Source organism: Falsirhodobacter sp. 20TX0035, from assembly GCF_028307215.1.
In the GTDB taxonomy this organism is placed as follows: domain Bacteria; phylum Pseudomonadota; class Alphaproteobacteria; order Rhodobacterales; family Rhodobacteraceae; genus Falsirhodobacter.
In genome coordinates this window covers 1-109884 of sequence record NZ_JAQMHV010000005.1, presented here as the reverse complement: position 1 = coordinate 109884, position 109884 = coordinate 1, and the positions used below count along the sequence as shown (strand labels likewise).

The window sequence follows — 109884 nt, the reverse complement described above, 5'->3', positions numbered from 1 at the left end:
TCCGGGTATCGCCTTGGCAACCTTCGGGTGCGAGAATCGCGTGCGTGTAGGACCGCCGTACCGGCTGAGTCACGTTGGCCTGCACAGCATGGATCATGCTGAAGGGTTGGCTTTCGAACCCGTCGCCGCGCACTGGCTGCAGGATCGCCACGCTGGAGGGGCCGTCATTCGCTTCGCCTGCGCCGGGCCGTTCGTGCTGGATCAAATCCAGCGGATCAACGACGGGCAACGACGCACCGGGCCCTCGCCAAGCATCTTGCCCGGCCTCGCCCCGCTATCCTTCTGGACGAGGATCACATGGACGAGGGCGACATTTTTGCAGCGGCCGGCATCCTCGCATGGGTTGGTTGCCTTCGGTGTCGACCTGCCAGAAGTAAGGGTTCCGGGCATAGGTGACGCGGGTTGCACCGCCGTTGTAAGGCGCCGTGATCACCCACGGATCCATGACCGGCCGTTCGATGTTCATGAAGCGCGCCGCGGTGCGCACACCGCCGCATTTTGCCGCGAACAGGCTTTGCCAGTCCGCATACCCTCCTTGCGCGGCAAGGGTCATCACGTCGGGATTGTGATCGGCGTGGAACTGCGAGCAGTAGTGCTTGGGATAGTAAACCGGGCTTTGTCCTTCCCACCGCGTCATCTCGATCAGGAACATCGCGTTCGGCTGATCAAAGGTGAAGGTGACGGTGCGGTCATCCACGATCTCCACCCTCACCGGTGTGCCGCCCGCGACATAGCGGGATTCGATCGCGCCGAGATCGCTGTTCAGCATGACATCTTCCATGGCGAAACGGACATCTTCCGTTGTCATGGGCGTGCCATCAGACCAGTGGAGGCCCTCACGGAGGGTGAAGGTGAAGAGACGGTTGTCGTCGCTGACCTGATAGGTTTCGGCCAGGTTGGGCACGATTTCGTCGAAGTTCGTGCTGCGCCGGACAAAGCCCTGAGCGCCGATCCAGCGCAAGAGGAAGCTTTGGTCGGACGCTCCGATGATCCCGGATTTCAAGGACCCGCCATATCGCCCGACGGAATCAATCGGCGTCACGACCTCGGGTCGGACCGGAAGGCGTTCTGCCACCGGGGGCAATTGGTTTTCTTCGACTTTCTTCAGAAGTTGCGGCGCTTCCTTATAATCTTGGCCTATTGCACCGCTGGCCGCAAAAAGACTGACGGCAAAAATGCCTGTCGCATAACGGTTGAATAACATATCTTAATTCCTCCCCCAAGGCTTTCTGACCGTCAGCGAAGCTGCAGCCGTTATCCGGAAGGCGACCATTACGCGTTTGAAGGCAAAGCAGTGCTGTGCCCTGCCATTTCCGATGGAATGGGTATTGTCTGAAAGTCGTAATGGTTTTGGCGCACACCGCCTGAAAGCAGTGTGCAGGGTGCCTTCAATCCTGTCGTCTTGCCTCCCAACGCAACAAAAGGATCATCCCGATTAGCGGACTAATGCATTAGTGAGTCAATACGATTTTTTGACGAAAGAAAAGACTGCAGCCGTATTCTCTTGATTTTTGAGAAACAAGGCCATTCCAGGTTAATGCAACATGTAGATCAAGAAGCTTTTTCTTGCTGTACTGCTGTGACTGAAGATCTTGTGTGCGGCATCCTGACGCACCTTCAAGCCTGAGGAGGTGCGTCTTTCTTACCCGCTGTCGTGCTCTGGAATAAATGTGCGGGGGCAGCAGGTGTCGCTGCGGCAGTTTGCGTATGCGGGGGAAGGGGTGGCCGTAGATGCAGTGACCGGTCGTTTTCCGGTAGGTTTGGAAACGATCGTTCTCCAGACGGAGGCGGCAGGTGACCTGTTTCGGTGTCCAGCTGAACGTCGCGTATCCAAGATCTATTGCAGAGCTGCGGCTGGCGGATCCATCTGTGCTTGCAGTGATGACGATCCCCGTACGGATCTGCGCCGCCAAGGCGAAGTAGCCACGCACCCTAGGCATATCGGCGCCATGGTTGGGTCGGATTTCTTGGACGATGGCGGTCCGGTGACGCTTCAGGACCTGCGCGATCTCATAGGGTAATTGGCGGAGAGACAGGGATTCGAACCCTGGGTCGGCTCACACCGACAACGGTTTTCGAGACCGCCGCATTCGACCACTCTGCCACCTCTCCGCATCAGGGGTCGTCGTGCCGGATCGTGTAGCCGCGAAGCGGGGCGGGTGCAAGGGGCATCGTGGAAATTTCCGGCCCTTTCCCGACGTTGCACCGGGCACCGCGCGGTGGGGTTCGTCGGCCTTAACGTCCCGTATGCAACTTGGCCTCATGCAAGGACCGGGGGTCGGGATGGACGGATGCGGCGGCGTGCTCTGCACGTTGGGGATCGAGGGGGAGCGGACGCTTCTGGCAGGGGCCTTCGGCGGGGCGACGCGCTGGATCGCGTCAGACCGGCGCACGTGGCAGGCGGCGGTTCTGGCCGTCGCGGGCGGGGCGCTGGCAGGCTGTTACGTCTGGCCGATGATCCTGTGGCTTCTGCGGATGGAGGAGCGGCCGCAGACGATCGCCATGGCCGCCTTTCTGGCCGGAACTCTCGGCATTTCAGGCGTGCGGGCTCTGTCGGCCGTCGTCGACGCCCGCGCGCGGAAGATGCGCGATGCGTGATCCCCTGCTGCAATTGATCCGCGAAGAGAGTCGGGCCTGGACCCTCGCCCTTGCCATCACCATCATCCTGTGGGGGACCAGCCTGTGACATACTGCTTCAAGGGCCGCGCGGAGCGGCTGACCGGTTATGACCTGCCCGAGATCGCCACCCTGATCGGCGTGGGGGAAGAGGAACTTCGTGCCGTGATGGCGGTGGAAGCGGCAGAGGGAGGCTTCGATGCGCAGGGCCGCCCGGTCATGGTGTTCGAGCCGCATGTCTTCTGGCGCGAACTGCCCGCCTCAAAACGCAAGGGGGCGGAACGGGCGGGGCTGGCCTGTCCAGTCTGGGGGATGAAGGCACAGCCCCAAGACAGCTATGCCGCGCTGGATCTGGCAATGACGTTGGACCCAGTGGCGGCGCTGCGGTCGGCCGCCTGGGGGCTGGGGCGGATCCTTGGTGCGCATCACAAGGCGGCCGGTCATGACACCGTTCAGGCCATGGTCGCGGCCTTCATGGATGACGAAGCGGCGCAGCTGGAGGCGATGGTCCGCTTCATCCAGTCCGAAGGTCTGGACGACGACCTGCGTCGGCACGACTGGTCGGCCTTCGCGCGCGGCTACCACGGGGCGGGCTATGCCACCCAGGGCGTCCATACTAAGCTGGCGGCGGCCTATGCGGGCGCGGTGGCCGCCTGAGGCGCCTTACGGCAGGACGTGCAGCCAGCCCCAGATGGAAAAGAGCGACAGCGCCGTCGCGACCAGCACGCTGGTGGCGCTGACGCGTTTCGCCACGCCGTAAAGGTTGGCGAACAGGAAGGCGTTCATCCCCGGCGCCATGGACGCCGTCACCACAACGGACCGCAACTGATCCACACCCAGACCCACCGCGCGCCCGATGCCATAGCCGATCAGCGGGTGCACGATCAGCGACAGCACACAGATCATGGCCACCACCTTGCCGTCGCCTTCGGGACGGTAGCGGCACAGGACGCCGCCCAGCCCGAACAGCGCCGCGGGAAGCGCCGCGCGCATCATCATCTGAAGCCCCCCTTCCAGCACGCCCGGAAGGCCAAGGCCCGTCAGATTCCAGGTCAGCCCCAGCAGGATGCCGATGACCAGCGGCTGGCGGATCAGCGATTGCAGGATCTGGCGCGCCAGCTGGATCTTGGCGATGCCGGTGCCGCGGGCGCGCACGATCTCCATCGTGGCGATGCCGGCGCCGTACAGGATCGGGGAATGCAGCGCGATGATCGTGAAGTTGCCCGCCAGCGCGTCCGACCCGTAGGCCCGTTCCATGATCGGAATGCCCAGCAGAAGCGAGTTCGAGAAGAGGCAGCAGAAGCCGATGGCCACCGAATCCTCTGGCGGGCGCTTGAAGAGCGTGTAGGCCGCGATCCCGCCCACGAGGAAGCACGCAAAGGCGCCGGAATAGAAGGCAAGGAAGATCCCCGGCTCGAAGCTGTTCGCGATGTCGAGCGTTGCCATGTTGTAGAACAAAAGGCAGGGCAGGGCGAAGTTCTGCGCGAAACGCGTGACCCCGTCGATGGCCGGGTCCGTGATCAGCCCCGAACGCCGCGCCCAGTATCCAAAGCCGATAACCAGGAAGACCGGCAGGATGACGTTCAGAAGGGCGTTCACAAGTCGATCCTCATTCCATCATGGGCGGGGATGATGCCGTCCGGCAGGTCCCGGCACAGCGTGTCGTAATCCATGTCGATGTGCATGTTCGTCAGCACGGCCCGGGCCGGGGCGGCGCGCGCGATCCATTCGAGTGTCAGCGCCAGATGGGCATGCGACGGGTGCGGCTTCGGGCGCAGGGCGTCCACGATGAACAGGTCCAGGCCGTCCAGCACGGGCCAACTGCTTTCGGGGATGGCCACCGCGTCGGGCAGATAGGCCGCGTTCCCGATCCGGAATCCCAGCGCGTCGATGGTGCCGTGATGCGCGGTGAAGGGCTGGAAGGGGATCGGCCCGCCGGCGCCCGTCACGGCGAACGCGCCGGTGATGCTGTTCAGGTCGCAGATCGGCGGATAGGAGGAGCCTGCGGGCTGCACGAAGGCATAGGCGAAGCGGGACAGCAGCGCCTCCTGCGTGGCGGCGTCGGCCCAGACGGGCAGGCGGGTGCCGATGTTGAACGCGATCTGGCGCAGGTCGTCGATGCCGTGCACGTGGTCGGCATGCGGATGGGTGTAGACGACGGCGTCCAATTCTCCCACCCCCGCGTCCAGAAGCTGGTCACGCATGTCGGGCGTGGTGTCGATCAGGGCGCGCGTGACGCCCCCGTCGCCGAAGCGTTCCACCAGCAGTGAACAGCGGCGGCGGCGGTTATTCGGGTTGGACGGATCGCAGGCCCCCCAATGCCCTCCCAGGCGCGGCACCCCCCCCGACGATCCGCAGCCGAGGATGGTGAGCCGGATCATGCGGCAGCCTTCGCGAACAGGCGGTCGAAGTTGGCGGTGGTGGCGGCGGCGAACTGCTCCAGCGTCATTCTGAACACCTCCGCCCCAACTTTGGCCGTGTGGGCGGTGTAGGCCGGTTCGTTGCGCCGTCCGCGATGGGGCGGGGGCGCCAGATAGGGGCTGTCGGTTTCCAGAAGGATGCGGTCCAGCGGGGCCGCCGCGAAGATGTCGCGCAGCGCGCCTGATTTTGGAAAGGCTGCGATCCCCGACATGGACAGATAGAAACCCAGATCCAGCATCGCCCGCCCCAGTTCCGCCGAAGAGGAGAAGCAGTGCATCACGCAGCCGAAGGCGCCGGCGCGGTGCTCTTCGGTCAGGATGCGGGCCATGTCGTCATCGGCGTCGCGGGCGTGGATGATCAGGGGCAGGCCGGTCTGCCGCGCCGCCTCGATGTGCACGCGCAGGCTTTCCTGCTGCACCGCCGCCGAATCGCCGCTGTAGTGATAGTCGAGCCCGGTTTCCCCGATCCCCACGAACTTCGGATGCAGCGCCAGCGCCACCAGCTGGTCCACCGTGGCCATCGGCTCTTCGGCCGCGCTCATGGGGTGGGTGCCGGCGGCGTAGAACACGCCCTCATGCGCCTCGGCGATGGCGCGGACGGCGGGTTCGTTGCGCAGGCGGGTGCAGATCGTCACCATGCGCGTGACACCGGCGGCGCGGGCGCGGGCGATCACCTCGTCCCGTTCTTCGGCGAAGTCGGGGAAATCCAGGTGGCAGTGGCTGTCAACGATCATGCACATGTCCGGGCGAGCGTGGCCGCCGTCTCGTCAATTTTCAGAACCATATCCATGAGAAGGGCGGCAGGGTCAAGGTTGACCGCCTTTCCCTGGCGCGCGCGGTGGCCCAGCGTCTGCTGCAGTTCGGCCCAGGCCAGCGCCGCGCGCGGGGTGGGGGACAACCGTTCCAGAAGGTCGGATTCGCCCTTCGCGGCCTCGGGCGGAAGGGCGCCCAGCGTGCCGGCCCGTGCCATCCGCGCCAGAAGCCGGTCGATCAGGCCGACGATCAGGTCGAACCGCGCCTCATTCCCCCGGCCCGTGCCCGCCTCGGCCAGCGCCAGCGCGCGGCCGCGGTCCAGCCGGGGCAGGGTGCCCAGAAGGTCCACCAGCTGCCGATACAGCACCAGCCCGTCGAGGTTCAGGAGCCGCACCGCTTCCCCCACCGACCCGCCGCCCAGTTCGGCCAGCGCCACGGGATCCTCCACCGCCGCGCCAGCCTGCACCAGCGCGTCCTGCATCGCCGCCGGTTCCAGCGCGGACAGGCGCAGTTCCCGGCAGCGCGACCGGATCGTGGGCAGCAGGCGCGAGGGCTGGTGGCTGACAAGGATCAACGTGACGCCGGGGGGCGGTTCCTCCAGCAGCTTCAGAAGGGCGTTGGCCCCGGCGGGGGCCAGTTCGTCCGCCGCGTCCACGATGGCAACGCGGCGCCCGCCATCGGCCGCCGACAGGGTGAAGAAGCTTTTCATCTTCCGCACCTCGTCCACGCGGATGTCGGCGGACAGGGCCGATCCGGTGGCGTTCGCGCCGCGCCGCAACAGGAACAGGCGCGGTTCGGACAGGGCGGCGATGCGGCGGGCGACGGGGTGATCGGCCTCCACCTCCAGCGAGTCGGGGGGGAACATCCCACCCTCCTGCGCCAGAAGGAAACGGGCGATCCGCCAGGCCAGCGTCGCCTTGCCCACGCCGCGCGGGCCGGTGATCAGCCAGCCGTGGTGCAGGCGGCCGGTGTGGAAGGCGTCGAGGAACGCGGCCTCGGCCCGGTCATGGCCGAACAGGATGCGGGTGTCGCGCGGGTGGGGGGCGCCTTCGACGCGGTCGGGTTCGGGAAGCGTCACCTCGGCCATCAGGCGCCCGCCAGATGGTCCAGCGTCGCGGCCAGCACGTCGGCGGCCACGGCGTCCGCGTCACGCGCGCCGTCGATGACGCGGAAGCGGGGGGCGGCGGCCAGCGCCAGGAAGCCATTGCGCATCTGGCGTTGCAGGGCCAGTCCCATATCCTCGAACCGCTGTTCGCCGCCGCGGTTCTGCGCGCGTGACAGGCCCAGTTCGGGGTCGATGTCGATCAGCAGGGTCAGGTCCGGATCCAGCCCGATCATCCTGTCGTGCAGCAGGTCCGCCTGATCGCGCAGGCCGCCCCGCAGGCCCTGATACATCCGCGTGCTGTCGATGAACCGGTCCGAGATGACGATGCCCCCCCGATCCAGCGCCGGAAGGATCGTCTTTTCCAGATGGTCGCGGCGGGCGGCGGTGAACAGCAGAAGTTCGGTCGTGGCGGACCAGCGGTCGGGGTCGCCCTGAAGCAGAAGGTGGCGGATCTCCTCCGCCCCCTCGCTGCCGCCGGGTTCGCGCGTCAGGGTCACGTCATGGCCGCGCGCGCGCAGGGCATCCGCCAGCGCGCGGGCCTGCGTGGACTTGCCCGACCCGTCGATCCCCTCGAAGCTGAGAAAGCGACCGCCCGTGGTCACTGGGCGGGCTGCTCGGCCGGGGGGGCGGCATCGGCGGCCAGGAACCGGTCGGCCAGAACGCGCGCCGCCGTCATCAGCCGGGTGCCGAAGCCGCCCGGCGCCACGGCGCCTTCGGCCACCAGTGGAACCGTCTGTTCGCCCATACCCGGAATGGTCACGCGCAGCGTTCCCAACTCCTGCCCCTGCGCCACGGGCGCGTCAACGGGGCCGGAATACACGATCTCGGCCGCGATCTGGTCCTGGAACTGCACGGGCACCAGCAGCTTCACGTCCTGCGCCGCCACCAGACCCACATCCTGCGCCTGACCCATCCAGACATCGGCCGTGCCCAGCCGTTCGCCCGCCTTCACCACCGTCTTCTGGGTGAACTGCCGGAACGCGAAGTTGGAGATGGCCTCGGCCTCGGTCGCGCGGTCGGCGTTGCTTTGCAGCCCGTTGATCACGAAGACGATCCGGCGGCCGTCCAGATCGGATTTCGCCGACCCGACAAGGCCATAGCCCGACTGTTCGGTGTGGCCGGTCTTCAGCCCGTCGGCGTGCCAGTCGCCGGCCTGGATCTCCAGCAGCGGGTTGCGGTTGGCCGAGTTTGCGGGAACGCGGTTCATGTAGACAAAGGACTGGACCGAGAAGTTCTGGTAGAGTTCGGGGAACTCCTCGATCAGGCGGACGGCCAGAACGCCCAGGTCGTGCATCGACATCAGATGTTCCGGGTCCGGCCAGCCCGAGGCGTTGACGAAGTGGGAATCGTTCAGGCCCAGCTGCTTGGCCCGGTCGTTCATCATCTTGGCGAAGTTCTCCTCGGTCCCGCCAAGGCCCTCGGCCACCACCACGCAGGCGTCGTTGCCCGAGTTCACGATGATGCCGTGAATCAGTTCTTCCACCGTAGGGCGGTCGTCGGGCTTCACGAACATCTTCGACCCGCCCATACGCCAGGCCTTTTCCGACACGGGGAAGGTGGTGTCCATGGTCACGCGGCCGTCGTGCAGCGCTTCGAACAGCATGTTCAGCGTCATCAGCTTCGACATGGACGCAGGGTGTTCGGGCGTGTGGGCGTTCTTGTCCAGAAGAACCGTGTGCGTGGTCATGTCGTAGACCCAGGCGGAGGTCGCACGCGTCTCGAACGCATGGCCAAGGGCCGGCACGGTTGTCAGAAGGAGGGCAATCATCAGCCGTTTCATCGTGTCGGTCCCCATCATGGCGTTCTGCGCGGGCAGCATAAGGGGGCGGCGCGCCTGATGGAAGGGTGCCCCACGACATCGTCAGGGGTTTCTTCCCCCGCCCGCAGCCGCTATGACACAGACGGTTTGACCAAGGACCGGAAAGGACCGCCAAATGGCCAATGTCGTCGTCGTCGGCGCCCAGTGGGGTGACGAAGGAAAAGGCAAGATCGTGGACTGGCTTTCGGAACGCGCCGATGTGATCGCGCGCTTCCAGGGCGGTCACAACGCCGGCCACACGCTGGTCATCGGCGAAAAGGTGTTCAAGCTGTCGCTGCTGCCCTCGGGGATCGTGCGCGGCGGCAAGCTGAGCGTGATCGGCAACGGCGTCGTCCTGGATCCGTGGCACTTGGTCACCGAGATCGAGAAGCTGCGTGGCCAAGGCGTGGAGATCACCCCCGAGAACCTGATGATCGCGGAAAACGCGCCGCTGATCCTGCCGCTGCACGGAGAGCTGGACCGCGCCCGCGAAGGTCAGGCTTCGGTCGCGAAGATCGGCACCACCGGCCGCGGCATCGGCCCGGCTTATGAGGACAAGGTCGGCCGTCGCGCCATCCGCGTGGCCGATCTGGCCGACGACGCGACGCTGGAACTGCGCGTCGACCGTCTGCTGGTGCATCACGACGCCCTGCGCCGCGGCCTCGGGATGGAGCCGATCGACCGCGCCGACCTTCTGGCCAAGCTGCGCGAGATCGCGCCGCAGGTGCTGCCCTATGCGGCCCCCGTCTGGAAGGTGCTGACCGACGCCCGCCGCGCTGGCAAGCGCATCCTGTTCGAAGGGGCGCAGGGCGCGCTTCTGGACATCGATTTCGGCACCTATCCTTATGTTACGTCGTCGAACGTGATCGCGGGGCAGGCGGCGACGGGGACGGGGCTTGGCCCGAACTCCATCGGGTTCGTGCTGGGCATCGTGAAGGCCTACACCACCCGCGTGGGCGAAGGCCCGTTCCCGGCCGAACTGCACGACGAGGATGGGCAGCGTCTGGGCGAACGCGGGCATGAATTCGGCACCGTCACGGGGCGCAAGCGTCGTTGTGGCTGGTTCGACGCGGTTCTGGTGCGCCAGACCTGCGCCACCTCGGGCGTGTCGGGCATCGCGCTGACGAAGCTGGATGTGCTGGACGGGTTCAGGACGTTGAAGATCTGCGTCGGGTACGATCTGGACGGGAAGCGTCTGGACCACCTGCCCATCGCGGCCGACCAGCAGGCCCGCTGCACCCCCATCTACGAGGAGATGGAGGGCTGGAGCGAATCGACCGCCGGCGCCCGTTCGTGGAACGACCTTCCCGGCGCGGCCATCAAGTATGTCCGCCGGATCGAGGAGCTGATCCAGTGCCCGGTGGCGCTGCTCTCGACCTCGCCCGAGCGGGACGACACGATCCTCGTCACGGACCCCTTCGCCGACTGAGGGGGTCAGTCGCGACCGCTCACCTCGCGCAGAAAGACCGAGCGCGCGGTGAGGGCGAAGCGTCCGCGGTCCTGCCGTTCCAGGATGGCGGCGGCGACCAGCGTCTCGAACCCCTCGACCATCGCGTCATGGGACAGGGTGGCAAGGCTGGCCACATGTCGCAGGACCTGCGGGCGGGTGAAGACCGGCCGCTGTTCCATCCGCAGCAGCCACACGGCCGCCGCCTCGGCCAGTTCGACAGGCGTCTCGGCGCCCAAGCAATCGGCAAAGGCGGCGAATCCGGTCGACACGGGTGCAGGCTCGGTGCGCAGGGCGGGGGCTTCGGGCGCGCGGCGTTCCAGCCGTTCGGCCACGCTGGCGGCCACGGCGGCGCGCAGGTGACGGATGGCCGAATGCCGGCGGCGGTTCGCGGGTTCGCTCATCTGGGTGTCGGCTTCTCGGATCAACCGCTCCACCGACGCGTCTTCGGCCGGGGGCGTGGGGGAGGTGGAGGGATCGAAGCGCGGATGCGCCGGGGGTTCGGCCCCGAACTGGCGATCCTCGGCCGCCACGGTGCGGAAATACGCCGTCACCTCCTGCATGAGGTTGAACGGATCCTCAAACCCCTCCAGAGTGCAGGAGAATGTCCCGTATGAGACGGTCATGATTTTCTTCGGTCCGTTCATATGGCGCTCGCCCCTCGGGCCCGATCCGGGTCGGCTGGTGGGATGTCAGATCGTGCTCGCTGCGCGATCGAAGGCTTCCAGACGGCCCTCTTTTCGCTACGGGCCTTCACTCGCATGATGGCGCGGATTGTTCAATCATCACACGCGGTGACGTTGATCGCGGGCGGCCCGGTGTCGCGCCGCGACCTGCGTCTGGCGCTGGCGCGGGCGCCCGTTCTGGTGGCCGCCGACGGTGGGGCCGACCGCGCGCTGGCGCTGGGCGAAGAGCCGACGGCGGTGATCGGGGATCTCGACTCGATCTCCGCCCCCTCCCGCGCGCGGCTGGAGGGGCGGCTGCACCACGTGACGGAGCAGGACAGCACCGATTTCGACAAGACGCTGCGCAACATCGACGCGCCCTTCGTTCTGGCGGTGGGGGTGGCGGGGGCCCGGGTGGATCACGGCTTTGCCGTGCTGAACGCGCTGGTGCGGCATCGCGGCCCGCCCTGCCTGCTGCTGGGGCCGGAGGACGTGATCTTTCACGCGCTGCATCCCCTGGATCTGCACCTGTCGCCCGGCGATCGCGTGTCGCTGTTTCCGATGACGGGGGTGACGGGCCGGTCCGAAGGGCTGGTCTGGCCGATCGACGGGCTGGACTTCGCACCGGACGGCCGGATCGGGACGTCGAACGCGGCCGACGCGCGGCGGGTGCGGCTGGCCTTTGACGGTCCCGGGATGCTGGTGATGCTGCCGCGCCGCCGTCTGGACGCCGCGATCCGCGCCGTCAGCAGTTGGGAACGTTGACCGCCAGCCCGCCGAGCGAGGTTTCCTTGTACTTCTCGTGCATGTCGCGGCCGGTCTGGCGCATTGTTTCCACGCAGGCGTCCAAGCTGACCAGATGCTGGCCATCGCCGCGCAGCGCAAGGCTGGCCGCCGACACGGCCTTGATCGCGCCCAGCCCGTTGCGTTCGATGCAGGGCACCTGAACCAGTCCCTTCACCGGATCGCAGGTCATGCCAAGGTGATGCTCCAGCGCAATCTCGGCCGCGTTTTCCACTTGTGCGGGGGTGCCGCCCAGAACGGCGCAAAGGCCCGCCGCGGCCATGGCGCTCGCCGATCCGACCTCCGCCTGGCACCCGCATTCCGCGCCCGAGATGGAGGCGTTGTGCTTCACGAGGCCGCCGATGGCCGCCGCCGTCAGCAGGAAATCGTCCAGCTTGGCGCGGCTGGCGCCCGGAACATGGTCCAGCCAGTAGCGGATCACGGCCGGCACCACGCCCGCCGCCCCGTTTGTGGGGGCGGTGACGACCTGCCCGCCAGCGGCGTTTTCTTCATTCACGGCCATGGCGTAAAGGGCGATCCAGTCGTTGATCGTGTGCGGGGCCACCATGTTCAGCCCGCGTTCCCGCAGCAGTTGGTCGTGGATGTTCTGCGCGCGGCGGCGGACGTTCAGCCCGCCCGGCAGGATGCCGTCGCGCGCGATCCCGCGGTCGATGCAGTCCGTCATCACCTGCCAGATCCGGTCGATGCCCTGCGTCAACTCCCGCTCGGACCGCAGCGTCAGCTCGTTGGCGCGCTTCATTTCGGCGATGCTCAGGCCGGACCGGGCGGCCATGGCCAGCATCTCGCCCCCCTTGTGAAAGGGATAGGGCACGGGCGTTTCGGCGTTGACGCTCCCCTGGGCCAGTTCGTCCGCCGTCACCACGAAACCGCCGCCGACGGAGTAGTAGGTTTCCTGCAGCAGCACGTCGCCTTGCGCGTCGGTCGCGCGCAGGATCAGGCCGTTGGCGTGGCCGGGCAGGGCGGGGCCGTAATCGAAGAGCAGGTCGCATTTCGGATCGAACACCAGCTCCGGCAGGCCGGGGGGGCGGATGCGGCCGGTGCGGGTGATGGCGGCCAGCGCCTCCTCGGCCCGGGTCGCGTCGAAGATGTCGGGAAGAAAACCGGCCAACCCAAGGATGGTGGCGCGGTCCGTTGCATGGCCGACCCCGGTGAAGGCCAGCGATCCGTGAAGCGAGGCGCGCAGCCCCACCGGCTGGAACGGGCTGGACCGCAGCCGGTCCAGAAAACGGCCGGCGGCGACCATCGGCCCCATCGTGTGGGATGACGACGGGCCAACGCCGATCTTGAAGATATCGAAAACGGACAGGAACATGGGAACCGATCTAGTCGGCGGCATCCTTTGTGAATCGGTCCGCACGGCGGCGCACCAGAACGCTGCGCAGATCGTGCATCGCCATCAGCAGCCCTTCGGTCAGCGCCTCGGCCTGATCGTCCCCGGCCCGGTTTTGCAGCCATTGAGTTGTCAGGTTCATCTGCTCGATCATGCCCCACGCGGCATCGAAGTCGCGCTGGGCCAGAACCTCGCGCCGCGCCACGATCCAGGCGCGGATCTCCTCCACCTCGGCGGGCGAAAGAGTCCGGTCGCCCTGCGTCTTGTATTCGCCCTTGCCGATGTTGACGGTGGCGATGTGCTCCAGGTCCAGCCGGCGCTGACGGTTTTCCGTGTCCAGCCGGAACACGAAGGCGCCGTTGTCGCGGATGCGGAAATACAGGCCTGGAAGCTCTTTCATGGTCAGGTCAATCCGCTGCAGAAACGCTGGATCCGGGTGCAGGCCTCGCGCAGGACCTCGTCCGCGGTGGCGTAGCTGACGCGGAAGTTCGGCGACAGGCCGAAGGCCGCGCCAAAGACGACGGCGACGTCCTCCTCCTCCAGCAGGGCGCTGGCGAAGACCTCGTCATCGGTGATGACGGTGCCCTTGGCCGACGTCTTGCCGATGCAGCCCGAGATGTCGGGGTAGACGTAGAAGGCGCCCTCGGGCGTAGGGCAGTTGATGCCGGGCGCCTCGTTCAGCATGGACACGACCAGATCGCGGCGGCGCTGGAACAGGGCCTTGTTGTCGTCCAGGAACTGCTGCGGACCCGTCAGCCCCTCCAGCGCCGCGTATTGCGACACAGAGGAGGGGTTGGAGGTCGACTGCGACTGGATGGTGCCCATGGCCTTGATCAGCTCCACGGGTCCCGCCGCATAGCCGATGCGCCAGCCGGTCATGGCATAGGCCTTGGACACGCCGTTGCAGGTCAGGGTGCGGTCATACAGGCCCGGTTCCACCTGCGCCGGCGTGAAGAATTCGAAGTCGTCGAAGACGAGGTGTTCGTACATGTCGTCCGACATGACCCATACATGCGGGTGGCGCATCAGCACGTCAGTCAGGGCCTTCAGCTCCTCACGGGTGTAGCCCGCACCCGTCGGGTTCGAGGGGGAATTGAAGATGAACCACTTCGTTTTCGGCGTGATCGCGGCTTCCAGCGCTTCGGGCGAGAGCTTGAAGTTCGTCTCGATCCCCGCGACGACCGGAACCGGCTCGCCGCCGGCCAGCAGCACCATGTCAGGATAGCTGACCCAGTAGGGCGCGGGGATGATGACCTCGTCGCCTGCGTTCAGCGTGGCCACGAAGGCGTTGTAGAGGATCTGCTTGCCCCCCGTGCCGACCGTCACCTGGTTCGGTTTGTAGGACAGGCCGTTTTCGCGCTGGAACTTGTCGCAGATGGCCTGCTTCAGTTCGGGGATGCCGTCCACGGCGGTGTATTTTGTCTTGCCCTCGTCGATGGCGCGCTTGGCGGCGTCCTTGATGTTCTGGGGCGTGTCGAAGTCCGGCTCTCCGGCACCCAGGCCGATCACGTCGCGGCCCGCCGCCTTCAGTTCGCGCGCCTTGTTGGTGACGGCGATGGTGGGGGAGGGTTTGACGCGCGACAGGGTGTCGGACAGGAAGGCCATGACGGTTCCTCGGTTTGAAATTCTTGCGTTCCCGTCTTAGGGTGCGTGCCGGAGCCGATCAAGCGTTTCCACGAGGCCCCGGGGAGAGAATCATGAACGATGTCCTGAAGCGTTTGCGCATGCGGTCCTGGCGGCGCGGGATGAAGGAGATGGACCTGATCCTTGGTCCCTGGGCGGATCAGCATCTTGCCGACCTATCTGAAGATACGGTTGCAATTTATGACAAAATTTTGCTAGAGAATGATCAGGACCTGCTGGCATGGATGCTGGGACAGCGCGAAATACCGGAAGGTCCGATGAAGCCGTTGCTCGCCCAGATTGCAATTTTTGCGCGGGAACGTTTTCGGGGCGCATGAGTGTTTACCATATGTTTCCCTTTTGTGCCGATTGTTGTGTTTAACGAGTATGAGGAAATCGAATGACCCTGCACGCCCTGGAGGTGATCGACGGCACCGGTACGGCCACGCTGTCGAGCTATCTTGAGACACTCGGCCTGGTTGAGCGGATGCACCGCCTTCTGCTGGACATCGTGAAGGACGAGTTCGAGCGGATCGGCCATCTGGACATCAACCCGATCCAGGCCCTGTTGCTGTTCAACGTGGGCGCGAACGAGGTGACGGCGGGCGAATTGCGCAGCCGCGGGTTCTACCAAGGCTCCAACGTCAGCTACAACCTGCGCAAGCTGGTCGATCTGGGCTACATGCACCACGAACGCTCCTCGGTCGACCGCCGTTCGGTGCGGGTGCGGCTGACCCCCCGAGGGCTGGAGATTCGCCAGATGCTCCTGAAGCTGTTCGACGAGCATTCCAAGGTCATCAGCGGCCGCGACCTTCTGTCCGTGAACGCGATGGAGGATGCCAACAACGCCCTCCGCAAGGTCGAGCGTTTCTGGACCGAGCAGATCCGCTACATCTACTGACGCCAAAGATGCGCGCGGCTGGCGAAGGCGCCCTGCGCCTTGGCCAGCAGTCGATTGCCCATGCACGGCTTCGGCAGGTTGCCTTGCTGGAGGCGGTCCACGACCACCTCGGTTGGGCAGGGGCGGCGTGACACCGGATCGTAATAGCGCGGATAGGTGATCAGCGCGGCATGCGCCACTTGCCACAACGGACGCGGCGCGCGGCGCGGTGGCGGCGGGTGAAGGTCCGTCGTGAGCCCCCAGCCCGCATAGAAGGGCGCGCCGAGGCAGGTCACCGGCCGTCCCCGCAGCAGCGCCTCGAATCCCAGAAGCGACGTCATCGTCCAGACCTCGTCGCAGGCGAGGATCAGCGCCATGGCGTCGGCCTGCGTGGCCACGACATCGGCCTCGGCCGCGTCGATGGCGCCGGGGCGCAGGCCCGCCTCCACATCCGGATGGGGCTTGTAGACAAGGATGGCCCCCGGATGCGCCGTCCGCGCCGCCCGCAGCAGGTCGGCGTTGCGCCGCACCGTTCCGCCGCCAAGGCGGAGGGAGGCGTCATCCTCCACCTGTCCCGGCACGAGGATGCGATGCCCTTCGGGCAGATCGGGCAGATTGCCGCCGAGGTTGTATTTCGAGAGACCCCCTTCGGTCAGCCGCGCCACCAGCCGCATTATGCGTTCCTGCGCACCGGGCGGGGGTGGGGCAAGGATCAGGCGCTCCAGCCGGCTTTCCCGCGTCGGATCGTAGTAGATGCCCGCATCGTCGGCCACGAGAGACAAGGGCGGGACCAGTTCGGCCCCAAGCCCACGGGACCGCAGGAACCCGTCCTCCACCCGCCGGATCATGGGGGCGTGCAGTCCGGGTGGCTCCTTCCCCGCCCAGACCAGCAGGCTGGTCCCGGTGGCCGCCGCCTCGGCCGCCGCTCGGACGGGGTCGGGGCGAAAGCGCAGCGGCGCGTGGCGGCCGAACACCGCCTGCAACCGACCCCGCTTCCACAGGCGCATGCCGGTGGCGATGTGGCCGTGCCGGTCTTCGCGCCAGACGCGGGTTTCGGCCTCCAGCTGGTCCACCGCCTCCTCGAACGAACACAGGCGGTCGCGGCAGGGGTCGTACCACAAGGGCGTCTGGATCATGGCCGCCGCGAAAAGGTGTTCCGCTGTTGGGCGGCCGGTGCGGCGCGGCAGGGCGATCTCGTCCTCGCTCAACCCCCATCCGGCATAGAAGGGCGCGCCGAAGACGCGGGGGCGGTGGCCCGTCAGGATCGCCTCGAACCCCAACTGAGAGGAGACGGTGTAAACCCGCGCTGCCCGTTCCAGAAGCCGCCAAGGAGAGCCGCCGGCGATCATCTCCGCCCCCGTCAGATGGCCGGGACGCAGGCCAGCGGCGGTTTCGGGATGCGTCTTGATCACGATTCGGGCGCCGGGGTTCTCGGTCCGGGCTGCGGCCAGCATCCGGTCGAACACATCCGCCCCGGCCCCGCAATGACGCAGGGAGGCGTCGCCCTTCACCTGATCCACCACCAGCACGAAACCCGGAGGGGGCAGGGGGGCGTCCGGATCGAAATCGTTGTACTTGCTCAGCTCCAGCGCGCGCAGGCGGGCAATGCCGGTTCGGGCGCGGGCCAGGAGTGCGGGATCGGCGGGGGCGTTCAGCGCAGCTTCCAGCGCGGTGGGCTGGCTCGCGTCGAAATGCACGCCTGTGTCCAGAAAGACGCCCAGCGGGCCGTCCTTGTCCACACGGCCGGGGCGCACCGATCGCAGGAACGCGTCCTCCAGCCGGAACAGGGGAACGCCGCGGCGGCGGGCCACGGCCTCGCCCCGGGCGGCATAGGGGCTGCGGCCCCAGACCACGACGCCGTCCTCCGGTCCCGGAAGGCCCAGATGCAGTTCATGCCCCGCAAGGGACAGGATACGACGCAAACGGGCCTGCCGAAGCAGACCCGCGTTGAAGAAGAACAGCCGGCGGGGCGCCGCCATTACTGTCCGACGTTCGACACCGAGGTGACGGCGTTGGACGTGCCGAGGATCGCCTGGACGGTCTTGGTCCATTGGGCGAACGGCGCCTCGGTGACATAGATCGTGTCGCCGTCCTGCACCTGGAAGTCCCGCGCCTCGAACATGCCCGAGGGTTCGGTCAGGTTCAGCACATAAGCCACCCGCTGCATGCCGACCAGGTCAGGACGACCGGTCAGGGCCTGCACGGTGCGGGCCGTTTCGTTGCGGAACACGAAGACGCCCTTGGGGTCGGCGAGGTTGGTCTGAAGACCGCCCACCTGCGCGATCGCTTCCAGCGCCGACAGGTTCGCCCGCTCGAACGGGACGACCTGCTGGCCGGTGGCGCCCAGCGCCGTGAACTGGCGGCGGTCGCGTTCCACGGTGATCCGGTCGCCGTTGCGCAAGGCGATGTCCAGCGCGGGGTTGTCGTACAGGTCCTGAAGGCGGACGGCTTCCGTGCGGCCGCCGCGCGTCACGCGCACGATGGTGGCCGTCGGTTCGCTTGCCACGCCGCCGGCGGCGGACAGCACGCGCAGCAGGGTGCGCGACGGCTGGGCCAGCGGATAGATGCCGGCGGCCCCGGCCGTGCCCGTTACGGACACGGTGGCGCCGTCGCCGGCCACGCGCTGCACCAGCACCTGCGGATCGGGGGTCTGGTTCTGCAGCGCGTTCGTCACCAGCTGGCGCAGCGATTCCGGGGTCTGGCCCGCCGCGCGGATGCGCCCGGCATAGGGCACGAAGATGAACCCGTCGCCATCGACCTGCATCTCGTTCAACGAGGAGACGCGCTGGCCGCCATTACCCAGAAGCGGGTCGTCGCGGACGTTTTCATAGACGGTCAGGGTCAGCGTGTCCCCGGCCGAGATCGTGTCGGCGCCCACCACGCCCGCATTGGCGAAGGAGGAGGAGAAGCCCAGGTTGTCGGGGCTGGAAATGACGCGGTTCACCTGCGGGGTCACGTCGAAGATGAACGCATCCCCTCCACGCGACACGGAACCCGCGTAGATCTCACGTTTCGTCGGGCCGGACCGCGGCAGCCCGCAGGCGGCCACCGTTGTAACCAGCGTGATCATGACGGCCATCCGGACCACGCGCTTTGTTTGGGACTTCACTTGCCGCTCCATTCCGGGTTTTTCGGCGATACTACAGATCGTATCCCTTTTTACGACCGGTATTTTTCCCGAACCCTCAGTGAACCGCACGGAGAGGTTGTTTTGGCGCCGATTTGCCACACTGCAGCGCGTCATAGGGATCTTCGTCCTGAAGCATCATGTCCACGACCTGGCGCAGCAGGGCATGGCGCCCCTGCGCCGAATAAAAGCCGCCCGGCACCTGCGAGGTTTCCAGCAGGTAATGGCGGTAGTCGCGATAAGCCCGGCCGTCGGGGCGGGCGGGGGCGGCGAAGAAGCGGGCCAGCGGCTGGTCGGTGATGAATTCGGGCTTGCCGTAGACGGCGCGCCCAAGGGCCGCCAGCGGCAGGCCGCGCCACAGCACCTGCTGCCCGGCGGTGGAGTTGACGGTGACGGCACTGCGCGCGTCGTTCATCAGCCGTGCCAGCTTGCCGCCCTGGACGAAATGCACCCGCGCCTCGATCCCGTGCAGGCGGGCCAGGCGGCACACCTCTTCGGCCACGGGGGTGCGCCCATCCTCCAGCGGGTGGGCCTTGAAGACAAGGTGGTGGTGCGGCGGCGCGCCCACCGCGAAGGCCGAGGTCACGAGCTCCAGAAACTCGGTGATGGAGCCGAAGGGGGAATGCATCCGGAAGCTCGAATCATGTGCCAGCTGCATCAGGACGAGGTGATAGGGAAAGCCCCCCCGCATGATCCGCCGCGTGGCCAGCCGCCGCTTGACGTGATGCACGGGCATCAGCGCCAGCCGCCGCAGATACAGCCGAAACTCCTGATGCACGTTGAGGTCGCGGTGGGGGCGGAAATTCTCGAACCCCCGGCCGGTGGCGACGAAGAAGTGGTAGACGGCGCCCCAGAACACGTGCTGGCGCATGTCGCCCCAGCGGGCCGGCGCTTCGGGCAGGTCCATGTCCACACGCTCCAGCGCCTCGCGCATCTGGGCGACGGTGGTGTCCATGAGCCGCGAATGCCCGTTCGATCCGCCGCGTTCGTAGGTCACCCAGTGGGGGCGCAGATACCCTTCCTCGAACACGTGGACGATGATGCCGCGCGCCTTCGCGATCTCCACCGCGCGGGCGTGGATGGGGCGCGTGTCGCCATAAAGCACGATGTCCGTGACACCCCGCGCCTTGATCAGCGCGGTAAAGGTGGCGGGCCAGTCTTCGGGTGCCCCGTTGAAGGGAATCAGCGTGTCGGCCGGCCAGAAGGCGCGATCGCCCGCGTTGAACGCGACCCGGCAGACCTTTGCGCCCGAGGCGGCGATGCCCTTGCCCAGCGTGCGGAACCAGGGGCCGTGCGGGCCTTGCAGGAAAAGAAAGACGCGGTCGCTGTGGGCCATGGGACTTTCGTTAAGACGGGATCAACCATGGATTGATAATCTTCGGCACGCTCTTGGCAAGGCCGGGGTCTTGCGTCGCCTTCCTAGCAGCGATACCCCGGAAACGAAAGCGAGGTGACCGCCCATGTTTACCGGAATCGTGACCGACATCGGAACCGTTCTTCAGACCGAGCGGCGGGGCGACCTGCGCGCCCGCATCCGCACCCGTTACGACACGGCGGGCATCGACATCGGTGCCTCCATCGCGTGCGAAGGGGTGTGCCTGACGGTGGTGCAGCTGGGGCCGGACTGGTTCGACGTCGACATCTCGGCTGAAACGCTGGGCAAGACGAACATCGGCGGGCCGAACGCCTGGCACGAAGGAAAGCGGGTGAACCTGGAACGGGCGCTGCGCGTGGGCGACGAACTGGGTGGCCACATCGTGTCGGGCCATGTGGACGGCGTGGCCGAGGTGGTGGGCACCGCGCGCGAGGGCGACAGCCTGCGCGTCACCTTCCGTGCCCCCGAGGAGCTGGCGAAGTTCATCGCGCCCAAGGGCTCTGTCGCACTGAACGGCACCTCCCTGACGGTGAACGAGGTGAACGGGGCCGAATTCGGCGTGAACCTGATCCCCCACACGCAGGAGGTCACCACCTGGAACGCGGTGGCCGCCGGCGACCGCGTGAACCTGGAGGTCGACACGATGGCCCGCTATGTCGCGCGCCTGCGCGAATGGGGCTGATCGGCCACAATGGCGGCCCCGCGATGGCAGGGCACGCCTTTCGCCGGCTGGCCTGGACCAAGGCCCGCAAGGCCCTGATGCCGACCCTTCCGGTGGAGGTGGTGCGCCTGCGCGTGAAGCGCGCGGCGGAGTTGGGTCTGGACTACCGCACCTATGCCGGGATCCGCGCGACCACCGGACATGACGTGATCGCCCTTCTGTTTTCCACCAACGCGCTGCGGATGCTGCGCGAAGGGCAGGGTGACGCCGACCGCGTGGCGCGGATGGCGCAGGCGCAGGCCGCGCGTGCGCTGGCCGTGGCGCCGCCCCTGACGGTGGCGAGGGTCGTGCGGGATCTGGACCTGCAAGGGCTGACGATCGATCGCGCGGGATCCGCGCCGGGGCTTCTGCCCTGGCCGGAGCTGTGCCGGCGGGTGGAGGAGCTCCGGCGACCCTGGCCCGCCGACCGCGTGCTCCTGATCGCCGAAACCATGACCGAACGGGAATGGGTGGCGGCGGGCCGGCTGGCCGGTCACCTCCCGGCAGAGCGGTATTTCGCCTAGCATCCCGACCCTCTGCGCGGTATGTCCGGAACGATCCGCGGAGAGTGCCATGACCGAAAAAACCGAATTCAGCGACGCGATCTCGTCGATCGAGGAGATCATCGAGGACGCCCGCAACGGCCGGATGTTCATCCTGGTCGATCATGAGGATCGCGAGAACGAGGGCGACCTTGTTATTCCCGCGCAGATGTCCACGCCCGAAGCCATCAACTTCATGGCCACCCACGGGCGCGGCCTGATCTGCCTCGCGCTGCCCTCGGCCCGGATCGACGCGCTAGGCCTTGTCCAGATGAGCGCGAAGAACGGCAGCCGGCACGAAACCGCCTTCACCCTGTCGATCGAGGCGAAGGAGGGCGTGACCACCGGCATTTCCGCCCATGACCGCGCCCGCACCGTGTCCGTCGCCATCGACCCCACCAAGGGCGCCGACGACATCCATTCCCCCGGCCACGTCTTCCCGCTGCGCGCGCGCGACGGCGGCGTGCTGGTCCGCGCGGGCCACACCGAGGCGGCGGTGGACGTCGCCCGTCTGGCCGGCCTCAACCCCTCGGGCGTGATCTGCGAGATCATGAACGAGGATGGGACGATGGCGCGCCTGCCTGACCTCGTGGCCTTTGCCCAGCGGCACGGGCTGAAGATCGGCACGATCTCCGACCTCATCGGCTATCGCCGCCGCCACGACAACCTCGTGAAGGAGCGGGACGCGCGGCACGTGCATTCCGTGCATGGCGGCGACTGGATGATGCGGCTTTACGCCGACGAACCCACGGGGACCGAGCATATCGTCCTGACCAAGGGCGACATCACCACGCCCGAACCGGTCCTGACGCGGATCCACCTGCTGAACCCGCTGGAGGACATCATCGGCCTGACCGCCGGCCGGCAGGACGAGATTCCGGTGGCCATGCAGGCCGTGGCCGCCGAAGGGCGCGGCGTGGTCGTGCTGCTGCGCGACACGTCGCCGAAGCTGGCCGCCGCGGGCGAAGCCTCGCCGCAGACGTTGCGGAATTATGGGGTGGGGGCGCAGATTCTGGCCGCATTGGGCTTGCACGCGCTGGAGCTTTTGACCAATTCGGCAGCTCCGAAAGTGGTGGGTCTGGAAGCCTATGGCCTGACCATCGCCGGAACCCGCCCGATCAGGAAGGACTGACATGGCCGCCGCCGAACAGCATTACACCTTGCCGCTGCCGGAGTTCGACGCTCCGGTGAAACTCGCCATCGTCGTATCGCCCTATTACAAGGACATCGCGGACCAGCTGGTGGAAGGCGCGCGCGGCGTGGCCGACCGCGCCGGCGCCACCGTCGAGGTGATCGAGATGCCGGGCGCGCTGGAGATCCCCTCGGCCATCGCGATCTGCGAACGGCAGTCGAGCTTTGACGGATATGTGGCGCTTGGCTGCGTGATCCGGGGCGAGACGACGCATTACGAGACGGTGTGCAACGATTCCAGCCGCGCGCTGGCGCTGCTAGGCCTGCAGGGCGCCTGCATCGGCAACGGCATCCTGACCGTGGAAAACCGCGACCAGGCGGTGGTGCGGGCCGAGGCCGCCGGTCAGAACAAGGGCGGGGGCGCCGCCGCCGCCGCGCTGCACCTGATCGCGCTGCGCCGCCGGCTCGCGGCCCCGCGCCGCAACATCGGCTTCCGCGCTGACGAGGTGCATCTGGCCAAGGGCGAAGGGACGCTGGCATGACCCCGGCCGAAAAACGCCAGATGAAGTCCGCCTCGCGCCTGTATGCAGTGCAGGCGCTGTTCCAGATGGAAGCGCGCGGGCAAACGGTGGAAGCCGTCACGCGGGAGTTCGAGACGCACCGTTTCGGTGCCGTGTATGAAGGCGACGAGATGGTGGAGGGAGAGCCCGACCACTTCCGCCATGTCGTGTCGGAGGCCGTGAACCGTCAAGCAAAGATCGACCAGATGACGGATCGTGGGCTGGTGGCGAAGTGGCCCATCGACCGGATCGACCCTGTGCTGCGCGCCCTGTTCCGCGCGGCAGGGGCGGAACTGGTCACGGCCGAGACACCGCCAAAGGTCGTCATCACGGAATACGTGGACGTGGCCAAGGCCTTCTTCCCGGATGGACGGGAGCCAAAATTCGTCAATGCCGTCCTGGATCACATGGCCCGGGAGGCCCAGCCCGATCGGTTCTGACCGAACGCCCGCCAAAAGCGGGCGTTTTTTTGTGGCAGAACCGCAACAAACAGGCCGTTGAAGACGGTTGTTGAAGCAATGGTATGACAGACCTCACGCTTGAGCAGCGCCTGCAAGAGCGGGAAGAAGAGCCTCAAATGTCTCATTTGCGTCACGATAATGTCGTGACGTCGCGTCATGATGTTCCCAATCCGAAATGTATCGGCGTATTTTCGCCATTTTGCCCGCCTGCATTTTGGTTCCACCTTTTAGAAAATATTTACGCTCTGCGCGGGCTGGTGGTAGCTCACGTTCAAACACCTATTCTTGTTGTCGGCAGGGTTAACAGCCGCCCCGGACAGACGGTCCGGGACCTTCGGTTTGAAAGGACAGGAAGTAATGAAAACGAATTTGAAAATTGCCGGTGTTTCGGCGCTCGCCCTGATGATCGGCGCTGCCGCTCCGGTGTTCGCGCAAACCGCCGCTGACAGCATCGTCAACCCGAACGCGATCGACGACCAGATCGACCAGCAGCGCTTCGACGTGCAGCAGCAGTTCGACCGTTCGAACGACCCACTGCGTTACGGCACGACCGGCGCGCGTGAAGGTCTGTCGGGCAGCGCCTCGCTCGGCTACTCTGGCAACACCGGCAACGATGAAGGCCAGAGCCTGAACATCGGCGCCCGTCTGACGCACAACGCTGGTCCGTGGACGCAGAACCTGTCGTTCCTGATGCAATTCGAGGAAGATGACAACGAATCGTCCAAAGAAAAAGTGTTTGGTGTCTATGACGGCATCTACAACTTCAACGACCGTTTCTACGGCTTCGTGATGGGTCGCGTCGTCACCGACGGCTTGGCTGACGATGTCGAAGACCAAGAAGCCGAAGACTTCTTCGACGTTACGGATGCGGACCTGCTGACGGACGCGCAGCGTGACGAGATCATCAGCAACACGATCGAACAGGATGCATTTATCGGCGTGGGCCCCGGTTACCGCATCTTCAACCGTGAAGATCTGGCTTGGCGCGTGCAGGTCGGTGTCGGCCAGTCGTACCTGAAATACGGCGACGGTCGCAGCGAATCCGAAGTCGGCTACGTGCTGTCTTCGCGCTTCTTCTGGTCGATCAACCCGAACGTCTTCGTCACCATGGACACGGACGTTCTGGACTCCGACGAAGCTCTGCGCGCCAACAACGATCTGGGTGTGAACTTCAAGATCTCGGACGCCTTCTCCACGCGCGTCAGCTACCTGTCGGACTACAACGAAGCCCGTGGCGGTTCGCAGGAACGCACGGACAACACGCTGGGTCTGTCGCTGGTTTACGGGTTCTAAGAAACCCGATCTTGTCGAAAGACAAACTGAAGGGGTGGCGAAAGCCGCCCCTTTTTCATGTCGAAGGCGACGTGACGATCAGGATGTGAGGGAAGGTGACGGGCCCGCAGCGACCGTGGAGAGCGGGATTTCCCGAGAGCCTGACGAATCAGGTGGGAACCAGATACCATGACCAGGATCATGGCAGAGCCAGCTCCCTCGGAAGTGCTTATCGGCCACTGGAAAAATGCCTCGCACGAGAAGAGCAGAACCCGTCACGCCCGATGTAGGGTGCGACGGGCCGTCATGCAAGTTCAGTCGGCGTAGACTTCGGGAAGGGCCTTGGGCGCGCGGTCCAGCCATTCAGGGACGGGCAGGCCCTTGCCTTTCAGGAAGTCCGGGTTGAACAGCTTCGACTGGTAGCGGTTGCCGTAGTCGCAGAGCACGGTCACGATCGTGTGCCCGGGGCCCATCTCCTGCGCCATGCGGATGGCACCGGCCACGTTGATGCCGGACGATCCGCCAAGGCACAGGCCCTCATCCTCCAGCATCTCGAACACTAGGGGCAGGGCCTCGGCGTCCGGGATGCGCCAGCTGTAATCGGGCGTGAAGCCTTCCAGGTTCGCCGTGATGCGCCCCTGACCGATCCCTTCGGTGATGGAGGATCCGGGCGAGGCGAATTCCCCGGTCGTGTAGAAGGCGTGCAGCGCGGCCCCTTCGGGATCCGCCAGACCGATCTTCACGCCCTTGGGCTGCAGCGCCATGGCCACCCCGGCCAGCGTCCCGCCGGAGCCGACGGCGCAGACGAAGCCATCCACCTTGCCGTTCGTCTGCTCCCAGATCTCGGGCCCCGTGCCTTCGACATGGGCCTGACGGTTGGCCAGGTTGTCGAACTGGTTGGCCCAGATCGCGCCGTTGGGTTCGGTCTGTGCCAGCCGTTCGGCCAGCCGCTGCGAGTAGCGGACATAGTTGTTGGGGTTCTTGTAGGGCGCCGCCGGCACCTGGACCAGTTCGGCCCCGGCCAGACGCAGCATGTCCTTCTTTTCTTGGCTTTGCGTTTCCGGGATCACGATGACCGTGCGAAAGCCCATGGACGCGCCCACCAGCGCCAGCCCGATGCCGGTGTTGCCGGCCGTGCCTTCCACGATCGTCCCGCCGGGCTTCAGCACGCCCCGCGCCACGGCGTCGCGGATGATCCACAGGGCCGCGCGATCTTTGACCGACTGCCCGGGGTTCAGAAACTCGCATTTTCCCAAAATCTCGCACCCCGTCTCCTCGGACGCGCGGCGCAGGCGGATGAGGGGGGTGTTGCCGATGGCTTCGGCCAGATCAATGCGGATCGTCATGCGAAACTCCTTCTCTGCCTTAAGGTGTAGGGTGGCGATCGGGTGCTTGCAAGCCGCGCCCGCCCGCGCGACAACGGAGGCATAGCAGACAGGAGATCAGCCATGCGCACCCGTGCCGCCGTCGCCCTTGCCCCCGGCCAGCCGCTGGAAGTCATGGAGGTGAACCTTGAGGGCCCAAAGAAGGGCGAGGTTCTGGTAGAAATCAAGGCCACCGGCATCTGCCACACCGACGCCTTCACATTGTCGGGTGCAGACCCCGAAGGCATGTTCCCCGCGATCCTAGGCCATGAAGGCGCGGGCATCGTGCTGGAGGTGGGGGAGGGTGTGACCACTCTGAAGCCCGGCGATCACGTCATCCCGCTTTACACCCCCGAATGCCGGGAATGCCCGTCCTGCCTGTCGCGCAAAACGAACCTCTGCACCTCGATCCGGGCGACGCAGGGGCAGGGGTTGATGCCGGACGGGACGACACGTTTCTCTATGCTCGATGGCACGCCGATCCTGCATTACATGGGCTGTTCGACCTTCGCCAACCACACGGTGGTGCCGGAAATCGCGCTGGCCAAGGTCGATCCCGAAGCGCCCTTCGACAAGATCTGCTACATCGGTTGCGGCGTCACCACCGGCATCGGCGCCGTCATCAACACGGCGAAGGTGGAGATCGGGGCCAAGGCCGTCGTCTTCGGTCTGGGCGGGATCGGGCTGAACGTGATCCAGGGCCTGAAGATGGCCGGGGCCGACATGATCATCGGCGTGGATCTGAACAACGACAAGAAGGAATGGGGCGAACGTTTCGGGATGACCCATTTCGTCAACCCGTCCGAGGTGGAGGGCTCGCTGGTCCAGCATCTTGTCAACATGACGAAGACGCCCATCGACCAGATCGGCGGGGCGGATTATTCCTTCGACTGCACCGGCAACGTGAAGGTGATGCGCGACGCGTTGGAATGCACCCACCGCGGCTGGGGCGTATCCGTGGTGATCGGCGTGGCCCCAGCGGGGGCCGAGATCCAGACCCGTCCGTTCCAGCTGGTCACGGGCCGCGTGTGGAAGGGTTCGGCCTTTGGTGGCGCGCGGGGGCGGACGGACGTGCCGCAGATCGTGGACTGGTACATGGACGGCAAGATCGAGATCGACCCCATGATCACCCACACCCTGACGCTGGACGAGATCAACAAGGGGTTCGACCTGATGCACGAAGGGGCCAGCATCCGCAGCGTCGTCGTGTTCTGATGCTGCGGGCCGGTCTTCTTCTGGCGCTTCTGGGCGCGACACCTGTCGCGGCGCAGGACGCGGCCAATGGCGGCAAGGTCTTCCGCAAGTGCATGGCCTGCCATTCGCTGGCCAAGGGTGTGGACCGCATCGGCCCCAACCTGCACGCGATCGCCGGCCGCCCTGTGGCCAGCGAGCCGCGCTATGCCTATTCCGCCGCCCTGCGGGATCTGGGCGGCGAAGGCGCCGTGTGGGATGACGAACGGCTGGGCGCGTTCCTGGCCGACCCCAAGGCCGCCATCCCCGGCACCAAGATGGTCTTCGCCGGCCTGAAGGACGAAGGGGACATCGCCGACATCATCGCCTATCTGAAAGAGACCGCGGAATGAGACTGATCTTCGATCTGGACGGCACGCTGGTGGACAGCCTGCCCGACATCCACGCCGCCGCCTCGGCCACGTTAGTGGAGATGGGACGCGACCCGCTGGACCTGGCCACCATCCGCAGCTTCATCGGCCATGGGGTGGAACCCCTGGTGATCGACATCATGACCGCTTCGGGCGCGGACGGCGATCGTGCCGTATGGGTGGAGGTGTTCAGCCGCCATTACGGCCACGACAACAGCACCCTGACCCGCCCCTTCGACGGCGTGGTGGAGGCGCTGGCGGCGCTGGCCCCCTTGGGCCGGATGGGCCTGTGCACGAACAAGCCGCACGGGCTGGCGCTGGGCGTGCTGAAGGCGCTGGATCTGGGCCCGTTCGAGGTGGTGATCGGCGGCGACAGCCTGCCGCAAAAGAAGCCTGATCCCGCGCCGTTGCTGGCGGCGGCCGCGGCACTGGGCGAGGGGCCGGTCCTGTATATCGGCGACAGCGAGGTGGATGCGGCCACCGCCCATGCCGCCGGCATCGACTTCGCGCTGTTCACCGGCGGTTATCGCAAGACCGAGGCGGCCGAACTGCCGCATCGTTTCCTGTTCGACCACTGGTCGGAACTGCCCGCGCTGGTTCAGTCGATGGCCTGAACCCGGATCCGCACGCCCGAGGCGGGCTGTGCGGGGATCCGGTTCATCCTGACCGACAAGTCCTGATCCGGCACCTCATAGCGCATCTCGCAGCACAGCATCCGCACGGCGGAGGACATGAGGGCGAGCGTCGCCGCCTCTCCGGGGCAGCGGTGGGTGGTGGCGAGATCGCCCGTGCCCTGCGGCGCGAAAGCCGGATCGTCCAGCGTCCAGTCCAGCATCCGTTCCGGGCGGAACCGGTCCGGTTGGGGGAAGAAGCGGGAATCGTGATGCGTGCCGTGGATGTCGAAGATCACGCGCGTGCCCGCCGGGATGGTCGCCCCCTGCCAGATCACATCCCGTTCCGTCATCGCGGCGGTGAACGGGAAGAAGGGGGAGGTGCGGCGCACCTCCTCGCAGAAGTCGGGGATGTAGTCGGCGTTGCCGCTGTTGAAGAGCCCGCACCAGATGGGATGTTCGTGCAGGGCCTTCGCCGCGAAGGCGATGTAGCGGCCAACGGCGACGATGGGGCGCAGAAGGTTCAGCACCTCCACCGCCGCGACCTTTGGGGGCATGTCCTGGGACAGGATGGCCATCGGGCTGCCTTCAGGCATCCGGCCGGCGCGGATCTCGCTCGCGATCCAGCGTTCGACGCCCCGGCGCTGCCACAGGGTGGCAAGGGTGGCGGGACCGAAATGGCCGGCCCGATCGCTCATGGCAAACAGGATGCGGGTCAGGCGGGCCATGCGGCGCTTGTTCGGGGACAAGCCCACCCAATGGCAGGCCGCGCGGGCCAGCGCGGTGTTGGCCAGATCCATCACCGTGATGTCCATGTCGGGGCGAAGCTGGGCCCGCCATGCCGCCTCGAACCCATGCACCAGCCTGTCCAGCCGGTCCTTGTCCATCAGCATCCGGATGAACAGGCCCTTGCGGCGGCGATGCTCCTCGCCCTCCAGCTGCTGGACGCTGCCCTTGTCCTGCAACAGGCGCAGAACCGTCGCGGGCATCGCGCCCTTCCGGGTCAGCCCTTCGGTGCCATACAGCAGCTGTGCGGCTTCGGGACCGCGCAGGCAGACCGCGTCCTGTCCCAGAAGGCGGATGCGGAAGCCGTCCACACCCAGCCGGTCGCAGTGGGAGCCGATGAAGTCGTAGCCCTGACGCAGCATGGTCAGGGTGTGATCCAGCCCGGGCAGTCTGGGAAGTGTGGCTGGAATGGCGACGTCCACGCCGTCCTGAGGGCCGAAGGCCTCATGATCCTGTCGTGTCATCTGGAAACTCTCCGATCTCTGCACGGGGGCAGGTCTGCCCATGCAACGCGGTCGAAGGGGAAGTGTTCCAGTAAAAAGGCCCCCGAAGGGGCCCGTTCAGCGGCGACGGTCGCGGCGCGCGCTCATCGGTTGGAAGGCCACGCCGACATGCGCCTCGCAATAAGGTTTGCCGGCGGCGCAGGGCAGGCCGCAGAACCAGAAATCTTCGGTCGCGGGGTCACCGATGGGCCATTTGCAGGTCCGCTCGGTCAGTTCCATCAGGCTCAGCCGGCGGGCGCGCTTTTCCACCTCACGCTGCGAGGCGAGGGCCTCGGGGCTGATCTCGTTCGCTGAAGGTTGGGGCGGCAGGGGCTGGCCCGCCGGCGCGATGGGCCGGCGTGCGGGCACCACGGCCACGGGAGCCGGGGCCACCGGCGGCACCGGACGCGGCGGCTCGGGCGCAGGCGCGGGTTCCGGTTGCACGGGTTCGGGCATGGGCGCGGCTTCCGCCACGGGAACCTCCTCACCCTCGGCGCCGCGGTTGGACAGGCCCAGCCGGTGCACCTTGCCGATGACGGCGTTGCGGGTCACGCCGCCCAGCACCTTGGCGATCTGGCTGGCCGACTGGCCTTCCGTCCACATACGCTTCAGGGTTTCAACGCGTTCATCTGTCCAGGACATGCAGGTCTTCCACCGGGGGTTTCCGCTTTGGCGCAGTTTATCCGCGCGAGGGGCCGAGATACAAGTGCAGGCCGAGGATTTCAAGGGGCCGGGGCGGAAAGGGCTTGTCAAGCCGCGGGGCCATGGCTAACGATCGGGCCCATGATCGCACGGGTTTCATATCGTCCCCGACGTCGCTGACGTCCATTCCGATCGCGCCCCCCGCGCGGGCGATCTTCCCTGCGCATCCCTTCTGACGTTGACTTGACGATGGGCCTTTGGCACCCCTTTCATCGTCGTTTCCAAGGAAATTTCCCATGATCCCTCCCGTTCTGCCGACCTACAACCGCGCGCCGCTTGCCTTTGTCGAAGGCAAGGGCAGCTGGCTGATCGCCGAGGATGGGAGCCGATACCTGGACATGGGCGCGGGCATCGCAGTGAACGCGCTGGGCCACGCCGCGCCGGAACTGGTGGAAACGATCAGCCAGCAGGCCGCGAAGCTGTGGCACGTCTCCAACCTCTACCGCATCCCGGAGCAGGAGGCGCTGGCCCGCGCGCTGACCGAGGCGACCTTTGCCGACACCGTCTTCTTCACCAATTCCGGCACCGAGGCGATGGAGCTGGCCGTGAAGATGGCTCGCAAGTTCTGGTACGAACATGGCGACCGGTCCGACATCGTGGCCTTCCACGGCGCGTTCCACGGACGTTCGTCGGCCGCCATCGCGGCGTCGGGATCGGAAAAGATGGTGAAGGGCTTTGGCCCGCTGTTGCCGGGCTTCACGCAAGTGGATTTCGACGACATGGCGTCCCTGGACGCGATCACGGACACCACGGCGGCCGTCATCATCGAACCCGCGCAGGGCGAGGGGGGCATCCGCGTCGCCTCCGACGCGTTCCTGAAGGCGCTGCGGGCGAAATGCGACGCGACCGGCGCGCTTCTGATCTTCGACGAGGTGCAGTGCGGCATGGGCCGGACGGGCAAGCTGTTCGCCCATGAATGGGCGGGTGTCACGCCCGACATCATGATGGTGGCCAAAGGCATCGGCGGCGGCTTTCCGCTGGGCGCGGTGCTGGCCACCGAACACGCGGCGCGCGGCATGGTGGCGGGCACGCACGGGTCCACCTATGGCGGCAATCCGCTGGGCTGCGCCGTGGGCGGCAAGGTCATGTCCATCGTGTCCGATCCCGCCTTCCTCGCCGAGGTAGGGCGCAAGGCCTCTCTCTTCCGGCAGGGGCTGGAAGGGCTCGTCGCCTCGCATCCCGACGTGTTCGAAAGCGTGCGCGGGCAGGGGCTGCTTCTGGGGCTGAAATGCGTGAAGCCCGCGGGCGACGTGGTGAAGGCGGGCTACGACCAGCACCTGCTGACGGTGGCGGCGGGGGACAACGTGATCCGCCTGCTGCCCGCGCTGAACATCCCGGACGAGGACATCGCCGAGGCGCTGGCCCGGCTCGACCGCGCCGCGGCCACGCTCGCCTGATCTTCTGGACATATGAACATGAAACACTTCCTCGACATTCACACGACCGACAAATCCGACCTTCGGGGCATGATCGACAGCGCGCTGTCGATGAAGACGGCCCGCAACGGCCGTCCCAAGGGCACGCCGGATGACGACCAGCCGCTGGCCGGCCACATGGTCGCGCTGATCTTCGAAAAACCCTCCACCCGCACGCGCGTGTCCTTCGACGTGGGCGTGCGCCAGATGGGCGGGCAGACGATGGTGCTGTCGGGCAAGGAAATGCAGCTGGGGCACGGCGAGACGATCGCCGACACGGCCCGCGTCCTGTCGCGTTACGTGGACCTGATCATGATCCGCACGTTCGAGGAGGCGACCCTGCACGAAATGGCGGAATACGCCACCGTGCCGGTCATCAATGGCCTGACGAACCGCACCCACCCCTGCCAGATCATGGCCGACGTCATGACCTACGAGGAAAAGCGTGGCCCAATCACCGGCAAGAAGGTGGTTTGGGCGGGCGACGGCAACAACGTCTGCGCCTCGTTCATCCACGCGGCGGTGCAGCTGGGCTTCGACTTCACCTTCACTGGCCCGCAGACGCTGGAGCCCGAAGGCGAATGGCAGGGTTTGGCGCGCAAGGCCGGCATCGACTTCCGGATCGAGCGGGACCCTGCGAAGGCCGTGGAAGGCGCCGATCTGGTCGTGACCGACACCTGGGTGTCGATGCACGATCCGGAGTCTGCGAAAGAGCGTCGCCATAACCAGCTGCGCGCCTATCAGGTGAACGAGGCGCTGATGGAGCGGGCCAATTCCGACGCCCTGTTCATGCACTGCCTGCCCGCCCACCGGAACGACGAGGTCACCAGCGCGGTGATGGACGGCCCCCACTCGGTGGTTTTCGACGAGGCCGAAAACCGCCTGCACGCGCAGAAGGCCGTCATGCGCTGGTGCCTGGGGGTTTAAGCCCCCGCCTTGTTCAGCTCTCGCAGGCTGTCCTCGGACAGCTCCAGCTGCACGCCATTGGCCAGTTCCGCCACCTGACCGGGGGAGCTGGCCGAGGCAAGCGCACCCACCACGCCCGGCTGCGCCACGATCCAGGCCAGCGCGATCTCGGTCAGGCTGGCGCCTTCGCGTTCGGCGGCGCGGTCCATCGCGTGCAGGATGGTGTAGCCCTTCGGGTTCAGGAACCGTTCGCCGATCTTCGCCCCGCGGGTGGATTTCTTCAGATCATCCTCGGACCGGTATTTCCCCGTCAGGAAACCCGCCGCCAGCGAATAGAAGGGTAGCAGGCTGAGGCCGTTGCCCTGCATCAGTTCGGCCAGATCGGTGTCATACTTGTCGCGGGTGTACAGGTTGAACTCGTTCTGCACCGACTGGTACTGCACGACGTGCTTTTCCTTGGAGGTGCGGATCGCACGTTCCAGTTCCGCCGTGTTGTAGTTGGAGCAGCCGATCCACCGCACCTTGCCCGCCTTCACCAGCCGGTCATAGGCTTCCAGCGTTTCCACCTCGGACGTTTCGGGATCGGGCTGGTGGCTTTGATAGAGGTCGATGTAGTCGGTCTGAAGGCGCGTCAGCGACTCCTCCACCGCCTCCTCGATCCGTTTGGCGGACAGGCCCTTGCGGCCGTCGCCCATGTCCATGCCGGTCTTGGTGAAGATGTGCACGCGGTCGCGGTTGCCGCGCGCCTTCATCCAGCGGCCGATGATCTTCTCGGATTCGCTGTCGTTGCCCGGAACCCAGCGGGAATAGACGTCCGCCGTGTCCAGCGCGGTGAAGCCCGCATCAACAAAGGCGTCGAAGGTGCGGAACGAGGTGTCCTCGTCCGCCGTCCAGCCGGCGGTGTTGGTGCCCAGCACCCAGGGTTCGATCAGGATGTCGGTCTGGCCAAGTCTGCGTTTCATGGAAAGCCTCCTTTTTCCACCCAACGCGGCGCGGGGCCTTCGGGTTCAGGTGCCGCGCGGTTTGGCGCGCAGAGTGGGGGCGGCGTCGGTCGGATCCTCGGGCCAAGGGTGGCGGGGATACTGGCCGCGCATGTCCTTCCTCACGTCGGCGTAGCTGTTGGCCCAGAAGCCCGGCAGGTCCATCGTGACCTGCACCGGACGGCGCGCGGGCGACAGAAGCGTGACCCGCAGCGGGCGGCCCGCCATGGTGGGATGCTGCGTCAGGCCGAACATCTCCTGCAACCGGACCTCGATTGCCGGATGCTCACCGTCATAGTCGATGGGAATGCGGTTGCCCAAGGGGGAGGTGAAGTGGCTGGGCGTCAACCGGTCGATGGTCTGCACCCCGTCCCAGCCGAGGCGCGCGCGCAGCGGCTCCGTCAGGTCCAGCGCCCGCAACTCGCCTTCCGTGCGCTTGCCTTGAAGGTGGGGGAGGAGCCAGTCCGCATCCTCCAGCAGGGCGGCGTCCGACACCTCCATCGCGTCGCACAGGCGGATGCGCGCGCGCAGGCGGGCGGCGGCGGGGGTCCAGGGCAGGCCGATCTGGCGCAAACCTTCGAACGCCGCGCGGGCCACATCCTCGGCCGGGGCGTCCCACATGCGGTCGTCCAGCACCAGCGCGCCCAGAACCTCTTGCCGGCGGGCGATCACGCGGCCGTCGCGGCGGGACCACTCGCAGACCTCGCGCCAACGGGTGGGGAACAGGGCGCGCAGCTCGCTTTCGGTGACGGGCACGGCCTGCCGGATCTTCGCCTCGCGCGGGTCGCCGTCCAGATCGGTGGCCACGATCAGGCGCTGGGCGGCGAGGGGCTGGCCCGCCTGCATCACCGCGCCCTTGCCGCCCGACAGCACCCAGCGCGGCGCGTCGCCCTTGCGGCGCAGGGCGATGCGGTCGGGATAGGCCAGCGCCGCCATCTGGCCCAGGCTGTGATCGCCTTTGCCCGCCATCCGGGACAGGCGCTTCGCTTCTTGCCGGATTCGGTCGACCGTGGGGCGGTGGGTGTCGGCGAAGCGGGAGGGTTCGCGGATCGCCGCCATGCGCTGGGCCAGATCGGGGGGATGGCCGCGCAGCGGGTCGCGTTCGGCCAGAAGGGCGGCCAAGGTGGGCGCATCGCCCCCCGACAAGGCCAGCATGTGCGCGAGCCGTGGGTGCAACGGCGCGCGGGCCAGCACGCGCCCGTGATCGGTGATGCGCCCGCCGCGAAGGGCGCCCAGATCCTCCAGCAGCGCCCGCGCCTCGGCCAGCAGCCCGGGGGGCGGGGGCGTCAGGAAGGGCAGGTCGTCGCTGCCCCAGACGGCCAGTTCCAGCGCCAGCGCGGTCAGGTCGGCCACCTCGATCTCGGCCGGGGGGAAGGCGGACAGCGCGCCTTCCTCTCCCTTCGTCCACAACCGATAGCAGACGCCGTCGGCCACGCGGCCCGCACGGCCGCGCCGCTGCTCCGCCTCGGCCCGGGTGACGCGTTCGGTGACAAGGCGCGACATGCCGGACGCCGCATCGAACCGCGCCCGCCGCGCCCGGCCGGCGTCCACCACCACGCGGATGCCCGGAATGGTCAGCGAGGTTTCGGCGATGGAGGTGGCAAGGATGATCCTCCGGTTCGGCGCGGGCGCGAGCGCCGTCCGCTGGGCCGCGAAATCCATCGCGCCGAACAGCGGGCGGACGTCGCCGTCCAGCAGCCCCTGAAGCCGTCGGATCTCCCCCTCGCCGGGCAGGAAGGCGAGGATGTCGCCGTCGGTTTCCGTGGCGGCGTGGCGGATCAGGGCGGCCATCTCCACCTCCAGCCGACCTTGGGCAGGGCGGGGCAGCCAGCGGGTTTCGACCGGAAACGCCCGCCCGGCCGAGGTGATGACCGGCGCCCCGCCCATCAGCGCGGCCACCGGTTCGGCGTCCAGCGTGGCCGACATGACCACCAGCGCCAGATCCTCGCGCAGCGCGGCCCGCGCTTCCAGCACCAGCGCCAACCCAAGGTCAGCGTTGAGAGATCGTTCGTGGAATTCGTCGAAGATCACCGCGCCCACGCCGTCCAGCGAGGGGTCGTCCTGGATCATGCGGGTCAGGATGCCTTCGGTCACCACCTCGATCCGGGTGGCCCTCGACACCTTGGATTCCCCCCGGATGCGATAGCCGACGGTCTGGCCGGCGGTCTCGCCCATCTCCTCGGCGATGCGTTCGGCGGCGGCGCGGGCGGCCAGCCGGCGCGGTTCCAGCATGACGATGCGGCCCTTCACCTGCGCCAGCAGGGCCGGGGGCACGCGCGTGGTCTTGCCGGCGCCGGGCGGGGCCTGCAGGACGGCCATGCCCCGGTCCGCGACGGCGGCGGTCAGGGCGGGAAGAACCTCGTCGATGGGAAGCGTGGACATGCGCCGCTTATCGCGCGCCGCCTTCCGCGGTTCAATGGTCCGATCAATGCGTCGTGGTGTTCAGCGGATAGACGGTTCCGGCCTTCACCTGTTCCATCACGAACTGCGCGGTCACACGCTTCACCGCGACGTTTTCGGTCAGTTGATTGTAGAAGGCGTCATAGGCGGGCATGTCGGGCAGCACCACGCGCAGCAGGTAGTCGAGGTCGCCCGCCATGCGATTCACCTCCATCACCTGCGGCAGCTTGGCGATGGCGGCCAGAAACGTCTCGCGCCAGGCGGCGGAATGGTCGGCCGCCTCGATCCCGACAAAGGCGGTCAGGCCGAAGCCGACGCGGGCCTGGTCCACAACGGCCACGCGGGCGCGGATGACGCCCTGCGCCTGAAGCTTCTGCACGCGTTTCCAGCAGGGCGTCTGCGACAGGCCTACCCGGTGGGCCAGTTGAGCGATGGGGATGGTGGCATCGCGCATCAGCTCTGCCAGGATCTTCCGGTCGATCAGGTCGAGGGTTTGCATCACGATTCTCCGCTTCGGTCTTAGGGAGAATGGCACGTTCATCCTCAAAGTCTATAAGGTTTATCGTGATTGACGGCTTATTGCGTCGAGCACCCTGTGGGGGTAGGGTTTTCCCATGATCTCGCAACGCACGAAATACGCGCTGAAGGCGCTGATGACGCTGGCCGACGCGGCCCGGACGGACCAGCCCGCGCTGACCATCGAAGAGGTCGCGCGCCGGTCCGGCACGCCCAAGCGGTTTCTGGAGCATATCCTTCTGGACCTGCGCAACATCGGCCTGATCCGCAGCCGCCGGGGGCGGGCCGGGGGCTATATGCTGATCAAGGAACCGCGGACCGTGTCGATCGGCGAATTGCTGCGCCAGATGGACGGGCCCATCGCACCCTTGCCCTGTTTGTCGCGCACCGCCTATCAGCGCTGCGAGGACTGCACGGACGAAGCGAATTGCCGCATCCGCAAGATGTTCGGTCAGGTCTACTGGGCGTATCTGCTGCTGATCGAATCGCTGACGCTGGGCGATCTGACCGAAAATTCCGACGTGATCGAGCGGCTGTCGGCGCCGATGCCGGGGGAATAGGATTCTCCGGCCGGACGAAAAGACGCGGAATCCCTTCCATTGCAAAACACGACCAACCTTGTAGTTATTTAGGTGTTAAGGAATGAACCTTAACCTGAACCCGAGACAAGGAGGTTTCCAATGTTCGTACAAGCTTTGAAGCAGGTGGGTATGGCGTTCGGTGCGGCACGCACGAAACTTCCCACCCCGTCGGACGTGTTCTTTGAAGTGCAGCTGATCGGCGACGCGCTGGGGCGCTTTGGCGCCGTCCCGTTGACCATCACCACCACCCGCCCGCATGAAGTCGCAGGCGAGCTGATGCGCGACCGCGATCCTCGCCAGTGGGATGTGCAGATCCGCGCGGTCGGCCCGCGGCGCGTGAACTAATCGTGGCGGGGGGCGCGGCCTGACACGGCCAGATAGGGGCGGGTGACGTCCCGCAGCGTCGCGTCCAGCGCTTCCATCTGCAAGGCCAGCGCGCCGTCGCCCGCCAGCACCACATGCAGGACGCCCGCGCCATCGGCCCCGGGCGCCCAGTCCAGCGACAGGACCGACAGGATCGTGTCCCGGTCCGCCCGGTCGATCCCTTGGCTGCGCACCGCGGTCACGCCTTCGAACACGAGGATGGAACGCACGCGTTCCGCCTCGGCGCTGTGATCTTCCCAGCGGAAGCGGTTCACCAGCATCAGGAACTGACGTTTCGCGGGGCGATAGCGCATTTCCGTGATGGGCAGGACCGCATCCTGCACCAGGGCGGAGATGATCTTCAGATCCTCCGCGTCTTCCGCCCCCAGATAAAGAGGGCGTTCCGCACCGTCTTCAAAGCGCGCATCGGTCATGTCCGTCCCTCCGTGAACCTGCGGTGTGAAGATAACCACACCGCAGGCGGGGGCAAGGTCAGCTGATCCGTTCGATCAGTGCGCCGCAGGCGGACAGCTTCTCCTCCACCCGCTCGTATCCGCGGTCCAGGTGGTAGACGCGGCTGACGATCGTCTCCCCCTCGGCCGCCAGCGCGGCGAGAATCAGGGACACGGAGGCGCGCAGGTCGGTGGCCATCACAGGCGCGCCGCGCAGCTTTTCCACGCCGTGCACGGTGGCATGGCCGCCATGCACCTCGATCCGCGCGCCCATGCGCAGCAGTTCCGGCGCATGCATGAAGCGGTTCTCGAAGATCCGCTCTTCCAGCACGCTCGTGCCCTCGGCCGTGCACAGAAGGGCCATCATCTGGGCCTGAAGGTCGGTCGGGAAACCCGGGAAGGGTTCCGTCACCACGTCGACGGCGCGGACGCGGCCGTTCCTGCGACTGACCTTCAGACCGTTCGCGGTTTCTTCGACGGAAACGCCGGCCGCGTCCAGTTTTTCGCAGAAGGCGGCCAGCAGGTCGATGCGCCCGCCCAGCAGTTCCACCTCGCCGCCGCAGATGGCGGGGGCCAGCATGTAGGTTCCCAGCTCGATCCGGTCGGTCACCACGGCATGGGTCGCGCCGCCCAAGCGGTCCACGCCCTGGATCGTGATGGTGGAGGTGCCTTCGCCCTCGATCTGCGCGCCCATCCGGCGCAGGCAGCGGGCGAGGTCGACGATCTCCGGCTCTCGCGCGGCGTTGTTCAGGACGGTGGTGCCCTTGGCCAGCGTGGCGGCCATCAGCGCGTTTTCCGTCGCCCCCACCGACACGATCGGGAAGTCCACGACCGCGCCCACCAGCCCCTTCGGCGCCTTGGCGTGCACGTAACCGTCGCGCAGGTCCAGTTCCGCGCCCAGCGCTTCCAGCGCGCGCAGATGCAGGTCGACGGGCCGCGCCCCGATGGCGCAGCCGCCGGGCAGGGACACCTCCGCCTCGCCGAACCGGGCCAGGAGGGGCCCGAGAACGAGGATGGAGGCCCGCATCTTGCGCACGATTTCATAATCCGCATGCCGGCTGCTGATGTCGTGGGAGGACATCGCCAGAACCTGCCCGCCCTGCAGCGACGCCACCTCGGCCCCGAGCGAGCCGAGCAGCTGCGTCATCGTGCGGATGTCCGACAGGCGCGGGGCGTTGGTCAGCGTCAGCGGCTCCTCGGTCAGCAGGGTCGCCGGCATCAGCGTCAGGCAGGCGTTCTTCGCGCCCGCGATCGGGATCTGCCCCTTCAAGGGGCCGTTGCCCCGCACCAGTATCGAATCCATGTCAGTCCCTGTCCTGTTCGGCGCCCGGTTCGGCGTCCGGCTGCTGACGCGCGCGCGCCTGTGCCTTGCGTCGGGCCATATTGGCCTTCAAGGCCGCCTTCAAGCGGTCTTCGCGCGTGGCCGGGGCCAGGCTGCGGCGCTTCGGCGGGGTCTCGCCCGCGGGCGTGTTCTCGTTCTCCATCCAGCGCTTGTAGCGGCTTCGAAAAAAACCGTCCAGTTGGGGGTTGCACGGCCTGATATTTGCGTCTATCCAGCCGCCACGGCGCTGCAGTAGCTCAGTGGTAGAGCACACCCTTGGTAAGGGTGAGGTCGAGAGTTCAATCCTCTCTTGCAGCACCATCCCAACCCCATGAAAACGAACAAAACCCTTCTATCTATGAGGTTCGTGCCTTTTTTGGTGCCAAGCGCGGTGCCAGAATGAGGGCGGAACGATGGCTGGAAAATTGCGACACTGGAAAGAGAAGGGCGGGCGGTTCTACGCGCGCGTTGCTGTTCCCAAGCCGCTGATCCCCTACGTCGGCAAGTCCGAGCTACTGGAATCGCTGGGAGGCGATCGGCGCGCGGCGATGCGGAAGTACCCCGGCGCGGTGGCAGTCCTTCAGGCGCAGATCATTTCCGCCGAGCGTCAAGCTGCCCAAGCGGGAGCCATGCCGGTCCAGGAGGGACGCTTCCGACTCACGCCTGCTCAGATCGCTGCCAGCCATTACATCCGGCGGCTCGCCTTCGATGACGAACTGCGGAACGATCGCCGCTATGCATTGATATAGATGGACGATCACCTGGTGCAGCAGCTCCGGGACGGATCGGCTGGCAAGCTCAGTGATGTTCAACTCGCCGAGACTATGGGCTTAGAGATCGAACGTTTTCGTAGAGCCGGAAATTTGACGGCAAGCGCCGGTTCGGAAGAATGGCGTTCGATTGCACGTGCTCTCTGCGCCGCCGAGCTTGAGGCACTGGGACCACTGTTTCACAATGTGAAGGACTGCGAACTTCCCGGGGTTCTGGTGGAGGTAAAAGCCCGACGCGGGGCGGCGCATCCGAAGATCACGATCTCCTCTGAGGCGCAGCTCTCGCCCGTGGACGGATTCAAATTTTTCCTACGGGTCATCGACGTGGACACGGCCCTTGCCTCGACCGGCCAGACGCTTGCGGACCACGTGGACCCGACGGCCGCCCTGTTCGCCGAAGATCCGGAGGCTCTCGACCTGCGGGAAGAGCGCCCCGCCGCGACAGGCTACGATCTTGATGACATCGACGAACGGCGGACGTGGCGGACGGGACGCTCGCGCACCTAAGAGGTCCGTCCCGGTTTCCCCTGCCTGATCCCGCCGCTCCCGGAGGGGGTCGCCGACCTCCGCTACTCGATCAGCCTGAACGCCTGCGCACCCTGCGAGGTCGCGGAGGACGTGGTGTCACCAGCATGGGTTTCATGATGCGGATCTCGACGAATTCCACCGCGGCTTCATCGCCGACATCCAAGGCAGCGCCGACGCCGGCGGCACCTACGCGCAGGAAGCCTTCTTCGAGAAGGTGGGCGAGTTTCTGACCGAGGCCGGCGAGATCGACCAGGCGGACTACGCCCACTACCGCGGCACCGGAACCAAGTGGGCCGACCTGCGGCCCATCTGCATGAGCGTGTCATACATCATCGTGTTGCGGAGGAACCAGGTGACGGTGAGGCCTTCTAGCGTGAGGCCGCGCGAAAGCGAGTAGCCGCCGATCGCGACCACCGTCTGGCCGATGTCTCCCGAGTTGGCGTAGTCCAATCCGTTGCCGCGACTGTTGACCTCTACGACCTTGGTCGCGGCGATGGTTTCCAGCAGGGCGGCCTGAACTTCATCCCAAGAGAACTCGGAAGCGCCGTATTCACGCTTTCACGTGTCGTGGAGATCGGCGATCTCGGGATCGGTCAGTCCTCCTTTGCCGAGGGCGCCGTTGACGCGCACTGCATTCTGAATGGCCGTCAGACGCTCATGGATGCGGTTTCACAGCTTGCCCTGCACCGCGGTGAAGCGGCTGGCGTTGACCAGCATCGAGCAGTGCCTGGATGCTTGCCTAATGACGGCCTTACGCTGCTCCTCGGTCATCTGGCCTTGTTCCACGTCCTCGCAGTTCGGGCTGTCCCGCAGGTCGCGCCACCACTGCCCCCTGGGTTCTGTCCCGGCAGCCTTCATGGTCCGCCAGCGCCGCCTCATGCGGGCAATGGTGGCCGTTCCGATGCATGTCGCGCGGGTAAGCTCTGTCTTGGCGAACGCATCTTCGGGGTCGTGGACCAAGTGCCATGCACGATTCGACTTCTCGTGGGGATCGAGGGTCAGCCGATCCTCGATGGCGTCCTCGGAGGTGTCGATCATGGCCTCCTTGCGCGGGCAGTCGAGGACCCACGCGGGGACGCCCTTAGTCCACTCGGCCAAGCCATACGCCCAGCGCGATAGCGTCTACAGGCGGATCGGCCTTCCGTCGGCATCACAGACAGCCTGCAGCTTGGTGTTCATCCCGCCTTCGTGTGTCCGATGAGCCGTCCACGCCCCCTTTTTTGGACCGCAGGCGGGTCGCACTACGGTGCGCGTTCAGGTAGGTCGCATCGATCATCACAGTCTTGGGTGCGGCCGCTTCAGCCGCCAGCCCTTCAAGATCCGGGCAAAGGCGCCCAGATCGCTCCACCGTTTCAACGGTTGCAGAGCGTCTTCGGCGGGCCGTCGTCCCGAGGCGCATCGCGCCGCCGCGAGCCATTGCGGTGGATGAAGATTATCCCGCGCAAATCATGTCGATCATCGACCCGAAGGCGACCGTGTGGCTTCGGAAAGTAAGGGCGCAGCTGCACCATTTGCTTGACGGTGAGCCAGAAAAGATCGCTCATCTGTCGCCTCTTGGATCCGCGAAAAAATCACGAAATCAAGGGGCCCTGACCATAGGATCCTTATGATCTGAATTTATAGTAATTACCAATTGCACACATTAAAACATTGAAATTTGACGTGCTTTCAAGTGATTTGATAAATATCGATCATCCGTCATATCAGACGACGTAGGGTTTTAATAAATTTTAGATAACTTATCGATAGTGAAATTACTTCGGGTCGAAAGAAGCGGATAACACAACGTAGAATAGAATACCTGTTGTGCACCATCCATCTTATATCCAGATACAGAGCGTGATCGAATGAACGACCTTGGGAAGATCGGCTTTATCACTATGGCCTTCGGGGCGGACAAGTACTTTCACCAAGCCGAGTCCTTGGCTCGCTCCTTGCGACGGCACATGCCCGAGTTCCCGATCGCAATCGTGACGGATCGGAAAGACGCCGGTGCACTTTTCGACATCTGCATTCCGATCGATCCCTTCCAGATTGCCGGCACCCTCCTGAAGGCTGATCTTTACCGATATTCGCCTTTTGAGGAGACGTTTTTCATCGACACAGACTGCATCGTCGCGAAGCCGTTTCATGATCAGCTGAGAAAGATCAGGCAATTTGATTTTAGTCCCGTGGTCAGCAAGTTCCTTTCGGAGGGCGACACGGATCTGTGGATCAGGGACGTCGGAAAGGCCATCAAGACGCTGAACGGTTCCCCCTTTCCCAAGTTCAACGGCGGCGTCTATTTCTTTCGTCAGGGCCCGCATGCCGAAAAGGTTTTTTCAACCGCCCACGCCATCAATGCGCGTCGTGATGAACTCGGCATTCTTAACTTCGACAAGTCCGGTCCGGGGGAGGAGACGCTTTTCGGTCTCGCGCTGTCGCAGATGCACGCAACGGAACTTTACGATGATGGGGGGCAGCTCATGCGCACTCCGCTGAATTCGCAAGGCCCGGTTCATCTCGACGTGATTGAGGGAACAAGCGGCTTCATCAAGGAGGGTCAGCACGTGTCCCCGGCGATTTGCCACTTCTGCGGGGAGTGGTTCGACCACCCCGTCTATCTCATCGCACAAGAGGAGCTGGTGGCCGGCCGCAACGTCAGCCGCATCAGGAAAAATCGGTTGTGGGCCTCGTACAAGGCCCGGGGCTTCAAGTCCCGCGTCGTGCGGAAGCTGAACAGGCTTCTGGCTCCTCGCATCGCCCACCTCTTGATCAGATCCAGGCCGTCTGTTCGGCCTTGAGGACGGTGAGGCCGCAACGGGTTGCGGGGGCAATCCGTGGCGGCACGCTGCAGCATGACCCTTGCAACATGCAGGTGATTACTGTGCTTTGGGCGGGGATGTGTGAACGTCCTTCAGGCAGGGGGGCAGGTCGCCGGAAATCGATCCTTTCGGGACGCAATACTCTCATACTCTTCGAACGAGGCGCCCAAAGAAAAACGGGCACGACCTTGTCATGCCCGCTTTCGATCCGGATGGGTCGGGATCAGCCTTTCTGCGCGGCCTCACGTTCGGCCTTCAGGCGGGCGGTCTTCTCGTCGCGGGCCTTGGTTTCGGCGTCGATGATGGCGGTGGCGGCGGTGTTGGTGCTTTCCCAGGTCGTCTTCGGCTTCGTGGTCATCAGGGCCTCCGGTCATTGCGGGTGTCAGGCCTGACAATGTGACCCGCGCCGCTCGCGAATCAAGTCGGGGGCGGGGGGCCGGTTTGGGGTCAGGGTGCGGCACCTGCGCTGTTGATCCTCCGTCACAGGCATGTTATACAACGTCTGCATCGTCATTTTCGACTCTGATCCTTCTGGGCACAGCTTTCGATGATCTTCCGTGCCAAGCCGCCGCATTCTGCGGGCGGTATTTGTTAGAAGGATATTCACTATGGCCAAAGGCACAGTGAAATGGTTCAACGCCACCAAAGGCTTCGGCTTCATTCAGCCGGAAGGCGGCTCCAAGGACGTGTTCGTTCACATCACCGCTCTTGAGCGCGCCGGCATCCGTTCGCTGAACGACGGCCAGGCTGTGACGTTCGACATTGAAAAAGACCGCAACGGTCGTGAGTCGGCTGTCGGCATCGCGCTCGCCTGAGCTTGATACACGTGGAATAGAGAAAGCCGCCCCACCGGGCGGCTTTTTCATGTCTTCGGCCCCCAAACCCGAGGGCGGGCCGAAACTTCAGGAGGATAGGGCGGTCTCTAGTTTCGCCACCGCCGTCTCCGGCGCCTCCTGATAGGAGATTGCGTCCACGAACGCGCCCGACCGGTTGAAGACCAGAACCTTGGACGTGTGGGACATGGTGTAGTCGCCGTTCGCCAGCGGTTCCTTTTGGGAAAACACGCGGAAGGCGGCTTCGGCCGCGCGCACCTGATCCACCGCGCCCGTGGCCCCGATGGCGCCGGGCAGCCAGCCCACGTAGTCGCGCAGCAGATCGACCGTGTCGCGTTCCGGATCCACCGTGACGAAGACGATGCGCAGATCCTTGGCCTGATCGCCCAACGCGTCCTGCCAGCCCATCATGTCGCCCAGCGTGGTGGGGCAGACGTCGGGGCAATGGGTAAAGCCGAAGAACACGGCCGTGGCCTGTCCCTTCAGGGACGCGGCGGTGAAGGTGGTTCCTTCGGTCGTGTCCAGCGCATATTCGCCCTGGCCGATCCCGTCGCCCGCGCGGGAGGAGAAGATCGGCGACAGCACGCCCACCCACAGGCCGGTCAGCGCGACGACGGCCACGACACCCAACGCGGCCACTTGCACAAATCGCATGGTCGATCCCCTTGCCTGTTGCTGCGGGGAACCTGCGTCAGGCGCCCCGCGAAGGCAAGTGCGTCAGGACGTCACTCGCCCCGGATGATCTTGCGGAAGGGCTCGAACAGGCCTTCGTTGCCGACGATCACCGACCCGGATTCGACCGGGTTCTGCCCGTCGCGGATGCCGGAGACGAGGCCGCCCGCTTCGCGCACGATGATCAGGCCGGCGGCCATGTCCCAGGGCTGGATCCCGCGTTCCCAGTATCCGTCATAGCGGCCCGCCGCCACATAGGCGAGGTCCAGCGCCGCGGCACCCCAGCGGCGCACGCCGGCGCAGACGGGCATCAGGCGCGCCAGATCCTGCAGGGTTGCGGGCAGGGTGCCGCGCCCGCCGAAGGGCACGCCCGTGGCGAAGATCCCCTCGATCATCTGACGGCGGCCGGACACGCGCATGCGCTGTTCGTTCATCCAGGCGCCCGCGCCCTTTTCGGCCCAGAACATCTCGTCCTTGGCCGCGTCGAACACGACGCCGGCCACGATTTCGCCCTTGTGCTCCAGCGCGATGGACACCGCCCAATGGGGCAAGCCGTGCAGGAAGTTCGTGGTCCCGTCCAGCGGGTCCACGATCCAGCGGCGAGTGGGATCCTGGCCCGCGTCCTCGCCGGTTTCCTCGCCCAGCCAGCCATAGGTCGGGCGGGCGGTCATCAGTTCTTCCTTGATGATGCGCTCGGCCTCGCGGTCGGCCTTGGACACGAAGTCGCCCGGCCCCTTGGAGGAGACCTGAAGGTTCTCGACCTCGCGGAAGTCCTTCACGAGGGACCGGCCCGCCTTGCGGGCGGCCTTGATCATGACGTTGAGGTTCGCGCTGCCTTGCATCCGAGGACTCCTGTTTTCAAGGGCGGGGGTATAGGCGAACCCCCGCACGAAGGAAAGGGGTCAGCGGGCGAACTCGCGCCGCCGTGGCAGCAGGATCGTCAGGATGCCAAGGGCCGGCAGCCAGGCGCAGGCGCCATAGACCGCGCGGATGCCGTAGCTGTCGGCCGCAAGGCCCAGACCGGCGGCGGCGATCCCGCCCATGCCGAAGGCCAGCCCGAAGAAGATGCCCGCGACCATGCCCACCCGGCCCGGCAGCAGTTCCTGCGCCGTCACCACAATGGCCGGGAACGAGGAGGCCATGATGAAGCCGATGATCACCGTGAGGATCCCCGAGCCGACCAGCCCCACATGCGGCAGCGCCAGCGTGAAGGGCAGCGCGCCGAGGACGGAGAACCAGATCACCGCCGTCGTGCCGAACCGGTCCCCGATCGGCCCGCCCAGCAGCGTCCCGGCCGCCACCGCGCCCAGGAACAGGAACAGCATCACCTGCGAGGTCTGGGTGGACACCCCGAAATTCTCGATCAGGTAGAAGGTGTAGTAGGAGGAGATGCTGGCCATGTAGGCGTTCTTCGAGAAGGTCAGGAAGGCCAGCACGACCAGCGCCACGATGATGCGGTTGCGCGGCAAAGGCAGGGTGCGGTCCGCCTGCGACTGGCCCTTGGTGCGGGCGTATTCGCGATACCACAGCCCCACGCGATACAGAACCGCCATGCCCAGGGCAGCCAAAACGCAGAACCATGCGACGGAAGGACGCCCGAACGGCACCACGATGAACGCCGCCAGCAGCGGGCCTGCCGCCTGTCCGGCATTGCCGCCCACCTGGAAGATGGACTGCGCCGCCCCGAACTTGCCGCCCGAGGCCATGCGCGCCACGCGGCTTGCCTCGGGGTGGAAGATGGAACTGCCGACGCCGATCAGCGACGCGCCGATCAGCAGCATCGCGAACGATGACGCGAAGGCCAGCACCAGCACCCCGATGAACGACGACGCCATGCCGATGGGCAGCGACATCGGTGCCGGATGCCGGTCGGTGTAGATGCCGACCACCGGCTGCAGCAGCGAGGCGGTGCACTGGAACACCAGCGTCAGCATCCCGATCTGCCAGTAATCCAGCGCGAAGTCGGTCTTCAGGATCGGGTAGATCGCCGTCAGCATGGACTGCAGCACGTCGTTCACGAAGTGGCTGAGGCTGACCGCGAGGATGATGGGATAGGCCGTCGCCATCACGGGCCGGTTCGTTGCGGTCTGGGTGTTCGCCATCGGTCGTCCTCCGCTGATGGGAGGGTCATACGCCGTCGGGTGGGAGTTTTCCACCTGAATTGCGACCAATCCGCGCACCCGGCCAGTCGCGCAGGGCCAGCGACCGTTCTTCCGACAGGCGCAGGAAATCGGCCATGAAGGGCTTCGCGCCATCCGCCATCCGCGTCGCGGCATAGCTGGTGCGGGTGATCGTGCCCGGGGCCAGCGGGCGCAGGGCGTAATCGGGATGCTCCCGCACCTCGCGCAGCACCCAGTCGGGCATGACGGCGACGCCGCGATCCGCCGCGACCAGCATCAGGATCACGGCCGTCAGCTCCACGGATCGCAGGCCCCGCGGCTCCACTCGCGCAGGGGTCAGCAGGTCGGTGAAGACGTCCAGCTTTTCGCGCGGCACGGGGTAGTGGATCAGCAGCTGGCTGCGGAAGTCCTCCGCCTCGATCATGTCGCGGCTGGCCAGCGGGTTCAGCGCCGAACAGATGAAGGTAGGCTGGTAGTCAAACAGGGGGTGAAAGGTCACCCCCTCCGTCGCCACGGGTTCGGAGGTGATGACCACGTCGATCTCGTCCCGCAGAAGGGCGGGCAGGGCGTCAAAGGCCAGCCCGGCCCGGATGTCCACGTCCACGTCGGGCCAGTGGTGGCGGAAGGTTTCCAGCGCGGGCAGCAGCCATTCGAAGCAGGCGTGGCATTCCATGGCGATGTGCATCCGCCCCGTCTTGCCCGACCGAAGGGCGCGGAACTCCTCGCCCAGCGCGTCCACCTCGGGCAGGATGCGTTCGGCCAGGCGTAGCATCCGCAGGCCGGCGGCCGACAGCTTCATGGGCTTGGAACGCCGCACGAACAGCTCCACCCCCGCCTGATCCTCCAGCCCCTTCACCTGATGGGACAGGGCGGACTGGGTGATGTTCAGCGCCTCGGCCGCGCGCGCGAGACCTCCCGCCCGGTGGATGGCGCGGATGGTGCGAAGGTGGCGCAGTTCCAGGTGCATCTTGCGGTCGTCCTCACGTTCCTGCCCCCGAAGATGAAACAATCGGCGGGCAGAGTAAATCGCTTGCCAGACGGATGCCCCTTGGCTAGAGGTGCCCGTATCAGGTCAGGGAGAAGCCGGGTCACACCCCGGTGCCGAAGGAGCAACCGCCCCGGTAAACTCTCAGGCAAAAGGACCGGCCTGACACGAAACTCTGGAGAGTGGCCCCGTATGGGGCCCGCCGACGGGATAACGATCTCAGGCGCAAGGGACAGAGGGGGCATCGCGGGACAGGGATTGGCCTGTCCATGTGGTGCCGGGATTCCGGCCTGACAGAACGGGGTGACCCCATGGCCGACCTGCAACGCCTGCCGCTGCACGATCTTCACGTTGAACACGGGGCCCGCATGGTCCCCTTCGCGGGATGGGAGATGCCCGTCCAGTTCGAAGGCGTAATGGCCGAACACCTGCACACCCGCGCGAAGGCCGGCCTGTTCGACGTCAGCCACATGGGCCAGGTGCTGCTGAAGCCCCGCACCGATATGGCCACCCTTGCGGCCGAGTTCGAGGCGCTGATGCCCGTGTCCGTGGCAGCGCTGGCCGAAGGGCGCCAGCGTTACGGCCTTCTGACCAACGATCAGGGCGGTATCCGCGACGACCTGATGTTCGCGAACCGGGGCGATCACTTCTATGTCGTGGTGAACGCGGGCTGCAAGGACGCCGACATCGCCCACCTGACGGCCCATCTGGGCGATCAGGTCCGCCCGGTGACGGACCGCGCGCTTCTGGCGCTGCAGGGCCCGCGGGCCGAGGATGCGCTGGCCCAGTTGGTGCCCGCCGTCGCCACCATGCGCTTCATGGATGTCCTGACGGCCGACACGCTGTTCGGGCCCCTGTGGATCTCCCGCTCCGGCTACACCGGTGAGGACGGGTTCGAGATTTCCGTGCCGTTCGGCGGGGCCGAAGGCCTCGCTCGCGCCCTTCTGGCGATGGATGAGGTGGCCCCGATCGGCCTTGGCGCCCGCGACAGCCTGCGGCTGGAGGCGGGGCTGTGCCTTTATGGCCACGACATCGACGAACACACCACGCCGGTGGAGGCCGGGCTGACCTGGGCCATCCAGAAATCCCGCCGCGGCGGGGGATTCGCCGGCGACGCCCGCATCCTTCGGGAACTTTCCGACGGGTCCGAACGTCTTCGCGTCGGGCTGTTGCCCGAAGGCCGCGCGCCCATGCGCGAAGGCGTGGCCCTGTTCGCGGCCGACGGCACGCCCGTGGGCACCGTCACCTCGGGGGGGTTCGGGCCTTCGGTGGGGGCACCCGTCGCGATGGGCTACGTCGCCGCCGCCCATGCCGCCGTCGGCACCCCCCTGTTCGGCGAGGTGCGGGGCAAGCGTCTGCCAGTCACCGTCGCCGCCCTTCCTTTTATCCCCGCTTCCTACAAACGCTGAGGAGCCTCCCCATGAAGTACACCGAAGAACATGAATGGCTGCGCGTCGAAGGCGACCATGTCGTCGTCGGCATCACCGAACATGCCGCCACCCAGCTGGGTGACGTGGTGTTCGTCGAACTGCCCGAACTGGAAACCCAGGTCGCCACGGGCGACGAGGTCGTCGTGATCGAAAGCGTCAAGGCCGCCTCCGACATCCTCGCCCCCGTGGATGGCGAGGTCGTGGAGGTCAATGAAGAGCTGGCCTCGAACCCCGGCCTCGTGAACGAGGATCCGACGGGCCGCGCGTGGTTCTTCAAGCTGAAGGTGGAGGATCTGTCCGTCCTCGACCAGTTCATGGACGAGGACGAATACGCCGATCTGATCGGCTGATCCGGCCGGGGGCGTGCCGCGCGCCCCCGCCGCCCGACCGGGACGGCAAGCGCCCGGCCTTTCCCCAGCAGGACCGCCATGACCTACACCCCCGTCTCCTACGATCCCTACGATTTCGCCAACCGCCGCCACATCGGCCCGTCCCCGTCCGAGATGGAGGAGATGCTGGCCGTCTGCGGCGTGTCCTCGCTTGACCAGCTGATCGAGGAGACGATCCCCGCATCGATCCGGCAGGACAAGGCGCTGGACTGGGCCCCGCTGGCCGAACACGAGCTGCTGGCGAAGATGCGCGAGGTCGGCGCGAAGAACCGCGTGATGACGCAGCTGATCGGGCAGGGGTATTACGGCACGGTGACGCCGCCCGCGATCCAGCGCAACATCCTGGAAAACCCGGCCTGGTACACGGCCTACACCCCCTACCAGCCCGAAATCGCGCAGGGGCGGCTCGAGGCGCTGCTGAACTACCAGACCATGGTGTCGGACCTGACGGGCCTGCCGGTCGCCAACGCCTCCCTTCTGGACGAGGCGACGGCGGCGGCCGAAGCCATGGCCATGGCCGAACGCGCCGCGAAGTCGAAGGCCCGCGCCTTCTTCGTGGACGAGGCGTGCCACCCGCAGACCATCGCCGTGATCCGCACCCGCGCCCTGCCGCTGGGGATCGAGGTGATCGTGGGATCGGCCGACACGCTGGACGCCAATGCCGTCTTCGGCGCGATCTTCCAGTATCCCGGCACCTTCGGCGAGGTGCGCGACTTCACGGCCGAGATCGAGGCTCTGCATGCGGCCAAAGCCATCGCGGTCGTGGCGACCGACCTTCTGGCCCTGTGCATCCTGAAAGAGCCGGGGGCGATGGGGGCCGACATCGCGGTCGGATCGTCGCAGCGCTTCGGCGTGCCGATGGGCTATGGTGGCCCCCATGCCGCCTTCATGTCCTGCCGGGACGAGCTGAAGCGCACCATGCCGGGCCGCATCGTCGGCGTGTCGGTCGACGCGCGCGGAAACAAGGCCTACCGGCTGGCGCTGCAGACGCGCGAACAGCACATCCGGCGGGAAAAGGCGACCTCCAACGTCTGCACCGCGCAGGCGCTGCTGGCGGTGATGGCCAGCTTCTACGGCGTGTTCCACGGCCCCGTGGGCCTGCGCGCCATCGCCGAACGGGTGCATTTCAACACCGTCCGTCTGGCGAACGCCCTGCGCGCGGCGGGGGCGGACGTGCAGCCGCAGGCCTTCTTCGACACGATCACCGTGCGGGTGGGCGTGGGCCAGCAGGGCATCATGGCCGCCGCGCGCCACCGCGGCATCAACCTGCGGAAGGTGGGCCGCGACCATGTCGGCATCTCCTTGGACGAGACGACGAACGACGACGTGATCACCCGCGTTCTGGACGCCTTCGGCATCACGGAGGAGGCGCCGAAGACCATTGAACTGGGTGTGCCCGAGGCGATGATCCGTCAGTCGGATTACCTCACCCACCCGGTGTTCCACATGAACCGCGCCGAGTCCGAGATGATGCGCTACATGCGCCGCCTTGCGGACCGCGACCTCGCGCTGGACCGGGCGATGATCCCCCTCGGCTCCTGCACGATGAAGCTGAACGCGGCGGCCGAGATGATGCCGATCACCTGGCCAGAGTTCGGATCGCTTCACCCCTTCGCGCCGGCCAATCAGGCGCAGGGCTATGCCGAGGCGATCAGCGACCTGTCGGAAAAGCTGTGCACCATCACCGGCTATGACGCGTTTTCGATGCAGCCGAATTCGGGCGCGCAGGGCGAATATGCGGGGCTGCTGACGATCCAGGCCTATCACCGGTCGCGCGGCGATGTGGATCGGAACATCTGCCTGATCCCGATGTCGGCGCATGGCACGAACCCCGCCACCGCGCAGATGGTCGGCATGAAGGTGGTGGTGGTCAAGACCGCGCCCAACGGCGACATCGACATCGAGGACTTCCGCGCCAAGGCCGAAGCTGCCGGCGACAAGCTGGCCGCCTGCATGATCACCTACCCCTCCACCCACGGCGTGTTCGAGGAAGCGGTGCGCGAGGTCTGCGAGATCACGCACCAACACGGCGGTCAGGTCTATATCGACGGGGCCAACATGAACGCGATGGTGGGGCTGGTGAAGCCCGGCGCCATTGGCGGCGATGTCAGCCACCTGAACCTGCACAAGACCTTCGCCATTCCGCATGGCGGCGGCGGTCCGGGCATGGGCCCCATCGGCGTGCGCGCGCATCTGGCGCCCTTCCTGCCCGGCCACCCGGAAACGGGCGGGGAGGAGGGTCCCGTCTCCGCTGCGCCCTACGGCTCGGCCTCGATCCTGCTGATCTCCTGGGCGTATTGCCTGATGATGGGCGGGGAGGGGCTGGCGCAGGCAACGCGCGTGGCGATCCTGAACGCCAACTACATCGCCGCACGCCTGCGCGGGGCGTATCCCGTGCTCTTCATGGGCAACCGGGGGCGCGTGGCGCATGAATGCATCCTTGACACCCGTCCCTTCGCCGAAGCCGGGATCACGGTGGACGACATCGCCAAACGCCTGATCGACAACGGCTTCCACCCCCCGACCATGAGCTTCCCGGTCCCCGGCACGCTGATGGTGGAACCGACCGAGTCCGAGGCGAAGGCCGAGATCGACCGCTTCGTCACCGCCCTCCTGTCCATCCGCGAGGAGATCCGCGCGGTGGAGGCGGGCGAGATCGCGGCCGACCAGTCGCCGCTGCACTTCGCCCCCCACACGGTGGAGGATCTGGTGGCCGACTGGACCCGCGCCTATCCCCGCGAACAGGGCTGCTTCCCCGCGGGCAGCTTCCGGGTGGACAAGTACTGGCCGCCGGTGGGTCGGGTGGACAACGCTTACGGCGACCGCAACCTGATCTGCACCTGCCCGCCGCCCGAGGCGTATCAGGACGCCGCCGAGTGACGAAACCGTGGGGGAGGGGCCGAGGCCCCTCCCTTCGTCTTTGCAGACCATTGACAGGTGCCGAACCCTGCGGCACAAAAATCGCAGTGGGGTCGTAGCTCAGTTGGGAGAGCGCGTCGTTCGCAATGACGAGGTCAGGGGTTCGATCCCCCTCGGCTCCACCATTCTCTTTCCCGGATCTTCCCGAGTTCATGCGGTTTTGGAATAAATTCCTCAATCTTATTCCGCGCGGACAGTTTTGTTGCATGCAATGGGATACGGCGCTAACACATCAAAATGAAAGGATGTGTCACCGTGACGCACCTTTCGCTCGAACCGCCACCAAGCCCGGCCCCGCCGGTAGGGAGCATACCATGACCGATCTTCCCGGCTTGCCCAGCCGCCGCAGCTTCCTGAAAGCGACGGCCGCGGGTGCCGCGCTGTCGGGCCTTGCGGTGTCCGCCAAGGCCCGGACCGCCGAACCGCCCGTTCCGCTGGACCAGTACCAACCCGAATTCTTCACGCCGGCGGAATGGACCTTCGTCCTGGCCGCGACCGCGCGCCTCATTCCCTCCGAAGGGGATGGCCCGGGCGCGCTGGAGGCCCGCGTTCCGGTCTTCATCGACCGCGAGATGATGGGCGGCTACGGCGCGGCGGCGGACTGGTACATGGAAGGCCCCCACCAGCCGGACGCCGACCCCTTCCGCGGCTGGCAGACCCCGCTGACCCCGGCCGAGGTGTATCGCGGCGCGATCCCGGTTTTTGACGCTTGGTGCCAGCAGACGCATGGCGGCGCCTTCGCCGAACTGGACGCGGCCAAGCAGGACGCGGCGCTGACCGCCCTTCAGAAGGGCGAGGTCGCGCTGGACCCGACGCTGAAGGACTTCTTCTCCATCCTGCTGCAGAACACGAAGGAAGGCTATTTCGCCGACCCGATGTATGGCGGCAACCACGGAATGCAGGCCTGGACCTTCATCGGCTTCCCGGGCGCGCGGGCGAACTTCAAGGAATGGGTTCCCCGCTACAACGTCGAGTATCCGCTCGGCCCCGTCTCGATCAAAGGGGAGCGTGCGTGATGGCCCGTCAGGAAAAGAAAAAAGACGTCGTCATCGTCGGCCTCGGCTGGACGGGATCCATCATCGGCATGGAACTGGCGCAGGAGGGTCTGGAGATCGTCGCGCTGGAGCGTGGGCACGATCAGGACACGGTGCCGAACTTCCAGTATCCCCAGATGATCGACGAGCTGAAATACGGCGTCCGTCTGGGCATGATGCAGAAGCCGCGTCAGTCCACCCTCACCATCCGCCGCAACCTGGAGGAATCCGCGCTGCCCTATCGCAGCCTCGGCTCCTTCCTGCCGGGCAACGGCGTGGGCGGGGCGGGCACGCACTGGAACGGCCTGAACTGGCGCCCGATGCTGGCCGAATACAAGCTGCGGTCCCATGTCGAACAGAACTGGGGCGCGGGGATCATTCCCGAAGACATGCAGCTGATGGACTATCCCGTCACGTATGAGGAGCTGGAGCCCCATTTCGCCCGGTTCGAACGCGTGGCCGGAATTTCCGGCAATGCGGGCAACATCAACGGCCAGATCATCGAAGGCGGCAACCCGTTCGAGGCGCCGCGTTCGTCGGACTACCCGATGCCCGCGATGCCCTCCACCTATGACGGCGCGAAGTTCGCCGAGGCGGCGAAGTCGCTGGGTCTGCACCCGTTCGCGCGGCCGGGCGGCATCGCTTCGACGTCCTACGTGAACGAATACGGGATGCAGATGGGCCCGTGCAACCATTGCGGCTTCTGCGAACGCTATGGCTGCTACCAGTATTCCAAGTCCTCTCCCCAGACGGCTATCCTGGATGCGCTGCGCAAGAAGCCGAACTTCAGCTACCGCACTGGCGCCGAGGTTCTGCGGGTGGAGATGGCGGAAGACGGCAAGACCGCGACCGGCGTCACCTATTACGACGAGGCCGCGCAGGAAGAGGTGTTCCAGCCCGCCGACCTCGTGATCCTGGCCGCCTATCAGCTGCATAACGTGCACCTGATGCTGCTTTCGGGCATCGGTCAGCCCTATGACCCGCGCACGGGGCAGGGCGTCACTGGCAAGAACTACGCCTACCAGATGAACGGCGGGTATACGCTGTTCTATGAAAACGAGGTGTTCAACCCGTTCATCGGCACCGGCGCCAACGGCTTTTCCATCGACGATTACGGCATCGGCCAGATCGATTTCGGGACAGAAGGCTTCATCGGCGGTTCCTACATTTCCTCGGGGCAATCGAACGGCCAGCCAATCCGGTCGATGCCGCTGCCGGCGGGCACGCCCGCTTGGGGGCAGGGCTGGAAGGACGGCATCAAGAAATGGTACGGCCATTCGATGTCGATCGGTTCGCACGGATCGCACATGGCGTACCGGAACAACTACCTGGACCTCGACCCGACCTACAAGGACCGCCACGGCCGCCCGCTGATGCGGATGACCTTCAACTGGCACGACAACGAGGTCCGCATGACCCAGTTCATGCGCGAGAAGATCCGGCCCATTGCCGAAGCGTTGAAGCCGGATTCGATGCAGGACGCTTTCAAGAAGCAGGGCCAGATGTACGACGTGCGCCCCTATCAGACGACGCACAACACCGGCGGCGCCATCATGTCCGAAACGCCGGACCAAGGGGCCGTCAACAAGTTCAGCCAGGCTTGGGACAAGCACAACGTCTTCGTCATGGGCGCGGGCAACTTTGTGCAGAACACCCAGTACAACCCGACGGGCCTTGTCGGCGGTCTGGCCTATCACACGGCGCAGGCCATCCGGACGCAATACCTGTCCAACCCCCGCCCGCTGGTCTGAGGAGAGAGATCCATGAAAACCTTTCTCCGCATCATCGGCGCGCTGATCGTCGTCTGCCTTGCGGCGCTGCTGGCCTTCATCTTCGTGCCCGTCCAGCGGACGGCCCCCACGGAAGAGCTGGCGGCCGACTGGACACCCGAGGCTGGTCAGGGCGAATACGTCATGTATGCCTCGGACTGCATGGCCTGCCATACGGCCGAGGGGGGAGAGCCCTTCGCCGGCGGCCGTTCCATCCTCAGCCCGATGGGCACGATTTGGGCCACCAACATCACGCCCGACAAGGAAACGGGCATCGGCAACTGGACGCTGGACGACTTCCGGGCCGCGCTTTACGACGGCCTGACGCCGGACGGGCGTCACCTCTATCCGGCGATGCCGTATGAGAACTACCGCAAGCTGACGGAAGAAGACGTGCGCGCACTGTACGACTACTTCATGAACGAAGTTCCGGCCGTCAACAATCCGGTGGAGGCGACGGCCCTGTCCTTCCCCTTCAACATGCGCTTCGGCATCCGCGCGTGGAACTGGATCGCCCTCAGCGATCCGGCCGGGTCCGCTTATGAACAGTCCACCCCGCAGGAACGTGGCCGCTACCTTGTGGAAAGCGCCGGCCACTGCGGCGCCTGCCACAGCCCGCGCAACGTCTTCATGGGTCAGGACGGCCTGACCGCCGACGACGCGAACTTCCTGAAGGGCGGCGAAGTCGACGGCTGGCTGGCCCCCGCGCTGATGGGCGAGGGCTCCGCCGCCGCGACATGGCCGGTGGGCGAGATCGCGACCTACCTCGCCACGGGCCGCAACAGCCATTCGACCGCCAATGGCGAGATGTCGATGGTCGTGGAGCATTCGCTCCAGCACCTGACGGACGAAGACAATCTGGCCATCGCCGCCTTCCTCAAGGGCGAGGATGTGGGCGAGGCGACCCTGCTGGGCACCGATCTGGCGCTGGAGGAGGCGGAGAACGACCATCCGACCACCACCATGCTGACCGAGGCGAAGGATCTGTCGGAAGGTGCGCGGCTCTATCTCGACAACTGCAACGCCTGCCACTTCGTCACCGGCAAGGGCGCGCCGGAGATCTTCCCGGAACTGGCCGGCAATTCCCTCGTCACGGCCGACCAGACGGGGCCGCTGATCGGGATCATCCTGCATGGCGCCGAGGTTCCGTCCACCGAGAAGCGCCCGATGCGTCTGGTCATGCAAGGCTACGCCGAGCGTCTGACGGACGAGGAGGTGGCCGAGGTCGCGAGCTTCCTGCGGACGGCCTGGGGCAACGACGCCCCCGCGGTCACTGCGGCGGATGTCGCCAAGGTGCGGGCGGCGGACAGCGCCCACTGATTTCGGAACGGGGCGGCGCAAGCCGCCCCTTTTCATTGACGAGCCAGCCGGTCCGCCAGCCACCCGATCCCGGCCCGGAACAGAAGCGACAGGGCCACGGTCACGAACAGGGCCGCAAAGACCAGATCCGTCTTCATCCGCCCGTTCGCTTGGATCATCATGGCGCCAAGGCCCAGTGATCCCCCCACCCATTCTCCGATGACGGCCCCGACCGGCGCGTAGACCGCGGCGATCCGCAGCCCCGTGGCCAGGTGCGGGCGGGCGGACGGGATGCGGATCACCCGCAGCACCTGCCACTGGGTCGCGCCCAGGCTGCGGGTCAGCTCCATATGCACGGCGGCCGGGTTCAGCAGCCCGTCGGCGCAGGCGGCGGCCACAGGAAAGACGGTGATCAGCACCACCACGGCGATCTTCGGCGCCAGACCGTAACCGAACCACAGGGTCAGGATCGGCGCCAGCGCGAAGACCGGCACCGTCTGTGACAGGGTCAGGGCGGGCAGGATCGCGCGCCGCAGCACGGGCGCGACGCAGGCCAGCGCCAGAACGACGCCCAGCGCGGTTCCCAGCGCAAAGCCGATCACCGTCTCGGCCCCCGTCACCAGGGCGGCCTGCGCCAGCGCCGCGCGCGCCGACCACAGCGCCTGCGCCACCCGCAGCGGGTCCGGCAGCAGATAGGGCGGCAGGCCGGTCAGCGTCACCGCGCCCTGCCACAGCGCCAGCGCCCCCGCCGCCAGCGCGGTTCCCCGGATCAGCGGGCGAGGGTCCAGAACTGCGCCTCCAGTCGTGTGGCCGTAGCAAAGCGCTCGGAAATCTCGCGCCAGCGGGGCAAGCTCTCCGGCGCCTCGCCCAGTCGGCGGGCCATGGCGCCATCGATCAGGGCCGCCGTGTCATGGCACAGGGCCTGATACTTGGCGCTGCCATAGGTTTTGATCCATTCGGCATAGTCCGGCGCGTGCGGCGCTGCCGCCAGACGCGCGCCGATTTCCCCATACCCCAGAACGCAGGGCGCCAGCGCCGCCAGCAGGTCCAGCAGGTCGCCGGAATACCCCGCCTCCAGCACGTAACGGGTGTAGGCGAGGTTCTCGGGCGCCTCCTCCAGCGTCTCAAGGTCTATCCCGGCCGCGCGGCACAGCTTCACATGCAGCGGCATTTCCTGATGCAGCAGAGCATGGACGGTGGCGGAACAGGCCCGCATCTCCTCAAGGTCTGAGGATTTGACGGTGGCCAGTGCCCAGGCCCGGGCAAAGTGGATCAGGAACAGGTAATCCTGCGCCAGATAGGTCAGGAAGGCCTTGCGGGGCAGGCTGCCGTCGGCCAGCGCCCGCACGAAGGGCGCGTCCACGTAATCGGTCCACGCCGCCGCTTCGGCCCGCCACAGGGGAAAGGTGCGACCATAGCTCATGCGTTCGGATCCAGCGCCAGATCGGCCACGGGCAGGGGCGCGTCGATCAGGCCCGCGTCCTTCAGGAACACCTCGAACCGTGCGTAGCGGCCGGTGTCCAGCGCGGCGGGGCTTTGCGACAGGCGGGGCAGGGTCAGGCGCCACGCCTCGCGGTTCAGGGTGTCGTCCAGATCGGGATGGGCGGCGATGAAGGCCTGCCACGCCTCGTCCGGGTGGTTCACGGCGTACTGCGCGCCCTGTTCGACGGCGGCCATGAAGCGCGACAGAAGCGCCGGATCGGCGTCGGGACGGGCCAGATAGATCAGCTCGTCATAGGCGGGGATGCCGTTCTCCTCCACCGGAAGGCAGCGGCCTTCGGTTCCCGCTTCGGCCATCTGCGTCAACTCGAAGTTGCGGTAGCCGCCCAGCGTTGCGTCCACCTGTCCCGACAGGAGGGAGGGCGTGAGCGACCAGTTGACGTTCACCATCTCCACATCCTCCAGCGTCAGGCCACCGTGGCGCAGCATGGCGCCCATCATCGCCTCCTCGGTCCCCGGAACGGAATAGCCGATCTTGCCGCCCTTCAGGTCCGCGATGGACCGGATGGGCCCGTCGGCCTTCACCGTGACGCAGTTCAGCGGCGTCGCCACCAGCGTGCCCACCCGGCGCAAGGGCAGGCCTTCATGCACCTGAAGATGCAGCTGCGGCTGATAACCCACCGCGATTTCGGCTTGCCCCGAGGCGACCATCTTCGGCGGATCGGACGGATCGGCGGGGGGAACGATCGTCACCTCCAGCCCCTGATCGGCGAAGAAGCCCTGCGTTTCGGCCAGAACGATCGGCGCATGGTCGGGGTTCACGAACCAGTCCAGCACCAGCGTCACCGGTTCGGCCCCGGCGGGGGTGGCCAGAAGGCCCAGAAGAAGGAAGCGTTTCATGCGGAGTCTCCGTCGGCAAGAAGAACGATGTCGCCCGACCATCGGGCGGCAAGGGCGTCGGCGGCGCGCCAGGCGCGCAGGCCCGACCGGCAGGCGAAGACGGTGCGCTGGCCGGGACCGGGCGTGACGGTGGCGGGCTGGCGCAGGGCGGTGGGGGCCACGGGGACGGGGGCTTCGTCTTCCCCCCGCAGTTCCACGATCAGGTCGGTGTCGCGCAGCTCGGTGCGGGCGATGAAGCGGTGGCCCGTCACCTCGGGCGCCGCGTCGAACCGGAACGAGGAGGGCCGCAGCCCGTCGAAGCGCAGCACCTGGCCCAGGGGGGAGGGATCCAGCCCTAGGAGCACCGCCAGCGCCATCTGTGCCTGCGCGGCACCCAGAAGGCCCACCATGGGCCCCAGCACCCCGGCCGTGGCGCAGGTGGCGCCGCTGTCGGGCAGGTCCGGGAACACCGCCCGCAACGACGGCGCCCCCCCGCAAAACCCGCCCGCATACCCCGCCATCCCCAGCACCGAGGCGGAGATCAGCGGCACCCCCGCCGCAAGGCAGGCGTCCGACAGGGTGTAGGAGGCGGCGAAGCTGTCGGCGCAGTCCAGCACCACATCCGCCCCCGCCACCAGACCGGCGTTGGACGGGTCCAGCGACGCGACGACCGGTTCGACCACGACCGCAGGGTTCAGGATCGCCATCTCCGCCGCCGCCGCCTGCGCCTTCGGCGCGCCGATGTGGCGGCCATAGATCGGCTGGCGGTGCAGGTTCGTTTCCTCCACCACGTCGGGATCGATCAGGGTGATCCGGCCCACGCCCGCCCCGACCAGATATTGCAGGGCCGGCACGCCAAGGCCCCCGGCGCCGACGATCAGAAGGCGGGCGGCGCGCAGCCGCGCCTCGCCCTCGGCCCCCGTGACCATTTCCTGACGCGCGTATCTCACACCGCCAGCCATTCGCGCATCCTCGCCTCGGGGTCGGGGTTCAGGGTGATGTCGGTCACGGCGCTGGCGACGTCGGCGCCCGCGGCGAACGCCTCGCGCGCGCGGTCGGGGGTCAGGCCGCCAATGGCGATCAGTGGGATGTCGCCGATCCGGACCTTCCACGCGGTCAGCTTCTCGGTCCCCTGACGCTCCCACTTCATCTTCTTCAGGATGGTGGGCCAGACGGGGCCAAGGGCGATGTAGTCGGGACGGCAGGCCAGCGCGCGTTCCAGCTCCGCCTCGTCATGGGTCGAAAGGCCAAGGCGCAGCCCGCCCGCGCGGATCGCGTCCAGATCGGCCACGTCCAGATCCTCCTGCCCCAGATGCACCCAGTCGCAGCCGAGGTCGAGCGCCAGCCGCCAATGATCGTTCACCACAAGGATCGCGCCGGCGTCGCGGCACAGGTCGCGGGCGCGCCGGATGTCGTCCGCCGGATCGCGGTCCTTCACACGCAGCTGCACCAGCTTCACGCCAAGGGGCAGGGCGCGGGCGATCCAGTCGGCGCTGTCGAAGATGGGATAGAACCGGGGCAGGATCACAGGAACGCCCTTCCGATCAGGGGGGTGGAGGGGACGGCCATGTCCCGCGCCTCCATGGGGTCGGCGGCGTGGGCCAGGGCGCCCGCCTCGATCGCCAGCGCCATGGCGCGCGCCATCCGCACCGGATCACCGGCCTTGGCCACGGCAGAGTTCAGCAGCACCGCGTCATATCCCAGTTCCATGGCCGCCGCGGCGTGGCTGGGCAGGCCGATGCCCGCATCCACCACCAGGGGCACGTTCGGGACATGCGCCCGCAGGGCCCGCAGCCCGTAGCGGTTGTTCAGCCCCAGCCCCGACCCGATGGGCGCGCCCCAGGGCATCAGCACCTCGCACCCCGCCTCGATCAGATGCTCGCACACGATCAGATCCTCGGTGCAGTAGGGGAAGACCTGAAAGCCGTCTTCGGTGAGGATGCGCGCGGCCTCGACCAGCGCGAAGGGGTCGGGTTGCAGGCTGTCGGCGTGGCCGATCACCTCCAGCTTGATCCAGGGGGTGTCGAACACCTCGCGCGCCATCTGCGCCGTGGTCACGGCCTCGCGCACGGTGTGGCAGCCGGCGGTGTTGGGCAGGACGCGGACGCCCAGATCGCGGATCAGCGCCCAGAAGTCTTGCCCGCCGCCGCTTTCGCGCCGCAGGCTGACGGTGGCGATGCCCGCGCCGGACGCGCGGAACGCCTCGGCCAGAATCGCGGGGGAGGGATAGCCCGCCGTGCCCAGCATCAGCGCGCTGTCGATGTCGGTTCCATAGAAGCGTGGCATGGATCAGCCTCCCTGCATGGGGGCCAGCACTTCCAGCGCGGCCCCTTCGGTCAATGGGGTGGTGGCGCGCAGGCCCGCGGGCACGAAATCGCCGTCCAGCGCGGTGGCCAGCTTGCCGGTGAAACCGGCCTCTTCTAGCACGGCGGCGACGGTGGTGGCCGACACCTCGTGCAAGGTGCCGTTAATCGTGATCTTCATCCATGAACTCCGGTGTCTGGCCCGTGGTGACGTAGTCGGCGACCATCCGCGCCACGGCGGGCGCCAGAAGGAAACCGTGACGGTACAGGCCGTTGGCGTGGATCGTGTCGCCGATGCGGCGGATCCGGGGCAGGTTGTCGGGAAAGGCGGGGCGGGCCTCGGCGCCCAGTTCCAGCACTTCGGCCTCGGCGAAGGCGGGGTGCAGGGCATAGGCGGCCGACAGCATCTCCAGCACCGCGCGGGCGGTGACGGGGCCGCGATGATCGGACTCCACGGTCGTCGCGCCCAGCATGTAGACACCGTCGCCGCGCGGCACGATGTAAAGCGGGATGCGCGAATGCAGCAGCCGGACGGGCCGCGACAGGGTCACGTCGGGGCAGCGGATCACCAGCATCTCCCCCCGCACGCCGCGCAGGTCGGGCAGCCGGTCACGTGCGGCAAGGCCCCGCGTGTCGATCAGGCGGCCGGTGGGGTCCGCACCGAAGGCGACGCCCGCCGCCGAAAGGTTGGACGACAAGGTGGCCAGCGCCACGCGGGGCGTCAGATGCGCTTCCTCGGCAAAGAACAGCCCGCGTGGAAAGCGGGACAGGTCGGGCTCCACCTCCTCCGGCGCGATGTCTTGGTGGTGGGTGGTGCGGCGGGCAAAGCGGGCCAGTTCCGCCCGGTCGCGTGCGGGGCTGAGGACCAGCGTCCCGTTCCGCGCCACCGGCACGCCCTTCGCCTCCCACCAGCCGGCAGCGGTCTGGCCGTGGCGGATCACCGGCTCCTCGGCGGCTTCCCCCTCGCAGAACGGGGCGAGCATGCCGCCCGCATACCAGGAACACGCCTCCGGCCCCGCGGCGCGCCCGGCGATGCGGACGGGAACGCCGCGCGCGGTCAGTTCCGTGGCGATGGTCAGACCCATCACCCCGGCACCAAGGATGGTGATCATGCCCACACCTCGTGGAAATGATGAACGGGGCCGTGGCCGCGGCCGATGCCCAGCCGGTCGGCGGCGGCGATCGCGCCCTGCAACCAGCGATGCGCGCGGGTGACGGCGGCGTCCATGTCCATCCCCTGCGCCAGCCCCGCCGCGACGGCGGCGGACAGGGAACAGCCGGTGCCATGCGTGTTGCGCGTGACGATGCGCGGCGCGGTCAGGCGCAGCACGCCGTCCCCCACCAGAAGGTCGGTGCAGACGGGCCCTTCGGCATGGCCGCCCTTCATCAGCACCCAGTGGGGGCCAAGGGCGCGCAGGGCATGGGCCTGCTCCAGCATCTCTGCCTCGGACCGGGCCACGGGGGCGTCCAGAAGGCGGGCGGCTTCGGGCAGGTTCGGGGTCAGAAGGGTGGCACGGGGCAGAAGCCCGGCGATCAGCGCCGCCACCGCCCGGTCGGGCAGCAGGGCCGCCCCCGATTTCGCGATCATCACCGGGTCCAGCACCAGCGGGCGGTCGGGCAGGGCGGGGGCCAGGGCAGCGATCGCCTCGGGCCCGCCGACCATGCCGATCTTGATCGCGCCGATGTCGATGTCGTCCAGCACCGCGTGCAGTTGTGCAAGGATCATCTCAGGGTGGACAGGGTCGACCGCCGCCACGGTGCGGGTGTTCTGGGCCGTGATCGCGGTCAGGACGCTGGCGCCATAGACGCCCAGGGCCGAAAAGGCCTTCAGGTCGGCCTGGATGCCCGCGCCCCCGCCGCTGTCGGAACCGGCAATGGTCAGTGCGGCCTTGGTCATGCGTCTCCTCCGCGAAAGGGGCATGACGGACGGGGGCTGGCACATGACGGACCTGTCCCGGGGGGACAGTGTCGATGGTCCACTCGTTCCCTCCGCCGGCATGACCCGGATCAGGTTCGATGGGTCGATGCCAAGCACCTCTCAGCCCCGTGACGGGACACCCCAACAAGCGTTCGACGCAAAGCTATGCAGTTGCCGATGGGCCTGCAAGACAAATCGTGAAAAGGAACACGAGTTCACAAAATGACGCTTCAGCGGAAGGATGTTCGCAGGTTTCCCGTTTGCGGGGCCAACATTCGGTCGCGTTGCCTATGCGGAAAACGTCCATCGCAGCGGGGCCTTTTCGCCCAAACGGACAGGCCTTGCGATCCGGCGGCAAAGAGATGACATGAGGGGCAACCCACCAGACGGGACATCCACATGAAGACGTTTCTCCTTTCCGCCCTTGCCGTCGCCGGCTGGGCCACCGTGGCGTCCGCCGCACCCTTCGGCCCGCTTCTTGCCCCCGGAGAGGTCGCGGGATCGGGATCGCCCCTGATTCTCGACATCCGCGAGACGGGGTATGACAAGGGCCACATCGAAGGCGCGGTGTCCGCGCCCTACGCCCTGTTCCGCGGCCCCGCCGCCAACCCCGGCGAACTGGTCCCCGAAGACGAGCTGGAAGCGACCCTGCAATCCTTGGGCGTGACGCTGGACCGGCCCGTTCTGGTGGTGCACCAGGGCAAGGATGACAGCGATTTCGGCGCGGCGGCGCGGGTCTACTGGACGCTCAAATCCTCGGGCGTCAGCCAGCTGGCCATCCTGAACGGCGGCATGAACGCGTGGCGCGACGCGGGCCTTCCCGTGCAGACCGAGGCGGTGACCCCGCTGCCGTCGGACGTGGACATCACCTTCTCGGACCAGTGGCTGGCCACGGAAGGGGAGGTTGATGAGGTTGTGGCCGGCGACAAGCCCGCCGCGCTGATCGACGCCCGCCCGCCGGCCTTCTTCGAAGGGCAGCAGTCGCACCCCGCGGCCGACCGTCCGGGCACCCTGCCGGGGGCCGAGAACGTGCCCCATTCCGTCTGGTTCGACGGCACGCCGCGCATGGGCGATGCGGGCAGCGCCAAGGCCGTGGCGGCGAAGCTAGGCTTGGACCAGCAGCCCGAGGTCGTGGCCTTCTGCAACACCGGCCACTGGGCGGCCACCGAATGGTTCGCCCTGTCGGAACTGGCGGGCCTGCCGAATGTGAAGCTCTATCCCGACTCCATCGTCGGCTACAGCCATGGCGAAGGTGAGATGGCCAACGTGCCCAGCGCGATGGACAACTTCCTGCGTCAGATCAGGGGTAGCAACTGATGACGGCGATGACGGCGGCGGCGCCCGCAGGGGTGGGCGCGAAACGGGGGCTTCTGGTGCTGGGTGCGCTGGGCGCCGTCGTGGCAGTGACGCTAACGGCGGGCGTGCGCTATGGCCTGTTGCTGGCGATCGGCCTTGGCATCGGCCTCGTGCTGGAAGGCCTGCGCTTCGGCTTTGCCGGCCCGTGGCGGGCGATGATCCTGCGGAGGGAGCCTGCGGGCCTTCTGGCGCAGCTTCTGGCCATCGCCCTTGTGGCGATCGTGGCCTTCCCGATGCTGAGCACGCATGGCGCCGAACTTTCGGGCGCGCAGGCGCCCATTGGCTTTGCCATGGTGGGCGGGGCCTTCGTCTTCGGCGCGGCCATGCAGATCGTGCTGGGCTGCGGGTCGGGCACGCTGGTGAACGCGGGCAGCGGCAACCCCGTCAGCCTGCTGGCGCTGCCCTTCTTCTGCATCGGCAGCTTCTTCGGGGCGCTGAACCTTGTCTGGTGGACGGATCTGGGATCGCTTCCGATCCTGGTACTGCACGGGACCACGGGGCTTGCTGTCACGCTGGGCCTTCTGGCGCTTGTGGCCGTGGTGGCGCTGGCCATCGCCGCCCCCGGAACCCGGCGCATTCCGGCCCGGCTGATCGTGGCGGCGGCGCTGCTGGCGGCGCTGGCGCTGGCGAACCTTGTCGTGGCCGGGCAGCCCTGGGGTGTCGTCTACGGCTTGGGGCTGTGGGTGGCCAAGGGGGCGACGGCGCTGGGCGCGGACCTGTCGGGTTCGGCCTTCTGGTCGGCCCCGGGCAACGCCGCCCGCGTGGGGCAAAGCGTGCTGACCGACATCACCTCGCTCACCAATTTCGGGATCATCGGCGGGGCGTTCCTGATCGTTGCGTGGAAGCGGGGCGGGTTGTCGCAGCCCTTGCCGAAGCTGCCGGCCCGCGCGTGGATCGCGACGGTGGTGGCGGGGCTGCTGCTCGGCTATTCCTCGCGGCTTGCCTTTGGCTGCAACGTGGGGGCGTTCTTCTCCGGCATCTCCACCGGCAGCCTGCACGGCTGGGCGTGGTTCGTGGCCGGTTTCGCGGGCAGTCTGGTGGGCGTCCGCCTGCGCCCGCTTCTGGGGCTGGAGGGTCGGGCATGACGCGGCACCTGACGGCAGGCCTCGCGCTGGCCTTCATCCTAGGCGTGGTGGCGCTGGACGCCACGGGCGCCCCGCCCAACCCCTACAAGGCGCCCGCGGCGCTGGCCTTCGGGTCGGGGCTGCCCACCTCGGGCGGGTTCTGCGGCGCGATGCCCAAGTGACCTAGAGGGCCGGATAGGCGCCGGCCCCCAGCGCGATCTGCAGCGTGGCCCAGTCCACCGCCTGATCGCGCAGCGCCGAGGCGAGGCTGAGCCGCGCCGAGGCCAGCGAACGGTCCGTGTCCAGAAGATCCAGCAGCGACAGGGCCCCGGCCTCGAAGTTCTGCTGCGACAGGTCCAGCGCCCGCTGGTAGGAATTCACCGACCGGTTCAGCAGCGCCACGCGCCGTCCGTCGCGGCGGAAGGTGCTGTTGGCCGATTGCACATCCTCCACCGCGTCCAGCACGCTTTGGCGCCACGCGATCTCGGACTGGCGCGCCTCGGACGCGGCCTCTTCCCGTGCGGCGCGCAGTTGCGGCTGGTTCAGGATGGCCTGCGCGATCGAAGGCCCGAAGCTCCACCCGTTGCTGCCCCCTTCGGACACGGAACCGGACAGCGTGACCGACGGATAAAGCTGCGCCGTGGCCACCCCGACCTGCGCCACGGCCTGCGCGAACTGCCGTTCGGCCTGCCGCACGTCGGGCCGGTTGCGGACCAGATCGGCCGGAATGCCGATGCCGCCCGTGTCGCGCGGATAGGGTTGGGGCGCACCCCGCTGCATCCGCGCCACCAAGGGCTGCGCGGGTTCGGCCAGAAGCGTGGCCATGGCATAGACGTTGGCGAGGAAGTTCGCCTCCAGCCCCGGCAGGTCGGCTCGGGCGCTGTCCAGAAGGGCCTGGACCTGAACCTCGTCCAACTCGGTCGCGGCCCCCGAGGCGCGCTGGTTCTGCGTGATCTCCAGCGTGCGCTGGCGGCTGGCGATGGTCTTGCGCGTCAGTTCCAGCGCGTTCTGGTAATAGCGCGCGTCGATATAGGCCCCGAGGATGGAACTGAGATAGGCCAGCCGCGTCACGCCCACATCCGCCTGCGCCGCCCCCAGGTTGGCCAGCGCCGCCTGACGGGCCCGGCGCACGCCGCCGAACAGGTCGATCACGAACTGCGCGTTCAGCGTGGTGCCGGACTGGGTGGTAATGGGTTGCAGATCGCTGCCGCTGCGATCGCTGCTGAAGGTGGCGCTGCCGTCCACGGCGGCCGACAGGCCGGTCTGGCGCAGCGCCGCGTTCGCCGCCGCGATGCGTTCGTTGGATGCGGCCAGATCCAGGTTCTGCCCCAGCCCCCGCGCCACAAGATCGTTCAGCACCGGATCGCTGTAGCGGGTCCACCAGCGGCGCGACGCCACCTCGCCGATCGGGCCGGCGCTGCTTTCGGCGAAGGTGGAAGCGAGACGAATCTCCGGCGCCTTGTAGTCGGGCCCGACCGCGCAGCCTGCCGTGGAGAGCATCAGCAGGACAAGAAGGGGACGGGTCATTGAGTCTTTCCTTTGCGCGAAAACAGTCGGCGGACGCCGACAAAGAAGGCGGGCACCAGGAAGATGCCCAATGCGGTGGCCGAGGTCATGCCCCCCAGCACCCCGATGCCGATGGCGTTCTGCGCCCCGGCGCCGGCCCCGGTGGCGGTGGCCAAGGGCACAACCCCCAGGATGAACGCGAACGAGGTCATGAGGATCGGGCGCAGGCGCTGGCGGGCGGCTTCCAGCGTCGCCTCGATCAGCCCCTTGCCCTGCTTTTGCAGGTCGACCGCAAATTCCACGATCAGGATCGCGTTCTTGGCCGCAAGGCCGATGGTCGTCAGCAGGCCCACCTTGAAATAGACGTCGTTCGATTGCCCCATCAGCAGCGCCGCCCCCAGCGCGCCCAGCACCCCCACCGGAACCGCCAGCATGACCGAGATCGGGATCGTCCAGCTTTCGTACAGCGCCGCCAGGCACAGGAACACCACCAGCACGGAAATGGCGTAAAGGAACGGGGCCTGCGACCCCGACAGCCGTTCCTGATAGGACAGCCCCGTCCAGGCGGATCCGTAGCCGCCGGGAAGTTCGGCCACCAGCTCCTCCATCCGGGTCATCGCCTCGCCGGACGACACGCCTTCCACCGGCGCGCCCTGAATCTGGATCGCGGCACTTCCGCCATAGCGGCTGAGCGAGGCCGGAACCGTTTCCCAGCTGAGCGAGGCGAAGGACGGGAAAGGCACCATCTCTCCGTCCGAATTGCGGGCGTGCCAGCGCTGCACGTCGTCGGGCTGCATCCGGAACGGGGCGTCGCCCTGCACGATCACGGGGCGCAGCTCGCTCCCCATCTCAAAGTCGTTGACGTTGCGCCCCGAGAAGATGACGCTGAGCATGGCGTTCACGTCCGTCAGCGTCAGGCCGTAGCTTTCGGCCTTCTGCGCGTCGATGTCGATGCGCATGGCGGTCCTGTCCTGATCCTCGTTCCCCTGAAGGTTGGTGATCTGGCCGTCGGCCTCGGCGTTGGCGACAAGCTGGTTCGCCGCCTCGCGCATCGCTTCCAGCCCTTGGCCGGACTGGTCGATCATGTACATCGAGAAACCCGCGCTGTTGCCCATGCCGGGGATCGCCGGGGGCTGCATGACCTGCACCGTGCCGCCGCGCAGCGTCTTGCGGAAATGCGCGTTCGCCCGCTGCGCCACGGCGGCGGCGCCCAGATCCGGGTCGTCGGCGCGCAGGTCGAACTCCTTCATCTTGACGAAGATCATCCCGCTGTTCTGCGAATTGCCGCCAAAGCCGAAACCAAGGGCCGCGAAGGTGCTGGCGATGGCGTCGCTTTCCCTTGTCAGAAGATACTCCTCGGCCGTTTTCATGACGGCGTTGGTCTGGGCGCTGGTGGATCCTTCGGGCAGGCGCACGCGCACCATCAGCGATCCCTGATCCTCTTGCGGCAGGAACGAGGACGGGATGGCCGTGAACATCGCCCAGATGAGACCGACCACCGCCAGAAGCGCCGTCAGCGCCAGGAACGGCCGCTGGACCAGCCGGCGGTTGATGCCGACATAGCCGTTGGTGAAGCGGTCGAAGTTGCGGTTGAACCAGCGCGCGGGCGCGATGCCGCCCCCGTGGTTGCGCGGGCGCAGCAGCGTGGCGCACAGGGCCGGCGTCAGGATCAGCGCCACCAGCACCGACAGCACCATGGCCGAGATGATGGTGATGGAGAACTGGCGGTAGATGATGCCCGTCGATCCGCCGAAGAAGGCCATGGGCAGGAACACCACTGACAGGATCAGGCCGATGCCCACAAGGGCGCTGGTGATCTGGCCCATGGATTTCTCCGTCGCCTCCACGGGACCCAGGCCTTCCTCCTCCATCACGCGTTCGACGTTTTCCACCACGACGATGGCGTCGTCCACCAGAAGGCCGATGGCCAGCACCATGGCGAACATGGTCAGCGTGTTGATGGAATAGCCCAGCACCGACAGCACGCCGAAGGTGCCCAGCAGCACGACTGGCACGGCCAGCGTCGGGATCAGCGTGGCGCGCCAGTTCTGCAGGAAGACGAACATCACGATGAAGACCAGCACGATGGCCTCGATCAGCGTGTGCTCCACCTTCTCGATCGACAGTTCCACGAAGGGGGAGGTGTCGTAGGCATAGGCGATCTCCACGCCTTCGGGGAAGGCGTTGGCAAGGCCCGACAGGGTGGCGCGGACGGCGGCGGCGGTTTCCACCGCGTTGGCCCCCGTCTGCAAGTTCACGCCGAAGCCCGCCGCGTTGGACCCGGAAAAGCGGCTGTCGCGGCCGTATTCCTCTTGCCCGATCTCCACCCGCGCGACGTCGCCGAGGCGGACGGCGGCCCCGTCCTCGCCCGTCTTCAGCAGGATGTTGCGGAATTCGTCCACCGTGGTCAGCTGGCTTTGGGCCGTGATCTCGGCCGTGAACTGCTGGCCGTCCGTCACCGGCTGATCGCCCAGCGAACCGACTGTGACAGTGCTGTTCTGCGCCGACACGGCGCTTGTCACGTCGGCGGGGGTCAGCTGATACTGCACCAGCCGGTCGGGATCCAGCCAGACCCGCATGGCATAGCCCGATCCGAAGACGTTGATGCCCGACACGCCCGGCGTGCGCTGGACGGGGCCTTCGACGGTTTCCTCCAGCATGTCGGCCAGTTGCAGGGCGTTGTAGGTGTTGTCCTTGGACACCAGCGCCCCCACCATCAGGATGGAGGTGGTGGACTGCCGCACCGTCACGCCGTCGTCCTGCACCACGTCGGGCAGCTGGCTCGTGACCCTTTGTAACTGGTTCTGCACGTCCACCTGCGCGTCGTCGCCGTCCACGCTGTCGTCGAACACCATCGAGATCGACGAACTGCCCCGGGACGAGGAGGACGTCATGTAGAGCAGCCCGTCGAGGCCGGTCATCGCATCCTCGATCACCGTGGTGACGGAGTTCTGCACGGCTTCCGCCGAGGCGCCGGTGTAGCTGGCCGAGATGCGGACCGTGGGCGGCGACACCTCGGGGTATTGCGAGATGGGCAGGGTGGTGATGCCCAGCACGCCGAAGAGCATCGTGACGATGGCAAGGACCCAGGCGAAGACGGGGCGGTGGATGAAGAAACGGGCCATCAGTTCGCCGCAGCCTCGACGATGCCCGTCGGCGAAACCTGCACCGCGACCGGGGTGACGGCGGCGCCTTCGGACACGGCCTCAAGATTGTCGACGATGACCTGCGGCGCGTCGCCCAGCCCTTGCGTCACGATCCAGGCGTTGTCGCTGCTGCCCACGGGGGTGACGTTGACCTGCGCGGCCTTGCCTTCGGCGTCCACGGTCCAGACGCTGATCGTGCCGTCGGGTTCCAGACTGGCGGCCAGTTGCGGGATCAGGAACGCGTCCGCCGTACCCAGCGTGACCGAGGCACGCACGAACATGCCCGGCAGGATCAGGCGTTCGGGGTTGTCGAACTCGACCCGGATGCGGATCGTGCCCGTGGTGGTTGACACGGTGGAGGAGATGGCGACCACGGTGCCCGTGCCGTCATACACCTCTCCGTTCTCCAGCCGGATGGAGATGTGGAGTTCATCCCCGGGATCCATGTCGCCGTTGGCGATGCGGGTGCGCGCCTGAAGCATCTGCGAACTGGCGGCCGAAAGGTCCACATAGATCGGGTTCAGCGTCGTCACCGTGGTCAGCCCGTCGCTTTGCCCCGAGGTGACCAGATCGCCGACCGAGGCTTCGGGAATGCCCGCCACCCCGTCGATCGGGCTGGTGATCGTGGTGCGGTCCAGGTTGATCTGGGCGGTGTCCACCGCGGCCCCGGCCCGGCTGACGGCGGCCTGGTCCTGCAGAAGCTGCGCGCGGGCGGTGTCCAGGTCGGCCTGCGTGACGCCGGTGCCGACCAGCCCTTCGTAGCGTTTCACGGTGGCCTCTGCGGCGGGAAGGGCGGCCTCGGCGCTTTCCAGATCGGCCCGGGCCGAATCCAGTTCGGCCTGATAGCTGCGGGGGTCGATCCGGAACAGCGGTGCGCCCACCTTTACTTCGCCCCCCGGCTGATAAAGGATGTCGGTGACGATTCCGTCCACCAGCGGACGGATTTCCGCCTCGCTTCGGGCTGCGGCCTGACCGGTCAGCGGAACGGTAACGGGGACCGCCTCACGATGAAGGGTGACCACACCCACCGGAAGCGCGGCCGGCGCGGCGGGGCTTTGGGCGGCCGCCGGAAGGGCCATCAGAACACCGGCCATCGCCAGAATGCCTGCGCGGATGCGTGGGTGTGCGGTCATGTGTCGTGTTCCCGATTGATGGTCCCTCCCAGAACCATACGTTTGATACAGAATTTTCCGTCGCTTCGCAGGCATGACATTTCATCGCATCTGCGTGATCGACGCCTTCCCCCATGTGCGGCGGCCCATCCGGTCGATGGTCGCAGGAACGCCGACCCCTCGCAAGGGCAGACCGGACCATTGTCGTAGAGGATCCGAAAGACCCATGACACAATCCGCAACCGCCCCTCACCGGGGCCAGGACTCGCCCTCGGCGATGTCCGTCCTCCGCTCGCCCGCCGCCCTGACACGGGAAACGCTGGCGGGCATCGTCACCGCGCTGGCCCTTGTGCCCGAGGTGATCTCCTTCTCGTTCATCTCGGGCGTGGACCCGAAGACGGCGCTGGTCGCGTCAGTGGTGATGTGCCTGATCCTTTCGGTGATCGGCGGGCGTCCGGCCATGGTCACGGCCGCCGCCGGATCCATCGCGCTGGTGATCGGGCCGATGGTGCACCGGTATGGCGTGGGCTACATCCTGCCCACGGTCCTGCTGGCCGGGGCGATCCAGATCGCCTTCGGGCTGGCGGGGCTGGCGCGGCTGATGCGCTTCATCCCCCGGTCGGTGATGATCGGCTTTGTGAACGCGCTGGGCATCCTGATCTTCATGGCGCAGGTGCCGCATGTGCTGGGCGGATCGCCCGCCGTCTATGCCATGCTGGCGCTGACGCTGGCGATCGTGCTGGTGCTGCCGCGCCTCACCACCGCCGTGCCTTCGGCCCTTGTGGCCATTGTGCTGGTCACGGCCATCGCCGTGTTCGCGGGCATCGACGTCCCCAATGTGGGCGGAGAGGGGGAGATGGCCCCCGGCCTTCCCGGTCTGACCCAGCTGACCGTGCCCCTGACGATGGACACGCTGGCGATCATCTGGGCGCCGGCCCTTTCGGTCGCCTTCGTGGGCCTGCTGGAATCCCTGCTGACCGCCAAGCTGGTGGACGAGATCACGGACACCCGGTCCCACAAGGGGCAGGAATCCTGGGCGCTGGGCGTGGGCAACATCGCGGCCGGGTTCTATGGCGGGATCGCGGGCTGCGCGATGATCGGCCAGACGGTCGTGAACGTGAAGATTGGGGGCGGGCGCAGCCGCGTGTCCACGATCGTCGCGGGGCTGGTGCTTCTGCTGCTGGTCACGGGGCTGTCGGCCGTGATGGCGCGCATTCCGATGGTGGCGCTGGCGGGTGTGATGATGGTGGTGGCCGTGCAGACGATGGACTGGCATTCCGTCCGGCCCGGCACGTTGCGCCTGATGCCGCTGCCCGAAACGCTGGTCATGGCGGCCACGGTGGTGCTGACGGTGGTCACGCACAACCTTGCCATCGGCGTCATCGGCGGCGTGGTTCTGGCGGTGATGTTCTTTGCCCGCCGCGTGGCCCATGTGATCGACGTGCGGCGCCTGTCCGACGGCGCGCGGTACGAGGTGGAGGGACCGCTGTTCTTCGGCTCCTCCAACGACCTGTTCGAGCAGTTCCGCTATGCCGAGGATCCGGCCCGCGTCACCATCGACCTGAGCCGGGCGCAGATCTGGGACGCCTCCACCGTGGCGGCGCTGGATTCGGTGCGCACGCGCTACGCCGATCACGGAACCGAAGTCGCGTTCGAGGGGCTGGACGCCCGCAGCGCCGCCTTCCATGACCGCCTGACCGGGCGTCTTGGTTGACAAGACGGGGCCATCCTGCCGTAACGGGCAGGGCGGCCCCAAGGGACGTCTTGCAGAAGGATCAACGGATGAACGGCCGCTTTGCCCTGGATCATTGGCCCATCGCCCGGCGCTGGGCCGGAATGATCACCTTGGCGCTTGCGGCCGTCATCCTGTTCGAGCTTCTGCAGTTCCCGGCCGCCCTCCTGCTGGGGCCGATGGCCTCCGCCATCTTGTTCGCCACGCGGGGCGGGGCCGTGCGGGTGCCGCAACCCGCCTTTCGCGGCGCGCAGGTGTTCATCGGGCTGATGATGGCCTCCAGCATCCCGCTGGATCTTGTGGCAGAGTTGCGGACGGAATGGCCCGTCTTCGTGTCGGGCATCCTGTTCAGCGTCGTGGCGGCGGGCATCCTTGGCTATTTCATGACGCGGGCGCGGCTGTTTCCGGGCACGACCGCGATCTGGGGGTCCTCTCCGGGGGCGGCGGCGGCCATGGTGCTGATGTCGGAGGCTTACGGCGCCGACATGCGGCTGGTGGCCTTCATGCAGTATCTGCGCGTGGCCTGCTGCGCGGTGGTCGCGACGGTGCTGGCGCGGACGATGGGCCTTGACGCCTCGGCCCCCGCGCATGAATTCTTTCCGCCGCTGCCGGTGGGACCGGCGGCGCTGACAGTGGCTGTGGCGGTGGGGGTGTTCCTTCTGGCGCAGCGCGTCCGCATTGCCGGGGGGCCGCTGGTGCTGGCGCTGATGGTGGGGATCGGGATGAAGGCGCTGGGCCTGCCGCTGGTTTTGCCACCGGCACTTCTGGCGGTGTGCTATGCCATCCTCGGCTTCGGTATCGGCCTGCGCTTCACGCCGGAGGTGGTGCGCCACGCCGCTCGGGCCTTCCCGCGCACGCTCGCCTCCATTCTGACGCTGATCGCGGCCTGCGCGGCCTTTGGCTACCTCTTGCACCTTGTGGCGGGGGTGGATCTTCTGACGGCGCTTCTGGCGACCAGCCCAGGCGGGGCCGACACGGTGGCAATCATCGCCGCCTCTCCGGGGATGAACGTCGATGTGCCCTTCGTGATGACCATGCAGGTGGGCCGGTTCCTGTTCGTAGTGCTGACCGCACCCACGCTGGCGCGTTACCTTTCCCGGGGGGCGACGCCGGGCGCGTGATCCATGCGGACGGTGCGCAACGACAGCGCCGCCACCAGCCCGACCACCGCCATCGCCGCCGCGCCCAGATAGACGCGGGAAAAGGCGTGGGACCACTGTTCAGGCGTCGCCTGCTGCAACGGGTCCATCCCCGAAGCCAGCACCGCCCCGTAGATGGAGATGGCGAGCGCCGCCCCGCCCATCCGCGTCAGGGTGACCGACCCCGTGGCCGCGCCCACGTCGCGGCGGGGGGCCGACAACTGCACGCCCAGCACGGGGGATTGCTGGCCCAGCCCGATCGCCACGCCTTGGCCCAGCAGGACCAGCGCGATGGCCCACAGGGGTGTGCCCGCGCCCATCTGCGACAGGATCAGCAGCATCACCACGCTGATGGCGGTGCCGGTGACAAGAACGGGCTTGTAAATGCCGCTTCGCGCGATCAGCCGGCCCGCCGCCAGGGATCCCGTAGCGATCCCGCCCGTCACGGCGATGAAGAACAGCCCCGCATGGGCGGGCGACAACCCCGTCGTCATCTGCAGGAACAGCGCGTGGAAGTTCACCATCCCGATCGCCACCCCGCCCGAGGTCATGGAGACGATCAGCAGCCGCGGATAGACCGGGTCCCGGAACAGGCCGAGGGGGAGGATGGGCTCCGAGGCCCGACGCTCGATCCCCAGCCAGAGAAGGGCGGCCACCAGCGCCACCACCGGTGGCACCAGCGCGGCGGGGGCGAAGAATGATCCGAAGATCTGCCCGCTGTCGGCCCAGACGACCAGCGCCGTGATCGCCGCAGCCAGGGTAGCGGCGCCCGCCCAGTCGATGATGGGGCGGCGGTCGGGGCGGATGCGCGGCAGCAGCAGATACAGTCCGACCAGCGCCGTCAGCGCGATGGGAAGGTTCACGAAGAAGATCGACCGCCAGCCCAGATGGTCCGTCAGCACGCCGCCCACGGTGGGCCCGACGCTGCCCGACGCCATGAGGACGAGGCTGGAGAAGCTCTGGTACCTCGCCCGTTCGCGCGGTTCGAACAGGTCGCTGTTGATGGCGAAGATGGACACCATGATCCCGCCGCCGCCCAGGCCCTGCAGCACGCGCGCCGCGATCAGCTGGTTCATCGATCCCGCCGCCGCGCAGGCCAGCGATCCGGCCGCAAAGATCGCGACCGCCGTCATCATGACGTATTTGCGCCCGAACAGATCGCCCAGCTTGCCATAGATCGGCATGATGGCCGCCGTCGCCAGCAGATAGGCCGATCCGACCCAGCTGAACCGCTCCATCCCGCCGAATTCCCGTACGATGGTGGGAAGGGCCGTCGACACGATCTGGTTGTCGAGGGTGGAGATGAACATGCACAGCATGAGAAACGCGAAGACCACGCGGCGCTGCCGGTCGGACAGGCCCAAGCCATAGGCGGGATCGGAGGGTGTGGGGGGCATCGGCAGGAAACCTTTCGCAGCGCCGATCAGTGGGGCAGCCCGCGCCCCCTGTCAACGCCCGCTGGCCCCGAAAAGGCTTTGCGGGCCGCCTATCCGCGCCTAGGCTGCGCCGGACGCAAGAAGGAGAGCATGATGAAAACCGTTCTGATCACGGGCGCCACCGCCGGGTTCGGCCGCGAAACGGCCCGCCGCTTTGTGGCCGGTGGCTGGAAGGTCGTGGGCACCGGCCGCCGTGCCGAGCGTCTGGAGGAGCTGTCGGACGAACTGGGCGCGGGATTTCACGGCGTGGTCTTCGACGTCACGGACGTGGCCGCAATGCGCGTGACCCTTGGCCGCCTGCCCGCCGAATTCGCCGCGATCGACCTTCTGATCAACAATGCAGGCCTCGCGCTGGGCACGAAGCCGGTGCCGGAGGTGGAGCTGACCGACTGGTTCACCATGATCGACACCAACACCAAGGGCCTTGTCGCCATCACGCAGGAGGTTCTGCCCACGCTGATTGAACGGCGCGGCGGGATCATCAACCTGTCCTCCATCGCGGGGAACTGGCCTTATCCGGGCGGCAACGTTTATGGCGCGACCAAGGCTTTCGTGAAGCAGTTCAGCCTGAACCTGCGGGCTGACCTGCATGGCAAGGGCGTCCGCGTGACGTCGCTGGAACCCGGCATGGCCACCAGCGAATTCACGCTGGTCCGCACCAAGGGCAGCGCCGAGGCGCATGACAAGCTGTATTCCGGCGCGAATCCCCTGACGTCCAAGGATCTGGCCGAGACGATGTGGTGGATCGCCAACCTGCCGCCCCACATGAACGTCAACTCGCTGGAGGTGATGCCCGTCAGCCAGTCCTTTGCCGGGCTGAAGGTGCATTACGATTGAAGAAAGGGCAGGGGCACGGGCAGGGCGGGGACGGTGGCCGTCCGCGCCTCGGCCGTGTTCCAGCCGGTGGTCGTGGTCGCGGCAAGGAGGGAGTTGAGGATCGCCTCCTCCGTCGCCTCAATCGCGGCTTCGAACAGGGGCGACATCGCGTCGTTCGAAAGCTCCGGCCACGCGGTCAGGGTGGCGCGGCGTTCGGGGGTGCGGCGCAGCGCCTCGGCCGTGGAAAAGGCCAGCGCGTAATCGCCCGACCCGTTGGACAGCGCTGCCCCCGTGCGGGCCAGACCGCCGAAGGCGCGTTCCGCCAGCCGGCGCAGATTTCGGTCCGACAGCGGGGCGTCCGTGGCCACAACGATCATGATCGACCCGTCCCGGTCGTGCTTCGGGTCGGACGCGACGGCCCGCCCGTCGATCTTCAGCAAGCCGCCGAAGTTGCTTTGCACCAGCACGCCCAGCGTCCACCCTTCCACCACGCGGGAGGAGGTGCCGATCCCACCCTTCAGCCCGAAGGCCACGGTGCCGGTGCCCGCGCCGACGGCGCCTTCGGCCACCACGCCGGTTCCGGCGGCGGTCAGGGCGGCCGCAATCTCGTCCACCGTGGGGCGGCCGGCGCGGATGTCGTTCAGGCGGCTGTCATTGGTTTCGCCCACCACCGCGTTGACGGAAGTCACGCGCTCGTTCCCCGGCTGTGACAGGGTCCAGTTCACCGACGCCTCGATCGCGCGGCCGGTGGCGAGGGTGTTGGTCAGAAGGATCGGGGCCTCGATCTCCCCCAGCTCCTGGATCTGGGTGGCGCCGGCCAGCTTGCCGAACCCGTTGAGGATGGCGAGCGCGGCCGGCGTCTTGTCCTGAAACAGGTTCCCGCCATGGGGAAGGATGGCCGTGGCGCCCGTGCGGATGCGGTCGCCTTCGCGCACGGTGGAATGGCCGACCCGCACCCCCGCCACGTCGGTGAAGGTGTTCCGCGGGCCCGTGGGATGGCGGCCGATGGACAGGCCAAGGTCGCGAAGGCGGGGACGGTCGGTCATGGGCAACTCCTTGCAGGACGCTGCCGGGGTAACGGGCCGCCCCGAAGGCTGCAACCCTAGAGAACGAAGACCAGGATGAGGATGACAACGGCGGCGGCGGCCAGAAGGGAATAGCGCATCACGCACCTGCCGTATGGGGTTGGACGATCGTGCGGGGCAGATTATCTAGCGTCATGCGTTTTCCTTTTCGCTTGCGCCCGGCCAACGAAGCCGGGCAAGAAAATGTTCCTGTTGCCTTTCGGAGTGCCCTTGTTGCCCAGCGTCACGGATCGCCTCGACGTCTTGAACGCTCTCGGGATTCTGGACACGCCCTCCGAACCGGAATTCGACAACATCGTCATCGTGGCGCGGTCGCTGTGTCAGGCGCCGGTGTCGCTGATCAGCCTTGTTCACAAGGAACGGCAATGGTTCAAGGCGCGGTCGGGCTTTGATCCGCACGAAACGCCGCTGAACCAGTCCGTCTGCCTGCACACGCTGGCAGCGGGCGATCTGCTGGTGGTGCCGGACCTGACGTTGGACCCGCGCACCCACGACAACCCGCTTGTGACGGGCGACCCGCATCTGCGCTTCTATGCCGGGGCGCCGCTGATTCTGGACGGGGTCGCGATCGGCGCGCTGTGCGTGATCGACAAGGTGCCGCGGCCGGACGGGCTGACGCCGGATCAGGGAAAGGCCCTGATGGCGCTGGCCGAACAGGTCGTGTCCCAAATCCGCGCGCGCGACCGCGCCCGCCGTTGGCTGGCCGAGATCGAGGCCCAGAACGCCCTTCTGCGCGTGTCGGCCGACCATGCCACCGCGCTGATCCGGCTAGGCGACCGGTTGCAGGGCCTGTCCTCGCAAGAGGCGGTGGTGGAGGCGGGATCGGCCATCATGGCCGAAACGCTGGGCGCCACGCGGGCCGGCTTTGGCATCGTCGACCCCGAGCGGGAGGCCGTGGTGGTGCATCCCGAATGGCGCGCGCCGGGCGTCACCTCGTTGTCGGGACTGCACCAGCTGCGCCATTACGGCAGCTTCGTGGACGATCTGAAGCGCGGCGAACTGGTCATCATACCCGACGTGACGACGGATCCGCGCACGGCGGCCAAGGCCACGGCGCTGTCGGCCATCGGGGTGCGCGTGCTGATCAACGTGCCGGTTCTGCAGCATGACCGCCTCGTGCTGCTGGGCTTCGTGCATTACGACTGGCCCCGCGCGCTGAGCGATCACGATGGGACTTTTATCCGCAATGTGGCCGACCGGATCCAGGCGGCGATCCTGCAACTGCGCGCGGTGGAAGACCGGCGCATCATGAACCGCGAACTAGGCCACCGGCTGAAGAACACCTTCGCCATGATCACCGCTATCGCCCGCCAGACCTTCGGCGGGCAGGACCGCGAGGCGCTGAAGAGCTTCTCCTCGCGTCTGGTGGCGGTGGGGGCGGCCTATGACCTTCTGGCGCATGAACGCTGGCAGGCGACGGATCTGGCGTCCGTGGTGGGGGCGGCGATCCAGCTGGCCGGCGGCGAAAAGCGGATGACCGCGACCGGGCCGCGCGTGGCGCTGGGGGCGGACGCGGCGATGACCGCGTCGATGCTGCTGCACGAGTTGACGACGAACGCGCTGAAATACGGCGCCCTGTCCCTTCCCGAAGGTCAGGTCCGGATCGACTGGAACGTGGAAGGCGACAGCGTCACGCTGACCTGGATCGAGACGGGCGGCCCGGCGGTGGTCCCGCCCACGCGGAAGGGCTTCGGGTCGCGCATCGTGTCCATGGGGTTGGCGGGCGATGGCGAATCAGAGGTGGACTTTGCCCCCGAAGGCCTGCGGGTCCGCGTCCGTGCCCGCCGCGACAAGCTGGAGCCTTGAGGGGAACCGCCCAAGCACCTGCCCGTTGATTCCCCGCAATCGACGGAGGACCATCATGGCCAGCAGCACAATCTCCAGCCGCGACGTGAACGGGACGGCGGTCTACAGCCCGACGGGCGATCATCTCGGGCAGATCGACCATCTGATGATCGACAAGAAAAGCGGGACAGTCGCCTATGCCGTTCTGGGCTTTGGCGGCTTTCTGGGCCTGGGCGAGGGGCATCATCCCGTGCCGTGGCAGAAGCTGCGCTACGACACCGAGCGCAACGGCTTTGTCACCGACCTGACGAAGGATCAGCTGGAAGGGGCGCCCGCCCGCACGGACGGGTGGCAGGACAACCGCGACTGGGCCACGAGCTTCTACGGCTATTACGGCGTGGCGCCCTACTGGATCTGATCAGTTCGTGCGGCGCGTCGGCCGGAAGGGCAGGGGCGCCACGGGAATGCCGTCTTCAAGAAGCTGGCGCGCCTCGTCCAGGTGCGCTTCGCCGTGGATGGACCGGGCGGGCGCCTCGCCCTCGTGCATCCGGCGCGCTTCGGCGGCGAAGTTCATGCCGACATAGTCCGAATTTGCCTCCACGTGCCGTTTCAGGTCGGCGATGGCCTTTTCGCGGTCGGATGGGGGCTTGGGTGCCATGCCCAGCGACGGGGCCATCATGGCCTTTTCCACACGGGTGCCGCCACAGTCGGGGCAGGTGACATGGCCTGCGGCCTTCAGCGCATCAAAGGCCGCAGCCGACTGGAACCAGCTTTCGAAGTCATGTCCCTGTTGGCACTTCAACGCGTAACGGATCATCCACCACCCCCGTGACCGCAGGCCCTAGTCCCGCGGCGGAACGAAGCCGGCGATCAGGGCTGCAAGATCCGGTTCGTGCACCTTCTGCGCCGCCACGGCAAGGTCGAACCACTTGCGGCGGCGCTGTTTCCGTTCGGGATAACGTTTGGACAGGCCCGTGACGCGCATGGCATGCACGTCGACCTGGCAGGGCAGAAGGACCTCCCGATCCGTGGCACGGAACTGAACCTTGTCATACTGGTAGCGGCCGATCCAAGCCCCTACGCGGCCGGTGACGCCGGCTTCCTCCCACGCCTCAATCGCGACGGCCTTTTCGTCGGTGTGGTCCGTCATGGGCCAGCCCTTGGGAATCACCCAGCGGCCGGTTTCCCGGCTGGTGATCAGCAGAATCTGAATCGCGCCGTTCTTCTTGCGCCAGCAAAGACCGCCCAATTGGCGCTGCATGGCGCTTCCCGCGCATATGTTCAGATCGGGCTTCATCCGATGGAAACTCCAGTCTGGACGCGGTGAGATTCATTAAAATGAGCATCATGACCGGCTTGGCAAGGGAGGAACGGGTCAATTTCCCCCAACTATTTGAAATTGTTCGATCAAGATTTCATGCCCGCAGGTTTGTCGTGGTCAGTGGGGCCGAAAGCCTCATTAACGCGCGAAAGGGTGAACAAAAAGTTAGCGCCGGGCGCGCCGGTCCCATCCCGCCTTAACCCGTTTCTTCCTAGCCTCTGCGCATCTGGAAAATGGAGGCATCAATGCTTGGGATACAAGTGGGTCTGACGCCCTCGTCCTTTCTGTCGGCGGCCGGTGCCCAGCCCTGGACGCCGGCGCGGCTGGACGGGGTGGCCGCCTGGTTCGACGCGTCCGATCCCGGCACGATGGTGCTGGACGCCGACCGCCGGGTGCAGCGCTGGACGGACCGCGTGGGCGGGCTGGTCTGGTCGCAGGCGACCGCGGCGGCGCGGCCGGTTTTCAACCCTTCGGCCCGCAACGGGGGGGGCGGCCTCGTGCTAACCGGCGGGCAGTTCATGACGGGATCCAGCGGCGCGCTGCCGCTGGGCCAAACGCCGCACACGCTGCTGGTGGCCGGGCATTCGCAGGGGGCGGACACGCAATATGGCGGCATCATTGGCTGGGGCGGGCAGGCCAAGGGGCAGTCGCGCACCCTTCAGGTGCGTGCCAAGAACACCGAGATCGGCATCTCCTTCTATCAGGTCGACATCGCCTCGGCGAGCAGCTGGTCCGGCACCGAACGCACCGTGATCCATCAGATGTCCGGAACGCCGGGCAACCTGTCGGGCCGCTTCTTCATCGACGGCGAACTGAATGGCACCCATGCCATCACGGGGATCGAGACGGTGGAGGGCGGGTCGTCCTTCGGTGCGAACCTGACCAGTCAGTCGACCACCGTGGCGGGCTTCCTGACCCAGCAGGTCGTCATCTGCCGCACCGCGATTTCCGACGCGGACCGCCAGCGGCTGGAAGGCTGGGTGTCCTGGACCTCGGGCCGCGCGGGGGCGGAGTTGCCCGCGACTCATCCGTACAAGACGGCCCGGCCCATGTAGGGGCGCGATCAGGGGCCGATGCCCTCCGCGCTCCACCCCTTTTCCTCTAGGAAGGCTTGGGCCCTGCGGGGGCCGGCCTGCAGAAAGGCGGCCAGCGCCTCCTGAAACACCGCGTTGTTGCGCGCCTTGTGCGCGACCGTCATCGCCCGTTTCAGCAACGGAAGCCGACGGGGCGCCAGATGCAGCGCGCGCCGCAGGTGCAGCAGCGTGTCCTCGGGCGTGGGGGCGCAGTTTGCGTGCCAGACATGGGTGTCCGCGTCGTGGAAGATCAGCGTTTCATGCCGCGCCAGCGCCTCACGCAGAGGGTCCGCCTGCCCCTCGCTGTTCAGGGCGCGGCACTCCTCCAGCGCCCGTTCCGCCATGTCGGGCACCAAGTGCGCGTGGATGCGTGAGGCGAGGACGTCCACCGCAAAATCCGACATGCTGACCCCGCGTAACCCGTGCTTGGAGTAGATGGGCAGGGCGCTCGGATCGGGAAAGTCGTGATCCATGAAGGCGTGCAGGTAGAACGCGCCCGCCGACAGGGCCAGCGGGTTGAAATCGCCATAGCGCGACAGCAGGGTCTGGCAGTTCGACAGCTCCACCGTCAGGCAGCCGGGGGGCACGAACAGCATGTTCGTCATTCCCGCGCCGTGCAGCGTCACGAGGCATTCGGCGGACGCCACGGTGGCCGCCTGTTCGCGCACGGTCATGTCTTCGAAGAACACCGTCTCGAACCCCAGGGGGGCGAGGCGGTCCAGAAGCCGCTCCTCCCCCAGCACGCCGCGCACGCGGTCGGACCGACGCTTGACATACAGCCGCCGCTTCCGGTCGGGCGAGCCGATGCGGGCGTGGACATGGCGGCGCAGGGCGTCCACCGGCTCTTCGAAGCTGTTGGCGGCGGCGGCATAGACGCCGCGGCGGTCGGGGTCGCGCGCCACGGGGGGATCGTTCGCCGCCTCGATCCCCGGCACAAGGGCCGCCTGATAGCGGAAATGCGCGGTGTCCAGCGCCACGAGCGACCGGCCATAATTGCCCCAACCGCGCCGGATCTCGATCCGCGGGACGAGGTCGGGGAACCACGTGTCGATCAGGTTCTGCACGAAGCCCGCCGCCTGCGCGCGCGAACCGGTGGCCAGAACGATGGGGCCCGTCAGCCCATACCGTTCCACCAGCGTCAGCAGGGGGAAGGATTCTTTCGTGAAGTGATAGAAGTTGCCGAAGTTCTTCACCTCGATCACGAAGGGCAGGTGGCGGACATCCTCGGTCGCGACCGGCAGGGGCGCCGTGTTGCGGGCCGCGCAATCGTTCAGATAGGCGATCAGCGCCTTGTCCGGGGTCAGGCCGTCCACCGTCGGGCCGGCGGCGGCGTAGCGGTTGCGCACCCTCGTCCCCCCGGCGGAACTGAGGAAGTATTTCCCGCACACCGTCAGATGATTGCTCATCATGCCCACGTCGTCGGCCACGCACAGAACGGTGGGAAACGCGACACCCTGCGCCCAAAGTCGCGTCTGGCGGACGCCCAGCCACTCGCCAAAGGTCCGCAGCCGCTGTTCCACATCCGTGACCAGCGTCAGCCCCTCGGTCTGCAGCGGGGGAATCAGGCGCGGGGTCAGGTCCTCCGCCCGGACCAGCGCGAAGCCGGGGTCGAGGCCGGGGATGAAGAAATCCGTGGGAAGGGCCTTGGCAATCTCAGGGGTGGACATTGCCGCGCGCTCCTTACCGGCCGGCGTCGGTGGCGGGTTCCAGATGCTTCATCACGCGGGCCTTTTCCTCGGGCGTCATGGCGGCCAGGATGCGTCCCAGGCGCGACGCCTTGTAGGCTTGGGGATGGCCTTCGCTGCGCGGGGCTTCCAGGCGGCGGAAGACCTGCTCCACCTCCAGCACCGGATGGCTGACGCGTTGCGAGTCCGTCTGGGCGTCCAGCGCCCGGCGCAGCGCGGGGGGATTGGTGTCGAACCAGCGGTGGCTGAACATGTCCGGCACCGCGGTCCACAGGTCCACCAGCGTCCAGTCCATCGCTACGCCCAGATTGGCCAGCACAGCCTCATCATTCGGGGTCTGGACCTTTGCGCCCGCGTGCATGGCTGCGCGGATGTCGCGGCGCAGCGTGCGCACGGCCGGCACGTGACGCCCTGCCAGCCGGTTCAGCGCGAAGATGCAGCCCCAGCCGGCACCCGGCAGGGCGGTGGCCACGCCCGCGGCCATCGGCTTCACCTTCTTGGGGCGCAGGGCGCAGGCCATGAAATCGGCGGTGATCGCGTTCAGCCGGTCGAAGATCGCGCTTTCCTGTCCCGGGGGGATGTGCACGTCGCTTTCGATCAGCCATTGGTGGCGGCGGGGGCCGAAATCCTCGGCAATCGCGATGTGGCACAGATCGCCCATGCGCCAGCCCCAATCGTCCGGAACGGTGCCGCCCACCATCTTCTCGGCCCGGGCGCGGGTCAGGCTGGCCTTGGGCCAGCGGCCGGTGTCGACGGGGCCGCGGCTTTCGTCGACGCACAGGGCGACGTTGCCCAGCCCGAAGGCGTTTTCCAGCTGATGGGCCAGCCGATCCTCGACCTCGCCGAAACGATGACTTCTGATGAAGGCGATGTCGGCGGTCATTTCGGCGTCTGGCAATCCGTGCGGTCAAGTCGGGCCGATTAAGGGCCAAGCGCGTCGGAAGTGTCAAGCGCAACGAAAAACGGCGCGGGGGACGCCGCGCCGTTTTCCCGAACAGGTAAAAGACCTTAGTTGAAGGCGCCCACGCCGCCGCCGATCAGCGCGCCGGCGACCGGTTCACCGGCCACCAGCTCACCGGCCACGGCGCCACCCAGGGCACCGGTGGCGACGCGCTGGCTGCGCGTGTTGCCGCAGGCCGACACCGTGGCCGCGATGGCAAAGGCGGAGATGACGAGGAAGAGGGGACGTTTCATGGTGGTTCTCCTGGATGAGGCGGCCGGGTCATGCACCCGTGACTGGTGCGTGAATGTTTTATGTGGGCCTTTGGTTCCCGAAATCCCTTTCCACTGGTCATCGCGGGTTCGGCTTCCCATATCCCGGGGCAGGAGGTGCCCATCATGATCCCGCTTCGCCACGACTTTGCCTCGGCCCTTCCGGGGATGTTCCTGGACTGGACGGCCGATCCCGTGCCGCACCCGCAGGTGCTGCGGCTGAACCGCCCGCTGGCGCGGGAGCTGGGCCTTCCCGACGATCTGCCCGCGACGCTTCTGGCCGGGCTGGACCTGCCCGAAGGGGCGCGGCCGGTGGCGCAGGCCTATGCCGGGCACCAGTTCGGCGGCTTTTCCCCGCGTTTGGGCGACGGCCGTGCATTGCTTTTGGGTGAGGTGTCGGGCCCGGACGGCCGCCTGCACGACATCGCCCTGAAAGGGTCGGGCCGGACACCGTTTTCGCGCGGTGCCGACGGCAAGGCGGCGCTGGGCCCCGTCCTTCGTGAATACATCGTGGCCGAAGGCATGCACGCACTGGGCATTCCCACCACCCGCGCGCTGGCCGTTCTGACCACAGGTGAGGAGGTCCTGCGCGAGAACGGGCCTCTGCCGGGCGCGGTTCTGGTGCGGGTCGCCTCCAGCCACCTGCGCGTCGGGTCGTTCCAGTATCTGGCCGCGCAGGGCGATGCCGAAGGGGTGAAGCGTCTGGCCGATTACGCCATCGCCCGGCACTACCCCCACCGCGCGGGCGATTACGTGGGGTTCTTCGCCGATGTTGCCGCAGCACAGGCGCGCCTGATCGCGCAATGGATGCTGGTGGGCTTCGTGCATGGTGTCATGAACACCGACAACATGACGATTTCGGGTGAGACGATCGATTACGGTCCCTGCGCCTTCATGGAAGCCTACGCACCGGGAACGGTCTACTCCTCTATCGACCGGCAAGGACGTTACGCCTATGCGAACCAGCCGCTGATTCTGGGCTGGAACCTTGCCCGTCTGGCCGAAACGCTTCTGCCGCTGATCGATGCGGACGAGGCGCGCGCGGTGGAGCGGGCCACGCGTATCCTTGAAGGCGTGGCCGGCCTCTATCAGGACGCGTGGCTGACGGGGATGCGCGCGAAGCTGGGGCTGGACGGGGCAGACGCGGGAGACCGTGCGCTGGCCGAGGAGTTCCTAGAGGGGATCGAGGGGGCGGACTGGACGCTGTGCTTCCGTCGCCTGTCGCAGGCCATCACGGACGACACGGCCCTTCGTGAGCGGTTGTTCAAGGATCACTGGCTGGACGGCTGGCTTGCCCGCTGGCGGGCGCGTCTGGCCCCCGACGCTGCTGCGCGGATGGACGCGGTCAACCCCATCTATATCCCCCGGAATGAGCGGGTGGAGGAGGCGCTGGCCGCCGCGCAGGCCGGCGACATGGCCCCGTTCGAGAGGTTGCTGGACGCCCTGTCCGACCCCTTCACCGAACGGGAGGGCCTTGAAAATCTGGCCCTTCCGGCCTCCGAAGGGTTCGGCCGCTACAGAACCTTCTGCGGGACGTGAAAAATCCGCGGATCAGCGCTTGACGGGGGGCGCGGGTCTGCGTAATACGCACCTCACGTTCGGCGGGTCCGGACGGTGAAAGTTGCGGTTGTAGCTCAGTTGGTTAGAGTACCGGCCTGTCACGCCGGGGGTCGCGGGTTCGAGCCCCGTCAACCGCGCCATTCCATCGAAAAAGGCGGCCCTGCAAGGGGCCGCCTTTTCGCTATTAGCTCGACGAGGGAACGGCATTTGCAGATCTTAGGCTGCCTGAGGTATTTGGGGTGGCACATACGACGAGCAGATCTCCTCGATCACCTCTTCCCGCCAACATAAGCCCAAAGCAGCTTCTCCTTCATGGTCGGATATGCGCCCGCTGTAGATCCCGATAAACTCGGTCGCCTCCGACCCTAACATCGCTACATCGTCTCGACTCCAGAAATCAGGCTCATCTGGATCTATCGGTTTGTAGGGGTCCTTGATGTCCACATTCCCCGATACCGCGCGAAGACCGGCGAACCTGACATGCCTTCTCGAGTATAGCCGTCCAGAAAAAAGGCGGGCAACAAGCGTTCCTCAATCTCGACGTCATAGTGAGGTTCGGAGGCGATGAAGGTCGATTTCCAGAGCGGCAGACCGAAGCCCGTGTGAAGCCCACGGGGAAAACCGATGACAAAAGCGACTTCGCCAGGAAGGACCGGCACTCGGAATTTACTAATCAGGTTGACACTGTTGTGCATGAACTCCGGCTCCTCATCCGGTTTCGGGTGCGGAATCGCCACAACATCGCAACCTTGTCCTCCAAGTTCCGGATGCTCGAGCCATAGCTGATCGAGCTGTGCTTCGGGATCGCCATAAATTTCAATCCGACGCCGCTCTATCCCAAAAGCTCGATTCAAGTCCGTCGGAGGGGCGAGCCAGACTGCAGTATGGATCCCTACCCATAGAGGGGTCCGACCCAACGTATTCAGGTTCTTCCTGCTAAAGAAGTTGCGTCCTGTTAAGTTGTGCCAGTTTGTGACGATGAACCGCTGTCCATTGTGAAGATAATGGAAGGCTGTTCCCGTCGAGATCTGGCCGCCAAAATCATGGGCAGAAATCTTGAATGGAGCCTGCGAGTAGGTAGATCTGATCCCATTTTCCGGCATCAAGCTTCTCATCGTTTGAGGCTTATGTCGTCATCCTGCCGCAAATGCGGCAGGATGCCTCTTTGTCACATCAGCTTGTCCAGCACACGGGCCCAGGACCGGATGCCCTTGTGGAAGCTTTCCAAGTCGTACTTCTCGTTCGGGGAGTGCATCTGGTCGTCGTCGCGGCCGAAACCGATCAGCATCGCGTCCATGCCCAGGATGTCCTTGAAATACCCCGCGATGGGGATGGACCCGCCGGCGCCGACATAGGCGGCCTCCGTGCCCCATTCCTCGGACAGGGCAGTGCGCGCCTTCTCGAACGCCGGGTCGTCGATGGACATCACGCTGGCGGGGGAGCCGTTGACGTCCTTGAACTCCACCGAACAGTCGGCGGGCAGCTGGGCCTTGAACCACGATTCGAACGCGGCGTGGACCTTGTCCGGGTCCATCTTCGACACAAGGCGGAAGCTGATCTTGGCATGCGCTTCGGCCGGAAGGACGGTCTTGAAGCCCGCGCCGGTGTAGCCGCCCCAGATGCCGTTGATCTCGGCCGTGGGGCGGGACCAGATCTGCTCCAGCGGGGTGCGGTCCTGTTCGCCGGCGGGGACCGACAGGTTCACGTCGCCCAGGAAGGCCGCATGGTCGAAGGACAGGTTCTGCCACTGGCTGCGGACGGCGTCCGGCAACTCCTCCACATCGTCGTAGAAGCCGGGGATCGTCACGCGCCCCTGATCGTCGTGCAGGGTGCCGAGGATCTTCGTCAGCACGCGGATCGGGTTCATCGCCGGACCCCCGAACATGCCCGAATGCAGATCCTTGTTGGCCCCATGGACCGTCAGTTCGCATTTCGACAAACCGCGCAGCATGGTCACGATGGCGGGCGTTTTCGCGTCGAACATGCCCGTGTCGCAGATCAGCGCGATGTCGGACCGCAGCTCGTCCGCGTTCTCCTTCATGAAGGGAATCAGGGAGGGGGAGCCGGACTCCTCCTCGCCCTCCAGAAAGATGGTGATGCGGCCGGGCAGGGTGCCGTGCACGGCCTTCCAGGCGCGGCACGCCTCGATGAAGGTCATCAGCTGGCCCTTGTCGTCGGCCGAGCCCCGTCCGCGGATCACGCGGCCCTTGGCCGTGTCCTGCACCTGCGGATCAAAGGGGTCGCGGTCCCAGAGGTCGAGCGGATCGACCGGCTGCACGTCGTAATGGCCATAGAACAGGATGTGCGGCCCCGTCGTGCCCGCATGGGCCACGACCATGGGGTGCCCGGGCGTCACGCGCTTGGCGGCGTCGAAGCCGATGGTCTTCAGATCCTCCACCAGCCAGTCGGCGGCGCGGTCGCAATCAGCCTTGAAGGCGGGATCGGTGGAAATCGACGGGATGCGCAGCAGCTCCAGCAGGCGGTCCGTCGCCTCGGGCAGCGAATGGTCGATGGTGTCCAGCACTGATGGCAGCGACATGGCGTTCTCCTTCTTGGTGGGGCGCAGCCTATCAGCCGGGCGGGCCCTGTCCAGACCCGCACCCCCGCGCTATGTTTGCCGCAAAACCGGAGGTTCACGATGAAATACTGGGTTCTGGCCGCCACGCTTCTGGCCACCGCCGCCTCGGCGCAGACGATGGGGCTGCGCGAACTGCGCGGCATGCTGTATCCGAAGGCGGATGCCGAGGTGGAGATCCTGCCCAAGGACTACCTGCCCGCCGATCAGGCGGCGCTTCTGCGCCAGGTGGGCGCGCAGCAGGCCTATTACGGGGCGATCGCCATTTCCCCGGACGAAGGGATCATGGTGCAGGCCACGGTCGCGGCCGCGAACTACCACAACACGGACACCGCTTCGGTCGCGGCGCTGCGCGACTGCAACGCCAAGCGCAAAGCCCCCCGCGCGTGCGAGATCGTGGGCTACATCCGCCCCGCCGGATGGCAGCCGCAGCCGGTGCAACTGTCGCAGGCCGCCACGCAGGCCTTTGTGGACGATTTCCGGGGCAACGCGCCCAAGGCCTTCGCCATCTCTCCGACCACGGGCGAATGGGGGCTGGCCAAGGGCGGCAACGCCGCGGCCGACGCGGTCCAGGCCTGCGGTGCGGGCTGCCAGATCCTGATCCAGAACTGACGTCCCGTCGGGTCGGGTATGTCATATTGTCCAGTTTCCCCCGTGACCTGCGCGTAATAAACGGTCACAGTTGAATCGGACGGACCCCGGCCCGCCCATGACCCAGCCCCCGAACCGGGGCGCAAGGGAGATGGTAGATGAATTACGATCTTGCACTGGACGCGGCCCTGAACCGGCTGCACGACGAAGGGCGTTACCGCACCTTCATCGACATCGAACGGCGGCAGGGCGCCTTCCCGCACGCGGTGCGTCGCCGCCCCGACGGGTCGGAGCAGGACATCACCGTCTGGTGCGGCAACGACTATCTGGGCATGGGCCAGCATCCGGCCGTGCTGGAAGCGATGCACAAGGCGCTGGACGCCACCGGCGCGGGGTCGGGCGGCACGCGCAACATCTCGGGCACCACGCTTTATCACAAGGAGCTGGAGGCCGAGATCGCGGACCTGCACGCCAAGGAAGCGGCGCTGGTCTTCACCTCCGCCTACATGGCCAACGATGCGACGCTGCAGACGCTGCCGAAGCTGTTCCCCGGCCTCGTGATCGTGTCGGACGAACTAAACCACGCCTCCATGATCCAGGGCATCCGCAACGGGCGCGGAGAGAAGGTCGTGTTCCGCCACAACGACGTCGCCCACCTGCGCGAGATTTTGGAAGGCCTGCGCGGCCGTCCGGTCCTGATCGCCTTTGAATCGATCTATTCCATGGATGGCGATTTCGGCCCGATCGCCGAGATCTGCGATCTGGCCGACGAATTCGGCGCGCTGACCTATCTGGACGAGGTGCATGCCGTGGGCATGTACGGCCCCCGCGGCGCGGGCGTGGCCGAACGTGACGGGCTGATGCACCGGATCGACATCATCAACGGCACGCTGGGCAAGGCCTTCGGCGTCTTCGGCGGCTACATCGCGGGCACGGCGAAGATGCTGGACGCCGTGCGGTCCTATGCGCCGGGCTTCATCTTCACCACCTCGATCCCGCCGGCGGTGGCGGCGGGGGCGGCGGCCTCCATCCGGCACCTGAAGACGGACACCGCGCTGCGCGAGGCGCACCAGACGCAGGCCCGCATCCTGAAGATGCGCCTGAAGGGAATGGGCCTGCCGATCATCGACCACGGGTCGCACATCGTGCCGGTGCATGTGGGCAACCCCGTGCACTGCAAGATGCTGTCGGACCTGCTGCTGGAAGATCACGGCATCTATGTCCAGCCGATCAACTTCCCCACGGTGCCGCGCGGGACGGAACGGCTGCGCTTCACACCATCGCCCGTGCATGGTCCGCGCCAGATGGACGCACTTATTCGCGCCATGGACTCGCTTTGGAACCACTGTGCGCTAAATCGTGCCGAGATATCAGCCTGAACACATCCGCAGATGCATTGCTCTCTGCGCTGTGATAGTTCCATCCGGCAAGGCGCGCGCCGAGTCGACATGAGCGACTCGGTCATCTCTGGGGCAGGACGAAGACAAGAATGATCTGGCGGAGGACCTCCCCTTCGACGGTGGACGGCGACAAACCCAAGGGGTTTGACGATTTCGAACTGCGTCTTGGTGACCTGATGCGGGGCGAACGTGCCACGCTTGGGAAATCGCTTCTGGATGTGCAGCGGGAGTTGCGCATCAAGGCCACCTACATCGCCGCGATCGAGAATTGTGACCTGTCGGCCTTCGAAAGCCAGGGCTTCATCGCGGGCTACATCCGGTCCTACGCCCGCTACCTGGGCATGGACCCCGAGATGGCCTATCAGAAGTTCTGCACCGAGGCGAACTTCACCCTGCATCACGGCATGGCGACCGAGGCGTCGCCCCGGCGGCCGGTGCCGGTCCGGGCCAGCGATCCGCTGGCCGATCCCAACCCCAAGTTCCTGCCGCGCGACCGCAGCTTTGCCTCGCAGCTCGACTTGCGGGCCGTCGGCTCCATGCTGGTGCTGGCGCTGCTGATCGGCGGCATCGGCTATGGCGGCTGGTCCGTGCTGAAAGAGGTGCAGCGCGTGCAGCTGGCCCCGGTGGACCGCGCCCCTGAGGTTGTGGCCGAAATGGACCCCCTGCAAGGCGTGGTGCCGGGCCCGGCGTCGGACGTCCTGCCCGCGGCGGGGGACGTTCCGCGCAGCGATCTGATGACCCGTCTCTACCGTCCGCGCGATCAGGCGCTGGACGTGCCGGTGCTGGTGGCCCGCGACGGCCCCATCGCGGCCATCGACCCGGGCCAGACCCAGATTGCGGCCGCCGAACCCTTCGGCCCCAGCCTTCCAACGGCCGAGGCGCCGCAGGTCGTTCAGGCGCAGGCCCCGGCAGTGGAGATTCTGGCCGTGCGTCCGGCTTGGGTGCGCGTGCAGTCGGCCGACGGCACGGTGCTGTTCGAAAAGATCCTCGGCGCCGGCGAACGGTACGAGGTTCCGCAGATGGAAGAGCCGGCGCGCCTGCGGGCCGGCAATTCAGGATCGGTCTATTTCGCGGTGAACGGCAAGACCTACGGCCCCGCCGCCGAAGGTGCGCGCGTGGTCAAGAACATCGAGCTGACGTCGGACTCGCTGACCGGGACCTTCGCGGCGGCCGTTCCCGATCAGGACGCCGATCTGGCCCGTATCCTGACGGCGCAGGCGACCGAGTGACGGTTGCCCCCGTCCGGGTCGGCCCCTATGTTGGGCACTGAGGCAGAGCGGAGTTTTCCATGTCCTTGAACCACGTCCGTCCATGGCGCAACATCTACCGTCGCAAGTCGCGGCAGATCATGGTGGGCAACGTGCCGGTGGGGGGCGATGCGCCGATCTCGGTGCAGACGATGACCAACACCCTGACGCATGACGTGCGGGCGACCATCGCGCAGATTCAGGCCGCCGCCGCGGCGGGTGCCGACATCGTGCGCGTGTCCGTTCCGGACGAGGAATCGTCGGCCGCGTTGAAGCATATCGTGGCCGAAAGCCCGGTGCCGATTGTCGCGGACATCCACTTCCACTACAAGCGCGCCATCGAATCCGCCATCGCAGGGGCCGCCTGCCTGCGCATCAACCCCGGCAACATCGGGGACGAAAAGCGCGTGAAGGAGGTCATCAAGGCCGCCAAGGATTACGGCTGCTCCATCCGCATCGGCGTGAACGCGGGCTCCCTCGAACGTCACCTGCTGGAGAAATACGCCGAGCCGTGTCCCGAGGCGATGCTGGAATCCGGCATGGATCACATCAAGATCCTGCAGGACAACGACTTCCACGAATTCAAGATCAGCGTGAAGGCGTCGGACGTCTTCCTCGCCGCCGCCGCCTATCAGCAGATCGCGGAAGCCACGGACGCGCCGATCCACCTCGGCATCACCGAAGCGGGCGGCCTCGTCTCCGGCACGGTGAAATCCGCGATCGGTCTGGGCAACCTTTTGTGGATGGGGATCGGCGACACGATCCGCGTCTCCCTTTCTGCCGATCCGGTGGAAGAGGTGAAGATCGGGTACGAGATCCTGAAGTCGCTGGGCCTGCGCCACCGGGGCGTCACGATCATCTCCTGCCCCTCCTGCGCGCGGCAGGGGTTCGACGTGATCAAGACCGTGTCCGCGCTGGAAGACCGTCTGGCCCATGTCACCACGTCCATGAGCCTGTCGATCATCGGCTGCGTCGTGAACGGTCCGGGCGAGGCTCTGATGACCGATATCGGCTTCACCGGCGGCGGGGCCGGGAACGGCATGGTCTATCTGGCGGGCAAGCAAAGCCACCGGATGTCCAACGACCAGATGATCGACCATATCGTGGAAGAGGTCGAAAAGAAGGCCGCCCAGATCGAGGCCGACAAGGCCGCCGCCGAGGCGGTTCAGGCGGCGGAATAAACACCCGCCGCCCGGCGCCTTATCCCTTGCGTTCGTCGGCCACGACCTGCGCCATGCTTGCCTCGGGGACATAGCCGCGCAGCATCGTCTGGTCGATGACGAAGGTGGGCGTGCCCTGGATCTGAAGCGCCTGCGCCAGCGCGCGGTTGTCGGCGATGACCTGGCTCACCTCGGCGCTGTCCATCTTCGGCTGGACGGCGGCCCAGTCCACCTTCAGATCGCCCGCGATGCGCTTCAGCGTCGCCTCGTTCACCTCGCCGCGCAGGGCGTAGAACTGGTCGTGGACCTTCTTGTAAGCCTCATCCCCCGCGGTCATCTTCACCGCCAGCGCGAAGCGCGAGGCGAGGACCGACTGTTCGCCCAGGATCGGCAGCTCCTTCAGAACGAAGCGGATGTTGCCGTCCTTGGCCACAAGGCTGTCCACCTCGGCCGAGGCTTGGCGGCAATAGCCGCAGCGGTAGTCCATGAACTCCACCACCGTGACATCGCCCTGCGGGTTGCCGCCCACCCAGTCCGCGGCGCTGTGGAAGATCGCGTCGGCGTTCTGCGTGACAAGATCGCCGTCGGCGGTGGCCTGCTGCTGCTGCTGGCGCTGGTCCAGCACCTGGATCGCCTCCATCAGCACCTCCGGATGCTCCATCAGATAGGAGCGGACCTCGGAGCGGAATACCTGCCGCTCGGCGTCGGTCATGTCCTGCGCCAGCGCGGGCAGGGCGATCGTCGTGGCAAGCGCGGCAAGTGCAAGGCGTTTCATCGTCATCTCCTGAATGTCGCGCGGCAGGGAACACCGGGCGCGTCCGAATGGCAAGTGTTGACCTTGGCGCCGGATCTGGCGAACAGGGGTGGCACGAGTTTGGGGGCAGGGGATGCGGGTTTCAAGACAGGTGTGGCTGGCGCTGGTGCTGTGGCTGGGCCTCGGCACGATCGCGCTGGCCGAGGCGCAGCTGGAACGCGGCACCCTGCGCGAAGGCTGGGGCGGCGGGATCGAGGTGTCGCTGACGCTGAGCGGGTCCGCCCCGTGGCGCGCGCGAGTGCTGGCCGACCCGCCGCGCCTTGTGGTGGATTTCCGCGACACGACCATCGGCACCGTGCCGTTCGCCCCGCGCAAGCGCGTCACGGCGGTGGAGGCAGGGGCGATCCGGCCCGGCTGGTCGCGCGTGGTGCTGACGCTGGGCGGCCCCTACACCATCACCACCGCCGAAATGCGGGTGCGCGATCAGGCCACCGTTCACGTGGCGCTGGATCCGGCGGGGGAGGAGGCGTTCCGCGCTGCCGCCCTGCGCCCCGAACCGCCCGAATGGACGCTGCCCAAGGACCCGCCGCCCCCTGCGGCCGAAGGCACCGGCTCCCTTTTGGTGATGCTGGACCCGGGCCATGGCGGCATCGACCCGGGTGCCCAGCATGACAGCCTGACCGAAAAGGACCTGACGCTGGCCTTTGCCAAGGAACTCCAGCGCCTTCTGGTGGAGGACGGGACTTTCCGCGTCGCCCTGACGCGCGAGGACGACCGCTTCGTGCCGCTGGAAACCCGCCTGACCCTCGCGCGCGAAGCGGGGGCCGACGTCTTCTTGTCCCTGCACGCCGACGCCGTGCAGGAGGGGGAGGCGACGGGCGCCACGCTTTACACCCTGTCGAAGCAGGCGACGGATCGCGCGGCGCGGATCATGGCCGCTTGGCACGACCGCACGGACATTCTGGCGGGCGTGGACCTGACCCAGAACGACGACACGGTGGCGGGCGTCCTGATGGACATGGCCCGGGTGGAAACCGCGCCCCGCACCGACCGTCTGGCCCGCGCGCTGGAAATCGGGATCAAGGCGTGGCGGATCGACATGCACCGCCACCCGCGCCAGGCCGCCGATTTCGCGGTGCTGAAGGCGCCCGACATGCCCTCGGCGCTGATCGAGCTGGGGTTCCTGTCCTCGGCCACCGACCGGGCAAACCTGCGGGATGCGGCGTGGCGGGCGCGGATGGCGGCCGCAATCCGCGACGGTCTGAAGGCTTGGGCCGCCAAGGACGCCGTCATCCGCCCCGGCCTTCGGCGATAATCGCGCGATTGTCACGTCCGCGTGGCATGCGCGTTTTGACCTTGCCGCCCTTGCGGAGTATATACGCCTCTGCATTGGCGCGGGAGCTTTTCATTGTTCAGGTTCATCGGTTCCGTTCTGGGGGGCCTTTTCACGCTGCTGACCCTTGCGGCCATCTTCGGCGTGCTGACGATCGCGACCATCTTCTGGATGTATTCGCGCGATCTGCCCAGCCATGACAGCCTGGCGCAATACACCCCGCCCACCATCAGCCGCATCTACAACGGCGAAGGCTCGGTCATCGACGAATTCGCGCAGGAACGCCGCATCTTCGTCCCGGCCGAGGAGATCCCGGACCTCGTGAAGCACGCCTTCATCTCGGCCGAGGACAAGAACTACTACATCCACCACGGCTACGATCCGCGCGGCATGGTCGCCGCCGCCGTCGAGGCGATCAAGTCGCGCGGCGAGAATGTGCGCGGCGCCTCCACCATCACGCAGCAGGTGGCCAAGAACTTCCTGCTGTCCTCGGACCGCACGGCCGAACGCAAGATCAAGGAGATCATCCTTGCCACGCGGCTGGACGACGCGCTGTCCAAGGACAAGGTGCTGGAACTGTACCTGAACGAGATCTTCCTTGGCCGGAATTCCTACGGGGTGGCGGCGGCGGCGCAGACCTACTTCAACAAGGCGCTGTCGGACCTGACGCCGTCGGAGGCGGCCTTCCTCGCCTCCATGCCGCAGGCGCCCAGCCTGTCCCCCGTGGCCGACAAGGAGCATCTGACGAACCGCCGCAACTACGTCCTGCGCGAGATGAAGGACAACGGCTATATCGACGAGGCGACGATGACCGCCTCCGTCGCGGAGCCGCTGCGGTCGGTGCAGAACGGCGATTACGAACCCTACCGCGAAACGCTGCCGCCCCGCAGCTATTTCACCGACGAGATCCGCCGCCAGCTGAGCCAGGAGTTCGGGCAGGAGCAGTTCTTCGGCGGTGGCCTGACCATCCGAGCGACGGTGGATCCCGAATTGCAGGCCTTGGCCGCCGAGGCGTTGCGCGAAGGGCTGGAAAAGCTGGACCGCAGCAACGGCGTCTGGCGCGGCACCCGTGTAAGCTTGCCCGCCGACGTGCTGGGGAACGAGGATGCGTGGCGCCCGGCGCTGGCGCAGGCCGACGTGCCGCGCGACATCCCCGACTGGAACGTGGCCGTGGTGCTGGAGGCGGGGTCTTCCGCCACCATCGGCATTCAGGGCGAGACGGAAACCGGCACCGTGCCGACCAGCGACGTCACCTGGGCGCGCAAGCTCGATGCCAACGGCAAGCTGGGCCCGCGCGCTGACGCGGCCTCCGACCTCGTGACGGCGGGGGACGTGGTGTTGGTGAAGCGGACGGACAAGGGCTGGTCGCTGCGTCAGGTGCCGGAGGTGCAGGGCGGCTTCATGGCGATGGACGTGAACACGGGCCGTGTTCTGGCCATGCAGGGCGGCTATTCCTATCAGGACAGCAGCTTCAACCGCGCCACGCAGGCGCAACGGCAGCCGGGGTCGTCCTTCAAGCCCTTCGTCTATGCCGCCGCACTGGACCGGGGCATGACCCCCGCGACGACCGTGGTCGACGCCCCGATCGAGCTGAACACCCCCCAGGGGCTGTGGACGCCCAAGAACTCTTCGGGGAAATGGCTGGGGCCGGCGCCCATGCGGATGGGGATCGAACAGTCGCGCAACCTGATGACGGTGCGTCTAGCCCAGACGGTCGGCATGGACACGGTGGCGCAATACGCCGAACGCTTCGGCGTCTACGACCCGATGCGCCAGTTCCTCGCGAACTCCCTTGGGGCGCAGGAAACCACGCTGATGAAGATGGTCACCGCCTATGCGATGTTCGCCAATGGCGGCGTGCGGGTGGAACCGACGCTGGTGGACCGGGTGCAGGACCGCTTCGGCCGCACCATCTACCGCCACGACCAGCGCAACTGCGTGAACTGCGGCCTCGCCTCCCTGCCCAGCGGCGCCGCCCCGCAGATCGAGGGGCAGAGCGAGCAGGTGCTGGACCCGATCACCGACTATCAGCTGGTGTCGATGATGCGCGGCGTGGTGCAGCGCGGATCGGCCACGGGCGTGAACCTGCCGGTGCCCGTCGCGGGCAAGACCGGCACGACCAACGACGCCAAGGACGTGTGGTTCATCGGCTTCACCTCCAACATCGTGGCGGGCTGCTACATGGGCTATGACCAGCCGCGGTCGCTGGGCCGGTCGGCCTATGGCGGAACGCTGTGCGTGCCGGTGTTCCAGGCGTTCATGGAAAAGGCCGTGCAGCGCTTCGGCGGGACGGAATTCAAGGTGCCGCCGGGCGGCTACTTCCAGAAGGTGGACCGCTTCTCGGGCGCGCCGGTGGGGCCGGACGCGTCGGGGCCGAACGTGATCTCGGAATACTTCCGCGACGGCGTGGTTCCCCAATGGGGCAGCGCGGTGGATGGCGGCTTCGCCATGGGCGCGAACCTTCCCCTGTTCGCCCCGGGAGAGACGGACGACACGCAGACGGTCACCACTTCCACGGGTCAGCAGCGGGTCATTCCGAAGAACAACGCCGATTTCGGCACCCTCAGCTCGGGCGGCCTCTACTAGGCCGCCCCGCTTGCCGTGACCCGCGTCAGCGGGTATGACCGCGAACCGAACCAAAACCCCCGAGGACGACGATGCGCACCGAGATCCAGCACCACGCCGAGACGATCCGCAAGACGCTGGGACTGCTGGCGCAGCGCATGGACCGCGAAACGGCCCCCCACCGGCTGGAGGAGTTCAACGCCATGATCGAGGCGGGGGACATCTGGAACGATCCCGACAAGGCGCAGAAGCTGATGCGCGAACGTCAGGCGTTGATGGACCAGATCTCCACCTACGACCTGATCGAGGCCGGGCTGCGCGACAACGTCGAACTGATCGAGCTGGGCGAGGCCGAGGGCGACGAGGAGATCGTCACCGAGGCCGAGAACGCGATCCGCGAACTGGTCGAGCTTGCCCGTGCGAAGGAGCTGGAGGCCCTGCTGGACGGCGAGGCCGACGGCAACGACACCTTCCTTGAAGTGAACGCGGGCGCGGGCGGCACCGAAAGCTGCGACTGGGCGTCAATGCTGGCGCGGATGTATGTCCGCTGGGCGGAAAAGAAGGGCTACAAGGTCGAGACGCAGTCCCTGTCGGAAGGCGAGGAGGCGGGGATCAAGTCCGTGTCCTACAAGATTTCGGGCAAGAACGCCTATGGCTGGCTGAAGTCGGAATCGGGCGTGCACCGGCTGGTCCGCATCTCGCCCTACGACTCGGCCGCGCGGCGGCACACGTCGTTCAGTTCCGTCTGGGTCTATCCGGTGGTCGACGACAACATCGAGATCGAGATCCCGGAGCGCGACATCCGCATCGACACCTACCGGTCGTCCGGCGCGGGCGGGCAGCACGTGAACACCACCGACTCGGCCGTGCGGATCACCCACCTGCCGACTGGCATCGTGGTGACCTCGTCCGAAAAGTCGCAGCACCAGAACCGCGCGAACTGCATGGCGGCGCTGAAATCGCGCCTGTATCAGATGGAGCTGGACCGCCGTAACGCCGCGATCAACGCGCAGCATGAATCGAAGGGCGATGCGGGCTGGGGCAACCAGATCCGGTCCTACGTCCTGCAGCCCTACCAGATGGTGAAGGACCTGCGCACGAGCGTGGAGACGTCGGACACCCAGGGCGTTCTGAACGGCGACCTAGACCTGTTCATGGCCGCGACGCTGGCGCAGGACGTGGCCGGGAAAAGCCGGGCCGAGGCGAACGCGGAGTAGATTGCCGACCACTGTCAGCGGCCGAAAGCCTTCCACCGCAGGCGGAAATCACTTGCGTCGGGGCCGTTCCGTGGATGGTGTATGACCTGCCCGTGCAGATCGGCATAATCCTTGCGCGCGGAAGGCGCAAACGTCGCCGTCAGCGTATCGGGATCGATCGCCATCTCGTTGAAGTCGAAAAGCTTGTGCAAGTCGTCTATTAGGCGCGCTGCTTGCGCGACATGCGCAAGCGTTATCACAGGGCGGGCGTCGCGAAGATCCACGGTAGGCTGGCTCCGTTAAAACAAAAAGCGCCCCGGGGGGCGCTTTGGTCAGACCTGCGTATCGGCGGCGGACTTGGGCGCGGTCACCTGCGCCTGGGGCTGCGGGGCGGGGATCGCCTTCTTGCCCTGCTGCAGCGGATCGTCCTGACGTTGGACGGACCCTTCGAAATGCGCGCCGGACTCGATCGCGATCGTCTTGTGGATGATGTCGCCTTCCACGCGGGCGGTGGAGGTGAGGCGCACCTTCAGGCCACGCACGCGGCCGATGACGCGGCCGTTCACGACGATGTCGTCGGCCACGATCTCGCCCCGGATGGTGGCGCTTTCGCCGACCGTCAGCAGATGGGCGCGGATGTCGCCTTCGACCGTGCCTTCGACCTGGATGTCGCCGGTGGTCTTCAGGTTGCCGACCACCGTCAGGTCGGACGACAGCACCGACGGGGAGGCCTTTCCGCGCGGGGCGGCGGTGTCGGGCTTCGACTCGGTCCAGCTTTGGGCATCACCCTCGTGCTTGGGACCCGGCTCATTCACTCTGCTCTTAGAAAACATCTCTTCCCGCCTTGATGAAGGTCATGGGGTTCACGACCTTGTCGCCGACGCGCACCTCGTAGTGAAGGTGGCTTCCGGTCGATCGGCCTGTCGATCCCATATCACCGATCCGGTCCCCGCGCGACAATTTATCACCGACCTTGACCCGAATCTTCGACATGTGCCCATAGCGGGTTTCGATGCCGAAGTCATGGCGGATCTCCACCATGTTGCCATAGCCGTTGACCCAACCGGCGCGCACCACGGTGCCTTCACCCGGCGCCAGAATGGGCGTGCCGACGGGGGCGGCCATATCCACGCCCGCGTGGAAGCGGCGGCCGCGGCCCTTGGGATCGTTGCGATACCCGAAGGGGGAGGAGTAGCGGAACCGCGCCTCCACCGGCATGGCCAGCGGCACATGGGTGGCGGCGATGCGGTACATGTTCATCCGCTCCAGCCCGTCCAGAATGGCGTTGGCGCGGTTTTCCTCCGAGGAGGTGCGGCCGTTCATGGTCGAGAGGCTCACCGGCTCCAGTGGGCCTCCCTGACCGCCGTAACCCCGGCGCACCTGGCGCAGAAGGTCGTCGGTGTTCAGGCCGGCGGCGCGGAACATCTTGTCCAGCGGCTCCATCGACATCTCGACGGCGTCTTCCAGCTGGCTGAAGATGGCGTCGTTGCGGGCTTCCAGCGCGGCCTTGGCGTTCTGGATTTCCTCCGTCTCGGCGCCGGCCTGCTGGGCGGTCCGTTCCAGATCGTCGCGCTGCCGGGCGATGTCGTCCAGCGCGGCCGTCATCATCTGCAGGGTGTCCGTCGCCTCGGTCCCGCCGTCCTGGTCGTTCAGCGAGGCGATCATGCGCTGCGCCTCGGCACGGGCGGCGTCGCGTTCGGACAGGGTCTTGCGCAGCGTGTCCTGCACGGCCGCCAGACCGCTTTCCAGTTCGCGGCGCTGGTCCTCGGATTTCAGCAGGCGCGACTGCATCTCCGACACCTCGTTCAGGGCGAGCGAGAAGCGCTGCTGCGCGGTCGCCGCTTCTTCCGCCCGGGTGTCGCGGTCCGAGGAGATCGTGTTCAGCCGATCCTCGTACAACGCCTGCTGGCGCGCCGTCGCCACCTTGCCGGGGCCGGTCGCCATGCCGTCCATGAACACCATGGCCGAGGCGACCATGACCCATCCCACCAGCGCCACGCTGCCCGTCAGGGCGGCCAGCTGTGTCACGGGACGGATGCGCACGAAGCGCGTGTTGGTGTCGGATTTCAGATACAGGCGCTGCTCGGGCAGCCAGTGTTCCAGCGACGTATTGAGCCGGTAGGAAATGCGTTTCAGCACGTGTCTCGGTTCCTTAGTTGCCCGGACCGGGCGCCGCATGATCCTGAACGACCCGTGGCGCGCGACGGATGATCCTGCCTGACCATCGTCAGATCCTGTCCGCTGACTGAATACGGCGAAGGGCGGGGAGGGGGCAACCGCTTTGGAAACAGGTTCCGAACCGGTGGCGGAACCCCGCCCATTTCGGCGAAATCTTGCCGATCAAAGGGTCTGCGCGGCGGCCAGCACCGCCTCGGCGTGACCGGCGACCTTGACCTTGCGCCATTCCGACAGGATCCGCCCGTCCGCGATCAGGAAGGTCGAGCGCTCGATCCCCATGCTCTTCTTGCCGTAGAGGTTCTTTTCCACCCAGACGCCATAGTCCTCAGCCACCGTCCCGGTGTCCGAGGCCAGCGTGATCCCCAGCCCATGCTTGCCGCAGAATTTCTGGTGCGAGGCGAGCGTGTCGCGCGAGATGCCGATGACCTTCGCGCCCGCCGCCGCGAATTGCGGCGCCAGCCGGTCGAAGTCCTGCGCCTCCAGCGTGCAGCCGGGCGTGTCGTCGCGCGGATAGAAGTACAGCACGACCTTGCCGCCCAGCGCCGACAGCGTGATCTCGCCGTCGGTGGAGGGAAGGGTGAAATCCGGGGCTTGGCGGGTCATGGCCTCTCCTGCATCTATGTGCTGTTGTGTTTCGCCGCGGATCGGGGCAAGCGCAACATCAAAGGCATCGGGGCGGGCGTGGCAGGCAGGCGGCAACAGGGGTGGCGGATCTTGGCATGGGTGGCCGTGCCCGTGCTTCTTCTGCCGCTGGCCGTGGCCCTGTTCCTGGCGCTGTCGGGTCGGTCGCTTCCCCTGCCGCGCACGGTGCTGGATCTGGCGCAGACGCAGATCGATCTTGCGCTGCGCCGGGCGGGCACGGTGGGCGCGCGGGTGCATGTGGGGGGCGTGTCCATCGCCCTCGACCCCGCCTTCCGCCCGCGGATCGAGGTGCGGGACATCCGCCTGTCGGACCGCAGCGGCCGCCCGGTCATGGTCCTGCCCGCCGCCCGGGTGACGCTGAACCACCCGACGCTGGCCGATCCCGTGCCGCCGCCCCGCGTCGTGCTTCTGGACGGCGCCCGCCTGAACGTGCGCCGGCGCGAGGATGGAAGCTTCGATCTGGCCTTCGGCGTGGCGGCGTCCGAGTCGCCGATCCAGAGCTATGCGCAGGCAATGGACGAATTCCGCCGCGTCCTGACCCTTCCGATCCTAGGCGCGCTGCGCTTCATCGAGATCCGGAATGTCGGCGTCGCCATCGACGACGCCCGCGCGGATCGCGTGTGGGAACTGGCTGACGGAACGCTGACGCTGCGCCGTCCCGAGAGCGTGCTTCAGGCCGAGCTTTCGGCCAAGGTGGTGGGCACGACGCAGGGGCGTGTGGGCATCCGTCTTGGCATCGACCCCGGCAGCGGCACCACGGCGATCGACGCCCGGGTGGACGGTATCGCCGCCACCGACATCGCCGCGCAGGCGGCGCCTCTGGCGATCCTGAACGTCCTGCGGTCCGAAGTGGCGGGCACCATGGCGGCTTCGGTCGACGGCGAGGGGACGCTGACGCGCTTTGACGCCGCGCTGGATCTGGGGCCCGGCGCCCTTGCCCCGCGCGAGGGGATGGCGCCGTTGCCCTTCGACACCGCCGCGATGGCCCTGTCCTACGACCCCGTCGCCCGCAAGGTGACGCTGAACCGGTTGAACGTGCAGGGGCCGATGCTGCGCGCCACGGCGGACGGGCAGGCCTATCTGCGCGACCTGCAGGCCGGGGTGCCAGGCACGATCCTGGGCCAGTTGCGTTTCCAGGACATTGCCGTGGACCTGAAGGGCCAGTTCATCGAGCCCGTCCGCTTTTCCTCCGGTCGGTTGGACGCGCGGCTGCGGCTGGACCCCTTCACGGTGGAGATCGGGCAACTGGCCCTTGTGGAAGGCGACCGCGTCCTGCGCGGTCATGGCCGCGTCAGCGCCGAGGAGGGGGGCTGGCGCCTGTCCTTCGACCCCAGCCTGAACCGCATCCGCCGCGACCAGCTTCTGGCGCTGTGGCCCGTGCGCCTTGTGCCCCGCACGCGGGAATGGCTGGACGAAAGCGTGCTGGAAGGCGATCTGCGCGATGTCCGCGCTGCCATCCGCATCGCGCCCGGCGAGGAGCCGCGCGTCTCCCTCAACTACGGTTTTCAGGGCGGCGACGTGCGGTTCCTGCGCACCCTGCCGCCGATCGAGGGGGGGGAGGGCTACGCCTCCATCCACGCCGAACGCTACGCGATGAAGCTGGAGCGGGGGCATGTCACCCCGCCCTTGGGGGGCAAGGTCACCGCCGACGGATCGACGCTGGTGGTGCCGGACCTGCGCGACCGGCCGATCCGCGTGAACATCAACCTCCAGACCGACAGCAGCGTGACCGCCGCCCTGTCGCTTCTGGACGAACCGCCCTTCCGATTCCTCTCGCGGGCGGGGCGGTCGCCCGACATCGGCACCGGCCGCGCGCAGGTGGAGACCCAGCTCATGGTGCCCGTGGTGGGGGATCTGCATCCTGACGACGTGGGTTTCGACGTGCGGGGGCGGATCACGGACTTCGCCTCGGACACGCTGATCAAGGGCAAGCGGCTGACCGCGCCCGAACTGCACCTGACGGCCCGCCCCGACGCCCTGACCGTGGGCGGCGCGGGGGAGCTGGAGACGGTGCCCTTCCGCGCCACCTACCGCCTGCCCCTGAAGGGCGGCACCCCCACGGTGGACGGAACGGCCACACTGTCGCAACGGGCGGTGGACGCGTTCCGCATCGGGCTGCCGAAGGGCCTCATTTCCGGCCAGGCGGCGGGGGCGTTCCATGTGGACCTGCCCAAGGGCGGCGCGCCCGAACTGCGGCTGACCTCGGACCTGCGGGGGATGGGCGCGGGGCTGGCGGCCATCGGCTGGTCGAAACCCGCCGAAAGCACGGGCGCGCTGGAGGTGGAGGCCAGCCTTGGCGACGTGCCGGAGGTGCGGCACCTGCATGTGGAAGGCGGCGGGCTGGACGCCACCGGCGCCGTGCGCCTGACGGCCGGGGGCGGCTTGCGCGACGTGCGCCTGTCGCGCGTGCGGCTGAACGGCTGGCTCGACGCGCCTGTGGTGCTGACGGCGCGGGCCGGACAGGCGACGCCCGCCGTGTCCGTGGCCGGCGGCACCGTGGATCTGCGCCGCCTGAACCTTGGCAGCGGCGCAGAGGGGGGCGAGAGCGGCAACACCCCCATTGCCGCCCGGCTCGACACGCTGCGGGTGACGGACACGCTGGCCCTGACCGACATGGACGGCACCTTCGCAACGGCGGGCGGCTTTCAGGGCCGCTTTACCGGCCGCGTCAACAACGGCACGGCGGTGAGCGGGGAGGTCGGGCCCGCCCCCCACGGCACGGCCGTCGACCTTCGGTCGCAGGACGCGGGCGGCGCGCTGCGATCGGCGGGCATCTTCGAAAAGGCCACGGGTGGCGCGGTCGACCTGCGGCTGACCCCGCGCCCGGCCAAGGGCGAATATGACGGGCAGGCGGTGGCGCAGGGCATCCGTATCAACGACCTGCCGCTGGCGGCGGGCGTGGTCAACGCGCTGTCCGGCATCGGGGCGGCCGACCAGCTGGCCAATGGCGGGCTGCTGTTCGACAACGCCGCGGCCTCGTTCCGGCTGACCCCCGACGCGGTGGAGGTGCATCGCGGCGAGGCGACCGGCCCGTCTTTGGGCGTGACGGCCGAAGGCGTCTACCGCATGGCCGACAAGCGGTTCTTCCTGCAGGGGGTCGTGTCGCCCGTGTGGTTCCTGAACGGCGCGGGATCGGCGAACGGGGAAGGGGTGTTCGGCGCCACCTACACCCTGCGCGGCACCGCCGACGATCCGCAGATCGGCGTGAACCCCTTGACACTTTTGGCCCCCGGCGCGATGCGCGACCTGTTCCGGGGTCCCGCACCAAGGCTGGCTGAATGAAACTGTCCGATTTCGATTTCCATCTGCCCGAAGAGCTGATCGCCACGCGACCCGCCAAGCCCCGCACGGCCGCGCGCCTGCTGCTGGCCGAGGGCGACACGATCCGCGACCGGCACGTCCGCGATCTGGTGGACATCTTCCGGCCCGGCGACCGGCTGGTGCTGAACAACACCCGCGTCATCCCCGCGCGCCTGACCGGCACCCGCACCCGTTCAACGGGGCAGGGCGACGCGACCGCCAAGATCGAGGTGACGCTGCTGGAGCCCGGCGCCCATGGCTGGCGCGCCTTTGCCAAGCCCCTGCGCAAGCTGGCCGAAGGAGAGGTGATCCGCTTTTCCCCCCGCCTGTCCGCCTCCGTCGCCGCCAAGACGGAGACGGAGGTGACGCTGGCCTTTGACACCGACGACTTCGACGCCGCATTGGCCGAGGCGGGCGCCATGCCCCTGCCGCCCTATATCGCGGCCAAACGCGCGCCCGACGCGCAGGACAATGACGACTACCAGACCGTGTTCGCCCGCCATTCGGGGGCGGTGGCCGCTCCCACCGCCAGCCTGCATTTCGATGCCCCCCTGCTGGAGGCCCTGCGCGCCAAGGGCGTCACCTTCACCGAGGTGACGCTGCATGTGGGCGCGGGCACCTTCCTGCCGGTGAAGGTCGACGACGTGACCACCCACAAGATGCACGCCGAATGGGGCGAGGTGACCGAAGCCGCCGCGGCCGAGGTCAACGCCACCCGCGCCGCGGGCGGGCGCGTGATTCCCGTCGGCACCACCGCCCTGCGCTTGATCGAAAGCGCGGCCCAGACCGGCACGCTGCAACCGTGGCGTGGGGAAACGGACATCTTCATCTATCCCGGCTACCGCTTCCGCGTGACGGACGCGCTGATGACGAACTTCCACCTGCCGAAATCCACGCTGCTGATGCTCGTCTCGGCCCTGATGGGCGAGGAAACGATCCGCCGCATCTATGGTCATGCAGTGACGGAGGGCTATCGTTTCTTCTCCTACGGGGATGCGTCCCTGCTGATCCCCGAACGCTGAGGTTCCCATGCTTGCCGTCCTGATCGCCACCTGGCCGCTTCTGGTGGGCGTAATGCTCCTGCTTGTCGGAAACGGGATGCAAAGCTCGCTCCTCGGCATCCGCGGCGCGATCGAGGGGTTCTCCACCCTCGAGATTTCCGCCGTCATGTCCTGCTACTATGTTGGCTACCTGGCCGGGTCGCGGATGGTGCCGGAGATGATCCAGCGCGTGGGCCATGTGCGGGTCTTCGCGGCGCTGGGATCCATCATCTCGGCGCTGATCGTGTGCTATCCGGTGCTGCCGGACTGGATGGCGTGGTCGCTGATGCGGGTGCTGATCGGGTTCAGCTTCTCGGGCGTCTACATCACGGCGGAAAGCTGGCTGAACAACACCTCCTCGAACGAGACGCGGGGGCAGGCGCTGTCACTCTACATGATCGTGCAGATGATCGGCATCATCTCCAGCCAGATGCTGCTAAACCTTGGCGATCCGGGCGGGTTCGGCCTCTTCGTGCTGCCCTCGGTGCTGGTGTCGGTGGCCTTCATCCCGATCCTTCTGACCGTGACCGCCGCCCCGACCTTCGAGACGACCGAACGGCTGCCCTTCCGCCGCCTTTACGAGGTGTCGCCGCTGGGCGTCGTGGGGATGTTCCTGTCGGGCGGCATCTTTTCGGCCATGTTCGGGATGGCCTCGGTCTGGGGAACGGTCGCAGGCCTCAGCGTGGCGCAGATCTCGGTCTTCATCGCCGCGATCTATGCGGGGGGGCTGGTGCTGCAATATCCGATCGGCTGGCTGTCGGACCGGATGGACCGCCGGCTTGTGATCTGCGGGGTGGCCGTGGTGGGGGCGGTGGCCATGCTGATCGCGATCTTCCTGCCGGTGAACCTGTGGTTCCTCGTGCCCGCCGCGGTGGTGCTGGGCGGGGTCGCGAACCCGCTTTACGCGCTGCTGATCGCCCACACCAACGACTTTCTGGCCAAGGATCAGATGGCGGGGGCCAGCGCGGGGCTGTTGTTCATGAACGGCCTTGGCGCTATCGCGGGGCCGCCGATCACGGGCTGGATGATGGATCGGATGGGGCAGTCCGGGTTCTTCGTGTTCATCTTCGTGCTGATGTCGCTGGTTGCCGCCTATGCCGCCTTCCGCATGACGCAGCGCAACGCCCCCAACCCCGAGGAAACCGGCAACTTTGCCGTCATGGCCCCCATGGCCGCCCCCGTCGCCGTGGGCGGATTGATGGAGGAAGCGGGTCAGGACACTGCCGCAACGGTGGAACCGCGCTAGGTTGTCGGGCACGACCCGCTCTGTCACCCTGATCCAAGGAGGAAGAACCATGGACGATCCGCAAAGCGTACTCGATTTCTGGCTGGACGAAGTGTCGCCGGAGTTCTGGTACATCGCCGATCCGGAACTGGATCTGGAGATACGGGAACGGTTCGGGGACCTGTGGGAGGCCGCCTTGCAGGGCGGGCTGGAACACTGGGTGGAAGGTCCGGCCGGGGCGCTCGCCTATCTGATCGTGTGCGACCAGTTCTCGCGCAATCTGTGGCGGGGAAAGGCACGGGCCTTTGCCACCGACGGGCAGGCCCGGGCGGCGGCGCGCCGGGCGTTGGAACATGGCTGGGACATGGGCGCGCCCGAACCCGAACGCCAGTTCTTCTATCTGCCCTTCGAACATTCGGAATATCCCGACGATCAGGCCCTGTCCGTCCACCTGTTCCGCGAGCGCATGCCCGAGACGGGGGCCGAGAACCTGCTGCACGCCGAAGCGCATCAGGCGATCATCAGCAAGTTCGGCCGCTTCCCCTTCCGCAACGCCGCGCTGGGCCGCGAGAACACGCCCGAGGAGCAGGCCTTCCTGGATGAAGGCGGCTATGGCGCCTTTGTGGAAACGCTGCGCACAACCCCTGCGTTGCGCGTCGTCGACTGATGGTTTAATATTAAACCAGTTTTCATCGGAGAGTCAGATGGCCGACAATTTCGACATGATCGTGATCGGCGCGGGACCTGGCGGCTATGTGGCTGCCATCCGCGGCGCCCAGCTGGGCCTGAAGGTCGCGATCATCGAGCGTGAGAATCTGGGCGGGATCTGCCTGAACTGGGGTTGTATCCCGACCAAGGCGCTTCTGCGTTCGGCCGAGGTGTTCCACCTGATGCACCGCGCCAAGGAGTTCGGGCTGAAGGCGGATGGGCTGGACTTCGATCTGGACGCGGTGGTCAAACGCTCGCGCGGGGTGTCGAAGCAGCTGTCCTCGGGCATCGGGCACCTGATGAAGAAGAACAAGGTCACCGTGGTGATGGGCGAGGCGAAGCTGGCCGGCAAGGGCAAGGTCGTCGTCGACGGCAAGGAGCTGACGGCGAAGAACATCGTCTTGGCTACCGGCGCCCGCGCCCGTACCCTTCCGGGGCTTGAGGCGGACGGCGATCTGGTCTGGACCTATCGCCACGCGCTGGAACCGAAACGGATGCCGAAGAAGCTGCTGGTGATCGGCTCGGGCGCCATCGGGATCGAGTTCGCGTCCTTCTTCAACACCATGGGCGCCGACACGACCGTGGTGGAGGTGATGGACCGCGTGCTTCCGGTGGAGGACGCCGAAATCTCGGCCTTCGCCAAGAAGGCGTTCGAGAAGCAGGGGATGAAGATCCTCGAGAAGACGACCGTGAAGAAGCTGGAGAAGGCCAATGGTCGCGTCACGGCGCATCTGGAAGCCGGCGGCAAGACCACGACGCAGGAGTTCGACACCGTCATCTCGGCCGTCGGGATCGTCGGCAACGTCGAGGGGCTGGGTCTGGAAGAGCTGGGCGTCAAGATCGAGCGGACGCATGTGCTGGTCGACGAATACTGCCGCACCGGGGTCGAGGGGCTTTACGCCATCGGCGACATCGCGGGCGCGCCGTGGCTGGCGCACAAGGCCAGCCATGAAGGCGTGATGGTGGCCGAGCTGATCGCGGGCCAGCACGCCCACCCGATCAAGCCAGGCACCATCGCGGGCTGCACCTATTGCTCGCCCCAGGTGGCGTCGGTCGGCCTGACCGAGGCGCGCGCGAAAGAGGCGGGCTACGAGGTGCGGGTCGGCAAGTTCCCGTTCATCGGCAACGGCAAGGCCATCGCTTTGGGGGAGGCCGAGGGCTTCGTGAAGACCGTCTTCGACGCCAAGACGGGCGAGTTGCTGGGCGCCCACATGATCGGGGCCGAGGTGACGGAGCTGATCCAAGGCTATGTCATCGGCCGAACGCTGGAAACGACCGAGGAAGACCTGATGAACACCGTCTTCCCGCACCCCACGCTGTCCGAGATGATGCACGAATCCGTGCTGGACGCCTACGGCCGTGCGATCCACTTCTGAAACAGGAAAGGCGCCCTGCGGGGCGCTTTTTTCATGCCATGGATGTGGCCACGTCCTTGCAGCGCGCGTCCTGTATTGAGCGAACCGGGCCATGTTCACTCAACATGCCGTATCCGGCAACGCTGCCTGCGCCCGACAGCCGCGATGGCGACCGCATCATGTGGCCCAAACATCTGCTGCCGCCCTTGTTGCGCTTACCGCACCATGACCGATCCAGCCAGGTTTCCGCCACGCTGACGTTCTGCCGGACGTGCAGGCCGAAACTATAGGCCTTGCAGGGCGGATGTCGTCGCCTCACGCTCACCGTGACCGTGACCGTGACCGTGACCGTGACCGTGACCGTGACCGTGACCGTGACCGTGACCGTGACCGTGACCGTGACCGT

Annotated in this window: 108 protein-coding genes, 4 tRNA genes, 2 pseudogenes and 3 riboswitches; of the genes and pseudogenes, 54 read left to right on the top strand and 60 right to left on the bottom strand. The window is 66.9% G+C overall.

The window, feature by feature from the left end; all coding sequences use genetic code 11:
- Positions 1–274: 274 nt before the first annotated feature.
- Both PIJ50_RS08435 and PIJ50_RS08430 read right to left on the bottom strand, forming a co-directional pair.
- Positions 275–1204 carry an ABC transporter substrate-binding protein gene (locus PIJ50_RS08435; RefSeq protein WP_271974370.1) on the bottom strand — a complete coding sequence of 310 codons (930 nt, stop codon included), beginning with the start codon at positions 1202–1204 and terminating at the stop codon, positions 275–277.
- Between the two features lie 818 nt (positions 1205–2022).
- Positions 2023–2112: transfer RNA gene (locus PIJ50_RS08430), tRNA-Ser, on the bottom strand.
- A gap of 189 nt (positions 2113–2301) precedes the next feature.
- Between PIJ50_RS08430 and PIJ50_RS08425 the strand changes: the two genes are divergently transcribed.
- Both PIJ50_RS08425 and PIJ50_RS08420 read left to right on the top strand, forming a co-directional pair.
- The gene (locus tag PIJ50_RS08425) at positions 2302–2598 is read left to right on the top strand and encodes a hypothetical protein (RefSeq protein ID WP_271974368.1); all 297 of its coding nucleotides are present in this window, start codon (positions 2302–2304) and stop codon (positions 2596–2598) included.
- An 84-nt stretch (positions 2599–2682) separates the two neighbouring features.
- Positions 2683–3273 (top strand): N-acetylmuramidase domain-containing protein, encoded by a 591-nt coding sequence (locus PIJ50_RS08420; RefSeq protein ID WP_271974367.1) that lies wholly within the window; start codon positions 2683–2685, stop codon positions 3271–3273.
- Between the two features lie 6 nt (positions 3274–3279).
- On the opposite strand, the gene PIJ50_RS08415 is transcribed toward PIJ50_RS08420, so the two are convergent.
- The 6 genes from PIJ50_RS08415 to PIJ50_RS08390 are packed head-to-tail and all read right to left on the bottom strand — an operon-like array spanning position 3280 to position 8674.
- Positions 3280–4215 carry an AEC family transporter gene (locus tag PIJ50_RS08415; RefSeq protein WP_271974365.1) on the bottom strand — a complete coding sequence of 312 codons (936 nt, stop codon included), beginning with the start codon at positions 4213–4215 and terminating at the stop codon, positions 3280–3282.
- A complete protein-coding gene (locus tag PIJ50_RS08410) occupies positions 4212–4997 on the bottom strand; it encodes an MBL fold metallo-hydrolase (protein ID WP_271974363.1) in 786 nt (261 codons plus the stop codon). Before PIJ50_RS08410 ends, PIJ50_RS08415 begins: the two co-directional genes overlap by 4 nt.
- Positions 4994–5776: a TatD family hydrolase gene (locus PIJ50_RS08405; RefSeq protein ID WP_271974362.1), complete on the bottom strand. Its 783-nt coding sequence runs from the start codon at positions 5774–5776 to the stop codon at positions 4994–4996. The genes PIJ50_RS08410 and PIJ50_RS08405 overlap by 4 nt, the downstream gene beginning before the upstream one ends.
- Positions 5767–6876, bottom strand: coding sequence for a DNA polymerase III subunit delta' (locus PIJ50_RS08400; protein WP_271974360.1), 1110 nt, complete (start codon positions 6874–6876; stop codon positions 5767–5769). Before PIJ50_RS08400 ends, PIJ50_RS08405 begins: the two co-directional genes overlap by 10 nt.
- Positions 6876–7496 (bottom strand): dTMP kinase, encoded by a 621-nt coding sequence (tmk, locus tag PIJ50_RS08395; RefSeq protein ID WP_271974359.1) that lies wholly within the window; start codon positions 7494–7496, stop codon positions 6876–6878. The genes PIJ50_RS08400 and tmk overlap by 1 nt, the downstream gene beginning before the upstream one ends.
- On the bottom strand, positions 7493–8674 hold the full coding sequence (locus PIJ50_RS08390) for a D-alanyl-D-alanine carboxypeptidase family protein (protein WP_271974357.1): 1182 nt from the start codon (positions 8672–8674) through the stop codon (positions 7493–7495). Before PIJ50_RS08390 ends, tmk begins: the two co-directional genes overlap by 4 nt.
- A 154-nt stretch (positions 8675–8828) precedes the next feature.
- On the opposite strand from PIJ50_RS08390, the gene PIJ50_RS08385 reads away from it, so the two are divergent.
- Positions 8829–10121, top strand: a complete 1293-nt coding sequence (locus PIJ50_RS08385; RefSeq protein WP_271974355.1) for an adenylosuccinate synthase — start codon at positions 8829–8831, stop codon at positions 10119–10121.
- A gap of 5 nt (positions 10122–10126) precedes the next feature.
- Here PIJ50_RS08385 and PIJ50_RS08380 read toward each other — a convergent pair whose 3' ends face one another.
- Positions 10127–10765 (bottom strand): hypothetical protein, encoded by a 639-nt coding sequence (locus tag PIJ50_RS08380; protein WP_271974510.1) that lies wholly within the window; start codon positions 10763–10765, stop codon positions 10127–10129.
- Between the two features lie 135 nt (positions 10766–10900).
- Between PIJ50_RS08380 and PIJ50_RS08375 the strand changes: the two genes are divergently transcribed.
- Positions 10901–11569 carry a thiamine diphosphokinase gene (locus PIJ50_RS08375; protein WP_271974353.1) on the top strand — a complete coding sequence of 223 codons (669 nt, stop codon included), beginning with the start codon at positions 10901–10903 and terminating at the stop codon, positions 11567–11569.
- Here PIJ50_RS08375 and PIJ50_RS08370 read toward each other — a convergent pair.
- From PIJ50_RS08370 to PIJ50_RS08360, 3 genes are read right to left on the bottom strand one after another with little or no spacing between them, the layout of a single operon-like run.
- Positions 11550–12920 carry an L-serine ammonia-lyase gene (locus PIJ50_RS08370; protein WP_271974352.1) on the bottom strand — a complete coding sequence of 457 codons (1371 nt, stop codon included), beginning with the start codon at positions 12918–12920 and terminating at the stop codon, positions 11550–11552. The two genes, PIJ50_RS08375 and PIJ50_RS08370, sit on opposite strands and share 20 nt — an antisense overlap.
- A 10-nt stretch (positions 12921–12930) precedes the next feature.
- Entirely contained in the window at positions 12931–13338 is a 408-nt protein-coding gene (locus PIJ50_RS08365; protein WP_271974351.1) for a hypothetical protein, read from the bottom strand.
- Positions 13339–13340: 2 nt separating this feature from the next.
- Positions 13341–14543 carry a pyridoxal phosphate-dependent aminotransferase gene (locus PIJ50_RS08360; RefSeq protein ID WP_271974349.1) on the bottom strand — a complete coding sequence of 401 codons (1203 nt, stop codon included), beginning with the start codon at positions 14541–14543 and terminating at the stop codon, positions 13341–13343.
- Positions 14544–14635: 92 nt separating this feature from the next.
- Here PIJ50_RS08360 and PIJ50_RS08355 point away from each other — a divergent pair, with 92 nt between their 5' ends.
- Both PIJ50_RS08355 and PIJ50_RS08350 read left to right on the top strand, forming a co-directional pair.
- The gene (locus PIJ50_RS08355) at positions 14636–14899 is read left to right on the top strand and encodes a succinate dehydrogenase assembly factor 2 (protein WP_271974348.1); all 264 of its coding nucleotides are present in this window, start codon (positions 14636–14638) and stop codon (positions 14897–14899) included.
- Between the two features lie 62 nt (positions 14900–14961).
- Entirely contained in the window at positions 14962–15462 is a 501-nt protein-coding gene (locus PIJ50_RS08350; protein ID WP_271974347.1) for a MarR family winged helix-turn-helix transcriptional regulator, read from the top strand.
- Here the strand turns inward: PIJ50_RS08350 and PIJ50_RS08345 are convergent.
- From PIJ50_RS08345 to PIJ50_RS08335, 3 genes are all read right to left on the bottom strand, one after another.
- Positions 15456–17420 (bottom strand): capsule polysaccharide biogenesis protein, encoded by a 1965-nt coding sequence (locus tag PIJ50_RS08345; protein WP_271974346.1) that lies wholly within the window; start codon positions 17418–17420, stop codon positions 15456–15458. The genes PIJ50_RS08350 and PIJ50_RS08345 overlap by 7 nt on opposite strands.
- Positions 17420–18550 carry a polysaccharide biosynthesis/export family protein gene (locus PIJ50_RS08340; RefSeq protein ID WP_442900716.1) on the bottom strand — a complete coding sequence of 377 codons (1131 nt, stop codon included), beginning with the start codon at positions 18548–18550 and terminating at the stop codon, positions 17420–17422. Before PIJ50_RS08340 ends, PIJ50_RS08345 begins: the two co-directional genes overlap by 1 nt.
- Before the next feature lie 76 nt (positions 18551–18626).
- Positions 18627–19904: a capsule polysaccharide biogenesis protein gene (locus PIJ50_RS08335; RefSeq protein ID WP_271974344.1), complete on the bottom strand. Its 1278-nt coding sequence runs from the start codon at positions 19902–19904 to the stop codon at positions 18627–18629.
- A gap of 124 nt (positions 19905–20028) precedes the next feature.
- Between PIJ50_RS08335 and PIJ50_RS08330 the strand changes: the two genes are divergently transcribed.
- From PIJ50_RS08330 to PIJ50_RS08305, 6 genes are all read left to right on the top strand, one after another.
- Positions 20029–20625, top strand: a complete 597-nt coding sequence (locus PIJ50_RS08330) for a riboflavin synthase (RefSeq protein WP_271974343.1) — start codon at positions 20029–20031, stop codon at positions 20623–20625.
- Positions 20626–20648: 23 nt separating this feature from the next.
- Positions 20649–21167 carry a hypothetical protein gene (locus tag PIJ50_RS08325; protein ID WP_271974341.1) on the top strand — a complete coding sequence of 173 codons (519 nt, stop codon included), beginning with the start codon at positions 20649–20651 and terminating at the stop codon, positions 21165–21167.
- A gap of 49 nt (positions 21168–21216) precedes the next feature.
- Complete coding sequence (gene ribB, locus PIJ50_RS08320) at positions 21217–22317, top strand: 3,4-dihydroxy-2-butanone-4-phosphate synthase (protein ID WP_271974339.1); 1101 nt, start codon at positions 21217–21219, stop codon at positions 22315–22317.
- A gap of 1 nt (position 22318) precedes the next feature.
- Entirely contained in the window at positions 22319–22858 is a 540-nt protein-coding gene (locus PIJ50_RS08315; protein WP_271974336.1) for a 6,7-dimethyl-8-ribityllumazine synthase, read from the top strand.
- Positions 22855–23316 carry a transcription antitermination factor NusB gene (gene nusB / locus PIJ50_RS08310; protein WP_271974334.1) on the top strand — a complete coding sequence of 154 codons (462 nt, stop codon included), beginning with the start codon at positions 22855–22857 and terminating at the stop codon, positions 23314–23316. Before PIJ50_RS08315 ends, nusB begins: the two co-directional genes overlap by 4 nt.
- A 378-nt stretch (positions 23317–23694) precedes the next feature.
- Positions 23695–24630, top strand: coding sequence for a DUF481 domain-containing protein (locus PIJ50_RS08305; RefSeq protein WP_271974332.1), 936 nt, complete (start codon positions 23695–23697; stop codon positions 24628–24630).
- 293 nt (positions 24631–24923) lie between these two features.
- On the opposite strand, the gene PIJ50_RS08300 is transcribed toward PIJ50_RS08305, so the two are convergent.
- Positions 24924–25955: a cysteine synthase A gene (locus PIJ50_RS08300; protein WP_271974331.1), complete on the bottom strand. Its 1032-nt coding sequence runs from the start codon at positions 25953–25955 to the stop codon at positions 24924–24926.
- 102 nt (positions 25956–26057) lie between these two features.
- On the opposite strand from PIJ50_RS08300, the gene PIJ50_RS08295 reads away from it, so the two are divergent.
- From PIJ50_RS08295 to gph, 3 genes are read left to right on the top strand one after another with little or no spacing between them, the layout of a single operon-like run.
- Positions 26058–27188, top strand: a complete 1131-nt coding sequence (locus PIJ50_RS08295; RefSeq protein WP_271974330.1) for an S-(hydroxymethyl)glutathione dehydrogenase/class III alcohol dehydrogenase — start codon at positions 26058–26060, stop codon at positions 27186–27188.
- A complete protein-coding gene (locus PIJ50_RS08290) occupies positions 27188–27556 on the top strand; it encodes a c-type cytochrome (protein ID WP_271974328.1) in 369 nt (122 codons plus the stop codon). Before PIJ50_RS08295 ends, PIJ50_RS08290 begins: the two co-directional genes overlap by 1 nt.
- A complete protein-coding gene (gene gph, locus PIJ50_RS08285; protein ID WP_271974327.1) occupies positions 27553–28188 on the top strand; it encodes a phosphoglycolate phosphatase in 636 nt (211 codons plus the stop codon). The genes PIJ50_RS08290 and gph overlap by 4 nt, the downstream gene beginning before the upstream one ends.
- On the opposite strand, the gene PIJ50_RS08280 is transcribed toward gph, so the two are convergent.
- Positions 28173–29435 carry a cytochrome P450 gene (locus PIJ50_RS08280; RefSeq protein ID WP_271974326.1) on the bottom strand — a complete coding sequence of 421 codons (1263 nt, stop codon included), beginning with the start codon at positions 29433–29435 and terminating at the stop codon, positions 28173–28175. The two genes, gph and PIJ50_RS08280, sit on opposite strands and share 16 nt — an antisense overlap.
- Before the next feature lie 96 nt (positions 29436–29531).
- Positions 29532–30095 carry a GcrA family cell cycle regulator gene (locus PIJ50_RS08275; RefSeq protein WP_271974325.1) on the bottom strand — a complete coding sequence of 188 codons (564 nt, stop codon included), beginning with the start codon at positions 30093–30095 and terminating at the stop codon, positions 29532–29534.
- 296 nt (positions 30096–30391) lie between these two features.
- On the opposite strand from PIJ50_RS08275, the gene PIJ50_RS08270 reads away from it, so the two are divergent.
- Both PIJ50_RS08270 and argF read left to right on the top strand, forming a co-directional pair.
- On the top strand, positions 30392–31552 hold the full coding sequence (locus PIJ50_RS08270) for an aspartate aminotransferase family protein (RefSeq protein ID WP_271974324.1): 1161 nt from the start codon (positions 30392–30394) through the stop codon (positions 31550–31552).
- Between the two features lie 18 nt (positions 31553–31570).
- Positions 31571–32497 carry an ornithine carbamoyltransferase gene (gene argF / locus PIJ50_RS08265; protein WP_271974322.1) on the top strand — a complete coding sequence of 309 codons (927 nt, stop codon included), beginning with the start codon at positions 31571–31573 and terminating at the stop codon, positions 32495–32497.
- Here the strand turns inward: argF and PIJ50_RS08260 are convergent.
- From PIJ50_RS08260 to PIJ50_RS08250, 3 genes are read right to left on the bottom strand one after another with little or no spacing between them, the layout of a single operon-like run.
- The gene (locus tag PIJ50_RS08260) at positions 32494–33438 is read right to left on the bottom strand and encodes an aldo/keto reductase (protein ID WP_271974321.1); all 945 of its coding nucleotides are present in this window, start codon (positions 33436–33438) and stop codon (positions 32494–32496) included. The two genes, argF and PIJ50_RS08260, sit on opposite strands and share 4 nt — an antisense overlap.
- A 45-nt stretch (positions 33439–33483) precedes the next feature.
- Entirely contained in the window at positions 33484–35838 is a 2355-nt protein-coding gene (gene hrpB, locus PIJ50_RS08255) for an ATP-dependent helicase HrpB (RefSeq protein ID WP_271974319.1), read from the bottom strand.
- A gap of 43 nt (positions 35839–35881) precedes the next feature.
- Positions 35882–36355, bottom strand: coding sequence for an Lrp/AsnC family transcriptional regulator (locus tag PIJ50_RS08250; RefSeq protein ID WP_271974317.1), 474 nt, complete (start codon positions 36353–36355; stop codon positions 35882–35884).
- Positions 36356–36470: 115 nt separating this feature from the next.
- Here PIJ50_RS08250 and PIJ50_RS08245 point away from each other — a divergent pair, with 115 nt between their 5' ends.
- Together PIJ50_RS08245 and PIJ50_RS08240 are read left to right on the top strand one after the other, a co-directional pair.
- On the top strand, positions 36471–36932 hold the full coding sequence (locus PIJ50_RS08245; RefSeq protein WP_271974316.1) for an RrF2 family transcriptional regulator: 462 nt from the start codon (positions 36471–36473) through the stop codon (positions 36930–36932).
- Between the two features lie 120 nt (positions 36933–37052).
- Complete coding sequence (locus PIJ50_RS08240; RefSeq protein ID WP_271974315.1) at positions 37053–37298, top strand: hypothetical protein; 246 nt, start codon at positions 37053–37055, stop codon at positions 37296–37298.
- Here the strand turns inward: PIJ50_RS08240 and PIJ50_RS08235 are convergent.
- Genes PIJ50_RS08235 through PIJ50_RS08225 form a run of 3 tightly spaced genes read right to left on the bottom strand, consistent with a single transcriptional unit; the run spans position 37295 to position 39252 of the window.
- Positions 37295–37750 carry a DUF2948 family protein gene (locus PIJ50_RS08235; RefSeq protein ID WP_271974314.1) on the bottom strand — a complete coding sequence of 152 codons (456 nt, stop codon included), beginning with the start codon at positions 37748–37750 and terminating at the stop codon, positions 37295–37297. The two genes, PIJ50_RS08240 and PIJ50_RS08235, sit on opposite strands and share 4 nt — an antisense overlap.
- 58 nt (positions 37751–37808) lie before the next feature.
- Positions 37809–39071, bottom strand: a complete 1263-nt coding sequence (gene murA, locus PIJ50_RS08230) for a UDP-N-acetylglucosamine 1-carboxyvinyltransferase (protein WP_271974312.1) — start codon at positions 39069–39071, stop codon at positions 37809–37811.
- Between the two features lies 1 nt (position 39072).
- Positions 39073–39252: a hypothetical protein gene (locus PIJ50_RS08225; RefSeq protein ID WP_271974310.1), complete on the bottom strand. Its 180-nt coding sequence runs from the start codon at positions 39250–39252 to the stop codon at positions 39073–39075.
- A gap of 83 nt (positions 39253–39335) precedes the next feature.
- Between PIJ50_RS08225 and PIJ50_RS08220 the strand changes: the two genes are divergently transcribed.
- From PIJ50_RS08220 to PIJ50_RS08210, 3 genes are all read left to right on the top strand, one after another.
- Positions 39336–39410, top strand: a tRNA-Thr gene (locus PIJ50_RS08220).
- Positions 39411–39502: 92 nt separating this feature from the next.
- Complete coding sequence (locus PIJ50_RS08215; RefSeq protein WP_271974308.1) at positions 39503–39838, top strand: DUF6538 domain-containing protein; 336 nt, start codon at positions 39503–39505, stop codon at positions 39836–39838.
- Entirely contained in the window at positions 39839–40366 is a 528-nt protein-coding gene (locus tag PIJ50_RS08210) for a PD-(D/E)XK motif protein (RefSeq protein ID WP_271974306.1), read from the top strand.
- 70 nt (positions 40367–40436) lie between these two features.
- Here the strand turns inward: PIJ50_RS08210 and PIJ50_RS08205 are convergent, their stop codons facing one another.
- The 4 genes and pseudogenes from PIJ50_RS08205 to PIJ50_RS08190 all read right to left on the bottom strand — a co-directional run.
- Positions 40437–40655: a hypothetical protein gene (locus PIJ50_RS08205; RefSeq protein WP_271974304.1), complete on the bottom strand. Its 219-nt coding sequence runs from the start codon at positions 40653–40655 to the stop codon at positions 40437–40439.
- Positions 40655–40918 (bottom strand): annotated as a pseudogene (locus PIJ50_RS08200) (Z1 domain-containing protein); the annotation flags it as partial. The gene PIJ50_RS08205 and the pseudogene PIJ50_RS08200, both read right to left, overlap by 1 nt.
- A gap of 138 nt (positions 40919–41056) precedes the next feature.
- On the bottom strand, positions 41057–41425 hold the full coding sequence (locus PIJ50_RS08195) for a hypothetical protein (RefSeq protein WP_271974302.1): 369 nt from the start codon (positions 41423–41425) through the stop codon (positions 41057–41059).
- 90 nt (positions 41426–41515) lie between these two features.
- Positions 41516–41931, bottom strand: a pseudogene (locus PIJ50_RS08190) (transposase); the annotation flags it as partial.
- A 303-nt stretch (positions 41932–42234) separates the two neighbouring features.
- On the opposite strand from PIJ50_RS08190, the gene PIJ50_RS08185 reads away from it, so the two are divergent.
- A complete protein-coding gene (locus tag PIJ50_RS08185; protein ID WP_271974301.1) occupies positions 42235–43170 on the top strand; it encodes a hypothetical protein in 936 nt (311 codons plus the stop codon).
- Between the two features lie 244 nt (positions 43171–43414).
- Here the strand turns inward: PIJ50_RS08185 and PIJ50_RS08180 are convergent, their stop codons facing one another.
- Positions 43415–43549 (bottom strand): hypothetical protein, encoded by a 135-nt coding sequence (locus tag PIJ50_RS08180; protein ID WP_271974300.1) that lies wholly within the window; start codon positions 43547–43549, stop codon positions 43415–43417.
- Positions 43550–43799: 250 nt separating this feature from the next.
- Here PIJ50_RS08180 and PIJ50_RS08175 point away from each other — a divergent pair, with 250 nt between their 5' ends.
- Positions 43800–44006 carry a cold-shock protein gene (locus PIJ50_RS08175; RefSeq protein ID WP_271974298.1) on the top strand — a complete coding sequence of 69 codons (207 nt, stop codon included), beginning with the start codon at positions 43800–43802 and terminating at the stop codon, positions 44004–44006.
- 87 nt (positions 44007–44093) lie between these two features.
- On the opposite strand, the gene PIJ50_RS08170 is transcribed toward PIJ50_RS08175, so the two are convergent.
- From PIJ50_RS08170 to PIJ50_RS08155, 4 genes are all read right to left on the bottom strand, one after another.
- Entirely contained in the window at positions 44094–44678 is a 585-nt protein-coding gene (locus PIJ50_RS08170) for an SCO family protein (protein ID WP_271974296.1), read from the bottom strand.
- A gap of 71 nt (positions 44679–44749) precedes the next feature.
- Entirely contained in the window at positions 44750–45538 is a 789-nt protein-coding gene (locus PIJ50_RS08165; RefSeq protein WP_271974294.1) for an inositol monophosphatase family protein, read from the bottom strand.
- A 60-nt stretch (positions 45539–45598) separates the two neighbouring features.
- On the bottom strand, positions 45599–46798 hold the full coding sequence (locus PIJ50_RS08160) for an MFS transporter (RefSeq protein WP_271974292.1): 1200 nt from the start codon (positions 46796–46798) through the stop codon (positions 45599–45601).
- Between the two features lie 25 nt (positions 46799–46823).
- Positions 46824–47783, bottom strand: a complete 960-nt coding sequence (locus PIJ50_RS08155) for a LysR family transcriptional regulator (RefSeq protein WP_271974290.1) — start codon at positions 47781–47783, stop codon at positions 46824–46826.
- 96 nt (positions 47784–47879) lie between these two features.
- Positions 47880–47971, top strand: a riboswitch (glycine riboswitch).
- A 3-nt stretch (positions 47972–47974) separates the two neighbouring features.
- Positions 47975–48039: riboswitch (glycine riboswitch) on the top strand.
- Between the two features lie 73 nt (positions 48040–48112).
- Between PIJ50_RS08155 and gcvT the strand changes: the two genes are divergently transcribed.
- From gcvT to PIJ50_RS08120, 7 genes are all read left to right on the top strand, one after another.
- Positions 48113–49210: a glycine cleavage system aminomethyltransferase GcvT gene (gcvT, locus tag PIJ50_RS08150; protein WP_271974288.1), complete on the top strand. Its 1098-nt coding sequence runs from the start codon at positions 48113–48115 to the stop codon at positions 49208–49210.
- An 11-nt stretch (positions 49211–49221) separates the two neighbouring features.
- Positions 49222–49581 carry a glycine cleavage system protein GcvH gene (gene gcvH / locus PIJ50_RS08145; RefSeq protein ID WP_271974286.1) on the top strand — a complete coding sequence of 120 codons (360 nt, stop codon included), beginning with the start codon at positions 49222–49224 and terminating at the stop codon, positions 49579–49581.
- Positions 49582–49659: 78 nt separating this feature from the next.
- Positions 49660–52500 carry an aminomethyl-transferring glycine dehydrogenase gene (gene gcvP / locus PIJ50_RS08140; RefSeq protein WP_271974284.1) on the top strand — a complete coding sequence of 947 codons (2841 nt, stop codon included), beginning with the start codon at positions 49660–49662 and terminating at the stop codon, positions 52498–52500.
- An 88-nt stretch (positions 52501–52588) separates the two neighbouring features.
- Positions 52589–52664 (top strand) — tRNA-Ala (locus PIJ50_RS08135).
- Positions 52665–52853: 189 nt separating this feature from the next.
- Positions 52854–53555 carry a gluconate 2-dehydrogenase subunit 3 family protein gene (locus PIJ50_RS08130; RefSeq protein WP_271974282.1) on the top strand — a complete coding sequence of 234 codons (702 nt, stop codon included), beginning with the start codon at positions 52854–52856 and terminating at the stop codon, positions 53553–53555.
- Positions 53555–55324 carry a GMC family oxidoreductase gene (locus tag PIJ50_RS08125; RefSeq protein WP_271974498.1) on the top strand — a complete coding sequence of 590 codons (1770 nt, stop codon included), beginning with the start codon at positions 53555–53557 and terminating at the stop codon, positions 55322–55324. The genes PIJ50_RS08130 and PIJ50_RS08125 overlap by 1 nt, the downstream gene beginning before the upstream one ends.
- A 12-nt stretch (positions 55325–55336) precedes the next feature.
- On the top strand, positions 55337–56662 hold the full coding sequence (locus PIJ50_RS08120) for a cytochrome c (protein ID WP_271974280.1): 1326 nt from the start codon (positions 55337–55339) through the stop codon (positions 56660–56662).
- 32 nt (positions 56663–56694) lie between these two features.
- Here the strand turns inward: PIJ50_RS08120 and PIJ50_RS08115 are convergent, their stop codons facing one another.
- The 9 genes from PIJ50_RS08115 to thiD are packed head-to-tail and all read right to left on the bottom strand — an operon-like array spanning position 56695 to position 63160.
- Complete coding sequence (locus tag PIJ50_RS08115; protein WP_442900718.1) at positions 56695–57411, bottom strand: ABC transporter permease; 717 nt, start codon at positions 57409–57411, stop codon at positions 56695–56697.
- Positions 57411–58064 (bottom strand): thiaminase II, encoded by a 654-nt coding sequence (tenA, locus tag PIJ50_RS08110; RefSeq protein WP_271974276.1) that lies wholly within the window; start codon positions 58062–58064, stop codon positions 57411–57413. Before tenA ends, PIJ50_RS08115 begins: the two co-directional genes overlap by 1 nt.
- Positions 58061–58981: an ABC transporter substrate-binding protein gene (locus PIJ50_RS08105; protein WP_271974275.1), complete on the bottom strand. Its 921-nt coding sequence runs from the start codon at positions 58979–58981 to the stop codon at positions 58061–58063. Before PIJ50_RS08105 ends, tenA begins: the two co-directional genes overlap by 4 nt.
- The gene (locus tag PIJ50_RS08100) at positions 58978–59922 is read right to left on the bottom strand and encodes a HesA/MoeB/ThiF family protein (RefSeq protein ID WP_271974273.1); all 945 of its coding nucleotides are present in this window, start codon (positions 59920–59922) and stop codon (positions 58978–58980) included. The genes PIJ50_RS08105 and PIJ50_RS08100 overlap by 4 nt, the downstream gene beginning before the upstream one ends.
- Positions 59907–60488, bottom strand: a complete 582-nt coding sequence (locus PIJ50_RS08095) for a thiamine phosphate synthase (protein WP_271974271.1) — start codon at positions 60486–60488, stop codon at positions 59907–59909. The genes PIJ50_RS08100 and PIJ50_RS08095 overlap by 16 nt, the downstream gene beginning before the upstream one ends.
- Entirely contained in the window at positions 60485–61246 is a 762-nt protein-coding gene (locus PIJ50_RS08090) for a thiazole synthase (protein WP_271974268.1), read from the bottom strand. The genes PIJ50_RS08095 and PIJ50_RS08090 overlap by 4 nt, the downstream gene beginning before the upstream one ends.
- A gap of 3 nt (positions 61247–61249) precedes the next feature.
- Positions 61250–61444 carry a sulfur carrier protein ThiS gene (thiS, locus tag PIJ50_RS08085; RefSeq protein WP_271974267.1) on the bottom strand — a complete coding sequence of 65 codons (195 nt, stop codon included), beginning with the start codon at positions 61442–61444 and terminating at the stop codon, positions 61250–61252.
- Complete coding sequence (locus PIJ50_RS08080) at positions 61428–62375, bottom strand: FAD-dependent oxidoreductase (protein ID WP_271974266.1); 948 nt, start codon at positions 62373–62375, stop codon at positions 61428–61430. The genes thiS and PIJ50_RS08080 overlap by 17 nt, the downstream gene beginning before the upstream one ends.
- Positions 62372–63160, bottom strand: a complete 789-nt coding sequence (gene thiD, locus PIJ50_RS08075) for a bifunctional hydroxymethylpyrimidine kinase/phosphomethylpyrimidine kinase (protein ID WP_271974264.1) — start codon at positions 63158–63160, stop codon at positions 62372–62374. The genes PIJ50_RS08080 and thiD overlap by 4 nt, the downstream gene beginning before the upstream one ends.
- A 70-nt stretch (positions 63161–63230) precedes the next feature.
- Positions 63231–63335: riboswitch (TPP riboswitch) on the bottom strand.
- Positions 63336–63580: 245 nt separating this feature from the next.
- Here thiD and PIJ50_RS08070 point away from each other — a divergent pair.
- Genes PIJ50_RS08070 through PIJ50_RS08060 form a run of 3 tightly spaced genes read left to right on the top strand, consistent with a single transcriptional unit; the run spans position 63581 to position 65783 of the window.
- Complete coding sequence (locus PIJ50_RS08070) at positions 63581–64498, top strand: sulfurtransferase (protein WP_271974262.1); 918 nt, start codon at positions 63581–63583, stop codon at positions 64496–64498.
- On the top strand, positions 64498–65622 hold the full coding sequence (locus PIJ50_RS08065) for a YeeE/YedE thiosulfate transporter family protein (protein WP_271974261.1): 1125 nt from the start codon (positions 64498–64500) through the stop codon (positions 65620–65622). Before PIJ50_RS08070 ends, PIJ50_RS08065 begins: the two co-directional genes overlap by 1 nt.
- A complete protein-coding gene (locus PIJ50_RS08060; RefSeq protein ID WP_271974259.1) occupies positions 65619–65783 on the top strand; it encodes a hypothetical protein in 165 nt (54 codons plus the stop codon). The genes PIJ50_RS08065 and PIJ50_RS08060 overlap by 4 nt, the downstream gene beginning before the upstream one ends.
- A gap of 1 nt (position 65784) precedes the next feature.
- On the opposite strand, the gene PIJ50_RS08055 is transcribed toward PIJ50_RS08060, so the two are convergent.
- Genes PIJ50_RS08055 through PIJ50_RS08045 form a run of 3 tightly spaced genes read right to left on the bottom strand, consistent with a single transcriptional unit; the run spans position 65785 to position 71386 of the window.
- Positions 65785–67128, bottom strand: a complete 1344-nt coding sequence (locus PIJ50_RS08055) for an efflux transporter outer membrane subunit (protein WP_271974257.1) — start codon at positions 67126–67128, stop codon at positions 65785–65787.
- Positions 67125–70232, bottom strand: a complete 3108-nt coding sequence (locus tag PIJ50_RS08050; RefSeq protein WP_271974256.1) for a multidrug efflux RND transporter permease subunit — start codon at positions 70230–70232, stop codon at positions 67125–67127. The genes PIJ50_RS08055 and PIJ50_RS08050 overlap by 4 nt, the downstream gene beginning before the upstream one ends.
- On the bottom strand, positions 70232–71386 hold the full coding sequence (locus PIJ50_RS08045; RefSeq protein ID WP_271974254.1) for an efflux RND transporter periplasmic adaptor subunit: 1155 nt from the start codon (positions 71384–71386) through the stop codon (positions 70232–70234). Before PIJ50_RS08045 ends, PIJ50_RS08050 begins: the two co-directional genes overlap by 1 nt.
- Positions 71387–71591: 205 nt before the next feature.
- Here PIJ50_RS08045 and PIJ50_RS08040 point away from each other — a divergent pair, with 205 nt between their 5' ends.
- Both PIJ50_RS08040 and PIJ50_RS08035 read left to right on the top strand, forming a co-directional pair.
- A complete protein-coding gene (locus PIJ50_RS08040) occupies positions 71592–73079 on the top strand; it encodes a SulP family inorganic anion transporter (RefSeq protein WP_271974253.1) in 1488 nt (495 codons plus the stop codon).
- A 68-nt stretch (positions 73080–73147) separates the two neighbouring features.
- Positions 73148–74218, top strand: a complete 1071-nt coding sequence (locus PIJ50_RS08035; protein ID WP_271974251.1) for an AbrB family protein — start codon at positions 73148–73150, stop codon at positions 74216–74218.
- Here the strand turns inward: PIJ50_RS08035 and PIJ50_RS08030 are convergent.
- Positions 74185–75633 (bottom strand): MDR family MFS transporter, encoded by a 1449-nt coding sequence (locus tag PIJ50_RS08030; RefSeq protein ID WP_271974249.1) that lies wholly within the window; start codon positions 75631–75633, stop codon positions 74185–74187. The two genes, PIJ50_RS08035 and PIJ50_RS08030, sit on opposite strands and share 34 nt — an antisense overlap.
- Before the next feature lie 132 nt (positions 75634–75765).
- Between PIJ50_RS08030 and PIJ50_RS08025 the strand changes: the two genes are divergently transcribed.
- Complete coding sequence (locus PIJ50_RS08025) at positions 75766–76509, top strand: SDR family NAD(P)-dependent oxidoreductase (RefSeq protein ID WP_271974247.1); 744 nt, start codon at positions 75766–75768, stop codon at positions 76507–76509.
- On the opposite strand, the gene PIJ50_RS08020 is transcribed toward PIJ50_RS08025, so the two are convergent.
- Positions 76500–77534: a P1 family peptidase gene (locus PIJ50_RS08020; RefSeq protein ID WP_271974245.1), complete on the bottom strand. Its 1035-nt coding sequence runs from the start codon at positions 77532–77534 to the stop codon at positions 76500–76502. The two genes, PIJ50_RS08025 and PIJ50_RS08020, sit on opposite strands and share 10 nt — an antisense overlap.
- Positions 77535–77816: 282 nt before the next feature.
- On the opposite strand from PIJ50_RS08020, the gene PIJ50_RS08015 reads away from it, so the two are divergent.
- Positions 77817–79379, top strand: a complete 1563-nt coding sequence (locus PIJ50_RS08015; protein ID WP_271974243.1) for a GAF domain-containing protein — start codon at positions 77817–77819, stop codon at positions 79377–79379.
- Positions 79380–79434: 55 nt separating this feature from the next.
- Positions 79435–79776, top strand: a complete 342-nt coding sequence (locus PIJ50_RS08010; protein ID WP_271974242.1) for a PRC-barrel domain-containing protein — start codon at positions 79435–79437, stop codon at positions 79774–79776.
- Here the strand turns inward: PIJ50_RS08010 and PIJ50_RS08005 are convergent, their stop codons facing one another.
- Positions 79777–80175 (bottom strand): DUF1178 family protein, encoded by a 399-nt coding sequence (locus PIJ50_RS08005; protein ID WP_271974240.1) that lies wholly within the window; start codon positions 80173–80175, stop codon positions 79777–79779.
- A gap of 24 nt (positions 80176–80199) precedes the next feature.
- Positions 80200–80619, bottom strand: a complete 420-nt coding sequence (locus tag PIJ50_RS08000) for an NUDIX hydrolase (protein WP_271974239.1) — start codon at positions 80617–80619, stop codon at positions 80200–80202.
- Positions 80620–80924: 305 nt separating this feature from the next.
- Here PIJ50_RS08000 and PIJ50_RS07995 point away from each other — a divergent pair, with 305 nt between their 5' ends.
- Positions 80925–81734: a hypothetical protein gene (locus PIJ50_RS07995; protein ID WP_271974237.1), complete on the top strand. Its 810-nt coding sequence runs from the start codon at positions 80925–80927 to the stop codon at positions 81732–81734.
- A gap of 8 nt (positions 81735–81742) precedes the next feature.
- On the opposite strand, the gene PIJ50_RS07990 is transcribed toward PIJ50_RS07995, so the two are convergent.
- From PIJ50_RS07990 to PIJ50_RS07980, 3 genes are all read right to left on the bottom strand, one after another.
- On the bottom strand, positions 81743–83419 hold the full coding sequence (locus tag PIJ50_RS07990; RefSeq protein ID WP_271974235.1) for a glycosyltransferase family 61 protein: 1677 nt from the start codon (positions 83417–83419) through the stop codon (positions 81743–81745).
- A 13-nt stretch (positions 83420–83432) separates the two neighbouring features.
- Complete coding sequence (locus PIJ50_RS07985; RefSeq protein WP_271974234.1) at positions 83433–84320, bottom strand: hypothetical protein; 888 nt, start codon at positions 84318–84320, stop codon at positions 83433–83435.
- A gap of 125 nt (positions 84321–84445) precedes the next feature.
- On the bottom strand, positions 84446–84631 hold the full coding sequence (locus PIJ50_RS07980) for a YMGG-like glycine zipper-containing protein (protein ID WP_271974232.1): 186 nt from the start codon (positions 84629–84631) through the stop codon (positions 84446–84448).
- A 147-nt stretch (positions 84632–84778) separates the two neighbouring features.
- On the opposite strand from PIJ50_RS07980, the gene PIJ50_RS07975 reads away from it, so the two are divergent.
- Complete coding sequence (locus tag PIJ50_RS07975) at positions 84779–86188, top strand: protein adenylyltransferase SelO (protein ID WP_442900717.1); 1410 nt, start codon at positions 84779–84781, stop codon at positions 86186–86188.
- An 84-nt stretch (positions 86189–86272) separates the two neighbouring features.
- A tRNA-Asp gene (locus tag PIJ50_RS07970) sits at positions 86273–86349 on the top strand.
- A gap of 273 nt (positions 86350–86622) precedes the next feature.
- Here PIJ50_RS07970 and PIJ50_RS07965 read toward each other — a convergent pair.
- On the bottom strand, positions 86623–87324 hold the full coding sequence (locus PIJ50_RS07965) for a S1 family serine peptidase (protein WP_271974228.1): 702 nt from the start codon (positions 87322–87324) through the stop codon (positions 86623–86625).
- Between the two features lie 53 nt (positions 87325–87377).
- The gene (locus tag PIJ50_RS07960; protein WP_271974227.1) at positions 87378–88748 is read right to left on the bottom strand and encodes a M20/M25/M40 family metallo-hydrolase; all 1371 of its coding nucleotides are present in this window, start codon (positions 88746–88748) and stop codon (positions 87378–87380) included.
- Between the two features lie 99 nt (positions 88749–88847).
- Here PIJ50_RS07960 and PIJ50_RS07955 point away from each other — a divergent pair, with 99 nt between their 5' ends.
- The 4 genes from PIJ50_RS07955 (at position 88848) to ispG (ending at position 93203) form a co-directional block, all read left to right on the top strand.
- A complete protein-coding gene (locus tag PIJ50_RS07955; protein WP_271974226.1) occupies positions 88848–89396 on the top strand; it encodes a 5-aminolevulic acid synthase in 549 nt (182 codons plus the stop codon).
- Positions 89397–89533: 137 nt separating this feature from the next.
- Positions 89534–90754 carry a 5-aminolevulinate synthase gene (gene hemA / locus PIJ50_RS07950; RefSeq protein WP_271974225.1) on the top strand — a complete coding sequence of 407 codons (1221 nt, stop codon included), beginning with the start codon at positions 89534–89536 and terminating at the stop codon, positions 90752–90754.
- A gap of 110 nt (positions 90755–90864) precedes the next feature.
- Positions 90865–92004: a helix-turn-helix domain-containing protein gene (locus PIJ50_RS07945; RefSeq protein ID WP_271974223.1), complete on the top strand. Its 1140-nt coding sequence runs from the start codon at positions 90865–90867 to the stop codon at positions 92002–92004.
- Between the two features lie 59 nt (positions 92005–92063).
- The gene (ispG, locus tag PIJ50_RS07940) at positions 92064–93203 is read left to right on the top strand and encodes a flavodoxin-dependent (E)-4-hydroxy-3-methylbut-2-enyl-diphosphate synthase (RefSeq protein ID WP_271974220.1); all 1140 of its coding nucleotides are present in this window, start codon (positions 92064–92066) and stop codon (positions 93201–93203) included.
- Positions 93204–93222: 19 nt separating this feature from the next.
- On the opposite strand, the gene PIJ50_RS07935 is transcribed toward ispG, so the two are convergent.
- The gene (locus PIJ50_RS07935) at positions 93223–93963 is read right to left on the bottom strand and encodes a DsbA family protein (RefSeq protein ID WP_271974218.1); all 741 of its coding nucleotides are present in this window, start codon (positions 93961–93963) and stop codon (positions 93223–93225) included.
- A gap of 106 nt (positions 93964–94069) precedes the next feature.
- Between PIJ50_RS07935 and PIJ50_RS07930 the strand changes: the two genes are divergently transcribed.
- The 3 genes from PIJ50_RS07930 to prfB all read left to right on the top strand — a co-directional run bounded on the left by PIJ50_RS07930 (position 94070) and on the right by prfB (position 99051).
- The gene (locus PIJ50_RS07930; protein WP_271974216.1) at positions 94070–95251 is read left to right on the top strand and encodes an N-acetylmuramoyl-L-alanine amidase; all 1182 of its coding nucleotides are present in this window, start codon (positions 94070–94072) and stop codon (positions 95249–95251) included.
- Positions 95252–95344: 93 nt separating this feature from the next.
- Positions 95345–97855, top strand: a complete 2511-nt coding sequence (locus PIJ50_RS07925; RefSeq protein ID WP_271974215.1) for a penicillin-binding protein 1A — start codon at positions 95345–95347, stop codon at positions 97853–97855.
- A gap of 71 nt (positions 97856–97926) precedes the next feature.
- Positions 97927–99051 carry a peptide chain release factor 2 gene (prfB, locus tag PIJ50_RS07920; RefSeq protein WP_271974213.1) on the top strand — a complete coding sequence of 375 codons (1125 nt, stop codon included), beginning with the start codon at positions 97927–97929 and terminating at the stop codon, positions 99049–99051.
- Positions 99052–99065: 14 nt separating this feature from the next.
- Here prfB and PIJ50_RS07915 read toward each other — a convergent pair whose 3' ends face one another.
- The 4 genes from PIJ50_RS07915 to PIJ50_RS07900 form a co-directional block, all read right to left on the bottom strand.
- A complete protein-coding gene (locus PIJ50_RS07915) occupies positions 99066–99314 on the bottom strand; it encodes a hypothetical protein (protein WP_271974212.1) in 249 nt (82 codons plus the stop codon).
- 48 nt (positions 99315–99362) lie between these two features.
- Positions 99363–99863 carry a bactofilin family protein gene (locus PIJ50_RS07910; RefSeq protein ID WP_271974210.1) on the bottom strand — a complete coding sequence of 167 codons (501 nt, stop codon included), beginning with the start codon at positions 99861–99863 and terminating at the stop codon, positions 99363–99365.
- Positions 99853–101169 (bottom strand): M23 family metallopeptidase, encoded by a 1317-nt coding sequence (locus tag PIJ50_RS07905; protein WP_271974209.1) that lies wholly within the window; start codon positions 101167–101169, stop codon positions 99853–99855. Before PIJ50_RS07905 ends, PIJ50_RS07910 begins: the two co-directional genes overlap by 11 nt.
- A gap of 201 nt (positions 101170–101370) precedes the next feature.
- Entirely contained in the window at positions 101371–101811 is a 441-nt protein-coding gene (locus PIJ50_RS07900; protein WP_271974207.1) for a peroxiredoxin, read from the bottom strand.
- Between the two features lie 126 nt (positions 101812–101937).
- Between PIJ50_RS07900 and PIJ50_RS07895 the strand changes: the two genes are divergently transcribed.
- Genes PIJ50_RS07895 through lpdA form a run of 5 tightly spaced genes read left to right on the top strand, consistent with a single transcriptional unit; the run spans position 101938 to position 109499 of the window.
- Positions 101938–105132: a DUF3971 domain-containing protein gene (locus PIJ50_RS07895; RefSeq protein ID WP_271974206.1), complete on the top strand. Its 3195-nt coding sequence runs from the start codon at positions 101938–101940 to the stop codon at positions 105130–105132.
- On the top strand, positions 105129–106172 hold the full coding sequence (gene queA / locus PIJ50_RS07890; protein ID WP_271974203.1) for a tRNA preQ1(34) S-adenosylmethionine ribosyltransferase-isomerase QueA: 1044 nt from the start codon (positions 105129–105131) through the stop codon (positions 106170–106172). Before PIJ50_RS07895 ends, queA begins: the two co-directional genes overlap by 4 nt.
- Before the next feature lie 7 nt (positions 106173–106179).
- Positions 106180–107436 (top strand): MFS transporter, encoded by a 1257-nt coding sequence (locus PIJ50_RS07885; RefSeq protein WP_271974202.1) that lies wholly within the window; start codon positions 106180–106182, stop codon positions 107434–107436.
- 49 nt (positions 107437–107485) lie between these two features.
- Positions 107486–108082 carry a DUF924 family protein gene (locus PIJ50_RS07880; RefSeq protein ID WP_271974200.1) on the top strand — a complete coding sequence of 199 codons (597 nt, stop codon included), beginning with the start codon at positions 107486–107488 and terminating at the stop codon, positions 108080–108082.
- Positions 108083–108119: 37 nt separating this feature from the next.
- The gene (gene lpdA / locus PIJ50_RS07875; protein ID WP_271974198.1) at positions 108120–109499 is read left to right on the top strand and encodes a dihydrolipoyl dehydrogenase; all 1380 of its coding nucleotides are present in this window, start codon (positions 108120–108122) and stop codon (positions 109497–109499) included.
- A 31-nt stretch (positions 109500–109530) separates the two neighbouring features.
- Here the strand turns inward: lpdA and PIJ50_RS07870 are convergent.
- Positions 109531–109884 (bottom strand): hypothetical protein (locus PIJ50_RS07870; protein WP_271974197.1); only part of this gene is annotated, 354 nt, incomplete at its 5' end.

What these genes read in the sequence shown, in the direction of transcription:
- PIJ50_RS07960 (WP_271974227.1), bottom strand. Translation starts at nt 88,748, where the DNA reads ATGTCGCTGCCATCAGTGCTGGACACCATCGACCATTCGCTGCCCGAG.
- PIJ50_RS08020 (WP_271974245.1), bottom strand. Translation starts at nt 77,534, where the DNA reads ATGACCGACCGTCCCCGCCTTCGCGACCTTGGCCTGTCCATCGGCCGC.
- PIJ50_RS08210 (WP_271974306.1), top strand. Translation starts at nt 39,839, where the DNA reads ATGGACGATCACCTGGTGCAGCAGCTCCGGGACGGATCGGCTGGCAAG.
- gcvP (WP_271974284.1), top strand. Translation starts at nt 49,660, where the DNA reads ATGACCTACACCCCCGTCTCCTACGATCCCTACGATTTCGCCAACCGC.
- PIJ50_RS08405 (WP_271974362.1), bottom strand. Translation starts at nt 5,776, where the DNA reads ATGTGCATGATCGTTGACAGCCACTGCCACCTGGATTTCCCCGACTTC.
- PIJ50_RS08045 (WP_271974254.1), bottom strand. Translation starts at nt 71,386, where the DNA reads ATGACCGCACACCCACGCATCCGCGCAGGCATTCTGGCGATGGCCGGT.
- PIJ50_RS08080 (WP_271974266.1), bottom strand. Translation starts at nt 62,375, where the DNA reads ATGATCACCATCCTTGGTGCCGGGGTGATGGGTCTGACCATCGCCACG.
- PIJ50_RS08040 (WP_271974253.1), top strand. Translation starts at nt 71,592, where the DNA reads ATGACACAATCCGCAACCGCCCCTCACCGGGGCCAGGACTCGCCCTCG.
- PIJ50_RS08400 (WP_271974360.1), bottom strand. Translation starts at nt 6,876, where the DNA reads ATGGCCGAGGTGACGCTTCCCGAACCCGACCGCGTCGAAGGCGCCCCC.
- PIJ50_RS08365 (WP_271974351.1), bottom strand. Translation starts at nt 13,338, where the DNA reads ATGAAAGAGCTTCCAGGCCTGTATTTCCGCATCCGCGACAACGGCGCC.
- PIJ50_RS08325 (WP_271974341.1), top strand. Translation starts at nt 20,649, where the DNA reads ATGGCAGGGCACGCCTTTCGCCGGCTGGCCTGGACCAAGGCCCGCAAG.
- PIJ50_RS08010 (WP_271974242.1), top strand. Translation starts at nt 79,435, where the DNA reads ATGGCCAGCAGCACAATCTCCAGCCGCGACGTGAACGGGACGGCGGTC.
- PIJ50_RS08030 (WP_271974249.1), bottom strand. Translation starts at nt 75,633, where the DNA reads ATGCCCCCCACACCCTCCGATCCCGCCTATGGCTTGGGCCTGTCCGAC.
- PIJ50_RS08240 (WP_271974315.1), top strand. Translation starts at nt 37,053, where the DNA reads ATGTTCGTACAAGCTTTGAAGCAGGTGGGTATGGCGTTCGGTGCGGCA.
- PIJ50_RS08035 (WP_271974251.1), top strand. Translation starts at nt 73,148, where the DNA reads ATGAACGGCCGCTTTGCCCTGGATCATTGGCCCATCGCCCGGCGCTGG.
- ispG (WP_271974220.1), top strand. Translation starts at nt 92,064, where the DNA reads ATGTCCTTGAACCACGTCCGTCCATGGCGCAACATCTACCGTCGCAAG.
- PIJ50_RS07990 (WP_271974235.1), bottom strand. Translation starts at nt 83,419, where the DNA reads ATGTCCACCCCTGAGATTGCCAAGGCCCTTCCCACGGATTTCTTCATC.
- PIJ50_RS08330 (WP_271974343.1), top strand. Translation starts at nt 20,029, where the DNA reads ATGTTTACCGGAATCGTGACCGACATCGGAACCGTTCTTCAGACCGAG.
- PIJ50_RS08225 (WP_271974310.1), bottom strand. Translation starts at nt 39,252, where the DNA reads ATGGAGAACGAGAACACGCCCGCGGGCGAGACCCCGCCGAAGCGCCGC.
- PIJ50_RS08055 (WP_271974257.1), bottom strand. Translation starts at nt 67,128, where the DNA reads ATGACCCGTCCCCTTCTTGTCCTGCTGATGCTCTCCACGGCAGGCTGC.
- PIJ50_RS07955 (WP_271974226.1), top strand. Translation starts at nt 88,848, where the DNA reads ATGAAATACTGGGTTCTGGCCGCCACGCTTCTGGCCACCGCCGCCTCG.
- PIJ50_RS08435 (WP_271974370.1), bottom strand. Translation starts at nt 1,204, where the DNA reads ATGTTATTCAACCGTTATGCGACAGGCATTTTTGCCGTCAGTCTTTTT.
- PIJ50_RS08005 (WP_271974240.1), bottom strand. Translation starts at nt 80,175, where the DNA reads ATGATCCGTTACGCGTTGAAGTGCCAACAGGGACATGACTTCGAAAGC.
- thiD (WP_271974264.1), bottom strand. Translation starts at nt 63,160, where the DNA reads ATGACCAAGGCCGCACTGACCATTGCCGGTTCCGACAGCGGCGGGGGC.
- PIJ50_RS08280 (WP_271974326.1), bottom strand. Translation starts at nt 29,435, where the DNA reads ATGACACGACAGGATCATGAGGCCTTCGGCCCTCAGGACGGCGTGGAC.
- PIJ50_RS08390 (WP_271974357.1), bottom strand. Translation starts at nt 8,674, where the DNA reads ATGAAACGGCTGATGATTGCCCTCCTTCTGACAACCGTGCCGGCCCTT.
- PIJ50_RS08350 (WP_271974347.1), top strand. Translation starts at nt 14,962, where the DNA reads ATGACCCTGCACGCCCTGGAGGTGATCGACGGCACCGGTACGGCCACG.
- PIJ50_RS08245 (WP_271974316.1), top strand. Translation starts at nt 36,471, where the DNA reads ATGATCTCGCAACGCACGAAATACGCGCTGAAGGCGCTGATGACGCTG.
- argF (WP_271974322.1), top strand. Translation starts at nt 31,571, where the DNA reads ATGAAACACTTCCTCGACATTCACACGACCGACAAATCCGACCTTCGG.
- PIJ50_RS08410 (WP_271974363.1), bottom strand. Translation starts at nt 4,997, where the DNA reads ATGATCCGGCTCACCATCCTCGGCTGCGGATCGTCGGGGGGGGTGCCG.
- PIJ50_RS07910 (WP_271974210.1), bottom strand. Translation starts at nt 99,863, where the DNA reads ATGTTTTCTAAGAGCAGAGTGAATGAGCCGGGTCCCAAGCACGAGGGT.
- PIJ50_RS07985 (WP_271974234.1), bottom strand. Translation starts at nt 84,320, where the DNA reads ATGACCGCCGACATCGCCTTCATCAGAAGTCATCGTTTCGGCGAGGTC.
- murA (WP_271974312.1), bottom strand. Translation starts at nt 39,071, where the DNA reads ATGGATTCGATACTGGTGCGGGGCAACGGCCCCTTGAAGGGGCAGATC.
- PIJ50_RS08125 (WP_271974498.1), top strand. Translation starts at nt 53,555, where the DNA reads ATGGCCCGTCAGGAAAAGAAAAAAGACGTCGTCATCGTCGGCCTCGGC.
- gcvT (WP_271974288.1), top strand. Translation starts at nt 48,113, where the DNA reads ATGGCCGACCTGCAACGCCTGCCGCTGCACGATCTTCACGTTGAACAC.
- PIJ50_RS08120 (WP_271974280.1), top strand. Translation starts at nt 55,337, where the DNA reads ATGAAAACCTTTCTCCGCATCATCGGCGCGCTGATCGTCGTCTGCCTT.
- ribB (WP_271974339.1), top strand. Translation starts at nt 21,217, where the DNA reads ATGACCGAAAAAACCGAATTCAGCGACGCGATCTCGTCGATCGAGGAG.
- PIJ50_RS08065 (WP_271974261.1), top strand. Translation starts at nt 64,498, where the DNA reads ATGACGGCGATGACGGCGGCGGCGCCCGCAGGGGTGGGCGCGAAACGG.
- PIJ50_RS08070 (WP_271974262.1), top strand. Translation starts at nt 63,581, where the DNA reads ATGAAGACGTTTCTCCTTTCCGCCCTTGCCGTCGCCGGCTGGGCCACC.
- PIJ50_RS07995 (WP_271974237.1), top strand. Translation starts at nt 80,925, where the DNA reads ATGCTTGGGATACAAGTGGGTCTGACGCCCTCGTCCTTTCTGTCGGCG.
- PIJ50_RS08335 (WP_271974344.1), bottom strand. Translation starts at nt 19,904, where the DNA reads ATGGCCCACAGCGACCGCGTCTTTCTTTTCCTGCAAGGCCCGCACGGC.
- nusB (WP_271974334.1), top strand. Translation starts at nt 22,855, where the DNA reads ATGACCCCGGCCGAAAAACGCCAGATGAAGTCCGCCTCGCGCCTGTAT.
- tenA (WP_271974276.1), bottom strand. Translation starts at nt 58,064, where the DNA reads ATGAGCTATGGTCGCACCTTTCCCCTGTGGCGGGCCGAAGCGGCGGCG.
- PIJ50_RS08050 (WP_271974256.1), bottom strand. Translation starts at nt 70,232, where the DNA reads ATGGCCCGTTTCTTCATCCACCGCCCCGTCTTCGCCTGGGTCCTTGCC.
- PIJ50_RS08215 (WP_271974308.1), top strand. Translation starts at nt 39,503, where the DNA reads ATGGCTGGAAAATTGCGACACTGGAAAGAGAAGGGCGGGCGGTTCTAC.
- lpdA (WP_271974198.1), top strand. Translation starts at nt 108,120, where the DNA reads ATGGCCGACAATTTCGACATGATCGTGATCGGCGCGGGACCTGGCGGC.
- PIJ50_RS07885 (WP_271974202.1), top strand. Translation starts at nt 106,180, where the DNA reads ATGCTTGCCGTCCTGATCGCCACCTGGCCGCTTCTGGTGGGCGTAATG.
- PIJ50_RS08025 (WP_271974247.1), top strand. Translation starts at nt 75,766, where the DNA reads ATGAAAACCGTTCTGATCACGGGCGCCACCGCCGGGTTCGGCCGCGAA.
- PIJ50_RS08250 (WP_271974317.1), bottom strand. Translation starts at nt 36,355, where the DNA reads ATGCAAACCCTCGACCTGATCGACCGGAAGATCCTGGCAGAGCTGATG.
- PIJ50_RS08155 (WP_271974290.1), bottom strand. Translation starts at nt 47,783, where the DNA reads ATGCACCTGGAACTGCGCCACCTTCGCACCATCCGCGCCATCCACCGG.
- PIJ50_RS08385 (WP_271974355.1), top strand. Translation starts at nt 8,829, where the DNA reads ATGGCCAATGTCGTCGTCGTCGGCGCCCAGTGGGGTGACGAAGGAAAA.
- gph (WP_271974327.1), top strand. Translation starts at nt 27,553, where the DNA reads ATGAGACTGATCTTCGATCTGGACGGCACGCTGGTGGACAGCCTGCCC.
- PIJ50_RS08345 (WP_271974346.1), bottom strand. Translation starts at nt 17,420, where the DNA reads ATGGCGGCGCCCCGCCGGCTGTTCTTCTTCAACGCGGGTCTGCTTCGG.
- PIJ50_RS08305 (WP_271974332.1), top strand. Translation starts at nt 23,695, where the DNA reads ATGAAAACGAATTTGAAAATTGCCGGTGTTTCGGCGCTCGCCCTGATG.
- thiS (WP_271974267.1), bottom strand. Translation starts at nt 61,444, where the DNA reads ATGAAGATCACGATTAACGGCACCTTGCACGAGGTGTCGGCCACCACC.
- PIJ50_RS08360 (WP_271974349.1), bottom strand. Translation starts at nt 14,543, where the DNA reads ATGGCCTTCCTGTCCGACACCCTGTCGCGCGTCAAACCCTCCCCCACC.
- PIJ50_RS07935 (WP_271974218.1), bottom strand. Translation starts at nt 93,963, where the DNA reads ATGACGATGAAACGCCTTGCACTTGCCGCGCTTGCCACGACGATCGCC.
- PIJ50_RS08090 (WP_271974268.1), bottom strand. Translation starts at nt 61,246, where the DNA reads ATGCCACGCTTCTATGGAACCGACATCGACAGCGCGCTGATGCTGGGC.
- prfB (WP_271974213.1), top strand. Translation starts at nt 97,927, where the DNA reads ATGCGCACCGAGATCCAGCACCACGCCGAGACGATCCGCAAGACGCTG.
- PIJ50_RS08275 (WP_271974325.1), bottom strand. Translation starts at nt 30,095, where the DNA reads ATGTCCTGGACAGATGAACGCGTTGAAACCCTGAAGCGTATGTGGACG.
- PIJ50_RS08130 (WP_271974282.1), top strand. Translation starts at nt 52,854, where the DNA reads ATGACCGATCTTCCCGGCTTGCCCAGCCGCCGCAGCTTCCTGAAAGCG.
- PIJ50_RS07900 (WP_271974207.1), bottom strand. Translation starts at nt 101,811, where the DNA reads ATGACCCGCCAAGCCCCGGATTTCACCCTTCCCTCCACCGACGGCGAG.
- PIJ50_RS08100 (WP_271974273.1), bottom strand. Translation starts at nt 59,922, where the DNA reads ATGGCTGGCGGTGTGAGATACGCGCGTCAGGAAATGGTCACGGGGGCC.
- PIJ50_RS08195 (WP_271974302.1), bottom strand. Translation starts at nt 41,425, where the DNA reads ATGATCGACACCTCCGAGGACGCCATCGAGGATCGGCTGACCCTCGAT.
- queA (WP_271974203.1), top strand. Translation starts at nt 105,129, where the DNA reads ATGAAACTGTCCGATTTCGATTTCCATCTGCCCGAAGAGCTGATCGCC.
- PIJ50_RS08370 (WP_271974352.1), bottom strand. Translation starts at nt 12,920, where the DNA reads ATGTTCCTGTCCGTTTTCGATATCTTCAAGATCGGCGTTGGCCCGTCG.
- hemA (WP_271974225.1), top strand. Translation starts at nt 89,534, where the DNA reads ATGAATTACGATCTTGCACTGGACGCGGCCCTGAACCGGCTGCACGAC.
- PIJ50_RS08300 (WP_271974331.1), bottom strand. Translation starts at nt 25,955, where the DNA reads ATGACGATCCGCATTGATCTGGCCGAAGCCATCGGCAACACCCCCCTC.
- PIJ50_RS08165 (WP_271974294.1), bottom strand. Translation starts at nt 45,538, where the DNA reads ATGCAAGGCAGCGCGAACCTCAACGTCATGATCAAGGCCGCCCGCAAG.
- PIJ50_RS08260 (WP_271974321.1), bottom strand. Translation starts at nt 33,438, where the DNA reads ATGAAACGCAGACTTGGCCAGACCGACATCCTGATCGAACCCTGGGTG.
- PIJ50_RS08290 (WP_271974328.1), top strand. Translation starts at nt 27,188, where the DNA reads ATGCTGCGGGCCGGTCTTCTTCTGGCGCTTCTGGGCGCGACACCTGTC.
- PIJ50_RS07980 (WP_271974232.1), bottom strand. Translation starts at nt 84,631, where the DNA reads ATGAAACGTCCCCTCTTCCTCGTCATCTCCGCCTTTGCCATCGCGGCC.
- PIJ50_RS08160 (WP_271974292.1), bottom strand. Translation starts at nt 46,798, where the DNA reads ATGGCGAACACCCAGACCGCAACGAACCGGCCCGTGATGGCGACGGCC.
- PIJ50_RS08235 (WP_271974314.1), bottom strand. Translation starts at nt 37,750, where the DNA reads ATGACCGATGCGCGCTTTGAAGACGGTGCGGAACGCCCTCTTTATCTG.
- PIJ50_RS08380 (WP_271974510.1), bottom strand. Translation starts at nt 10,765, where the DNA reads ATGACCGTCTCATACGGGACATTCTCCTGCACTCTGGAGGGGTTTGAG.
- PIJ50_RS08175 (WP_271974298.1), top strand. Translation starts at nt 43,800, where the DNA reads ATGGCCAAAGGCACAGTGAAATGGTTCAACGCCACCAAAGGCTTCGGC.
- PIJ50_RS07930 (WP_271974216.1), top strand. Translation starts at nt 94,070, where the DNA reads ATGCGGGTTTCAAGACAGGTGTGGCTGGCGCTGGTGCTGTGGCTGGGC.
- PIJ50_RS08270 (WP_271974324.1), top strand. Translation starts at nt 30,392, where the DNA reads ATGATCCCTCCCGTTCTGCCGACCTACAACCGCGCGCCGCTTGCCTTT.
- gcvH (WP_271974286.1), top strand. Translation starts at nt 49,222, where the DNA reads ATGAAGTACACCGAAGAACATGAATGGCTGCGCGTCGAAGGCGACCAT.
- PIJ50_RS07965 (WP_271974228.1), bottom strand. Translation starts at nt 87,324, where the DNA reads ATGAGAAGCTTGATGCCGGAAAATGGGATCAGATCTACCTACTCGCAG.
- PIJ50_RS08000 (WP_271974239.1), bottom strand. Translation starts at nt 80,619, where the DNA reads ATGCAGCGCCAATTGGGCGGTCTTTGCTGGCGCAAGAAGAACGGCGCG.
- PIJ50_RS07880 (WP_271974200.1), top strand. Translation starts at nt 107,486, where the DNA reads ATGGACGATCCGCAAAGCGTACTCGATTTCTGGCTGGACGAAGTGTCG.
- PIJ50_RS08105 (WP_271974275.1), bottom strand. Translation starts at nt 58,981, where the DNA reads ATGAAACGCTTCCTTCTTCTGGGCCTTCTGGCCACCCCCGCCGGGGCC.
- hrpB (WP_271974319.1), bottom strand. Translation starts at nt 35,838, where the DNA reads ATGTCCACGCTTCCCATCGACGAGGTTCTTCCCGCCCTGACCGCCGCC.
- PIJ50_RS08315 (WP_271974336.1), top strand. Translation starts at nt 22,319, where the DNA reads ATGGCCGCCGCCGAACAGCATTACACCTTGCCGCTGCCGGAGTTCGAC.
- PIJ50_RS08375 (WP_271974353.1), top strand. Translation starts at nt 10,901, where the DNA reads ATGATGGCGCGGATTGTTCAATCATCACACGCGGTGACGTTGATCGCG.
- PIJ50_RS08185 (WP_271974301.1), top strand. Translation starts at nt 42,235, where the DNA reads ATGAACGACCTTGGGAAGATCGGCTTTATCACTATGGCCTTCGGGGCG.
- PIJ50_RS08170 (WP_271974296.1), bottom strand. Translation starts at nt 44,678, where the DNA reads ATGCGATTTGTGCAAGTGGCCGCGTTGGGTGTCGTGGCCGTCGTCGCG.
- PIJ50_RS08295 (WP_271974330.1), top strand. Translation starts at nt 26,058, where the DNA reads ATGCGCACCCGTGCCGCCGTCGCCCTTGCCCCCGGCCAGCCGCTGGAA.
- PIJ50_RS07945 (WP_271974223.1), top strand. Translation starts at nt 90,865, where the DNA reads ATGATCTGGCGGAGGACCTCCCCTTCGACGGTGGACGGCGACAAACCC.
- PIJ50_RS08180 (WP_271974300.1), bottom strand. Translation starts at nt 43,549, where the DNA reads ATGACCACGAAGCCGAAGACGACCTGGGAAAGCACCAACACCGCCGCC.
- PIJ50_RS08060 (WP_271974259.1), top strand. Translation starts at nt 65,619, where the DNA reads ATGACGCGGCACCTGACGGCAGGCCTCGCGCTGGCCTTCATCCTAGGC.
- PIJ50_RS08355 (WP_271974348.1), top strand. Translation starts at nt 14,636, where the DNA reads ATGAACGATGTCCTGAAGCGTTTGCGCATGCGGTCCTGGCGGCGCGGG.